Here is a 115,343-nt window from a genome sequence, read left to right on the forward strand (position 1 = left end):
TGGGCCGGGAGGGACATCCCTCCCGGCCCACCGCCGCGTGTGGTCAGCGGCACTACCGCCGGTGTTCAGCGGCTCCGGGGGACGACCCGGGGGCCCACCGAGCCGTAGACCCACTGGGCTGTGGAGTCGATGAAGTCCAGCGGGAAGCCGCGGCTGAACCCGGTCGGCGCCTCCAGCCGGGCCAGCTGCTCGGCGGAGAGCGAGACCCCGGTCGCGGCCAGGTTGTCGGTGAGCTGGTCGACGGTGCGGACACCCACGATCGGATGGACGGCCGTGGAGCGGGCCCGGGTCCAGGCGATCGCCACCTGCGAGGGCGTGGCGCCCACCTCGTCCGCGACCTCGGCCACGGCCTCCGCCACGGCACGGTCGCGCGGGCTGAGGTCCTGCGCGGACATCCGGGTCCTGCCCGTGGGCCCGCCGTTCGGGCGCGTGTACTTGCCGGAGAGGGCGCCGCTCGCCAGCGGGCCCCACCCCGCGACGGACAGCCCGGTCGCCTCGGCCATGGGCAGCAGCTCGCGCTCGATGTCACGGTTGAGCAGGTTGTACGGCACCTGGATCGCCGAGAAGGGAGTCCAGCCGTGCTGTGCGGCCAGTGTGTTGGCCCGCGCCACCACCCAGGCGGGGGTGTCGGAGATACCGAGGTAGAGGACCTTGCCCGAGCGGACGACGTCGTCGAGGGCGCGCATCGTCTCTTCGAGCGGGGTGTTCCGGTCCCAGATGTGCACCCAGTAGAGGTCGATGTAGTCGGTCCGCAGCCGGCGAAGGCTGGTCTCCAGCGAGAGTTTCAGATTCTTCCGGTGATTTCCGGAGGCATTGGGGTCGGACGCGTCACGGTAGAGCGTGTACTTGGTGGACAGCACAAAGCGGTCACGGTCCTTCTGGAGTAACTCGCCGAGAATCTCCTCGCTCTCCCCTTCGCCGTAATTGACCGCGGTGTCGATGACATTTCCGCCGGCCTGTGCGTAGGTTTCGACGATGCGTGCGTATTCCTTGTGCGCGGTGTCGTCGCGGTCCCGCCCGTGGAACGTCATGGCGCCGAGGAACAGTTCGGACACCCGTAGCCCCGTCTGCCCCAGCAGTTGATAGAGCATGTCTGTCCTCCTCAGTAGAACTCGGCCGCATGCTAGGCGGCTGAACTGCCGCGACACGCGTAGCGCCGCGGGAGGAGACGGCACTGTGTCAGGTCGTACCGCCCGATGGGCCCTTGGGGACCCCGTGGGAGTGCGCCGACGCACCACCCGTCGCGGCCTCGCGCGCGGGCGTCCTCAGGAAGCACCGGGCACGACTTGACGCAGTTCCCGCCCGGTCGCCGTGACCGGCGACGGCCTTGAATTTCCGGTGCTAGCAATAGGAGCGGGCGATATCGCCTTCGTATGCCGGACAACCGGAAGGATGCATAGCATGCGCATCGGCGTATTGGGCACCGGAATGGTCGGAAAGGCCATAGCTACTCGCCTGGTGGAAGTCGGACATGAAGTGCGTCTGGGATCGCGGACCTCGGACAACGAGAGTCTGCTGAAGTGGGTCGAGGAGAACGGTGAGGCGGCGAGCGGCGGTACGTTCGCCGACGCCGCCGCCTTCGGCTCCGTCGTCGTGAACGCCACTCGGGGCATCATCTCGCTCGACGTGCTGGAAGCCGCCGGTGAGGACAACCTGGACGGCAAGATCATCATGGATGTCGCGAACCCGTTGGTGATCACCAGCGAGACGGAACCGCCCTCGCTCGGCATTCTCAACGACGACAGCCTCGGCGAACGCATTCAGCGCCGTTATCCGTCGGCGCGGGTGGTGAAGACCCTCAACACCATGAACTGCGACATCATGGTGAACCCGAAACTGCTCTCCGGTCACCACAATGTCTTCGTCAGCGGAGACGACCGGTCCGCGAAGGACCAGGTCGCGTCTCTGCTGGGCCAGTTCGGCTGGGCCGAGGACACCATTTTCGACCTCGGCGACATCACGACGGCCCGCGGCCCGGAGATGTTCGTCGCTCTCTATTCCCGGATGTTCCTGAAGATCCGGCACCTGCATTTCAACATCTCGGTCGTCTGGGACCCGAACGTGGAGCCGTTGCTGCCCGAGGGGGTGTAACGGAAGGCGGCCCCGTCCCACCGGGCAGAGTTCAGAATTCGAGGAGCGTATGACAGCCGTGAAATCGGTAATCGACCGGCGCTGGGGTGTCTTCGCCCTGCTGGCCATAGCGCAGTTCGTGGTAATCCTGGACATCAGCGTCGTCAACATCGCACTGCCGTCGATGCAAGCCCCGCTGGGGTTCACCCAGGACGGTCTGCAGTGGGTTGTCGACGCCTACATGCTGACATTCGGCGGCTTCCTGCTCCTGGGCGGGCGGGCGGCCGACCTGTTCGGCCGCAAGAGGATCTTCCTGGCGGGCCTGACCCTGTTCGGCCTCGCCTCCCTCGCCTGCGGAATGTCGGACACCAGTACCCAGCTCATCGCGGCGCGCGCGGCGCAGGGCCTGGGCGGTGCGCTGATGTCGCCCGCGGCCCTCTCCCTGGTCGTCGTGACCTTCCCGGAGGACCGGGAGCGCAACAGGGCGATGGGCCTGTGGGGCGCCGTCGCCGCCGCCGGTGGTGCGACCGGCGTGGTGCTCGGCGGTGTGATCACCGACGCCCTGGGCTGGGAGTGGGTCTTCTGGATCAACGTGCCCCTGACGCTCGGCGCCGCGCTGGTCGGCGTACGCCTGCTCACCGAGACCGAACGCAGCGGCAACGTACGGCACTTCGACGCGCTGGGCGCGATCACCGTGACCGCCGGCCTGTCGGCGCTGATCTACGGATTCGTGCGGATCGGCGAGCACGGCTGGGACGGGCGCGCCGGTATCGCGCTGGCCGCCGCCGCGGTGCTGCTCACCGTCTTCGTGATCACCGAGCTCAACGTGCCCGAACCCGTCGTCGACTTCAGCATCTTCAAGGTGCGCGGGCTCACCGCCGCGAACGTCATCATGCTGATGTTCTCCGCGGGCGCGGTGGCGATGACCTTCTTCGTCACGATCTATGTGCAACGGGTGCTGAACTACGGCCCGATCGCCGCCGGTCTGTGCTTCCTGCCGATCGCGGTGGGCCAGGTGATCACCTCCCAGGTGGTCGTCGGCCGGCTGATGGGGCGGATGCACATCTTCACCGTCCTGGTCATCGGTCTCGGCCTGACCGCCGCGTCCTTCCTGTGGTTCGCGCAGCTGTCGACGGACGGATCGTTCCTGAAGAGCATCCTCGGGCCGGGACTCCTGCTCGCGGTCGGCAGCGGGTTCGCCTTCACGGCGCTCGTGGTGTCGTCCGTCTCGGGCGTCGAGCCGGAGCGCTCCGGTATCGCCGGCGGCATGATCAACATGTGCCAGCAGATCGGTGGTGCCCTGGGTCTCGCCATCCTCGCCTCCGTGGCGACCTGGCGGACCAACCGGATCGCCGACGGCCCGGTGGACGACTCCGCGCTCACCGCCGGCTTCCGGCTGGGCTTCCTCGTGGCCGCCGCGCTGATCGCCCTGGGCGCGGTCGTCGGCTGGCTGGCGACGCGTACGCGACCGGCCGCGGCCGGATCGGCGGCCGGCTCTTCCGCCGCGCAGAGCGCGCCCGCACGTGAGGTCATCGAGCCCTCGCTGGACGAGCCGCACGCCACGGGGGCCACCTCCTAGCCCGTCCACGAGACACGTCCATACGTCCGCGCCGGGCGGAACACCACGGTGTTCCGCCCGGCGCGGACGTTTCCCGGCGGGGGCTGCCTACTCGTCGCCCGACTCCAGGGCGCTCACCACCCATTCCAGGGCGCCCATGGCCTTGGCCGTGCCGAGGCCGTCCATGTAGTCGCGCGCGTGGACGATCAGGCCGTGCCGGACCCGCAGGACCAGGATGCTCGGCACGGAGAAGGTCTTCCCCGTCGTGGAGATCGTCCCCTCGAAGAGCCGCTCCGCGGTGAGGAGTTCGGGGTCCCGGCCCTCGTGGACGGCGACCTCGACGACCTTCTCCGTCCGCGCGGGGCTCTGCTCCCAGGCGGCCCGGTAGCCGGCCCGGACCTCCTCACGGCCGTGGTAGTCGGTGACTCCGGGGAACAGGAACGGGAACTCGTGGACGGCGTCGACCGCGTACAGCTCGGCGACGGCGTCCGGGTCCGCCTCGACGATCGCCTGGTGGTAGGCGGCCAGGACCTCGCGGGGGCTCAGGTGCGCGCTCGGGGTGTCGGGCATGGCTGGGGATCCTTTCGGTCGGCACACAGTCGACTTCATCCTTGGCCGCGGGCGCCGCCCGGAGCGGGCTCCCGCACAACGGCGGGCGTACCTCGCCAAGTCGGCGCGCACACAGGCTGACCTTCGCCCGAACCGCGCACCGGCCGCCGTACACCTCCGTCCGGCTCGTCGGCGCGCGGGGCAAATGGCCTATTTACGGAAGTGTTTCCGGCCACTTGCCGATATGGGCCCATCACCTCTTGCACTCCTGGTCGCTTCGAACTCCCAGAACGTAGACATGAGTTCGACGGTTCGCGGACCGAACCGAACGAGAGGACATCCCCATGAGCAAGCGCATCCTCGTCGTCCTGTCCGAATACGGGTACTGGGGCGAAGAGTTGATCGGCCCTCTGGAGACCTTCGACAAGGCCGGGTATCACGTCAGCTTCGCCACGCCGACCGGAAAGCGTCCCGTGGCCCTGCCGCCGAGCATGGACCCCGACTACATCGACCCGCCCCTCGGCCGCTCGGTCACGACGCCCGAGATGGCCGACAAGGTCCGGGCGATCGACACCTCGGCCCGCCTCGACGACCCGCTCGACCTGTCGTCCTGGCTGCCCGACCGGCCCTACCGCAGCAAGCCGTACTTCCTGCGCGACTGGGAGGCGTACAACACCCGCCTGGAGCAGATCCGCGAGCAGATCGCGAGCCGCTACGACGCGCTGCTCATCGTCGGCGGCAGCGGCCCGATCGTGGACCTCGCCAACAACTGGCGGGTGCACGACCTGATCCTCGCCTTCCGCGCGCTCGACCTGCCGATCGCCGCCGAGTGCTACGGGGTGACCGCGCTGGCCTTCGCCCGTGACCAGGAGGACCGCGTCTCCATCATCCGCGGCAAGCACGTCACCGGGCACTGCATCGAGTACGACTACAAGGACGGCACCGGCTTCATGGGCACCGACTTCGTGATCGGCCCGCCGCCGTACCCGCTGGAGTACATCCTGCGGGACGCGACCGGCCCGGACGGCGCCTTCCACGGCAACTTCGGGAAGACGACATCGGTCATCGTCGACTACCCGTTCATCACCGGGCGTTCGACCCCCGACTCCTACCTCACCGGCGAGAAGGTCGTCGAAGTGCTGGAGAACGGCCTGCGGCAGTGGGGCTTCCGGGCCGCCAACTGACGTGCGCGCCCACTGACATGCACGCCAACTGTCGTGCACGCCAACTGACGTACACCGCACCGAAGTTCACATCGAGAGGTGGACGCATCATGGTCAGCAGGCCCGCGCGGGTCGCGATCCTGGAACAGCTGCGGGCCGACGGGGTCCGGTACATGTTCGGCAACCCCGGCACGGTCGAGCAGGGCTTTCTCGACGAGTTGCGCAACTTCCCCGAGCTCGAATACGTCCTCGCGCTGCAGGAGGCCACGGCCGTCGGCATGGCGGACGGTCATGCACGGGCCACCCGCACGCCCACCGTCTGCCAGCTGCACACCGGCGTCGGCCTCGGCAACGGCATCGGCATGCTCTACCAGGCCATGCGAGGCCATGCCCCGCTGGTCGTGCTCGCCGGCGAGTCGGGCCTGCGCTACGAGGCCATGCAGGCGCAGATGGCCGCCGACCTCGTCGGCATGGCGGAGCCGGTCACCAAGTGGGCCACCCGGGTGGTGGACCCGGAGTCCACGCTGCGGATCCTGCGCCGCGCGTTCAAGGTGGCGGGCACGCCCCCCTACGGCCCCGTCCTGGTGGTGCTGCCCGCCGACGTGATGGACCGGGACACCACCGAAGCGGCCGTGCCGACGTCGTACCCCGTCACGCGGAGCACGCCCGACGCGGCGGCCCTCGACCGGGCGGCGGAACTCCTCGTCGGTGCCGAGCACCCGATCGTCGTCGCCGGCGACGGTGTCCACTTCGCCCAGGCCGCGGAGGAGCTTGGGCGACTGGCGGAGGTGTGGGGCGCCGAGGTGTGGGGCGCGGACTGGGCCGAGGTCAACCTGCCTGCCGAACACCCCGCCTACGCGGGTCAGTTGGGCCATATGTTCGGCGAGTCCAGCCGGCGCGTCACCGGGGCGGCCGACGCCGTGCTCATCGTGGGGACCTACGCGCTGCCCGAGGTCTATCCGGTCCTCGACGGCGTCTTCGCCGAGGGCACCCCGGTCGTCCACATCGACCTGGACAGCGACGCGATCGCCAAGAACTTCCCCGTGGACCTGGGCCTGGTGGCCGATCCCCGCCGGGCACTCGCCGGGCTCACCGCGGCACTCCAGGCGCGGATGAGCGAGGAGAGCCGGGTCCGGGCGTTCGAGTGGCTGCGGCGCAGGTCCGTCGAACGGGCGCGGGAGATCGAAGAGGCCAGGCAGGTGGACGAGGCGACGACCGCCCCGACCGCCCTGCCGACCACGGCCTTCCTGCGGGAGCTGGCACGCCAACTCCCCGAGGATGCCGTGGTGTTCGACGAGGCACTGACCGCCTCGCCCGACGTCTCACGGCATCTGCCGCCGAACCGCCCCGGCCACTGGTTCCAGACGCGCGGCGGCTCCCTGGGCGTCGGCATCCCCGGCGCGCTCGGCGCCCAGCTCGCGTTCCCAGACCGTACGGTCGTGGGCTTCACCGGCGACGGCGGGTCCATGTACACCATCCAGGCGCTGTGGACGGCGGCCCGGCACGGCATCGGCGCCAAGTTCGTGATCTGCAACAACAGCAGCTACAAGCTCCTCGAACTCAACATCGAGGAGTACTGGAAGTCGCAGGCGATCGCCGCCCACGAGCAGCCGGAGATCTTCGACCTCTCGCGGCCCGCCATCGACTTCGTCGGCCTCGCCCGCTCGCTCGGCGTACCCGCCGTGCGCGTCGACAAGCCCGACCAGGTTCAGGCCGCGGTCGCCGAGGCGCTGAGCACTGAGGGTCCGTTCCTGATCGACCTGGTCACCGGCAGGGGGAGGGAATAGCCGTGCGGCTTTCCGGCCACAAGATCGCTGTCCTGATGGAGAGCGACTTCTACGAGCCCGAGATTCTCTACTACCAGTTCCGCTTCCCGGAGGAGGGCGCCGAGGTCCACTTCCTGTCCCGGCTCTGGGGCCAGGACTCCATGACCTTCCAGGGGCACGAGCACCGGATGCCCTTCGAAGTCTCCGAGTCCTTCGAGGACATCGACGAGTTCGCCCTCAAGGAGTTCTCCGCCGTGATCGTCCCCTCGGGGATGGTCTCCGACCGGCTCCGCTACACCGAGGACCCAGCCGAACTGCCGCCCGCGTCGGCGTTCCTGCGCCGCGCCTTCCAGGACCCGGCCATCGTCAAGGGCATCATCTGCCACGGCATGTGGCTGACCGCACCGCTGCCCGCCCTGGTGCGCGGACGGCGCGCGGTGGTCCACAACAACCTGCTCGGCGATCTGCGCAACATGGGCGGCGAGTACGTGGACGAGGACGTCGTCGTCCATGACGACCTGGTGACCGCGCGCACCGGCCAGCACTGCCATCTGTTCGCCCGCACCATCATCGACCTCATCGCGGACAAGGAGAGGCCGGCCGTCCCAGGACCCCGCGCACCGGTGAGGAGCCGGTCATGACCGCCGTCGTGCCGTCGCGGGCCCACCCGACGACCGAGGAGCGCATCCCCATCAGGGACATCCGCCCCCAGGTGCGCGGCGGCGCGGTGCCCGCCAAGGCGGTGCGCGGCGAGACCCTCACCATCAGCGCCGTCGTCTTCCGCGAGGGCGCCGGGGAGGTCGGCGCCAACGTGGTCCTGTACGACGCGGCCGGACGGCGGGGCCCCTGGACCCCGATGGCCCTCGTCGACGCCGACGCCGACCGCTGGGAGGCCACGGTCGTCGTCGGCCCCGGCCGCCCGGGGCTGTGGACGTACACCGTCGAGGCCTGGGCCGACCCGGTCGCCACCTGGCGCCGCGACGCGCATCTGAGGATTCCCGCCGGGGTCGATGTCGAGCTGACGCTCGCGGAGGGGGCCCTGCTGCACGAGCGGGCCGCCCTCGGCATCCCGGACAAGGACCGCCGGGAGTCGGTGACGGCAGTGGCCGGGGCGCTCCGCGACGAAGCGAGCCCCTCCCCCCGCCGGCTCGAAGCGACCACCGGACGTGCGGTGGTCGCCGCGCTGGAACGCCATCCACTGCGTGAACTGGTCACCGTCTCCCGGCCGTTGCCCCTGCTCGTCGAGCGGCGGCGGGCCCTCGTCGGCTCCTGGTACGAGATGTTCCCGCGCTCGGAGGGCGCGGTGCTCCGGCCGGGCGAGCCGCCCGTCAGCGGCACCTTCGAGACGGCCGCGCGACGGCTGCCCGCCCTCGCGGCGATGGGGTTCGACGTGGTGTACCTGCCACCGGTGCACCCCATCGGGCACACCCACCGCAAGGGCCCGGACAACACGCTCACCGCCGGGCCCCACGACGTGGGCTCGCCCTGGGCCATCGGCTCGGCCGAGGGCGGGCACGACGCCGTGCACCCGGACCTCGGCACCCTGGACGACTTCCGCCGGTTCGTCGCCAGGGCGGGGGAACTGGGCCTGGAAGTCGCCCTCGACTTCGCCTTGCAGTGCTCGCCCGACCACCCCTGGACTACCCGGCACCCCGAGTGGTTCACCCGGCGCGCGGACGGCACCCTCGCCACCGCCGAGAACCCGCCGAAGAAGTACGAGGACATCCATCCCCTCTCCTTCGAGACGGACTTCGAAGGCCTGGTCGAGGAGACGCTGCGGCTGCTGCGCCACTGGATGGACCAGGGCGTACGCATCTTCCGCGTCGACAACCCGCACACCAAGCCGGTCTCCTTCTGGGAGCGGGTCATCGGCGACATCGGTCTGACCGACCCCGATGTGGTGTTCCTGGCCGAGGCGTTCACCCGCCGCGCCATGGTGCACGCCCTCGCCCAGGCCGGCTTCCAGCAGTCGTACACCTACTTCACCTGGAAGAACGACAAACGGGAGCTGACCGAGTACGCGAGCGAACTCGCCCTGGACAGCGCCGACTTCCTGCGCCCGAACCTCTTCGTCAACACCCCGGACATCCTGCACGGCTACCTCCAGGACGGCGGCAGGCCCGCCTTCGAGACCCGGGCCGTGCTCGCCGCGACCCTCGCGCCCACCTGGGGGGTCTACGCAGGGTACGAACTGTGCGAGAACGACGTCCTGGCGGCGGGCACCGAGGACTACCGGCACTCCGAGAAGTACGAACTCCGCCCGCGCGACTGGGCGGCGGCCGAGGCGGCGGGCACCAGCATCGCCCAGCTGATCACCCGCCTCAACCAGCTGCGCCGCGCCCACCCGGCCCTCCAGGAACTGCGCAACCTGCGCTTCCACCACACCGACCACGACCAAGTGCTGGCCTATTCCAAGCAGTTGGTACGGCCGGACGGTTCCGCCGACACGGTCCTCGCCGTCGTCAACCTCGACCCGCACCACACCACCGAGACCACGGTCACCTTCGACCTGGCCGCGCTCGGCCTGCCCGAGGACGGTTCGCTGAAGGTGCGCGACGAACTCACCGGCGAGATCCACACCTGGGGCCGCCACACCTACGTACGGCTGGAACCCGGGGCGGCGCCCGCGCACCTGCTGGTTCCGCTCGGGCCCCGGGAGGCGTCATGAGTGTCGCCGTCGCGGAACCCGTGCTCGAACCGCTGCTGCCGGTCCTTACCCCCTGGCTGCGCACCCGCCGCTGGTACGGCGACGCGGGCGGTCCCCTGGACGACATACGGCCCGTCGTGGTCTCGGTCGTCCACGACGACGCGCCCGTCCTGGTCCACGCGGTGCTCCGCACCCGGCACCGGAACGGCGCCGAGCAGCTCTACCAGCTGTTCCTCGGGCTGTGCCCCGAACTGCCGGAGCGGCTCGCGGGCGCGGCCATCGCCACCGTGCCCGAGGGACGCTGGCAGGGCTGGACGGTGTACGAGGCGACGGAGGACCCCGCGCTGATGGGGGTGCTGCTGCGCTCCCTGGCCGTGCGGGAGCCGCGCGGCGGACCTCGTGGACCTCGTCTGGAGCCGACCTCCCCGCACCCCCTGCCCGTCGGTCTCGTACCCCGCCTGCTGACCGCCGACCAGAGCAACAGCGCGGTGGTGTACGGCGACCGGCTGCTGTTCAAGATCTACCGGCGCCCCGAGCCAGGACCCCACCTGGAGGTGGAGGCCCTGCGCGCCCTCACCGAGCGGCATTGCACCCGCACACCCGCACTGCACGGGACGCTGTACACCGACGCCCCCGGCGGCGAGGGCCTGGTGCTTGGCCTCTTCGAGGAGTTCCTGCCCGTCGAGGCGGACGGCTGGGAGACCGCCGTACGACAGGTCGGCGACTGCGTCGACGGAACCGGCACCACCGTCCCCGCCGCCGGCGGATTCACCTCGCGGGCACGCGCCCTCGGCCAGGCCGTCGCCGAGGTGCACACCGTGCTCGCCGACGCCTTCCCTCGGACCCGGGTCACGCCGGGGGAGGCCGCCGAGGAGGCCCGGCTCATGAACCGACGTCTCGGCCTGGCCGTCGACGAGGTGCCCGCCCTCGACCGCTACCGCTCCAGGATCAGCGCGCTCTACGACGACTACGCACGCCACGCCGGACGCGGCTGCCCCGTCTTCGCGCAGCGCGTCCACGGCGACCTGCATCTCGGTCAGGCGCTGCCTACGGCGGACGGCTGGCGGCTGATCGACTTCGAGGGGGAGCCGGAGCGCTCCGCTGCCGAGCGCGCTGCTCCTCAGCACGTCCTGCGGGATGTCGCGGGCATGCTGCGCTCCTTCGACTACGCCGCGCGGGCCGGGCTCGCCGCCGTGCGGCGCCGGTCCGGCGAGCCGGCTCCCGGGCTCCGGCTGCGGCACATCCGGCGTGCGGACGCCTGGATGGTGCGCAACCGCCGTGCGTTCATTGCCGGTTACGCCGAGGCGGGGGGTGCCGATCCGTGGTGTCATCCGGTGCCGATGCGGGCGTTCGAGGCGGACAAGGCGGTGTACGAGGCTGTGTACGAGGCCCGGCACCGGCCGGACTGGCTGAGCATCCCGCTCGGGGCCGTGCATCGGCTGGCGGCGGTGCGGGGCTGAGGTGGGCGGCTTTCTCGCCCCCGCCGCCCCTACCCGTCCCATCCCGTTCCTGGGGCTCCGCCCCAGACCCCGTTCGGTTGTGTGTCGTCTGCGGGTGGGTGGGGGCTGGGCGCGCAGTTCCCCGCGCCCCTTAAAAGCACCCGGGGCGGGCCGGCGGTTGTTCAGGGGCGCGGGGAACTGCGCGCCCAGCCCCCACCCACCCGCAGCCAAAGAACCCACCCCCCGGGGTCGAAGGGGCGCAGCCCCTGGTGATGGGACGGGTAGGGGCGGCGGGGGCGAAAGACCACCCACACAGAGAGGAACCCACCGTTGCTGCAGACACCGCACGTTCAAACCCTCCTCGTGGGCCCCGGACTTCCGGACGCCCGGCTGGCCGATGCCGAGCTGGAGCGGCTGCTTGCCGGGGCCCACCATGCCCCGCACGCGGTCCTCGGGGCTCACGCGGCAGCGGACGGCTCCGGCGTCGTCGTACGCGTGCTCCGGCCCCTCGCCAGCGCCGTCACGGTGGTCACGGACGAGGGCGTGCGGGTCGAACTGGACCACCAGTCGGGTGGGTTGTTCACCGGAGCGCTGCCGGGCGAGAAGGTGACCGGGTACCGGCTGCTCGTGACGTACGGGGAGCGGCAGGAGGAGCACGACGACGGCTACCGGTTCCTGCCCACTCTCGGCGAACTCGACCTGCACCTGATCTCGGAGGGGCGCCACGAGGAGCTGTGGCGGGTCCTCGGCGCACATGTCCTGACCCTGGACGGCAGCACGGGCACCGCCTTCGCCGTCTGGGCGCCGCACGCCCAAGGGGTGCGTGTCATCGGCGACTTCAACGGCTGGAACGGCGTCGCGCACCCGATGCGCTCGCTCGGGTCCAGCGGGGTCTGGGAGCTGTTCGTGCCGGGTGCCGGCGCCGGCACCCGGTACAAGTACGAGATCCGCACCCGGGCGGGACAACTGGCCCAGAAGGCCGACCCGCTGGCCCGCGCCGCCGAGTGCCCGCCCGCCACCGCGTCGGTCGTCCACACCTCGACGTACGAGTGGACGGACACGGAGTGGATGGCGAACCGTGGCGGCCGGCACTGCCGGGCGAGCCCGATGTCCGTGTACGAGGTGCACCTGCCGTCGTGGCGCCCGGGCCTGTCCTACCGGCAGCTCGCCGGGGAACTCCCGCGCTATGTGAGCGACTTGGGATTCACCCACGTGGAGTTCATGCCGGTGATGGAGCATCCTTTCGGCGGCTCCTGGGGATATCAGGTCTCCGGGTTCTATGCCCCCACTGCCCGTATGGGGGATCCCGACGACTTCCGGTATCTGGTCGATTCCCTGCACGCCGCCGGTATCGGTGTGATCGCCGACTGGGTTCCCGCGCATTTCCCGCGTGACGAATTCGCGCTCGCCCGTTTCGACGGAGAGCACCTTTACGAACCCGGCGACCCGCGCCGCGCACATCATCCGGACTGGGGGACCCTGGAATTCGACTACGGCCGCCGAGAGGTCCGTAATTTCTTGGTGGCCAACGCCGTCTACTGGTGCTCCGAGTTCCACATCGACGCGCTGCGGGTGGACGCGGTGGCCTCCATGCTCTACCTCGACTACTCGCGCCCCGAGGGGGGTTGGAGCCCCAACGAGCGAGGTGGCAGGGAGAACCTGGCCGCTGTCGCCTTCCTCCAGGAGCTGACCGACACCGTCCGCCGCAGGGTGCCGGGCGCGCTCACCATCGCCGAGGAGTCCACCGCATGGCCGGGTGTGACCCGGCCCACTTTCGAGGTCGGCCCCGATGGATTCGGCGGACTCGGCTTCGACCTGAAGTGGAACCTCGGCTGGATGCACGACACGCTCGACTATCTGGAACGCGACCCGGTGCATCGCGCCTATCACCACGACGACATGACGTTCGCCATGGTCTATGCCTACAGCGAGAACTATCTGCTCCCGCTCTCCCACGACGAAGTCGTGCACGGCAAACGCGCCATGGTGGCCAAAATGCCGGGGGACTGGTGGCAGCGGAGGGCGAATCTACGCGCGTGCCTGGCATTCATGTGGACCCACCCCGGAAAACAACTCCTCTTTATGGGACAGGAGTTCGGGCAGGGCGCGGAGTTCGACCATGACGCGGGACCGCAGTGGTGGGTACTGGACGAGGGCTGGCCGGGGCACCACGACCACCGGGGCATCCGTTCCCTGGTGCGTGACCTCAACCGGATCTACGCCGGGACCCCGGCCCTGTGGGAACTCGACACCTCGCCGGCCGGCTTCGCCTGGATCGACGGCTCCCACGCCGAGGCCAACGTCCTGTCGTTCGCGCGCTACGACGCCGACGGGCGCCCCCTGGTGGTCGTCTGCAACTTCTCGCCGGTCGTCCGCACCGGGTACCGCGTCGGGCTGCCGGAGGGCGGCGCCTGGCGGGAGGTACTCAACAGCGACGCCGCCGCGTACGGCGGCAGCGACGTACGCAACGGCGGGGTCGTCCGGGCGGAGGCGACGGCCTGGCACGGGCAGGCCTGGAGCGCGGCGCTCACGCTGCCGCCGCTGGGGGTGTGCTGGCTGCGGCCCGATTCCGGCAAGGGAGGGGACCTCGGCTACCGCCGTTCCTGGGCGAGGGAGCCGTGAAGGTCACCCTGGAGGTCGGGAGTGGGGCCCACACCGGCCGAGGAGAGCGCCATGTCGTAGGCCTTGAGGGCTTCCTTGATGTCCCCGCCGTGGCGCTGCCACAGGTCGCCGATGTGGCGCCAGTTCAGGGCAGCCTCCCGGGACGGGGGGAAGTGACGCAGCTGGCGGGCGGCTGCCCGCAGGTACTGGAGGGCCGGTTCGGGCTCCTGTTGCAGGAAGTAGATCTCGGCGAGTGTCGCTCGCGCGGCCGCGGTGGAAACCCGTGGCTCGGTGCCGAGGAGCCCCAGCGCACGCTCGGCATGCGCCACCGCCTCGGTCCAGTTGCCGAGCGTCTTCTCCACGTCGGCGAGGACGATCTCGCAACGGGCGAGTTCATCGGCGTTGCCGACCTCGGCCAGGGACTGCTGCGCGGATTCGAGCAGTTCCTTGGCCCGATCGGGATCGGGAACCTCGCTCTGCAGCAGCAGGTAGCCGAAGTTCAGCTTGAGTATGGCGAGATGGCGCTGGTTGTCGCCCTCGGCCATCATGGCCAGGGCCCGCTCGACCAGCGCGAGTGCCTCGTTCAGCCTTCCCCGGGAGTTGGCGACGAGCCCCGCGTTCCAGTAGACGGCGCCTCGGGCGGCGTACGAGCCCTCCGCCTCGGAGGCCGGGATGAGGCGCTCGCCGAGCAGGTGGGCCCGGGTCAGGTCGCCGCGCATGTGGTAGGAGCCCATGAGCGTGGAGCCGAGCTGGATGTGGTCCATCGTCACATCGAGGCCCAGCGAGTCGAGTTTGGCGAGGGAACGCTCACCGATCTCGATACTGACAGCGATGTCTCCGGAGTTGCGGTAGCAGCGGCACAGGGCGACGGCGACCCTGCACCAGTCGTCCGAGCCGGCGGCGAGCGCGGGGTCGCGGAACAGGTCCTCGAGGATCGGAATCGTGGCTTCCAGGCGGTCCAGCTTCTCGAGTGCGGTGGCCTGCCCGATGAGAGCGCGGCGGGTCATCGAGGCGTCCAGGACGGCGCGGTGGGCCAGGACTTCGCTGAAGGTCTGCAGGGCTTCGCCGTTGGCGCCGTTGCGCAGCGCCATCTCGCCGAACGCCACCTTGAGGTGTGTCTCCCCCAGCTGTTGTCCGTCCCGGCCGCTGCGGAGGTATTCGACGGAGGTTCCGAGCTTGCCGGCGAGGGTGGCGAGCACCGCGTCCGAGGGAGTGCGCTTCCCCGATTCGATCAGAGAGATATAGCTGATCGATACCTCTTGCGAGGCCAGGTCCTGCTGCTTGAGTCCCTGCCTTGTGCGGAGTGTCCTCATGCGCTCGCCAAGGCCTGTGGGTGTCTGCGCCTCGGTGTGATCCACCTGGACTCCTCTGGGAGTTCATGACAATCAAGATTACAGGCCAAGTTACAAGTTTAACTGTCATATGTCAACGAGTCAAGGCAAGTTGACGGATCCTCGCGGTCGAATTGTCGCTGATTGTGGGCACCTGGAGAGGGGTGGATTGCCTTCCAGGTGGATGACGATATTCCGATTCCGCGACAAGATCGTCCTTTGCTAAATCCAGACTTGACTGCGAGAGTAATTTAGACTTGACTCGGATAGTCAAATAGCCGAAGATGCGAAGGGTACGGTAATGAGGGGGAAAATCTATTTGTTCATCGCGGCCTTGACTTTCATTGGCGGGCTCCTTGCCTGCGGGGTCGCTGTTGGTTCGTCCGGTCCGTCCAGTGCGCCCACGTCCGTGACTCCGTCGGCCTCGGAAAATGGCCCCGTCGCTTGCTGCTGATGACAGCGGAAATCGGTCGCGCCGAAATTAAGGCGTACCAACCACCGAAGGAACTCGCCTACGCCGACGAGGCGCTGAAGTTCCTCGGTGACCTGACGATGGCAGGTGACTGTGCCGGTACGGGAGTCGTGCGCAGCCACACGTGATACGTCAGGCCGGACAGCCCTGAGATCGCCGCAGACGTGGCGGCTCCTGTCGAGGAACAGCGCGCCGTACGGGACGAGGTGCTCCACCCAGGTCACGTTCGAGGCATCTCCCGATACCTAGGGTGAACCCCGGGATCAGGACTCCGGGTCGTGGGACCGGCCGCAGGACTGATTGCTGGACGGATCGGTGAACCGGTCGGAGAACAGGGAGTGCCCCTTCGAAGCCCGCGGGCGTCGGAGGGGCACTTCGTCGTCCTCGTACGGGAAGTGGCACGCCGCCACATGCGGGTTGGACGCGGTCGCGCCGAGCGGCTCGGGCGTCTCCTGCTCGCACAGCTCACGCGCCCGCGGGCCCGACGCCTGGTACACCGGGCAGCGCGTACGGAATCCGCAGCCGGTGGTGCTGCGGCCCGCGCCCGGCGGATCCCCGGGCAGGATGATCCGCTCGCGGGTGCGTTCCGCGCGGGGGTCGGGCAGCGGCACCGCCGACAGCAGCGCCTTGGTGTAAGGGTGCCGGGGCCTGCTGAAGACCTCTGTGACGTCCCCCGACTCGACCGTGCGGCCGCCGTACATCACCACCATCCGGTCGGCGATCTGCCGGACCACCGCGAGATCGTGCGAGACGAAGAGGCAGGCCGGGCCGAGCTCCCGCTTGAGGCGGCGCAGCAGGTCGAGGATCCCGGCCTGCACGGAGACGTCGAGCGCGGAGACCGGCTCGTCCAGGAGCAGCAGGTCCGGCTCGACGGCCAGCGCACGGGCGATGGCGATGCGCTGCCGCTGGCCGCCGGAGAAAGCGTGCGGATGACGTCGGGCGGCGGCGGGGTCGAGCCCCACCTGGCGGAGCAGCTCCGGTATACGCGCGTCGATGTGCTCCTTGGTGGCCCGCTGGGCCTGGAGCGGTTCGGCGATGATGGCGCCCACCGTCATCCGCGGATCCAGGCTGGCCATGGGGTCCTGCAGTACGAGCTGCACGCGACCGCGCAGCCTCCGGACCTCGGCCCGGCCCAGCGCGGCCGTGTCGTGGCCGAGTACCTCGATCCGGCCCGCCTCGGGCGCCGCGAGCGCGATCACCTGCGCCAGGAGTGTGGACTTGCCGGCCCCCGACTCCCCGACCAGCCCGACCGTCTCGCCCTTCCGGATGTCGAGATCAACCCGCTCGACGGCGTGCGGCGCGTCGCCGTCCGCGGAGCGCCGCCCTCGCGGCCGTACGGCCGACCGGCGGGGCAGCGGATAGCTCTTGGCGAGACCCGTGATGCGCAGGACCGGCTCCGCCCCGACCGCCGTACGCCCGGGCCGGCCGGCTTGCGCGGACGCGGGGAACAACTCGGCCGCGGTGTACTTCGCGAGGGCGTCGGAGTGGAGGCAGGCGGCCAAATGGGCCTGGGGGGAGGGGAGTTGGGGCAGGAACCTGCTTGTGGGGCGACTGCTTACGCTCGTCGGCGTCGGCGTCGGCGTCGGCGTGGGTACGGGCGCCGGGGCTGAGGCTGGAGCCTTTCGGGGCGCGGATGACCCACCCAGCTCGACCAACCGGGGCTCCCCCCGCTCGCACTCCTCGTCCGCCAGTGGGCAGCGCGGTGCGAAGGAGCAGCCCGGGCCCGTCCTGCCGGGGGCGGGCGGGGTGCCGGGGACCGGTGTGAGTGTGCCGGCGCCGTCGAGTCTCGGCACCGAACCGATCAGGCCCAGGGTGTACGGCATCCGGGGGTGGGCGAAGAGCTCGTCCACCGGGGCCGACTCGACGATGCGGCCGGCGTACATGACCGCGACCCGGTCGGCCGTTCCCGCGATCACCCCCAGGTCGTGGCTGACCAGGAGGAGCGCGGCGCCGGTCGCCTTGCGGGCCTTTTTGAGCGCGTCGAGGACCTGCGCCTGCACGGTGACGTCGAGGGCGCTGGTGGGCTCGTCGGCGACGATGACGTCCGGGCGGTTGGCGATGGCCATGGCGATCATGGCCCGTTGGCGCAGGCCGCCGGAGAGTTCGTGCGGGTACGCGCGCGCGGCGCGGTCCGGCTCGGGCACCCCCACGCTCTCCAGGAGTTCGACGGCGTGCCGGCGTGCCGACTCGCGTCCCGGGCGCGGCCGTTGGTGGATGCGCAGCGCCTCGCCGATCTGGTCCCCGATCCGCCGGACCGGCGTGAAGGCGGTGAGCGGATCCTGGAAGACCATGGCGATCCGGCGCCCGCGCTGCCGCGCGAGTTCCCGCACCGGCAGCCCCACCAGCTCGGTGCCGAGCAGCCGGACCGAGCCGCTGACCACCGCGCCGGGCGGCGGCAGCCCGAGCACGGAGAGTGCGGTGACGGACTTGCCCGCTCCCGACTCCCCGACGAGCCCGAGGACCTCGCCGGCGCGCAGGGTGAGGTCCACGCCGCGTACGACGGGGAGGGGCGCGGTCCGCCGGCCGCCCTGGAACGACACGTGCAGGTCCCGTACTTCGAGGATCGCGCTCCCGGTCATACGCGCAGCTCCGCCCGGACGGCCGCCGGGTCGAGCGCGTCGCGCAGCGCCTCGCCGACCAGGTTCACGGCGAGGACGAAGCAGAGCAGCAGCCCGGTCGGGAAGAAGAACATCCAGGGATAGGTGAGCGCCACATCCGTACTGTCGGCGATGAGCGTGCCCAGGGACACGTCCGGCGGCTGCACCCCGAAGCCGAAGTACGACAGACCGGTCTCGCTGATCACCGCGCCGGCCACCGCGATCGTGGCGTGGGTGATGAGGAACGACGCCATGTGGGGGAGGAGATGGCGCCGGATGATCAGGAAGGGGCCGACTCCCATGTGTCGGGCGGCGGTGACGTACGGACGTTCCTTGAGGGAGAGCGTCATGGCCCGCACCGCCCGCGCGGTGAGCATCCAGCCGAGCGCGGCGAGCAGTCCCACGTACGCCATCCAGCCCGCCCCGCGCAGCGACGGCGCGACGACGACCAGGACCAGGAAGCCGGGGAGTACGAGAAGCAGGTCGACCAGGAACATCAGGACCCGGTCCGTCCAGCCGCCGAAGTAGCCCGCGCAGGTGCCGACCGCGGCGGCGAGTCCCGTACTGAACAGGGCGACGAAGAGCCCGATGAGCAGCGACTTCTGCAGCCCGCGCACCGTCTGCGCGAAGACGTCCTGGCCGATCCGGTTGGTGCCGAACCAGTGCCGGGCGCCCGGTGCGCCGCGCAGTGCGGTGTAGTCGACGTCGGTGTGGCTCCACGGGGTGAGGTGCGGGCCGACGAAGGCCAGCAGGAAGAGGGCCAGGATCAGCACCGCCCCGGTGAGGGCGCGCGGTGAGCGGGCCAGCCCGCGCAGCCCCGGCATCACCCGCGCCGCACCCTCGGGTCGAGCACGACGAGCAGGAGATCGGCGACCAGGCCGGCGAGCAGCACCGTCACGGCGGCGAACAGGTTGACCGCCACCACCGAGTTGACGTCGCCCTTCTGCGCCGCGTCCATGAACCAGCTGCCCATGCCGGGCCAGCCGAAGATCTGCTCGGCGAAGACCGAGCCGGTGAACAGGGTCAGGAACCCGAACGAGAAGAACGTGGTCATCGGGATGAGCGAGGTCCGCAGTCCGTGCCGCAGCAGCGCGCGCCCGGGGGTGAGCCCCTTGGCCTGGGCCGTCCGCAGATGGTCGGAGCCGAGGACGTCGAGGGTCGCGCCGCGCTGGTAGCGGCTGTAGGAGGCGACGGAACCGAGGGCGACGGTGGTCGCGGGGAGCACCAAGTGGGAGGCCCTGTCCTGGAGTTGGGACAGCAGTCCGCCGGTGTGGCCGGGGGTGCGCTCGCCGGTGTAGCGGATCACTGTGTGTCCCACCGCCTGGTTGAGCTGGAGGGCGCCGTCCTTGCAGAGCAGCGCCAGCACGAAGGTGGGCACGGACAGGACGAGGAAGCAGAAGACGGTCAGCGCCCGGTCCGGGAGCCGGCCCCGGCGCACGGCGGCCCAGATCCCCGCGAGGACGCCGAGACCGGTGCCGACGAGTGTGCCGACGAGCAGCAGCCGTGCCGAGACCCCCACCCGCCGGCCGAACTCGGCGTTGACCGACTCGCCGTCGATGGTGCGTCCCAGGTCGCCGTGGAGGGCCCGCCAGGACCAGTGCGCGAACCGGTCGACGACGGGCGTGCGGTCGTCGAGTCCCAGCGTGGCGAGTTCACGGTCGACGGAGGCCGCGGGCGGGCGCGGCTGGCGGTCCTGGAAATAGGCGCGCGGGCTGAGGGCGGTGGAACTGACGAGGTACGAGAGAAGGGTGGAGACCAGCAGCAGGATCGCGCAGTGGATGAGACGCTGGGACAGGCGCCTGACCATGTGACTCCTCATGGCTCAGGAAGGTCGTCGGTTCATCGGCGTGACGCACGCCAATGCTATGGTCTCGGCACGTAAATCGGAGATCAGTTCGGATAGTTGACGCTCTGTCAATCAGGGAGCTGGTGTGGCGCGTTTGCGGCGGTCCTGGGTCGCGTCCGGTCTCGTGATGCTGGCGCTGGTCTCCGGATGTACGTCGTCCGGCGGCGCACACCCGGACGGGGGAACCCCCACGAAGGCCGTCGAGTACGGCTCCCAGGACATCAACTCCCGCCCCGTGAACCAGCTGAAGCAGGGCGGCACCCTCACCCTCGCGAACCCGCAGTGGGCCACGCAGTACAACTTCAACCAGACCGACGGCGCCGTCGACCAGGTCGAGCAGATCGACAGCCTGGTGGAACCCGTCCTCTTCCGGCTGGACGCGAAGGGTGTCCCGCAGGCCGACCCGGACTACGTCACCTCGGCCGAACTCACCTCCACCTCCCCGCAGACCGTCACCTACCATCTGAACCCGAAGGCGCACTGGTCGGACGGAAAGCCGCTCTCCGTAAGGGACTTCGCGGCGCAGTGGCAGGCGCTCGGACGCGGCGACGACCGGTTCGGCATCGCGGACCCGTCCGGATACGACCGGATCAAGGACGTACGCCAGGGCGCGGACGCGCACGAGGTGAAGGTCGTCTTCAGCACCCCGTACGCCGACTGGCAGCGGCTGTTCACCCCGCTCCTCCCGGCCTCGGCCACCGCGACTCCGGACCAGTTCAACAAGGGCTGGATCAACCGGGTCCCCGTCACCGCGGGCCCCTTCAAGATCGAGTCGATCGACCGCACGGCGCAGACCGTCACCGCCGTGCCGGACCCGGGATGGTGGGGCACCCCACCGCGCCTCGACAAGGTGATCTTCCGTACGCTGCTGCCCGACGCCGCCCAGCAGGCGTACCTCAACGGCGAGATCGACGCGGTCAACGCGGCGACGACGGAGGACTACGCGAAGCTGAAGGGCGCCAAGAACAGCGAGATCAGGACCGGTTCCGCCTGGGACGAGGTCCATGTCTCCCTCAATGGCGTGGCCGGTCCCCTGGCGGACATCGACGTCCGGCACGCGGTCCAACGGGCGGTGAAACGCGAGGCGTTGGCGCAGGTCGCCGCCGAGGGGCTGCCCGTCGGCGTCCCGCTGCTCGGCAACCACATCTTCATGACCAACCAGCCCGGGTACGTCGACCACTCCTCGCCGTGGGGGACGTACGACCTCGACGAGGCGCGGCGCCTGCTGGACCGGGCGGGCTGGAAGAGCCAGGGCGACGGCAAGCCGCGGGTCAAGGACGGCAAGGAGTTGCGGCTGAGGTTCGTGCTGGGCACCGCGACCAACCGCCTGGGCCTGGACCTCGCGCAGCTCATCCAGACGATGCTCGCCCAGGCCGGCATCGCCGTGGACATCATCAAGGTGCCGGCCAACGACTACGCCTCGAAGTACGTGTTCAAAGGCAACTTCGACATGGTGATGTTCCGCTTCACCGGACTCACCTATCCCGGGTCGACGGTGTCGATCTACCAGCAGCCGAAGGGCGAGCAGGCCTTCCTGAACTACGGCCGGGTCTCGGACGCCAAGCTGGACGGCCTGCTCAAGAAGGCCGCCGGAACCCTCGACCGCACCCGTGCCACCGAGCTCTACAACCAGGCCGACGCCGAGATCTGGCGGCTCGGGCACGACGTCGAGCTCTATCAGCGCCCCCAGGTGATGGCGGTGCGCAAGGGCCTCGCCAACTACGGGGTTCCGGGCCTCGGCGACATCGACTTCGCCAAGGTCGGCTGGGAACGGTAGACCTCCGGCGGCCGACACCTCCCTCGCCCTCCTCGGTCACCGGGAGCTGTCCTTCCTGTCGGCCTTGCCGTCCTTCTCAGGCTTCTCCGGCAGGGCGGCGAGAAGGACCACGCTGCGGCCGTGCGCGTGCAGCGCGTGGCCGTCGACCGGCTTCTCCTTGCCGGCGGGCAGGATGTCGTGCGGTCCCCGTTGCGCCGTGTCCAGGACGCGGTGCCAGCGGTGGCCACGGATCCGGGGCAGCTCGAAGTCCAGCCCCAGGTGGTACATGTTCAGGATCAGATGCAGATCGGGATCGTCCTCGAACCCGCCGAGCGTGCAGGCCAGGACACGGGCGTTGGTGTCCTCCCAGCCGGGCTGCTCCAGCCGGGTGCCGTGCCAGGTGACGTCGGGCAGCCCCCGTGTGTTGAGGTGCCCGTTGAAGAACCGCGGTTCGCGGAAGGTGCGGTAGCGCCCGCGCAGCTGGATGAGGCGGCGGGTGAAGTCCTTGGTCTCCTGTTCCTTCTCCGCCTGGTCCCAGTCCAGCCAGGACGTCGGGTTGTCCTGGCAGTACGCGTTGTTGTTGCCGCCCTGGCTGTTGCGGAACTCGTCGCCGGCCAGCAGCATCGGCACACCGCGGCTCAGCAGCAGCACGGACATGAGGTTCTTGATCTGCCGCACCCGGAGCCGTTCGATGTCGTGCTCCTCGCTGGGGCCCTCGACTCCGCAGTTCCAGCTGAAGTTCTCATTGGCGCCGTCGGCCTCGGCCTCGCCGTTGGCGTAGTTGTGCTTGTGCTCGTACGACACCAGGTCGTTGAGGGTGAAGCCGTCGTGGCAGGTGATGAAGTTGATGCTGTTGGTGGGCAGTTCGTTCTGCGGCCCGAAGAGGTCCTCCGAGCCGCCGAGCCGCTTGGCGATCTCCCCGACGAGCCCGGCGTCACCGCGTACGAACCGGCGTACGTCGTCCCGGAACGGGCCGTTCCACTGCGCCCAGCGCTTCCCGGGGAAGCGGCCCACCTGGTACAGCCCGCCGCCGTCCCAGGGCTCCGCGATGATCTTCGTCTCGGCGAGCACCTTGGACAGCTCGATCGCCCACAGGACGGGCGGCACGGCCATCTCGTACCCCTTGTCGCCGCGGGAGAGCTCCGAGGCGAGGTCGAAGCGGAAGCCGTCGACGTGGTGCTCGGTGACCCAGTACTCCAGGGACTCGACGATGAACTTGGCCACGAAGGGATGGTTGGCGTTGACCGCGTTGCCGCAGCCCGTGAAGTCCATGTAGTGACTGCGGTCCTGCGGCCAAAGGTGGTAGTACGCCTCGTTGGCCTGGCCGCGGAAGCTGATCGTCGGGCCGAACTCGTTGCCCTCGCTCGTGTGGTTGAAGACGACGTCGAGGATGACTTCGATGCCCGCCTGGTGGAAGGCCTTCACCATGTCCCTGAACTCGCTGATGTGCGTGTTCAGATGGGGCGAGGTGCAGTAGCCGGTGTGCGGGGCGAAGAAGCCGTACGGGTCGTAGCCCCAGTAGTTGGGCAGCTTGCTGCCGTCCGGCCCGGTACGCAGGATCTGCGTCTCGTCGAAGTCGAAGACGGGCAGTAACTCGACCGCGGTGATACCGAGTTCCTTGAGGTACGGGATCTTCTCGACGACGCCGGAGAACGTGCCGGGGCTCGCCACCCGCGCGGTGGGCGACGCGGTCATGCCGCGCACATGCAGCTCGTACAGGACGGTGTCCGCCATCGGGAGCCGCAGCGGCCGGTCGCCCTCCCAGTCGTAGTCGTCGAGGTCGACGACCAGACTGCGCATGGAGTGCGCGACGTTGTCCTCCAGACCGATGGCGTACGTACGCTCCCAGCGGCTGTTGATGTTGGCGCGGGCGTACGGGTCGAGCAGGACCTTGCGGTGGTCGAAGCGGGTGCCCGACTTGCTCGTGTCACGTGGCCCGTCCATGCGGTACGCGTAGACCTGTCCGGCGCCGACGCCCCTGACGTGGCAGTGCCAGAAGTGGAAGCTGCGGTGGGTCTCCGCGTGCAGCTGGACGGTCCGGGAGGGCTCGGGGTCGTCGCAGTGGTCGAAGAGCAGCAGGTCGACACGTGTCGCGTGCTCGGAGAAGACGGAGAAGTTGACGCCGTCCGCGTCCACGGTGCTGCCCAGCGGCTGCGGGCGTCCTGCGGTGATGTCCGGCGCCTCGGTCATGGTCTCTCCCCGGTCTCATGACGGGAATGCAGTGTCATCCCCGGTCATTTGCCTCGCTGATGTGCGGATGATCGGTGGCGCCGGTCCCTCTGGTCTCTTCGGTCTCTCTGGTCTCTGGTCCGTCCGGTCGTCTGCTCGCCCGCCCTCAGGCGAGGGCGCGGTCCGGCGCGGGCTGCCGTGTGCCGGGCCCGCCGAACAGTGCCTGGACGCAGGCCTCGGCGACGTCGTGTTCGGTGCGCAGGCCGGGGCGTACGACGGTGTAGGGCAGCCCCGAGGCGCGTACGGCGTCCTCGTCGGCCGGATGACGTCCGGTCAGCCGCTCCTGGGTGTGCGCCGGGCTGTCCGGCCGGCTGACGAGAACGAACCGCGGACCGCCGGACACGGCACCCCTCAGCAGCGTGTCGAGCGTGTTGACCACCCCGGATTCCGGGGTGCCCGGCTCCATGACGCAGACGACCGCCCCACAGCCGTGCAGCGGGGTGCGCAGGGTCTCGGGCTCGCGCACATCACCCAGGAAGAACTGGGCGAGGGGCGGCAGATGGCGTCGGGCGCGCAGGGTGGCGCGGCCGATGACGCGGACGGTCTCGCCCCGCGCCATCAGCTTGCGCGTGACGAGCCGGCCGACTCCGCCGGTGCCGCCGATGACGGCGATCGGACTCTTCACGGAACTCTCCTGACGAGTGACGGGGCTTCATATCCACTGCAAGATGTCGTCCGAGCTGGTGAGTTGTGTTCCGGTGGGCACCTTGGACAGGGCGGGCACACGCAGCCGCGGATAGACGCTGACCCCGGAGAGCCGGGTCCCCGGCCACAGGTACGCGCCGTCACCGACGGCCGTGTGCTGTTCGAGCCGGACCGGTGTGCGGCGGTCCGACTGCACCTGGGCCATCGGGCCGACGTACGAGTCGCTGATGCGCGCGTACGGGCCGATGACGGCGCCGTCTCCGACGACGGTCCGGTCGAGCCGCGCGCCCTCGGCGACATCGACGCCGTCGCCGATGTCCGTGTACCGGAGGTGGACGTCGGTGCCGATCTCCGCATGGCGGCCGATGCGTACCCCGGGGCCGAGGACGACGCTGCCCTCGGCGATCTTCTGGGCGAGGGTCGTGCCGGTCGCGCTGTCCTTGGTCCGCAGGCTCGTCTCGTGGATCCAGTACCGCGGATCGGCGCTGAGCGGATCGCCCAGCGCGCGGTTCACGTACGGATACAGGCCGTTCAGGGCCTCCCCGAGCGTGCCGAGATAGTCGCCGATGCTGCCCAGGTCGCCCAGGCGCGCGATGGGTCCGACCGCCACCCGCTGATCGTGCCCGACCAGCCAGGGCAGCAGATCGTGGCCCCAGTCCAGGCGCTGCTGGGCGAGGCGGATCAGCTCGGGGGTGCGGGCGGCGAGCCGCAGCCGCGCGCAGTCGATCAGATACATCCCGGCGTTGGTGGGCAGGGTGTGCGGCCTTCGCGCGGGCCCGGTGCGGGGGAACTCCTCGTGGATACGGGTGAGTTGGGGCTTCTCCAGGAAGCCGGACACCAGCCCGTTCGCCGTGGTCCGCATGACCCCGTACTTCCCCGCGATCTCCTCGGGTGAGCGGGAGACGGCGGCCACCGTGACCACCGCGTCGGCCGTTTCATGGGTGGCGCGCAGCTCGTCGAGCGAGAAGTCGAACAGCGAGTCAACCGGCATGACAAGTGCGGACCCCGTGAGGTTCCACTGTTCGAGGTTGTGCAGCGTGGCGGCTCCTGACCCCACGTTGTACTGGTCGAAGCGGGCCCGTGAGTAGTCGATCTCGACGCCGTACCGCTCGCCGTGGCCCAGCACGAGCTTGATCTGGCTGCGGTTCTCCGCTCCCTGGGCCACCACGTAGAAACAGCGAATGCCCTGGTCACGGCAGGTCTCGACGATCCACTCGATGAGGGGTCTGCCGGCGAACGGGATGAGTGCCTTGCTGCGGATGTAGTCGGCGGACTGCAGGGTGATGGGCTTCGCCCGTTCCCCCCGGCCGCCGGCCAGGATGATGCCGACTGTGCTGTCGTCCCCCATCGCTGTCCTGTCTTCTCGACCGACTTCCCGACAGGTCAATTTCAACAGCCGCAGTCATGTTCAGTCAAGTTAACTGTAAATAAGGCGGGTTGCCTCCGGATACGCCGAAGGGCCCGGCCCCGAGTCCTGATGACTCGGCGCCGGGCCCTTCGTACGTACAACCCGTCAGACTCTGTACAGACAGCCCGTCAGGCTTCGAACACCTCACGCACCAGCTGCTCCTGCTCCGCCTGGTGCCGCTTCGCGGAACCCACGGCGGGGGACGAGCCGGCCGGGCGGGAGATGCGGCGCAGGCGCTCGCCGTGCGGGATGTCGGCGCCGACCGCCAGGTCCAGGTGGTCGATCAGGTTGAGGGCGATGAAGGGCCACGCGCCCTGGTTCGCCGGCTCCTCCTGGGCCCACAGGTACTTCTCGGCGTTCGGGTACTTGGCGATCTCCGCCTGGAGCTCCGCACCCGCGAGGGGGTACAGGCGCTCGATGCGGATGATGGCCGTGTCCGTGACACCGCGCTTCTTCCGCTCGGCCTCAAGGTCGTAGTACAGCTTGCCGGCGCAGAAGACGACCTTGCGGACCGCCGCGGCGTCGACCGAGTCGTCGCCGATGACGGGGCGGAAGGCGCCCGTGGTGAACTCCTCCGTCTTCGACGCGGCGGCCTTGAGGCGCAGCATCGACTTCGGGGTGAAGACCACCAGCGGCTTGTGGTGCGGGTTGTGCACCTGCCACCGCAGGAGGTGGAAGTAGTTCGACGGGAGCGTCGGCTGGGCGACCGTCATGTTGTTCTGCGCGCACAGCTGGAGGAAGCGCTCGATACGGGCCGAGGAGTGGTCCGGGCCCTGGCCCTCGTAGCCGTGCGGCAGGAGCAGGGTGACGCCGGACGTCTGGCCCCACTTCTGCTCGGCGGCCGAGATGTACTCGTCGACGACCGTCTGCGCGCCGTTGACGAAGTCGCCGAACTGCGCCTCCCACATCACGAGGGACTCGGGGCGGGCGAGCGAGTAGCCGTACTCGAAGCCCATGACCGCGTACTCGGAGAGCAGCGAGTCGTAGACGTTCAGGCGGGCCTGCTCGTCGGAGAGGTACTGGAGCGGGGTGTAGTCCTCGCCCGTGACCCGGTCGATCAGCACCGCGTGGCGCTGGCCGAAGGTGCCGCGGCGGGAGTCCTGGCCCGACAGCCGGACCGGGGTGCCCTCAAGCAGCAGCGAGCCGATGGCGAGGGTCTCGCCCATGCCCCAGTCGATCGTGTCGTCCTCGATCATCGACGCCCGGCGCTGGAGCTGCGGCAGCAGCCGCGGGTGCACGGTGACGTGGTCGGGGATGTTGACCTGGGACTCGGCGATCCGCTTCACGACCTCCTGGGAGACCGCGGTCGGCACGGCGACCGGGAACTCCGGCTGGGTGTCGAGGACGGGTGCCTCGGCCGGCGCCGAGACGGCCTCGCGGACCTCGGTGAAGACCTTCTCCAGCTGGCCCTGGAAGTCCTGCAGCGCCTGCTCGGCCTCTTCCAGGGTGATGTCGCCGCGACCGATCAGGGACTCGGTGTAGAGCTTGCGCACCGAGCGCTTCTTGTCGATCAGGTCGTACATCAGCGGCTGCGTGAACGCCGGGTTGTCCGACTCGTTGTGACCGCGACGGCGGTAGCAGATGAGGTCGATCACGACGTCCTTGTTGAACGCCTGGCGGAACTCGAAGGCCAGGCGCGCGACGCGGACGACGGCCTCGGGGTCGTCGCCGTTCACGTGGAAGATCGGCGCCTCGATCATGCGGGCCACGTCGGTGGCGTACATGGACGAGCGCGACGACTCCGGGGCGGCGGTGAAGCCGACCTGGTTGTTGATGACGATGTGGACCGTGCCGCCCGTGCGGTAGCCGCGCAGCTGCGACATGTTGAGCGTCTCGGCGACCACACCCTGGCCCGCGAAGGCCGCGTCACCGTGCAGGGCGACCGGCAGGACGGTGAAGTCCGTGCCGCCCTTGTTGATGATGTCCTGCTTGGCGCGGGTGATGCCCTCGATGACCGGGTCGACCGTCTCCAGGTGGGACGGGTTGGCGGCCAGCGAGACCTTGATCTGCTCGCCGTCCAGACCGGTGAAGGTGCCGGTGGCGCCCAGGTGGTACTTCACGTCGCCGGAGCCGTGCATCGACTTCGGGTCGAGGTTGCCCTCGAACTCGCGGAAGATCTGCGCGTACGACTTGCCGACGATGTTGGCGAGGACGTTCAGCCGGCCGCGGTGGGCCATGCCGATGACGACCTCGTCGAGACGGGATTCCGCCGCGCTGTCGATGACCGCGTCAAGGAGCGGGATGACGGACTCGCCGCCCTCCAGGCTGAAGCGCTTCTGGCCGACGTACTTCGTCTGCAGGAAGGTTTCGAAGGCCTCCGCCGCGTTCAGCCGGCGCAGGATGCGCAGCTGCTCCTCGCGCTCCGGCTTGGAGTGCGAGCGCTCGATCCGGTCCTGGATCCACTTGCGCTGCTTCGGGTCCTGGATGTGCATGAACTCGACGCCGGTGGTGCGGCAGTACGAGTCGCGCAGCACACCGAGGATGTCGCGCAGCTTCATCAGGGACTTGCCCGCGAAACCGCCGACCGCGAACTCGCGCTCCAGGTCCCACAGGGTGAGCCCGTGCTCGGTGATGTCCAGGTCGGGGTGCTTGCGCTGGCGGTACTCCAGCGGGTCGGTGTCGGCCATGACGTGGCCGCGGACCCGGTAGGAGTGGATCAGCTCGAAGACCCGGGCGGCCTTCGTGACGTCGTCGTCGTGGCTGGCGTCGATGTCCTTGAGCCAGCGGACCGGCTCGTACGGAATCCGCAGCGACTCGAAGATCTCGTCGAAGAAACCGCCCTCGCCGAGCAGCAGGTTCGCGACGATGCGCAGGAACTCGCCGGAGGCGGCGCCCTGGATCACCCGGTGGTCGTAGGTCGACGTGAGCGTCATGACCTTCGAGATGCCGAGCTTGTTCAGGGTGTCCTGGGAGGTGCCCTGGAACTCCGCCGGGTAGTCCATGGACCCGACGCCCATGATGACCGACTGGCCGGGCATCAGGCGCGGGACCGAGTGGACGGTGCCGAGGCCGCCGGGGTTGGTCAGGGAGACCGTGACACCGGTGAAGTCGTCCATCGTCAGCTTGCCGTCACGGGCGCGGCGGACGATGTCCTCGTAGGCCTGCCAGAACTCGAAGAAGTTCAGCGTCTCGGCCTTCTTGATGCCCGCGACGACCAGCTGGCGGTCGCCGTTGGGCTTCACCAGGTCGATGGCGAGGCCGAAGTTGACGTGCTCCGGCTTGACCAGGGTCGGCTTGCCGTCCTTCTCCTGGAAGGAGTAGTTCATCGACGGCATGGCCTTGATGGCCTGCACCATCGCGTAGCCGATGAGGTGGGTGAAGGAGATCTTCCCGCCCCGGGCGCGCTTCAGGTGGTTGTTGATGACGATGCGGTTGTCGAAGAGCAGCTTCACCGGGACCGCGCGGACGGACGTGGCCGTCGGCACCTCGATCGAGGCGTTCATGTTCTTCGCGACCGCAGCGGCGGGGCCGCGCAGCGTCACGAACTCGGGACCGGCCGGGGCCTGGGTCGCGGGCGCGGCCTGCGGCTTGGCGGCGGCCGGAGCGGCCTTCGCGGGAGCCGGGGCGGCGACGGGCTTCGGGGCCACAGGAGCCGGCGCTGCGGCCACAGGAGCGGCCTGAACCGGAGCCGGGGGAGCCACGGGTGCCACGGGCGCCACAGGGGCGGCCGGAGCGGCAGGCGCGGCCGGAGCCGCCGGGGTGGTCCCTGCGGCCCCCGCGGCCGCAGTACCCGCCGGAGCCGGGGCGGCAGCCGCCCCGGGCTTGTAATCGGCGAAGAAGTCCCACCAGGCGCGGTCTACCGAATTCGGGTCCTGGAGGTACTGCTGATAGATCTCGTCGACGAGCCACTCATTGGCGCCGAACGCAGCCGTGGGATTCTTCCCGGCTTGGTCGGTGTCGGTCGAGATGCTCGAGTTACTGGGGGACTGTGGCGACACGGCGGCAACCGCCCTCTTCCGCTTCACAAGGTGATGGACAGCGGGAATAAAGGCTACGCCTCCCTGGCCGAGAAGGTCAGGCCGGGCCCGTCCAACGTCGCGTAAGTCACATCGGAAACCGTGTTTCGGCTGTGGAAATGGCGGGAAACAAGCGTGGTTCCGCATCGGAATGGGTACGTCGATCCGGGGTCGCGGCACGATTCACGCGGCCCACTGCCTGATGGGAGCCTGATCACACGTGTCCGCCAGTGGCGACACCGGTGGATCTTGTGGCTCCGGTCCGAACTTTACGTCAACTTGGCAGAGAAGGAAGCCCCGGAAGGATGACCTGGATCCGGCAACCCCGCTGGGATTCGGCCACACCGATCCGGCCGCCGTGCAGATCGACCGCCCAGCGCGCGATGGCCAGGCCCAGCCCCGTACCGCCGTCGCTGCCCGGACCGTGCGGCGAGGGCACCCCGCCCCGGTTGAACCGCTCGAAGACCCGGTGCCACTCCGACTTCGGAATGCCGGGCCCCTCGTCCAGGACCTCCAGGGCCAGCGACTCCGGGTAGGCGCCCCGCCGTGCCTTCACCGTCACCCGGCCGTGCGGCGGGCTGTGCTTGACCGCGTTGTCGATGAGATTGGCGACGACCTGGTGGATCCGCTCCGGGTCCGCGAGCGCCGTCAGCTCGGGCGGGGACACGTCGAGGTGCAGATGGACGTCGGTGCGGGTGTGGCTGCCGGAGCCCGAGGCGATGCCCGCGCGCGCGGAGGCGACCATGTTGGCCTCCTTGAGCACGCCGGAGAGATAGGGCCAGACCTCGAAACGCCGCTTGCGCAGCGGTACGACGCCGTTGTCGAGCCTGGACAGGTCGAGGAGGGTCTCCACGAGCCGTCCGAGCCGCTCCGTCTGCTTCAGGGCCGTACGCATCGTCTCGGGGTCGGCGGCGGAGACACCGTCCACGACGTTCTCCAGGACCGCGCGCAGTCCCGCGATGGGGGTGCGCAGCTCGTGCGAGACATTCGCCACGAGCTCCTTGCGCTGACGGTCCTGGGCCTCCAGCTCGTCGGCCATGAGGTTGATCGTCTCGGCCAGGTCGCCCAGCTCGTCGCGGCGGCTGTCGCTCACCCGGCGCGTGTAGTCGCCGTGCGAGATGGACCGGGCCACCGCGTTCATCTCGTCCAGCGGGGCGGTGAGCGAATGGGCCACGAACTGCGTTATCAGCAGTGTGGCGATCATCGAGAAGACCGTGATGAAGCGGAGCTCCGTCTCGGTGCGCACCGCGATCATCAGCAGACCGGTGGTGATGAAGACCGAGACGACGACCAGGAAGCCGAGCTTCGTCTTGATCGAGAAGGGGCGTACGCCGCCCCAGGGGTTGTCGCTCTTGCGTGACCCGAACCCGCTCATCACATCAGCCCCCTCAGAGTCCCGACGAAGGCCCGGCTCAGGGAGTCGGGGTCTCCAGCGCATAGCCCACGCCGTGGACCGTGCGGATCCGCTCGGCGCCGATCTTCCGGCGCAGCGCCTTGATGTGGCTGTCCACGGTCCGGGTACCGGAGGCGTCCGCCCAGTCCCACACCTCGGCGAGCAGCTGTTCGCGCGAGAGTACGGCACGCGGGGTGTTCGCGAGGCAGACCAGCAGGTCGAACTCGGTGGGAGTGAGGTGCACGTCCTCGCTCCGCACCCGCACCCGGCGCTGTGCGTGGTCGATCTCCAGCTCGCCGAGCCGCAGGATCCCGCTGCGCGGCGTCGAGGCGGCCACGACGGCACGCTCCACCCGGCGCAGCAGGACGTGCACGCGGGCGGCCAGCTCACGCATCGAGAACGGCTTGGTCATGTAGTCGTCGGCGCCGACGCCGAGCCCGACCAGCATGTCGGTCTCGTCGTCGCGCGCGGTGAGCATCAGCACCGGCACCGGGCGCTGGGCCTGCACGCGGCGGCAGACCTCCAGGCCGTCGAAGCCGGGCAGCATGATGTCGAGGATCAGCAGATCGGGCTGCCAGGCCTCGGCGGTGTCGACGGCGGCCGGGCCGTCGCCCGCGGTTTGCACCAGGAATCCCTCGGCGCGCAGGCGGGCCGCGATGGCGTCGACGATTGTCGGGTCGTCCTCGACCACCAGTACCCGCCGCTGAGCGCCAGGCGTCGCCGCCGTGCCGTTGTGGGAGGTGTGTGTCTGCTCCATCGCCCGCCCCTGAGGTGTGCTTTCCGGAATCCGTGGGGTGATCCCATGACTGCGCTTGACGCTTGAATGATCCGCGTCAGGGAAGCAGGGTACGGGCAGTCACCGTGCCTCGGCTATCCAGGTCTGACTGCGAGGTGTACGACGTCCGGAACGCCCCGGGCAACCGGGATCTCTTCGGTACGCACCCCCTGGAACCCGGCATTCCGCAAGGTTCCTTCAAATTCCGGAGAGGGCTGTGCGGACCACACCGCGAGTACCCCGCCGGGCCTCAACGCCCTTGCGCAGCTTGCCAGTCCGGCCTTCGAGTACAGGCCCTGATTGCCCTCGGTGACCGTCCAGCCGGGCCCGTTGTCGATGTCGAGACACAGCGCGTCGTACGTGTCGCAAGTCTCATTGACGTACGCGACCAGATCGGCTTCGACGATCTCCGTGCGCGGATCGGCGAGGGCGCCCGCGGAGAGCTCGGCGAGGGGCCCGCCGCGATGCCAGTCGATGACGGCCTGTTCGCGCTCGACCACCGTGATGCGCCCCCACCGGGGGTCCGCGGCGGCGTGCACGAGTGAGAACCCGACACCGAGCCCCCCGATCAGCACGCTCGGCGCCGCGCGCCCGTCCAGCGCGTCGTACGCGGCGTCGACGAGCAGCCGCTCCGAGCGGCCGTCGGAGGTGTCCATCAGGAAGCAGCCGTTGGCGATGATCTGCAACAGCGCGCCGTGGCGCCGCAGCACGACCTCGCCGTACGGGCCCTGCCGGCGATCGATGACTACAGGAATGTCGTACGAGGCAGTCATGGCCCCCATCCTGGCAGTTTCGCCAGGACGGGCACCCGAATTACTTCGACTTACCTCGACTTCAGAGCTCGATCCCGTGCCCGCAGGGGAACACCGGATCCACCGTGTCGTTGGGCACGTCCGGCCGGGAGGCCTCCACCGCCGCCATGGAGCACGGCAGTTCGAACGGCAGGCGCCCCTCGGCCCGCACCCGTCCGAAGGCGACGTCGAGAAGGGCCGCGTCGCTCGCGCCGTAGTCGGCGACCAGGGCGGCCGCCTTCGCCGCGATCTCGGGGAGGACGGCGGGCCGCTCCAGGTTGACGCACACCAGCGTGGGCGTCGTGTCGAGCAGCCGCAGGATCTCCTTCAACTCCTCCTCGGGGAAGGCGAGCGAACCCGCGTGGAAGAACGACTCGAAGGTGCCGGGCCGTTGCTCGTAGGGGGTGCCCAACCGCAGTACGGCCACGTCCGCTTCGGCCGGGTCGGCGACGACATTGCCGTACGCCGCCGCCGTCTGCTCGCTCACGCCCTGGACGTAGAGGTTCGGGCGGCCGGTCAGCGGCAGCAGGGCGCGGTTGGTCAGGACGGTGAGGGAGCGGCGCTGGGCGGCCTCGCCAAGGGCGGTGAATTCACTCGCGCCGACGATCTCCTCGGCCTTGTCCACGTCGACGTACGGGTTCTCGAAGAGCCCGAGGACGAACTTCTCGCGCAGCAGCCGCCGTACGGACGCGTCGATCCGTTCCTCGGAGACACGGCCGGAGCGGACCAGGTCCACGATCAGCTCCGGGCACTGCTCGCCGCCGAACTGGTCGGTGCCCGCGTCCAGCGCCTTCGCCGCGCGCTCGGCGACGCTCAGGTGTTCGACGCCCCAGGCGCGGGCGGCGGCCGGTTCGCCGAGGATCTCGGCGTCGTTGAGCAGGCCCCAGTCGGTGCAGACGATCCCCTCGAAGCCGAGGCGCTCGCGCAGCAGGCCGGTCAGGACGTCCTTGTTGAAGCCGAAGCCGACCTCCTCCCAGTCGGTGCCGACGGGCTGGCCGTAGTACGGCATCATCTGCGAACAGCCGGCCTCGATCGCGGCCTTGAAGGGTTCCAGGTGGTAGTCGCGCAGGCCGCCCGGGTAGACCTGCTCCTTGCCGTGCGGGAAGTGCGGGTCCTCGCCGTCCTTCTGCGGGCCGCCGCCCGGGAAGTGCTTGACCATGGCGGCGACGGACTCCGGGCCGAGCTTCGGGCCTTGGAGGCCGCGGATGTACGCCCGTACCAACTCGCCTGAGAGATCAGCGCTGGAACCGAACGTGCCCGACTGCCGTGACCAGCGAGGCTCCGTCGCCAGGTCGATCTGCGGGTGCAGCGCGACCCGGAAACCGACCGCCAGGTACTCGCGGCGGACCGTGTCCGCGAACCGCTCCACCAGCTTCGCGTCCCCGATCGCGGCCAGACCCAGCGGCTCGGGCCACGCCGAGAAATCCCCGGCCAGGAAAGAGGCGCCCGGGTTTTCGGTGAACGCGTGGCGCGGGTCGGTGGAGAGGGTGAGCGGGATGCCGAGCCGGGTGCTCGCGGCGAGCCCCTGGACGCGGTTGACCCACATGGCCATCTCGCGGGCGCTGCCCTGGCCGATCAGGTTGAAGTGGGTCAACTGCCGCTCGGCGACCAGCTCGGTGGTGCCGCACTGGAGGAACACGCCCTCCTCGGCGAGGGTTCCGCCGGGGCCCATGCTGAGCATCGTGTGGAAGAGCTGGCCCGCCTTCTCCTCCAGCGTCATGCGGGCGAGGAGGTCCTCGACGCGTTCGTCGACGGGGCGGTGCGGATCGCGGTAGGTGGGCGTGGTCATCCCGGGTTCCTGGCTTCCTTCGTACGAGGGCTATACGGGGGGCTACTTGACGGAGCGGACGAACTGGACGGCGAGGGCGCCCAGCACGGCGGCGACCGCGCCGAAGAGGAACAGCGCGCCGTAGTTGCCGCCGCCGCCGATCGCGAGGAAGGCGGGGGCGACCATGGGGACGAGGGACTGGGGGAGGGCGTTGCCGATGTTCAGGACGCCCATGTCCTTGGCGGACTCCTCGGGGTTGGGGAGGACCGCGGCGGCGAGCGCCATGTCCACGGAGAGGTAGAGGCCCTGGCCGGCGCCGAAGACGGCCAGCGCGGCGACGTACATCCCGAAGCCCTGTGCGGAGGCGATCATCGCCAGGCTGAGCGCCATGATCAGCGAGGAGCCCAGGACGTACGGCTTGCGGCGGCCGGAGCGGTCGGAGAGCTGGCCGCCGAGGAGCGAGCCCACGACGGTGGTGACGACCATGACGAGGGTGCCGACGAGGACCTTCTGGGTGACCTGGTCGTCGTCGTAGCCGAGGCGGTCCATCAGGAAGTACACCTGGTAGCTGGTGACGCAGGCGGCGCCCGTGAAGACCAGGAAGCGGCCGGCGAAGTTCCACGCGAAGTCGGGGTGCCTGCGCGGGTTGACCCAGAAGCTGCGGGCGAACTCCTTGACGCTGTACGGCTGGAAGGCATCCGTCCGGGCCGGGCGGTCCGGCATCGTCACGGCGAGCAGGGCGACCGCGCCCAGGCCGATGACGCCGGGCACCAGGAAGGCGAGTGCCATCGAGCCGCTGAACACCTGGGCCAGCACCGAGCCCCCGATCATCGACAGGGAGGTCGTGACGCCGATGACTCCGGAGACGCGGGCCTGCTGCTGGGGCGGGATCAGGTCCGGGACGCAGGAGGTCAGCGCGGCCAGGGTGGCGTTGATGCCGAGCTGGGCGAGGGCCCAGCCGAGCATCAGTACCGGCACGTTGCCGCCCAGGGCGACGACCATGAGGCCGGCGACGCCGACGGCCATGCCGCCGATCAGCCAGGGGCGGCGGCGGCCGAAGCGGCTGGTGGTGCGGTCGGAGAGGGCGCCGAAGACCGGGTTGCCGAGCATCGCGAGCAGTGCTCCGACGGACAGCACCTGGCCGAGGGCGGAGCCGCGGTCGTCCTCCGGGACGATCTGGCTGACCCGCAGAGCGAGGGTGACCATCACCGGGGTGAGGACGGCGAGGTAGGCGCCGAACTGGGCGAAGGCGAGGGTGAGGATGAGCTTGGCGGGGGCGTTCTCCGTGGTCGCGGGGGCCTCGGGGGAAGGCGTGTCCTGCGCGGCGAGCTCGGGCGAGCGGGCACCGAGCGAGGCGTCTGGCGTGACGGCCATGGCGGCTCTCCATGGGGACGTGGGCGGCTTCCTTGCCGCACCGGCGCCCCTAGGGAAACAGCAAAACCGAGTAGGTACTAGGTTTTGTGCACGTGGCCAGAATCACGCTGCACATGGCTTGAAAAGGGGCCCTGGTTTACTCGTGTAACCGTCGGTCCGCGGCTCCCGGAAAGGGGTTCCGCACGCGGGCTATGGTGGCGGGCATGGCGCAGAACGAGAGGTCGAGCGAGAGGTCACCGGGGCGGAAGGCCGCGTCCGCGGGCAGGGGTACGTACGCCGTGGGCGACGAGCGCCGCTCGCGGATCCTCGACGCCGCCGTGGAGCACTTCGCCCAGTGGGGCTTCCACGCCTCCTCGCTGGCCCGCATCGCCAAGGACGTCGGCATCACCCAGGGCGGGCTGCTGCACCACTTCCGCAGCAAGGAGGACCTGCTCGTGCAGGTACTCGCGCGCGCCGACGAGAACGACAAGGAGAAGTTCTTCTCCCACGAGTTCGTCACGGCCGTCGAGTGCTACACGTGCCTGGTCCGGCTCGCCGAGTACAACAGCACACGGCTCGGCCGGACACGCATGTTCAACGTCCTCGCCGCCGAGGCCGGCGACCCCGGACACCCGGCGCACGCGTACTTCACCCAGCGGTACACGGACATCGTCGAGCACATGTCCGACCCGCTGCGGCAGGCCGTCGAGAGCGGCGAACTGAGGCCCGGCACCGACATCGTGGCGGTGTCGCAGGAGACCGCCGCCGTCATGGACGGCCTCCAGGTCCAGTGGGTGCTCGACCCGAAGGGCTTCGACATGGTCGGACGCTTCCGCGCGTACGCCGACCGGCTCCTGCGGTCGATCACCGCCGACGGACGGGGACTTCCCGCGGACGTCTGAGGATCTGTGGACGCCTGACGAACCGCGGACATCTGACGAACTGCGGACGTCTGACGACCTTCTGAGGTTGTCTCTGGAATTCCTATGAATACCCCCGTGCGTGGCGTCGGTCATAGACAGCGACGCGTGGGACACGAAGGGTGGGGTGCAACGGAAGGAGCGCCTCACCGTGGACCGGAGCACCACCGTTCAGGCCGACGTCACGCTCACCGACCCGGAGACGGGTGCGCCCCTGCTGGACGGGGTGCCGCGACAGCGCGGCGGCTCCGTCACCGGGTCCCTCCCACGGGCGACGACGGCACCGGCTCCGGACATCACCGGCGTTCCCGTCGCCCCGCGCGCCCGCGCCCGGCTCCGTGCCGTCCGCCCCTGGCGCCTGTTCCCCACCCCCACCGGGACCCCCTTCACGTTCGGGTACGCGGCTGTCCTCGTCGTCACCTCGGTCATCGCCGACCACGCCGACCCCTCCGTCGTGCACGCGCTGCACCAGGGATCCAGCACGGACGTCGCCCACCTCGTACAGAACCCGGTGCTGGTGCTGATCGCGAGTGCGCTGTGGATCGCGGGCGGCATCACCTCGCCGTACGCGATCGGGTTCCTCCTCGTCCTCACCGCGCTGGAGCGGCGGATAGGCGGGCTGCGGACGGCCGGTGTCTTCCTGCTCGGCCATGTGGTCGCGACCCTGGCCACCGAAGTGCCGGTCGGGCTCTCGGTGCTGGCCGGCCATCTGCCCGACAGCTCCTTGCACCGCCTCGACTACGGCATCAGCTTCGGTGTCGCCGCGAGCATCGGCGCGCTCGCGGGACTGCTGTCGCCGTGGCTGCGCTGGCCGGTCCTGACCGGCTTCGGCGCGATGCTCGTCGGTGACCTGCTCACCTTCGCGGACCCGATGACGGACTGGGGGCACCTGATGTCTCTGGCCATCGGGATCTCGACATGGCCGCTGGTACGGCGCTGGCGGGCGGCGCGCGGTGCCTCCAGCACGTCGCGGACCGCCGGCCGGGAGGCCGTCCCGGAGGCCGACCACGGGACGGCGGCGCCCTGCCTGGGAACCACGGCCCCGTAACCGCTCCCGCCGGTCAGCCGCTCCGGGCCGCCGTGAGGCGCCGGGCCAGCTCCGGGATGCCAAGTCGCCGCTCCTGCACGGCGGTTGCCCCGTGGAGCCGGTTCGTGAGCTGGTACGGGTCGGCGCGCAGGTCGTAGTACTCGCGGAAGGTGACCTCGCCGCTGTTCGTACCACCGGAGTTCATGCCACCGGAGTCCAAGCCGGCGCTGTTGACTCCGGCGGGCAGCCGGCCGTTCCGGTCGAGGCGGAGGCGGTAGTACTCCGTGTACTGCTCGGTCTTGCCGATGTACGTCGCCCAGCTGTGGATCGGCTGCTTGTCCTGGCGGTTCCACCACCACTCGGCGAGCAGATGATCACGGTCGAACGTGCCGAGCAGCGAGTGCCCGTCGTGCGGGGTGTCCGGCTTGATCCCGGCCGCGTCGAGCAGCGTGGGCGCGATGTCGATGTGGCCGACGAGCCGGTCGTCGGTCCTGGCCGTGCCGAGCTTGCCGGCCGGCCAGGACAGGTACAACGGCACCTCCAGGCTCGGCCGGTACGGCACCGACTTGCGCAGCCAGCCGTGGTCGCCCCAGAGGAGGCCGTGGTCATTCGTGTACAGAACCAGGGTGTTGTCGAGCTGCCCCAGCGCGCGCAGCTTGTCGCGGAAGTCCCGCATCGCGTCGTCGACGGACAGCAGGGTGCGCAACTGCCGCGCCCGCAGGGCCTGTCCGTCGGCGAGCGAGTGCCGCGCCGCGCCACCGCGCAGGAACGGCGGCTTGTCGCTCTTGTCGTCCTCGAAGACGGACGGCCGCCCCTCCCACTCCGGGACCTGGACCCCCTCGTACTTCTTCTCCGGGATGTTCAGCTCGTGCGCCGCGCGCGTGGCGACATACGCGAACCACGGGCGCTCGTCGCCCCGGACCGCTCCATGAAGGCGAGGGTCTGGTTCTTGATGACGGTGGTGTTGTAGCCGGGGATGTTCCGGACGGTTCCGTTGTCGTTGTAGTGGCCGTTGTAGTACCGGACCGGCTCCTGGAGCAGCCACTCGTCGAAGTGCGGCGGATTCACTCCCGTACGCCAGTAGTTGAGGTACTTCCCGAACAGGCCCGTGCGGTACCCGGCCTCGTGCAACTGCCGCTGCACGGTGGTGTTCTGGTCGAGGCGCTCGGGGTGGCGGGTGTCGAGGACGCCGTGGTTGTGGGCGTAACGGCCCGACATGATCGACGCCCGCGACGGCGCGCAGAGCGGGGTGTTGGCGTGCGCCCGCTCGAAGGTCACGCCGTGTTCGCCGAGCCAGTCGAGGGTCTGCGGGGTCGCCCACTCGGTCTGCTTGGGCTGGTCGTCGGTGACCACGACGAGGATGTTGGGGCTGCCGGGGGCCGGCGTGCGCCTCGGCGCTGCTGGTGTCGGTGATGCCGGGGCCCGGCTGACGACCGGCGCCACGGTGCGCGTCACCGGCGCCTCGCCCTCGGCCCCGCTGCCGCCCCCGTCGCCGCCCGGACCGCGGCCACGCCGACGCCCGCCGCCACCACGGCCCCGGCCCCGGCGATCACCCCGCGCCGTCCCGGCCGCCCCCGCTGCTCGTCGCCCATATCGTCCCCCATGTTCCCGTTCGCCCCGCCTTGCCGTCCCCGTTGGCTGTGAATGCGCTTGCGGTTTGCAGGCGTTGCCTGTGAATGCCGTTGCGGTCGTGTAGCAGTGCCGCTGCGAAGCCATGGCGATCCCTGGCCGGACGCCCGCCGGGTGTGGCCCCTCCGGCAGGAACAAACGCTTCCGGCGACGTGCGTGGGTGGTGTGCGGGGCAATGAGTGGCCGACGCGCGCTTCCATGCGCTCTGCCCCGCACGGACTGGGACCGCAAGGCTGTCTGGTTCGAGCGGGCGCCCGATGCGGGCGGCCACCGGTCGAGGGGACGGAGAGGCCGTGGACGAGGAGGTAAGGATCGAGGTCGGGCGGGACGTGGCGGGACAGATAGCCGTCGGACACCACCTCATCCAGCTTTCGGGTGCGCACTCGTCGGTGACTCTGATCCAGCGGGAACAGCTGCCTCGTCCCGTTCCGCGGGAGGACATGACGCTGCTGCCCAGACCTGCCGAGGACATCATCGGGCGGGAGGAGGAGGCGGCCGATGTCGTCCGGGCCGTGGCCGGGGGCGGCCCGGTGCAGCTCTACGGGGCGGCCGGCATCGGCAAGAGCACGCTGCTGCGACGCGTGGCCCACCGGCTGGCCGCGGACGGCGGGCGGGTGGTCTACCTGCACGCCACGGGCCGCGAGTCCGGGGACGTACTGCAGGACCTGTTCGAGGCGTGTTACGAGGCGCCCGGATACCGGCCGGGGCGGGCGGAACTGCGGAAGCTGATGACCGGGCTGGAGTTGCGTCTCCTGTTGGACGGCCTGAGCTGCCCGGCCGAGGAGCTGGGCGAACTGCTGGATGCCGCGCCCGCCGCCACGTACCTCGTGGCCTGCACGGACCGCACGCTGTGGGGCGAGGGTACGGCGAAGCGGCTGCGCGGACTGGGCCCGGCGGACAGCGTCGAACTGCTGGAGCGCGCGCTGGACCGCGACCTGGACACGGCCGAGCTGCGGACCGCCAGGACACTGTGGCAGCTGACGGAGGGCACCCCGCTGCGCCTGCTCAACGCGGCGGCCGCGGCGGACCGGGCCGGCGGACCACTGCCCCGTCCGGGCGAGCTCGCGGAGCTGCTGCCGCTGGTCGTCGAGCGCTTGACCGAGCCGGAGCTCGCCGTCGCGCGGGTCCTGGCCCTGGCCGGGAGCGGAGGTGCCGGCCCCGCCCTGTTGTCGACGCTGGTGCGGGAGGGCCCGGAAGCCCCGGGCGGCTCGGCGGCCGGTGTGACCCAGGCGTCCACGGCTGTTCCCGCCGGGGGCGTTCCCGCCGGGGACGGCATCGGTGCCGTCCGCGATGTCTGCGACGGGCTGGTGGCCGCGGGACTGGCCCTGGAGACGGAGCACGGATACCGGTCGGCGCCCGGCGTGACACTCGGTGCGGACGAGGCGTCCGGACCGAGTACGGAGGCGCTGGTCGCCCTCGCCGAGCGGTTACGGCGGTGGGTGATCGCCCCGGAACGCGGCCCGGCCGAGCTCGCGGACCACGCCGAACTGGTCGCCGGGGTCGTCGACGCGGTCACGAGGGCGGGGCAGCCACGGGTCGGCGCCCAGCTCGCCAAGGCCGCGGCCCCGGGCACGGCGCGCTCGTTGCGGATGGGTGCCTGGGGACGAATCCTGGAGCGCGGAAAGACGGCTGCCGAGGGCGCGGGGGACCGCCGGCTGCTGGCCTACTTCACCCACGAGGACGGCATCCGCCGCCTGGTGACCGGCAAACGCACGGCCGCCGTGGCGCTCGCCCTGGCCGTGGCTCTCTGGCGCGAGCTCGGCGACGACGGCGGTGCCAAGGCCGCGGAGCACGGCAGGACCCTGTGCGACTCCGGTTCCCTGCCGACGGACATCCCCCACCACGCCCCGTCCCCCGAGCACGCCGCCGCGCACGGCACCAAGGCTGCCGCCACCAAGGTGGGCCTGGGCGCCAAGCTCGTCATCGGGGGCGGCCTGGCCGCCGTGGTCGCGGGGGGCACCGTACTGGGGCTGCACCACGGCAGCGACACCGTGCCGCTGCGGGTGCACGTCGTCACCTCCGCCGTGCAGGTGACCATGCCCGGAAAGGCGGAGCAGGGATGCCGGCGGGGAGCCTCCGGCACCGACTGCACGACGGTCGTCAAGGCGGCCAAGGGTGAGAAGGGCCCCGTCTCCGTCGACCCGGAGGGAGAGCTGCCGCAAGGCACGAAGATCCTCTACTGGGGCTGTCAGGAGGGCGCGGCGGCCTCCTCCTGCACCGTCGTCGCGGACCGGGCCAAGACGGTGTGCGTCTCCACCAGCAGCGCCAAGGACGAAGCCGCGCGGGCCGCGTGCGGTGGCGAGGCCCCGGCGGGCGCGAAGGCCAAGACCTATCCGCTTGAGGTCGCGCTGTTCACCGACTGGCGGATCACCGTGACCGGCACGCCGGGCAAGTGTTTCCACGACACCGGTGTAGCCGCCTCCTGTGGCCCGTACAAGCTGGCCAAGGGCGACAGCGTCAAGCTGTCCGCCACGATCGACGGGCCCGACCCGTTCGCGGACCTGGCGATCGGCGGGCCTCGACAGTACGACAACACACCGGTCTGGTACGGGTGCGACGAAGGCCCGCGGTCCTCCACATGCACCTACAAGATGACCGACGAACGGATCACCGCGTTCGAGAAGTGGCAGAAGGGCACTGACGCACAGAACCCGCAGCACGTGCCGATCGCCGTCTGTGTCACCACGGCGAATGATCCCAGCGAAGCCACGACAGCCGCACAGTGCGAGATCTTGACGAGCGGCAAGGGCTGACGAGCGGCAAGGGCTGAGGAACCGCCGGCCCCAGGTCGGCCACATCCACCTCCCTAACCACATCCACGGCAGAAGGAGCAGAACCCGTGCAGCACGCACAGCCCACGGGCGGCGGCAGCGTCAACATCCACGTCGGCCGGGACGCCTCCGGCCAGATCACGGTCGGCGACCACAACACCGCCGAGATGCACCACACCGCGCCGACCGCACCGACAGAGGACCCGGCGGAAGCCCCCGATCTGACATCCGCCCTCGCCCGCCTGCGCGAGCTGGTCGAAGCCGCCGGGCTGGACGAAACCGCCACGCGGGCAGCACTGGTGAGAGTGGACGAGCTGGAAGAAGCGGTGACCGCGGACCGCCCCGACCTGGCCACGATGGAGGAGGTCCAGGGCTGGTTCGGACGCCGTATGCCCGCGTTCGCCGGGACCGTGCACCGCCTCCTTCTCGGCCCCCTGGTCACCCGCGCGGTAGCGGCGGCCGGCGATGAACTGGCACAGGAATTCACCCGGCGCATCGGGACGTGACCGAGAGACCTCCTCGGGCAGCTGAGCGACTGGGTCCGGTGGCGGGGACGGCGGCTCCCTGTCACCCCTGGTGGTCGGCGCCCGTCCCCACCCCCATGAACCGCGCACTCGTCAGCCCCGCCTCCACCCGCCACCCCAGGGACTCGTACAGCGCCCGCCCCTCCGGCGTTCCCGCCAGGACGCCGGTCTCCGCGCCCTGCGCCACCGCCGCCCGCGCGAGGGTGCCCATGACCAGGCGGCCGAGCCCCCGCCGCCGGTGCCGCTCAGCCGTCTCGATCTGGTCGACGACCGCCGTCTCGCCGGTCGGGGCGATCTGGCCGCGCGCGGCCCAGGAGCCGTCCGGCGCCGCGACCAGGACTCGGGTGACGCCGCCCCGCGACCAGGTGCGCAGCCGGTAGCCGTCGGGGGCGGCCCCCTCGGTGCCGGCGCCCTCCGTCGGGCGGGCCAAGGGCACCGACATCAGGTACCCCGGCTCAGGGTCGATCCACCACCCCTCGCCGAGCCAGGCCCCCACGGTCGACGGCTCCGCGAAGACCTTGAGCCACACGCCGGCCCCGGTCACCCCCTCCGCGACCTTCCGGACCGCCGCCTCCTCGACCTCGTCGTTCGTCGCGCCGAAGACATGCCGGGTGACGTGCTCCGCCTGCCCCACGTCGACGGTGTACCCCCACGGCTCGACCACCGGGGGAGCCGCCCCGCGCGAGAGGACCCACCCGTCCACCCAGGCCCGCACGATCTTGTCCATCACGACCCCCTGTAGCTCATGTAATAGTCACTCTGCGATTTAGCTACTTACTTCTCGAGTGACGATACGGGCGCGCACACGCACCCCGACAGAGGCGATCGCTCACAGCGAACAGCCCCGGGGGAACAATCAAGGGCTCACGTGCATTGAGTCGGCATAGCTCAACTTGACTGCCTAAGGGGAGATCATGGCATCCACGTCCACACCGCTCACCCTGCCCGTGCTGCCACTCGACGACGAGGTCGTGCTGCCCGGGATGGTGGTTCCGCTCGATCTGAACGACACCGATGTACGCGCCGCGGTGGAGGCCGCCCAGGCCGCCGCCCGTTCGACACCGGGCAAGCCGCAGGTCCTGCTGGTGCCACGCATCGACGGGACCTACGCGGGCACGGGTGTGCTCGGCACCGTCGAGCAGGTCGGCCGCCTGGCCGACGGCGACCCGGGCGCGCTGATCCGCGGGCGTGGGCGCGTGAAGGTCGGCGCGGGGACGACCGGTCCCGGTGCCGCACTGTGGGTGGAGGGCACCCGGGTCGCCGAGACCGTGCCCGACCCGCTGCCCGGCCGGGTCGCCGACCTGGTCAAGGAGTACAAGGCCCTCGCCACCAGCTGGCTGCGCAAGCGCGGCGCCTGGCAGGTCGTGGACCGCGTTGCGCAGATCGATGACGTTTCCGCCCTTGCCGACAATTCCGGTTACTCCCCGTTCCTGTCCATCGAACAGAAGGTGGAGCTGCTGGAGACCGCCGATCCGGTCGCCCGCCTGAAGCTCGCCACCGAGCAGCTCCGCGAGCACCTCGCCGAGCAGGATGTTGCCGAGTCCATCGCGAAGGATGTCCAGGAGGGCGTCGACAAGCAGCAGCGCGAGTTCCTGCTGCGCCGCCAGCTGGAGGCCGTACGCAAGGAGCTGCGCGAGCTCAACGGCGACTCCTCGGACGGTGAGGAGTCCGACGACTACCGCTCCCGTGTCGAGGCCGCCGACCTCCCCGAGAAGGTCCGCGAGGCCGCGCTCAAGGAGGTCGAGAAGCTGGAGCGGTCCAGTGACCAGTCGCCCGAGGGCAGCTGGATCCGGACCTGGCTCGACACCGTGCTCGAACTGCCGTGGAACGAGCGGACCGAGGACGAGTACGACATCCAGGGCGCCCAGGCGATCCTCGACGCCGAGCACGCCGGTCTCCAGGACGTGAAGGAGCGCATCACCGAGTACCTCGCCGTGCGCAAGCGGCGTTCCGAGCGCGGGCTCGGCGTGGTCGGCGGGCGGCGCGGCGGTGCCGTGCTCGCGCTGGTCGGTCCGCCCGGTGTCGGCAAGACGTCGCTCGGCGAGTCCGTCGCGCACGCCATGGGCCGCAAGTTCGTCCGCGTCGCCCTCGGTGGCGTACGGGACGAGGCCGAGATCCGCGGACACCGGCGTACGTATGTCGGCGCACTGCCCGGCCGTATCGTCCGCGCCATCAAGGAGGCCGGGTCCATGAACCCGGTGGTCCTGCTCGACGAGATCGACAAGGTGGGCTCCGACTTCCGCGGCGACCCGGCCGCGGCGCTGCTCGAAGTCCTCGACCCCGCCCAGAACCACACCTTCCGCGACCACTACCTGGAGGTCGAACTCGACCTCAGCGACGTGGTGTTCCTGGCCACGGCCAACGTGCTCGAAGCCATCCCGGAGGCCCTGCTCGACCGTATGGAGCTGGTCCGCCTCGACGGCTACACCGAGGACGAGAAGGTCGTCATCGCCCGCGACCACCTGCTTCCGCGCCAGCTGGAGCGGGCCGGTCTGGCGAAGGACGAGGTCACGCTCGACGAGAGCGCGCTGCGCAAGCTCGCCGGCGAGTACACGCGGGAAGCGGGCGTACGCACCCTGGAGCGGGCCGTCGCGCGGCTGCTCCGCAAAGTCGCGGCGCAGCACGAACTCGGTGAGCGGGAGCTGCCGTTCACGGTGACCGACGCGGACCTGCGCGGGCTCATCGGGCGGCCGCACCACGTGCCCGAGTCCGCCCAGGACCCGGCCGAGCGCCGTACGGCCGTCCCCGGTGTCGCCACCGGGCTCGCGGTCACCGGCGCGGGCGGCGACGTCCTCTTCGTGGAGGCGTCGCTGGCCGACCCGGAGACGGGCGCGGCGGGTCTGACCCTGACGGGCCAGCTGGGTGACGTGATGAAGGAGTCGGCGCAGATCGCGCTGAGCTTCCTCCGCTCGCACGGAGCCGAGCTGGAACTGCCGGTCGGCGACCTCAAGGACCGGGGTGTGCACATCCACTTCCCGGCGGGCGCGGTCCCGAAGGACGGTCCGAGCGCGGGCGTCACGATGACGACGGCGCTGGCCTCGCTCCTGTCCGGCCGCCTGGTCCGCACGGACGTGGCGATGACGGGCGAGGTCTCGCTGACGGGGCGTGTCCTGCCCATCGGCGGCGTGAAGCAGAAGCTGCTCGCCGCGCACCGCGCGGGTGTCACGACGGTCATCATCCCGAAGCGCAACGAGCCCGACCTGGACGACGTCCCGGCCGAGGTCCTGGAGAAGCTCGACCTCCACGCCGTCACGGACGTCCGCCAGGTCCTGGAGCTGGCACTGTCGCCGGCGACCAACGGTGCGCAGCAGGAGTTTCCGGTCGCGGCGTAACGCCCACCGGAAAGGGAAGGCCCGGGTCCCGTGAGGGAGGCCCGGGCCTTCGCCGTACGTGCGTGCCTTCCGCTTCCCGTCAGCCGTTGGCGAGTGCCTGTACGCGGTCCAGGGCGCCGTTGAACTTGTCGTGGTCGCCGACGGTCGGTCCGGACGACGTGTACTGCCACATGGTGTAGTACGACCACCCGGCCGGCAGCGTGCCCACATCGGAGGCGTACCGCGCGATCCACAGCGGGTTGCTGGAGGCGAAGCCGCTGTAGTTGCCGGTGCAGTCGGTCCACCAGCTGGTGGCCGTGTAGATCACGGCGTCGCGGCCGGTGCGCGCCTTGTACTGGGTGAGGAAGCTGCTGATCCAGCTGACCATGGCGCTCTGCGACTTGCCGTAGCAGGAGGCGCCGTACGGGTTCCACTCGATGTCGAGCGCGCCGGGCAGCGTCTTGCCGTCACCGGACCAGCCGCCGCCGTGGTCGACGAAGTAGTTGGCCTGTGTGGCGCCGCTCGTGGTGTCGGGGGTGGCGAAGTGGTACGAGCCGCGGATCATCCCGATGTTGTACGAGCCGTTGTACTGCTGGGCGAAGTACGGGTTCGTGTAGTACGTGCCCTCGGTCGCCTTCGTGTAGGCCCACTTGACCCCGCTGCTCCACAGGGTCGACCAGGCGACGTTGCCCTGATAGCCGGACACGTCCACACCTTCGGTCTGGGTGGCGTCACCAGTGGTCGGCGTACCGCCCTGGCCGTCGTGGGCGACGACGCCCATGCCCATGCGGGCGGAGCCGCGGGCGGGGGTGTCGGCGGCGGAGGAGGGGAGGGTGAACAGGAGGGAGAAGGCGGTGAGCAGAATTCCTACCGCGAGCGGGCGCAGGCGGTGGGCCGTTCCGGATCTGTGCACGGGCATGTGCGTGCCTCCGAAGGGCTTGGTGGAGCTCGATGGAGCTCGGTGGGGGGAATGCTCGGGCACGCGTGCCGTAGTGGGGGGTCAGGTCCTCGTCGACCTGGAATGGCGTGCGCATGCCAGTAACTGCCTGGTAAAGAAGCTAGGCGCGCGGAAGACGGTGTGGGAAGAGGGCCCGGAGGCTGCCGTTGGTCTACGCCTGCGAAATACTGTCGGAGCTGCGGTAACGGCGAATTTTGGCGGAAACTTTCAGGACCGGGAAACCGGGTGAGGGGCTGACGTGCACGAGGACGGGAACGACGGCCGACGTCCGGTCGAATCCGGCGTGTCGGGACACGGTGCGGACCAGCCTGTCGCGCACGGCGGCGGGGACCGCGAGTTCCTCTCCCTGGAACGCGAGTTGACCGTGTTCCTGCGACGCGCCCGCGCCAACCAGGGGGAGATGGCCCGCGAGGTCCATCCGGACCTGGAGTCCGCCGCGTACGGACTCCTCGTACGCCTTGAGGAGTACGGCCGCCAGCGCGCCACGGAACTCGCCGCCTACATCGGCGTCGGCAAGGCCACCATGTCCCGCCAGCTGCGCGCCCTGGAGGACCTCGGCCTCGTGGCCCGCGAACCCGACCCCGCGGACGGCCGCGCCTGGCTCGTCCACCTCACGGAGGAGGGCCGCACCCGAGTCACCCGGGTCCGCGAGGCCCGCCGCGCGCGCTATGTCAGCCAGCTCGCCCACTGGGACCAGGACGAGGTGGCGGAGTTGGCGCGGCTGCTGCATCAGCTGAATCTCGGCATGGAGAAGTAAAGGCAGAAGTCAAAACGCGAGGGCCTTCGCAAGGCCCCTCCCAAGGAGTGTGGGGGCGGCTACTCTGACGCCTCCGGGGGACGGGGTGGTGACGCGTGGGCGGGGCAATTCCACGGTATGTCCGGATAGTTGGGGGCGTCCTGCTGCTCGTTGTCGTGGTGCTGGCGTCCGTGGCCGTGCATCTCCAGTGGGTCCGGACGGCTGAGCGGGCCTACGCGGGGGCGGGACCCCACGCGGGATCCGCCGCCGACTCCCAGGACAACGTGGACGACGCGAAGGCCGGCGAACGGGCCAAGGCCGCGGTCGAGAAGCGGTACCGCGCCGAGGGGAGCGCGCGGCGTACCGGGGCGACGACGCTCAGGATCGTCGAGGGCTCCGGGACCAAGGCCGACCAGTGGCACGCCGCGGCGAAGCATCGGCTGGTGCTCGACCCGGACGACCCCATGACCGGCGACCTGCGCAGAGGCGCCGAGAACCCCGCCGACTGGCTGCCCCTGGAACTCGGTATCACGACGGGTGATGGAGAGTGCGCCACTTCAGCCCTCGGTGCCTACAAAGCCGCAGAGCCTTTCAAGCAAAACGGCCCGAAGAAGCCGGCCTACGCCTATGCCAGGGCCGATAGGTGGTGGCTCACGAACTTCGACCAGTGCGAGACCCCGACCGGGGGACCGGCCGCCAACGTCTTCATCACCCTGAAAGTGAAGAAGGGCCTGCTCGGAGACAAGGGGCTCTACGACCACTGGAACGTCACCGTGGAGTCGCCGGACCAGCCCGTCATCGCCGTGGAGGGAGGAACCACGCTGCGGCAGTCCGCCGCCCGTGCCGAACTCATCCTGCCGGCCAAGGGCAAGGTGTACGTCTCGCTGGGCGCACCACGCTCGGCAGGCACAGGAAGCATGAGCAATCTCGCGACACTCGGCAGCGTGCTGCAGAGTTATCGCTCGCCCAATCGCGAAGCGGCCGGACTCCTGCTCGCCGTGGCGGCTGTGACCTGTTCCCTGGCAGTGCCGTTCGTACGGCGCTGGGCACCGCTCGCGACGCGCACCCGTTGGACGGCAGTGGCAGTCACGGGCGGCGCCCTGACGGGTGCGACGTTTATGTACGCGCTGGCGGGAACAGATGAGCAGCCGTGGAACGGCTGGTGGGAGTACGCCGGGCGAGGGATGCCCTTGGTCGTCTGGTGGTGGGTCGTGCTGCCCCTGCTGCTCGCGGCGTTCGGGGCTCGGATCAGTGGCGGACGGCCGCCGCGCGTAGGGCAGTTGCTGCCCCTGTTGCTACCGAGTCTCCTGCTCGCGTGGCCTGTGGTCCTGCTCGCGGAGAGAGCTCGATCAGCGCTCGCAGCCGTGCCGTTCGTGGTCGCGGCTGCCTCCGCCGGACTTGTGGTACACGTCCTGCGGCGACGATTGCTGGGACCGGCGGGCCACCGTTGGGCCGCCACCGCGGCGGCGGGAGTGTGGCTGGCCATCCTGGCCGCCGGACCCGGAACGGGGTTGCCGGACATGTGGGCGGCTTCACCGAACCTCTTCGACCAGGATGCCGAGTTGGCGAACCAGGTCGTGATGGGGTTCCTCTCATGGTGCTGGCCCGTCGCCCTCTGGCCCGTCCTGGCCTCCTTCGTGTGGGGGCGATGGGTGGCTCCCACAGTGGTCCTGTTCCTGTGGTGGGCACTATCTGTGCCGGATGCGGATGTCGTGGGCCACGCCTGGACCAAGGTGACGGACGGTCCGTGGATACTCCTGGGGATCTATCCCACGGTGGCTGCCAATCTGCCGCTCGTCATCGTGGAGACCACTGTTCTCGGCGGCGCTCTCCTCCTGGCATGGCAGCAGGGCCGTGCGCACGGAGTCTGGCCCGTGCACGTCCGTACGGTCGTCGGCGCTCTGGGTGTCGCGGCGGTGGCCAGTCAACTCACCCGGCTGGGCTTCTCGATGTTCGACAGTTATGAGCAGACGAGCGGAGCCTGTTTCGCCGTAGGGATCGCCGCCCTCGGCTTCGCCTGGCTGCTGCCACCGGCGGCGGAATCGCGCGCCCTGCGGTTGCACAGCACCCGCGCGCCCACACACAACCGTCTCGTCCACGCCCTGCTGAAGGACGAGACCCTTGCCGCGGGCCGGCGGGAATTCCTCAGCTCCTCGCGTACGGCTCTCGCCGCGGGGGACCTCACCGCCCGGCAGTGGAGCACGCGATGGCATGCGCTCGGTGCGCTCGGCGCCCGGGCTACGGCGCCCCACCGTTCGGTGGCCCTGCGTGCGGCCGCTCTTGGCACCTCCGGCGGCCGCAGTGCCTGGCGCAACGGCGTGGCGGCCGCCGTTCTGCTCACCGGCCTCACTCTGCCGTGGCTCCTCTACACGCTGCCGTCCCGGCTGACGGAGATCGGCTACGACCTGAGCGACATTGTCGATGTATGGGCCAACGCCCTGCGCTGGTCGCTGTACGGATTCGTCTACGGCTACGCCTACTCCTGGCTTCGCGGCGGTACGCCGATCGGCAAGGCGCTGTGCCTACTGGCGGTCGTTCTTCCCGCCGAGCTCGCCGAGCTCCTGTATCAGGACCTCGAACCGGGCCGCTTCGGCATCTCGCTCCTCCTCACCGCCGGCAACTGTCTGGCCGTCTTCCTGGTGCTGGGCCTGTACTGGGAAGCCCGCCTGGTACGGGCCGCCGGTCTGCGCTGGGGACAGATCCGCAACTTCCGCTCCCTGTCCGCGACCGCGGTCCCGGCGACCACTGTGCTGGTGGCGGCAGCGACGGCGCTGGCCACCGCCATGGTCGGCGTCTGGGTCTCTCCCGAGGCCGGCCCGGATTCGAACACTCCCACGGGCCAATCTTCCGTCAGCGGCAGTCCCACCCCGGGCGCCGAGGGCCACTGACGGTCACAACGTCACAAACACCACCGTCGCATCGTCATGCGTCTTGCTCCGCCGCAAATGCACCCGCGCCTCCGCATCCGCCGCCTCCAGCCCCCGTACGCGCTCCACAAGCGCCTGGCCGCCCTCCTTCCGTACGAGGGTGAACAGGTCGGTCCAGTCGCCCTCCCGGAACTTCTCCACCCAGCGGGTGGCGCCGTCCGTGAGGGCGGTCAGGGCGCGGACGGAGGAGCGCGGCAGCACGCCCGTCACCGCGCGCCCGGCCACCGAGGGATCGGCCGCGGCGGTGAAGAAGCCGCCCTCCTTGTTGCGGACGGTCGCGTCGGCGATGGCGTCCGTGGTGAGGGAGGTGCGGGGGAGGCGGGAGAGGCGGTCGTCGAGGACGGGGGTCACCTCGCCCGTGGGGGACTCCAGCAACAGGGCCGAGTCCGAGAGGACCAAGTACTCGACCTCGGTCGCGGACCACCTCGCGAGGACCACGGTTGCCTGGGGTGTGCGCGGGTGAGAAAGGTCACAGGTGTCGGCGTGGGCGTCGGCCACCCGGCGAATGGCGTCGGACAGGATCTCCGGCAGCGTCAGATCCCGGCGGGAAAGGGACAGTTCGGTCAGGGCTCCGCCCAGGCGCGCGGAGAACCAGGCAACGGAATGCAGACAGCCGACGTCGCCCCGAGGAGGAGTCACGCCGTCCAGGACGACCAGGGAACCCCCCTGTCCCGAGGCGGGAAGTCCGACCGATGCGAAGTCCTCATTGGGGCGGTCCGGGTCGCCGGGCTCCGAAAAGAGTTCAGTGCGCATCCGGCCAGTCTGCACGAGCCCTTCACAAGGTCCACGAAAGGCTGGCATCGGTCGCCGAACCAGTGCGGACCAGCAGCTCAGGCGCCGGGTTTGGCATGGAATGATCGACTCCGGTGGAGCGTGGCGGCGAATACTGTCAAAGCGCGTCGCCGACGTCCAACCGGCCCGCCGGTCAAGGCCGTCGCACACGCCAGAGGAACTTGCCCGCCAACTCCCGTCCGGGGTTCACTCCTTCGGGTGGCGGGCCGGATGATGCGGGACCACTGCCCACTGGCACTGGGAGGGTCGGGGGCCGATGGGGGTCCCCTGCTTGAGTGAACTGCTTGAGCGAGGTCGAAAACTCGGGGGTGGGCGGACGCCCCCGTTGACGGGACGTCACCCGGGCCCATGGGTACACGAGTCAGGAATGCGAGCACCGGTGCAGAAGACGCGGCCGAGGCGCACAGGCAAGCAGACGGCCTCCAGCTCGACTGAGGGCGGTTCCACCGGCGACGCCGCCGGCTCCGCGGGCCGGGGCCGCCCCGCCCACGTACGCAACCGGCTGATCGTCGCCGTGGCGGTCGTCGCGGCCGCCATCGCCGGCGCCGGAGCCCCCACGGTGCTGGCCGCGTCGGGGCAACTGAACGACTCCCAAAACCTGGTGACGCTCGCGCAGCGGACCCAGCAGGCACTGGTCCTCGCGCATTCGCTGGCCGACGAGCGGGACGAAGTCACCTCGTACATCGCCGCGGGCCGGCCCAAGGCCAAGGCCCCCTCCGAGCAGCGCGGCGCCCGCGTCGACCGGGAGGTCGAGGAGTTGCGGGCGGACGAGGACGCCCCCGCCACTCTGCTGAAGGACCTCGACTCCATCGCCTCCCTGCGCAGAGCGGCGCTCACCGGAAAGAGCACCGCTCTCGAAGCGCACCAGGCGTACTCCGCCGCCATCACCGAACTGCACGACCTCGCCGAGGACCTGGCCGACCAGCTGCCGCCCCGCGCGGGCTCCGGCGCGCACGCCCTCGCCGAGCTGGACTCCGCCGTCCAGCAGTCCGCCGCCGCCCGCGGACTGCTCCTCGCGGCCCTCAACATCCCGCGCACCACCCAGACCGTCATCGACCCGCTCACCGGTCTGGCGACCACCACCAGCACCTCCACGGCCGCCGGCACCCAGCAGCGCGACGCGCTCAGCGCCGCCGCCCAGCAGGCCCGCCTGCGCTCGGACGCGGCCCTCGCCGACTTCCACGAGACGGCACCCAAGACCGCCACGTCCTCGTACGACTCCACGGTCACCGGGCCCGACGTCACGACCGCCGAGAAATACCTCGCGGGCCTCACCGACCAGCCGAAGCTCTCCGGCGCCGAGCTCGACACCAGCACCAAGAAGCTGGACGCGGCCCTGTCCGCCCGCATCGAGCTGATGCGCGGCGCCGAGGCCTCCCTCAACGACCACCGCACCAAGGCTCTCGAACAGCTGCGGGACGACGATGTCACCGCGCTGGAGATCCGGATCGCCCTCATCGGCACGCTGCTGCTGGTCGCGGTCGGCGTCTCGATGGCCATGGCCCGCAGCCTCACCCGCCCGCTGGCCGTCCTGCGGATCGGCTCGGCCCGCCTCGCCGCCGACCCGGGCACCGGGGAACCGGTCAAGTTCACCGGCCGCAACGACGAGTTCGCCCAGGTCGTCCGCTCCGTCAACGCGCTGCACACGCACGCCGCCACGGTCCACGAGCGGATCACCACCCTGGAGGGCGACCGCAAGCACCTCATCGGCCAGCGCCAGCTGATGGCCGACGAGCGCGACAAGCTCCGTACCGAACTCGCCGACGCCACCGCCCATCTGGAGCAGATGCGCGGCAGCATCCACGGCACCTTCGTCAACCTGGCGCTGCGCACCCTCGGCCTCGTCGAACGCCAACTCGGCGTCATCGAGGGCCTGGAGGAGCGGGAGCAGGACCCGGACCGCCTCGCCACCCTCTTCAAGCTCGACCACTTCGCGACCGTCATGCGGCGCCACAGCGAGAACCTGCTCGTCCTCGCGGGCGCCGAACACGTCCAGCACCACGCGAGTCCCGTCCCGCTCGTCGACGTCGTACGGGCCGCGGTCAGCGAGATCGAGCGGTACGAGCGGGTCCGTATCGCCGCGCTGCCGCCGCACGCGCACCTCGCCGGTTTCGCCGCCGACGACATCAGCCACCTCGTGGCCGAACTCCTGGAGAACGCCTCGTCGTTCTCGCCGCCCGATCACCCCGTCGAGGTCTCCGGCTGGCTCCTGGAGAGCGGCGAGGTGATGCTCTCCGTGCAGGACGAGGGCATCGGCATGACCGACGAGCGGATGAGTCAGCTCAACTCCCGGCTCGCGGACTTCGATCCGGAGGACGCGTACGACCTGGAGAGCGGCGAAGGCCTCGGGCTCGGCCTGTACGTGGTGGCCCGGCTCGCCCACCGGCACGGTGTGCGCGTGCAGTTGCGCGAGCAGAAGCAGGGCGGTGTGACCGCCGTGGTCGTCCTCCCGAAGACGATGCTCGCCGCCGCACCCGCCGTCACCCTCCCCACGGCCACCCGCCTCGCCGGCGGCGTCCCCACGGTGACGTTGCCCGGAGCCAATGCCGAGGCCAACTCCAACGTCCTGTACGGCCGTGCGGCCCTCACGGCGTCGGGCTCGGCGTCGGATCCGGTAGGGGACGAGGACCCGCTGATCGCGGCAGCCGAGGAAGCCGTACGGGACGCCGCCGCCGAGCCCGCGCCCGAGCCCGAGCGGGAAACGACACCCGAGCCGGAGCCGGCCTTCGAGCCCGAGGCAGCCGTGCCCGCCCCGACCGTCCCGGCCCCGCGCGACCCCGAGCCGATGCCGATGCCGACGCCGGAGCGGACGCCCGAGACCACGATGGAGCTCCTGCTCCCGGACCTTCAGGCTGAAGAGGCGCCCCGAGCATTCGCGGACCTTCCGGCGGAAGAGGCGCCCCACGCATTCCCGGAGCCTCCGGCGGAAGAGGCGGCCCCCGGGTTCACGGAAACGGAACCGCCGGCAGAGGAGGCGGCCCCCGGGTTCATGGAATCGGAACCGCCGGCAGAGGAAGCGGCTCGCCCATTCACGGAGCCCGCTCCCCAGCCCACCCGGGCTGCCCCCGAAACCCCCGAGGCCACTCCCGCACCCACCCCGGAAGCGGACCTCCCCGCCCAGACCAGCACCGACCCCTACGCCATCGGCCCCGACACCCACGAACGTGTCCCGGACCAGCGCCCCCGGCTGACCGACAAGGGCCTGCCCAAGCGGACGCCGAAGATCTCCACGCCCGCGCCCGCTCCGCGACCGCGCACGGGCGGCGTGGACGCCGATGCCCTGCGCCGCAGGCTCGGCGGTTTCCACCGGGGCGCGATGGAGGGCCGCCGGGACGTGGAGGCGGAGATCGCCGAGCAGACGGCGGAAGTGAACGCGCCGCACCAGCTCAACGCACAGGACGTAGAAGCATCGGGGGGCACCGTCGAGGAGGCAAGCAGTTGACCGCGCCCAGTACCTTCGGCCTGAGCAGTGAAGCCCGCAATCTGCACTGGCTGTTGACGAATCTCGTCGAGGAGGTGCCGGGCCTCCTGTCGGTCGCGGTCGTCTCCTCCGACGGCCTGCTGCTGCTCTCCTCCGACCCCGGCAGAAACGCGGAAGCGCGAGCGGAGACGGAGGCGGACCGCCCCACGGGCCCCAAGGGCTCCGCCGCCGACCTCGCCACCATCGTCTCCGGCATCGGCAGCCTCACCATCGGCGCCGCCAAGCTGATGGACGGCGGCGGCGTCAAGCAGACGATGGTCGCGATGGACGAGGGCAGCCTCTTCGTCATGTCGATCAGCGACGGCTCGCTGCTCGGTGTGCACGGCTCCCCGGACTGCGACATGAGCGTGGTGGCGTACCACATGGCGCTCTTCGTCGGCCGGGCCGGACATGTGCTGACCCCCGAACTCCGCAGCGAGCTTCGAAAATCGCTGGAGTCCGAACCGATGGGGAGTGGCCGATGAGCACGCCCAGCAAGCTTCCCGTGCGCGGCGGCGACCGCAAACCCGCCCGCGTACGCCCCTACTCGCTGACCGGCGGCCGTACCCGCTTCGGCCACGTCCTCCTCGTGGAGACGTTCGTGGCGGCGCTGGAGGCCCCCGAGGAGCGCAAGGAACTGCCGAAAGGTTCCCTCGAAACCCGGGTGATGCCCGAGATGCGGGCCATCGTCGAACTCTGCCGCCGGATGCGGACGGTGGCCGAGATCGCCGCGCTTCTCAGGATGCCGCTCGGTGTGGTCCGCGTGCTCCTGAGCGACCTGGCGGACCAGGGAAAGATCCGCGTGTACGGAACAGGTCACGGCCCGGGACAGCCGGACCGCGCACTGCTGGAAAGGGTGCTGAATGGACTCCGTCGTCTCTGAGGGCGCGCCGAGAACCGCCTTCCCCGCCACGGCGCCGATACCCGCGGCCCCCGTGCCGCTGCCCGAGACCGACGAGAACCTCCAGGCCTGGCAGACGGACCGCACGCGCGCCCCGATCGCCACGAAGATCGTGGTGGCGGGCGGCTTCGGCGTCGGCAAGACCACCCTCGTCACCGCCGTCTCGGAGATCACGCCCCTCCAGACGGAGGCGCTGATGACCCAGGCCAGCGAGGACACCGACGACCTCACCGCGACCCCGGAGAAGCTGACCACCACCGTGGCCATGGACTTCGGCCGCATCACGCTCGACGACGACCTGGTGCTCTACCTCTTCGGTACGCCGGGCCAGCAGCGGTTCTGGTTCATGTGGGACGACCTGGTGCGCGGCGCGATCGGCGCGGTGGTCCTCGCCGACACCCGCCGCCTGTCGGACTGCTTCCCGGCACTCGACTACTTCGAGAGCTGCGGGCTGCCGTACGTCGTCGCCGTCAACCACTTCGACGGCAGCGAGCGGTTCGAGCCGGAGGACGTACGCGAGGCCCTCACGGTGCCCCCGCACATACCTGTCATGATCATGGACGCCAGGCGCCGGATCTCGGTTGTCGAGAGCCTGCTCGCGCTGGTGGGGCACGCGCTCGACGTGAGCCCCGAATAAGTCGTACGCAGAGTTAGGACGCGCATGCGGAAGATACTCGTCGTCGGAGCCGGCCAGTCCGGTCTCCAGCTCGCCCTCGGACTCCAGTCGCACGGGTACGAGGTCACCCTGATGTCGAACCGGACGGCGGACGAGATCCGTACCGGCCGTGTCATGTCGACCCAGTGCATGTTCGACACGGCACTCCAGCACGAGCGCGATCTCCAGCTGAACTTCTGGGAGTCCCAGGCCCCGAAGATCGAAGGAGTCGGTATCTCGGTCGCCGTGCCGGGTTCGTTCGACCCGGGCCCCTCGCAGCGGGCGATCGACTGGGTGGGCAAGCTCGACGGGTACGCCCAGTCCGTGGACCAGCGCGTGAAGATGGCCGGCTGGATGGAGACGTTCGCGCAGCGCGGCGGCCAGCTGGTCATCCACGGCGCGGCGGTCTCCGACCTGGACTACTTCTCCCGTGCGTACGACCTGGTGCTGGTGTCGGCGGGCAAGGGCGAGCTGGTCTCCATGTTCGGCCGTGACGCCTCCCGTTCGCCGTACAGCGAGCCGCAGCGGGCGTTGGCGGTCTCCTACGTCCACGGTCTGGGCCCGCGCCCGGAACACCCGGACTTCGACGCGGTCCGCTGCAACCTGGTCCCCGGCGTCGGCGAGCTGTTCATCATGCCGACGCTCACCACGTCCGGCCGCGCGGACATCCTCTTCTGGGAGGGCATACCCGGCGGCCCGCTCGACGTCTTCAACGGCGTCAAGGACCCGGCCGAACACCTCTCCCTGACCCTGGAACTCATGGAGCGGTTCACGCCGTGGGAGTACGCGCGGGCCACGAAGGTCGAACTGACCGACGCGCAGGGCACGTTGTCGGGGCGCTACGCGCCCACGGTCCGCAATCCGATCGGTCGCCTGCCCGGCGGCGGCCTGGTCCTCGGCGTCGCCGACGTGGTCGTGGCGAACGACCCGATCACCGGTCAGGGCTCCAACTCGGCCGCCAAGTGCGCCGCCGCGTATCTCGCCTCGATCGTCGAGCAGGGCGACAAGCCCTTCGACGAGGAGTGGATGCAGGTCACGTTCGACCGCTACTGGGAGACCGCGCAGCACGTCACCAAGTGGACGAACGCGATGCTCGGCGTGCCGCCGGAGCATGTCCTCAACCTGATCGGTGCGGCGGGGCAACTGCCGCCGGTCGCTCACCGGTTCGTCAACGGGTTCGACAATCCGGCGGACTTCGAGAACTACTTCTATGAGCCGGAGAAGGCCGGGGCGTACCTGGCTTCTGTTACCGGGGCCTGATCTCGTAATCCGGGTGCGGGCCGGTGGGGGCCGTTCGCGCCCACGCGGCGGAGCCGCATGATGTCACAGCCCCGCGCCCCTTACAGGGCGCTTGTTGCCCCCTGGGGGAGCTTCGGCGGCGTGTATCGCCGCAGGGGCTCCCCGGCCGGGTCGGGACGTACGGCACCCAGCAACGGGTTGGCGGCGATCGGGGAGACCTTGATCTTCGTGCCCGGTCTCGGGGCCTGCACCACCATCCCGTCGCCCGCGTACAGGGCGACGTGGGTGGCCTCGGGGAAATAGACCACCAGATCCCCGGGGCGCAGTTCGCTCAGGGGGATTCTCGGGAGCTCGGCCCACTGTTCCTGGCTGGTGCGGGGGACGGGGTGCCCGGCGCGCTGCCAGGCCTGTGAGGTCAGGCCCGAGCAGTCGTACGACTTCGGGCCCTGCGCACCCCAGGCGTACGGCTTTCCGATCTGCCCCACGGCGTACCGGAGGGCTTCCTCGCCCTCGCGGGAGGGCGGCCGCTCGCTGCTCAAGGCGCCCGAGGCCATGAACTTCTTCTGCGCCTCGGCCGCCCCCGACTTCTCGAACCTGTCCAGCTCGGCGAGCTGGTCGACGGTCAGCGAGGCTAGCAGCCGCTCGACGTCGTCGAGCCGCTTTCGTACGTCGTCCCGCTCCTTCTTCCGCTGGTCGGCGAGGGTGAGTTGATCGTCGAGCGCCTTGCGGGCCGCGCGCGCGAGCGCGTCGGTCCTCTTCTCGCCGCCGGCCACCCGCTGCACGGTCTCGGCCCGCTCCATCGACAGCTGCCCGATCAGGTGCCCCTCGTCGAGGGCGTGCTGCGGATCGCGGGCGAGCAGCAGCCGTACGTACGAGGAGATCTCGCCGCTGCTCTGGTACTGCTGCCGGGCGAGCCGCCCCGCGGCGCCACGGCTGTCGTGCAGGGAGAGGCGGGCCTTGGCGAGGCCGGTGTCGAGCCGGGTGACCTGGGCGCGCTGCTTCTTCAGCTTCTCCGCGGTCGCGTTGTACTTCTCGGTGGCGCGCTCGGCGTCCCGGTACAGCCGCTGAAGGTCCGTCAGCAGCGAGGCGACGGAGCGCTGTCCGGGCTCAGCGGCGGCCGCACCGGCCTCGGGAGCGGGATCCGGGACGGCCACCGCGGGCGTCGGCGCGAGCAACGCCCCGGCCGCCACCGCCGCCGTACAGACCAGGCGCAGAAGCCTTCCTGACACGTCATCACCTCCGGTGCCGGGGTGGCGGGTCCACCTCGCACCGGCAGGATCGGGCGACCGCATCCCGAGCGCGCGCCGGCTGACCGCTTCGGCCCAAGAAGGTCACTCGTCGGCGTGGGGCTCCGGCGTGGCGTCACCCTGGCCCTCGGGCTTCGACCAGGGCCAGGCCGGCCCGCGCCCCTGCTTGCCCTCGGGGTCGTACTCGTACTTCCAGCCCTGGTGCAGCCCGAGGCGCTTGCTCCGGCTGGACTGCACACGCCGGTAGACGAGCACGGTCGGCGGACCGCCGCCCGCGTCCGGCACCGGGATCCGGTACGTCTTCGGCGGATGGCCGGTGATCCCGAGCAGGACCGGCAGTACGCGCCCGTCCAGCGGGCCGCCGACAAAGGGAGTGTCTTGGCTCTTCACCGCACCAGTGTCACAAACCCCACGGTCGCAGCCGTCACAGCAGGCGCGCCGCGTCCCCGATCACCGGCAGCACCCGGCGGGCCAGCGCCGCCACGGCCCCGTCCGCCGTCTCCAGCGCGAGTGCGGCCTTCACCACCGTCGCGGCCTGCGGATCCCGTCCCGCGCTCGCCGCGAGCGCCGCCACGAACTGCTCGACGAGCCAGTCCCGCAGCTCGTCCAGCGGCGGTTCCTTGTCCTCGTCGAGCCAGATCAGCGAGGCGGCCTCCACGGCGGTGATCCACATCCGCACCGTCATCCGCAGCCGGGGCCCGGGATCCTCGACCGCCAGATGATCGAGAATGTGCTCGGCGGCGGCCCGCCGTACGCCGTCCACTATGGCGGTGGTCCGGGACGTCTCGATGACACTTCCGCCCTGCAGCAGCGCGCTGAACCCGGCGTCGTGCTGATCCACGAACGCGAGATACCGGTCCAGAGCCCGGGACAGCCGCTCGGTGAGCGGTCCCTCCGGGGGCTCCGCGAAGCAGTGCTCCAGTTCCTCGGCCGCGGAGCGCAGCGCGGCCTCGTACAGCTGCTGCTTCCCGCCCGGGAAGTACCGGTACACCAGGGGCCGCGACACCCCCGCGGCCTCCGCCACGTCGTCCAGCGACACCTCCTCGGGCACCCACTGCGCGAAGAGTGACAGCGCCGCCTCCAGCAGCTGACTGCGCCGCTCCTCGACGCTCAGCCGTCGGTACGCGCGGGGAGCAGCCTCGGAGGTCATATCGGCAGCGTAACCGGGTATTCGCCCCCGCCGCCCCTACCCGTCCCATCCTCCAGGGGCTCTGCCCCTTCGACCCCGGGATGCGTTGTGTGTCGGGTGCGGGTGGGTGGGGGCTGGTCTAAAAGATTGCGCAGTTCCCCGCGCCCCTAAAAGGGGCGCGGGGAACTGCGCAATCTTTTGGGGGTCTGGGGGCGGAGCCCCCAGGAACGGGATGGGACGGGTAGGGGCGGCGGGGGCGAAAACCCCTCAGGCCAGCAGCCCCGACGACTTCCACAGCCGCCGCCCCGCCCCCCGCAACACCCCGATGTCATCCAGGAAATCCGTCAACCGCTTCGCCCCGCTCTGCATCACATCCCGCCGATGCCCACTCGCCTTCACCTGCGCCACCGCCTCCCGCCTGTCGAGCCCGACATTCGTGTAGACCTCGGGATTGATGAACGCGACCGAGAAGACCCGCGCGAACTCACCCGACGTGACCCGGGTGAACTCCTGCGACCACCTCGGCGCCGTCAGCATCTGCCGCCGCAGCTCCTCCCGCGCGTACCGCACATGCCGAGCCTCCTCCACGACATGAATGCGCGTGACCCCCCGTATCAGGGTCTGCACCCGCTCGTCCGGAAACGTCAGCCGCTGCATCCAGTCCAGAACCTCCTCACCGAGCAGCGTCGCCGTGAAGGACCCGGGCGTGGTCGAGATGGTCTTGAAGAGCCGCCCGAGGTTCAGGTGTGCCCGGCTCACCGGGTAGTACGGCGTCCCGCCCCGCGAGATCAGCCGGGCGAACATCTTGGAGTGCCGGCACTCGTCCTCGATCTCGGTCAGCGCGTACCGGACGTGCGCGCTCGTGGCCGGCTTGTCGTAGATGTGCCGCACCAGCAGCTGCATCAGGATGAGCTCGAACCAGATGCCCAGGGACGCGAGCGCGGCGGCCTCGTGCTGCGACAGCGCGATCCGCTGCTCCTCGCTCATCCGCCGCCACATCGGGGTGCCGTACAGCGACACCAGCTCCGGCGGCCAGAACCACTTGCCCTCCTCGAAGGGCGCGTCCCAGTCCAGCTCCTTGTCCGGATCGAAGGAGTGCTTGGCGGAAGAGTCGAGCAGTCGTTCGGCCACCTGCTCACGGTCCTTGAGCAGGCCGAGTGCGTCGCGGAGTCCTTCGCGGAGACCTTCGCGTCCGTCTTCCGTCACCGTCGTCATGACTGTTCCCACCTCGTCGTACGGGATCTGCAAGGGTTACCGGCGGTCACATCTTATGAGACTGCTTGTCAGCAAGACCGTCAATCCCTTGCGCGCGACTTGTTGACGACGCGTCTACCCCGTGTGAGCCTGCGATGTATGCCGACGCATGAGCTGTACGCCAAGGACTCGGGAGACCCCCTCTGGCAAGTACCGGCCTCCGGGGCGGCGCGCTTCAGCTGGGAGTACGACGACGGTCGTGACCGGCTGCTCGCCCTGTACCAGAAGGGCAAGGACAAGCAGTGGGACGGCCAGAAGCGGATCGACTGGGACCTGGAAGTGGACCCGTACGATCCGCTCGGCACCCCCGACGAGGCGATGACCCTCTACGGGACCCGGCACTGGGCGAAGATGACCGACCGGGACAAGGGCGAACTGCGCAAGCACTACGCGTCCTGGCAGTTCAGCCAGTTCCTGCACGGCGAACAAGGGGCCATGGTCTGCGCGGCGCGCATCGTCGAATCGGTCCCCGACCTCGACGCCAAGTTCTACTCGGCCACCCAGACCATGGACGAGGCCCGCCACGCCGAGATCTACTCCCGCTTCCTGCACGAGAAGATCGGAATGCTCTACCCGATCAACGACAACCTGCAGTCCCTCCTCGGCGACACCCTCCGTGACTCCCGCTGGGACATGCCGTACCTGGGCATGCAGGTCCTGATCGAGGGCCTGGCCCTGGCGGCCTTCGGCATGATCAGGGACACCACCGACAAGCCGCTCCCGAAACAGCTCTTGGCGTACGTGATGCAGGACGAGGCGAGGCATGTCGCCTTCGGCCGCATGGCCCTGCGCGACTACTACCGGCAACTCTCCGACGCCGAACTCCGCGAACGCGAGGAATTCGTCATCGAGGGCTGCTACTTGATGCGGGACCGGCTCCGCGGGATCGAAGTCCTGGAGAACTTCGGTATCCCGAAGGTCGAGGCCGAGGAGTACAGCGAGCAGTCCGAATTCCTGCACCTCTTCCGCCAGTTGCTCTTCAGCCGCATCGTCCCCTGCGTCAAGGACATCGGCCTCTGGGGCAAACGCCTCCAGCAGGCCTACGTCGACATGGGTGTCTTCGACATGGGCAACTCCAACCTCGACCTGCTGATGGCCCAGGACGAGGAGATTGCGGAGCAGTTGGACGCGGAGCGGTTCGCGGTGGAGGAGGAGGAACGGGTGGCGGAGGTGAACGAAATGATCGACGGGGGCGCGCAGCCCTAGGGTTCTCGCCCCCGCCGCCCCTACCCGTCCCATCCTCCTGGGGCTCCGCCCCAGACCCCGTTCGGTTGTGTGTCGGGTGCGGGTGGGTGGGGGCTGGTCGCGCAGTTCCCCGCGCCCCTAAAAGCACCCGGGGCGGGCCGGGGGCGACGGGGCGCAGCCCCGAGCCGTCAGGGGCGCGGGGAACTGCGCGCCCAGCCCCCACCGTCCCGCAGACGACTTTCAGGGGCGCGGGGAACGGCGCAATCTTTGAGGGGGGTCTGGGGGCGCAGCCCCCAGGGATGGGACGGGTAGGGGCGGCGGGGGCGAGAAAACCCCTACGCCCCCGCAGGGAACGACGTCCGCAAGGTGAACGCATGCTCCGTAGGCCCGTGTTCGCGCAAATGGAGAAGGCGGGACTCGGCCTCCGTCACCGTGGGGCGGTGGCCGGACGGGACCCACCACAGCACGGTCATCGCCTCCTCCAGGCGTTCGAACCACTCGCGCCGCCGGGCCAGCAGTTCGCGGTGCTGTCCCTGGTACATGAACGCCGTCAGCGCGTTCGTGTCCCGCCAGGTGGACATGTTGATGATCAGCCAGTCGTCGCCTAGGACGGGCACGTCCGTCGCGTTGCCGGAGTCGCTCTGGAGGCGCCAGACGAATCCGTCGGCCGCGTCCGCGACGGCGTTCACGGGGTCGAGTGCCTCGACGAAGTCCTTCAACTGAGGGGAGTCCAGCGGGGCTTTGAGGCGGCCGATGTTGGCCTGGGCGAGCTCGTACGCGGCGGGAGGCGTCATGGACCGAACGATAGGTCGGGGACGCGCACCGGTCCCAGCCCCGTCTCAGCAAGTGAGCATTGTCCGTCTCTCACAGCACACCCGCCGCCCGGGTGAGTACCTGTGAACCGTTGTCTTACGGAGGGGAAACCGCTCCCTGACCGACCCGCCCGTAGCGTCACGGAGCATGACGGGGAACGTAAAGACCACCCTTCGCCTTCCCACCCTTCGCCTTCCGGCCCTTCCCGGCTGGCACTCCATCCGCGGACGTATGGCCATCGTGCTGGCCGTCCCGACCTGCCTGCTCCTCGCCCTGACGGGACTCGGCGTCGCCGACCGCGCCGCCGACTGGTCCGCCGCGCGCGCGACCGAGGCGCACGTAGGTGTCCTGCTGCGGGTGCAGGATCTCGTACGCGAGGTCCAGCGCGAACGTGGCCTGACCAATGGGTTATTGGGCGGGGCCGAGGGCTACCGGGACGATGTGCGGCGGCAGCGGGGACGAACCGACGACGCCCGCTCCGCACTGCGAGCGGCACTCTCCGAGGAGAGCGGTGATCTGCCGGGCGCCTCTACCTCCGCCCTCCGCGACGCCCAGCTGCCGCTCGCCGACCTTGCCACCCTCCGTGCCGACGTCGACTCCGGCACCGCCGACCGCACCGCCACCCTGACCTCCTACACCAAGGCCGTCACCGCTCTCATCGACGCCGAGTCCGCCGGGGCGTCGCAAGGAGACCGCCGTATCGGCGACGGCGTCCAGGCCCTCCAGGCCCTGGCCCGCGCCACCGAGGCCGTCGCCCTCGAACGCGGCTCCCTCAACGGCGTGTTCGCGGCCAAGCGGTTCCGCTCCGGCGAGTACCTCGACTTCACCGAGATCCGCGCCACCCGGGTCGCCGGACTCGGCCAGTTCCGCCAACTCGCCACGCACACCCAGGAGTCCGCCCTCGACACCGCCTTCAAGTCGACCGCCGCACGCCGTGTCACCTCCTACGAACGGCAGGCCGAGAGCGGTGCCGACGGCTCGGCCCTCGCCGTCCCGCCGTCCCGCTGGTGGGCCGACATGACGACCCTCGTCGACGATCTGCACGGCGTGCAGAAGCGGGTCGGTGCCGATGTGCGCACCCGTGCCGCCGAGACCGGCGACGCGGCCACCCGGCAGCTCGTCGGCTTCCTCGGGCTCGGTGCGCTGATCGTCGCCGTGGCCGCGGCGCTCGCGGTCATCTCCGCCCGCTCCATCACCCGCCCCCTGGGTGCCCTCGCCGACGAGGCGGACGCCGTCGCGGGGACCAGGCTGCCCGTCGCGGTCAAACGCATCCAGGAGAATGGCCCGGACACCCCGGAGACCTCTGACATGCCGGATATCTCGATCGCCACCGGGCCGGCCGGACCGGCGAAACCCCGGGCGGCGGACCGCAGCGCGCGGGAGATCACCCGGCTCGCCGCCGCCCTGCGCAACGTCGAGCGCACCGCCGTCGGCCTCGCCGCCGAACAGGCCGTCCTGCGCCGCAACAGCACCGAGTCCCTGGCCGGCCTGGGCCGCCGCAACCAGGCGCTCCTCGGCCGCCAGCTCGGCCTGATCACCACCCTGGAGAGCCAGGAACTCGACCCGGACGCCCTCGCCGAACTCTTCGAGCTCGACCATCTGGCCACCCGGATGCGCCGTAACGCCGAGTCCCTCCTGGTCCTCGCCGGTGAGGAGTCACCCGCCCGCTCCTGGCCCGGCACGGTCGCCGTCGCCGATGTGGTGCGGTCGGCGGTCTCGGAGGTCGAGCAGTACCGGCGGGTGGCCGCCGTGGACGTCGAGCAGTGCGGCGTCCGCGGCCACGCCGTCGCCGAACTCTCCCATATGCTCGCCGAGTTGGTGGAGAACGCACTGATGTTCAGCCCGCCCAGGCAGCCCGTCGAGATCTACGGCTGGCGGGACGGCGCCGAGTACTGTCTCGCGGTCGTCGACCAGGGGATCGGCATGACCGAGGAACGGATGACGCAGGTCAACGCCCTGCTGTCCGGCAACGGCGGTTCCTTCCTCGCCGCCCCCACCCTCCGCCGGGTTCCCGGCTCCGCGCGGACACAGGGGATGCCCACCCTCGGCCACCACGTCGTCGGCGCGCTCGCCGCCCGCCTCGGCGCCCAGGTCGAGCTGCGCCCCACCCGGGGTGCGGGCGTCACCGCGTACATCGCCCTGCCGACCGCGCTCGTCGAGCAGTCGTCAACCGCCACCGTCGGAGAAGGCGTCGGATGACGCGTTCAGCACCACCTCCATCACCGCCTTCGCGATCGGTGCCGCGTCCCCGCCCCCGCTGATGTCCCCGCGGCGCGCCGCCGCGTCCTCGACGACGACGGCGACCGCGACCGCGGGCTCCATCGCGTCGTCGGCCTGGGCCCAGGAGATGAACCAGGCGTACGGCATACCGGAGTTGTCGACACCGTGCTGGGCGGTGCCGGTCTTGCCGCCGACGGTGGCGCCCGGGATGGCGGCGATGCTGCCGGTGCCCTCCGTCACGACGTCGGTCATCAGCTCACGCATACGCAGCGCCGTCGACGGGTTCATCGCCTGGTGGAGCGTGCTCGGACCGTGCGAGGCCACCGTGCTGTCGCCCCTCGTGGTCGTCCGCTCCACCAGGTACGGCGACTTCACCGAACCGCCGCCCGCCACGGCCGCCGAGATCATCGCCATCTGCAAGGGGGTCGCCCGGGTGTTGAACTGCCCGATGGAGGAGAGCGCCAGCTGCGCCCTGTCGAGCCGGGTGTCGAAGTTGCTGGGCGCGACCGAGAACGGAATCCTCAGCTTCCGGTCGTTGAAGCCGAAGTTCGCCGCCGTGTTCGTCATGTTGCCGAGGCCCACGTCCACGCCGAGCTTCGCGAAGACCGTGTTGCAGGACCACTCGAAGGCGTACCGCAGCGAGGCGTCCTCGCAGCCCTCGATCTCGTTCGTCAGCCGTGTGGTGGTGCCGGGCAGCCGGTAGGGGTTCGGGGACGTGGTCGGCTCGTCGAGATCCGTCACCACCCCCGCCTCCAGCGCCGCCGCGGCCGTCACCACCTTGAACGTCGACCCCGGCGGATACGTCTGCCGGATCGCCCGGTTGAGCATCGGCTTGCCGGCCTCCCCGTTCAGCCGCGCCCACGCCCGCGTCACCGCCGAACCCGTCCCGGACAGCTCCGCGGGGTCGTACGACGGTGTCGAGACCAGGGCGAGGATCTTCCCCGTGGCCGGCTGAATCGCGGCGACCGCGCCCCGGCGCGAGCCGAGTCCCTCGTACGCCGCCTCCTGGGCGTCCGGGTCGATCGTGGTGACGACCTTGCCGCCGGGGTTCTCGGCGTGCGTGATGTCGTGCCACAGGGGGAGCGGGGCGAGCATCGGGTCGGCGCCGGAGAGGATGTCGTCCTCGGCGTTCTCCAGGAACGTCGTGCCGTACAGCTGCGAGGCGAAGCCCGTGACGGGCGCGTACAACGGGCCGTCCTTGTACGTCCGTTCGAAGCGGAGCTGCTCGCCCGTGTCCTCGGAGCCGGTGACCGTCTGGCCGCCGACGACGATGTCGCCGCGCGGCTGGCCGTAACGGGCGATCGTCTGACGGCGGTTGGCGGGATTGTCGTCGTACGACGGGGCCTGGAAGACCTGGACGCGGGTGGCGTTGACCAGGAGGGCCATCAGCAGCACGGCACACAGCCCTGCGGCCCGGCGGATGTACTTGGTCATGGCGAGACCTCCCGGTCACTCACGGCGCCGCCGTCCCGTCGTACTGACTGCGCGCCGAGTCGCTGATCCGGATCAGCAGCGCCACGATGATCCAGTTGGTGACGACCGAGGAGCCGCCCTGCGCGAGGAACGGCATCGCCATCCCGGTCAGCGGGATCAGGCCGGTCACCCCGCCCGCGATCACGAAGACCTGGAGCGCCACGATCGACGCGAGGCCGATCGCGAGAAGCCGCCCGAAGGGGTCGCGCAGGGCGAGGCCCGCCCGGTAGCCGCGCTCCACGAGAAGGGCGTAGAGCAGGAAGATCGCCGACAGGCCGGCCAGGCCGAGCTCCTCGCCCGCGGTCGCCAGGATGAAGTCCGACTTGGCGGCGAAGCCGATGAGGGTCGAGTGGCCGAGCCCGAGGCCGGTGCCGAGCATCCCGCCCGCGGCGAACGCGAAGAGGGACTGGGCGATCTGGTTGGGTCCCTGGCCCGCGTCGATCGACGCGAAGGGGTGGAGCCAGTCCTGCACCCGGCTGTGGACGTGCGGTTCGAGCCGGCCGACGGCCATCGCCCCCACACAGGCCAGCAGCAGCCCGACCGCGATCCAGCCGGTGCGGCCCGTGGCGACGTACAGCAGAATCACGAACAGGCCGAAGAACAGAAGCGATGTCCCCAGGTCCCGCTCCAGCACCAGCACCAGCACACTCAGCAGCCAGATCGTGACGATCGGCCCGAGCACGCGGCCGGTGGGCAGTTGGAGCCGCTCGAATCTCCAGATACTGCGGCCCGTGTACGCGAGCGCGTTGCGGTTGGCGGCCAGATATCCGGCGAAGAAGATGGCGAGGAGCACCTTCGCGAACTCGCCGGGCTGGATGGAGAATCCGGCGATCCGGATCCAGATGCGGGCGCCGTTCACCGCAGGGAAGAGGATCGGCAGGATCAGCAGCGCCAGGGCGGTGACGACGGAGACGTAGGTGTAGCGCTGCAGGACGCGGTGGTCGCGCAGGAAGAGCACGGCCGCGATGAAGAGGGCGACTCCGAGCGTCGACCAGATGAGCTGGATGGGGGCCGCCTCGTCGCCCGGGGTCTCCAGGTCGAGCCGGTAGATCAGCACCAGGCCAAGGCCGTTGAGGAGTACGGCGATGGGGAGCAGCAGCGGATCGGCGTACGGCGCCCGCAGCCGTACCGCGAGGTGCGCGAGGAGCGCGAGCACGCCGAGCCCGGCGCCGTAACCGGCGGCGCCGGGCGGGACGGTGCCGTTCTTCGCGAACCCGACGGCGCAGTAGCCGCACACGCAGAGCAGGACGGCGAGGACGATGAGGGTGAACTCGATGCCACGGCGCCTGGGCAGGCGTACAGCGGGTGTGGACGGGTCCGCCGACACGGTCGTTCCGGTCGTTCCGGGCATTCCGGGCTGACTCATGTGCGGAACGTAGCAAGCGAGGGACCTGATGTCCCGTTATCTGATGACAAACGGGCTGATCCGGTGTATCTGCCGGGGAAGTCGGCGCTGTCGGTTCAGCACCAGCGGGGAGAGCCGAAGGTCTCGATGAAGCGCGCGGGGCCCCAGGCCCAGGTGCCGTCGGAAAGCAGGTACCAGAGGGAGTCGCCGTTGACCGACTCGCCCCAGGCCTTGCAGTAGATGTGGACGATCTCGCCGTTCCTCGCGACCCGGATCAGCCGGCTGCCGCGATGCGGGGAGTTGCGCAGGGCCAGCCCGCCGTTCACGTCGACCCGGCCTCTGACCGTGCCGTCGTTGTCGAACCCGTTGTCGGAGTCGCGGCCATCACTGCGTTCGTCACCGAATCCGTTGTCCGAGCCGCGGCTGTCGCCGGTTCCGGGGTCCCATTCGTCGTCGGCGAGGGCGGGGGTGGCGCCGGCGAGTGCGACGAGGCTGCCGGCGGCGAGGGCTATACCGAGACGGGTGTACGTGGACCGCAGGGACATGGGGGCTCCTCCGGGAAGGGGGCGAAAACCTGACTAATCGCCACATTAGGAGCGGTCCCGGGTGAGCGCAGGTCGCACTGAGCCATCGGGGACGCGAAGGCGCCCAGGGTCCTTCGGACGGTGGTTCAGAGCGCTCCGGACGGTCCTTCGGGGAGACCGGACTGAGGGAGCGTCAGGGTCGCCAGCGCGCCGCCCCCGGCAGCATCGCCGAACGTCAGCCGCGCGCCGAGTACCTCCGACTGGCCGAGCGCGATCGTCAGTCCGAGTCCGTGCCCCTTCGAACCGCCCTCGGTACGGAAGCGCTGCGGCCCGTGCTCCAGGAGGTACTCCGGATAGCCGGCGCCGTGGTCCCGCACGGTGACGACCGGGCCGTCGACCGTCAGCACCACCGGTCCCTCGCCGTGCTTGTGCGCGTTCGCCACCAGATTCCCGAGCACCCGCTCCAGCCGGCGCCGGTCGGTCTCGACCCGCGCGTCCCGTACGACCCGGACCTCGGTGTCGGTCCCCGACGCCCGCACCACCCGCTCGGCCAGCGGAGCGAGCTGCTCCGAATCCAGTTCGAGGCGTTCGCTCCGGGCGTCCAGGCGGGAGATCTCCAGCAGGTCCTCGGTCAGCGTGCGCAGCGCGGCCACCCGGTCGCGCACCAGCTCGGTCGGGCGCCCCGGCGGCAGCAGCTCGGCCGCCGCGTGCAGCCCGGTCAGCGGGGTGCGCAGCTCGTGCGCCACGTCCGCGGTGAACCGCTGCTCGCTCAGCAGCTTGCTCTGCAACGAGGACGCCATGGTGTCGAGGGCCCCGGCGACCGCGGCCACCTCGTCCTGCGGGCGCGTCGGATCCTGCGCGCGGGGGTCGTTGACGCGCGCGTCCAGGTCGCCCGCGCTGATCCGCCGCGCCACCTGCGCCGTCCCGTGCAGCCGCCGCGTCACCCGGGTCACCGCGAACGAGCCCACCAGCAGCGTCGCGCCGATCGCCAGCGCCGACGACCACACGATCGCCCGGTCCAGGGCGTCGATGGTGTGGGCGCCCTGCGCGTAGTCGTACTGCACGGCCAGCGCACGTCCGCCGCTCGCGGGTCCGGCCGCCCACATCGTGGGGTGCTCGTCCTGGTCGCCGACCATCGTGCCGCGCTTCCCGGCCGCGGCCAGCGCGCGCAGCGGGGCCGGCAGCCCGGGCAGATCGACGCCCGCGTCCGGCGGCAGCCGGTCGCCCGCCTCGTACCTCGCCGTCACGTCCGTGAGCCGGTCGAGCGCCCGGCCGCGGGCCTCACCGACGGTCTGGTCGGTCACCGAGACATGGACGAGGACACCGAGGAGCGCGGCGAGGCCGCAGCACATCACCGTGATGAAGGCGGCCGCCTTCCAGGTGAGGGTGGCGGTCCAGTGCGGGAGACGCCGGAGGGTCCCTCTCATGAGCCGCTCGCCGAGGGCGAGAGCGTGGGGGAGGCCGAGGGCGTGGGCGAGGCCGACGGGGAGGCCGACGGGGTGGGCGTCACGGAGCCGACGCGGATGATCTCGTCGCGCGTGGCCAGCATCGCGTTCTGGTGCGGGTCCCACGTCCAGACCGTACGGAACTCGTACCCCGGCAGCGTCGAGGGGGAGCGGATGATCACGTCGCGGCCCGTCAGCTCCACGCTGACCACGCTGTCCGAGGTACCCATGACCTGCACCAACTTGTGATGCATGAACGTGTACACGCGCACCGCCAACTGGTTCTCGGGAAAGCGGATGCCGAGCACCAGGTCGTCCTTCCCGTCGCCGGTGAGATCGCGGTAGTACGCCTGGAGGATCGGGCACTTCTTGCCGAGCGCGCCCTTCTTGCCGCAGTCCTTGAGCTGCTGGACCGTCTCCGCGTACATGGCGTGCGGGCCGCTGTACTCGTCCGGGTGCGCGGCCACCTCGGCGCGTACGACGGCGACCGGGTCCACCTTGTGGATGTCGTCGCCCGGAGCGGTGATGCCCTTGACGGTCTCGGTGTCCGCCTCGCCGTAGTCGAGAGCGGGCGTCGAGGCGGGCGGCAGCTGGGGCCACAGCTTGGTCGGGCCGACGGCGGTGGACGTCGCACCCGCGCCCCGCAGGTCGCCGGAGTCGCCGCAGCCCGCCAGGACCGCCACCAGCACGGCGGTGACGGCGGCGCCGAGGGGCACGCGCGCGAGGCGGCTGGGGGTCACGGCACTCCTGCGTCCAGAATGATGTGGTGAGTGATGTTGTCGGCGCGGTGAACCGTCCACGAGGGGCCCGCCGCAGGTGATCAGGCGCAGCCCAGGACGATCGGTCGCCCCGTACACCTTATTCGTAGGTAAGTTCTTTTTATCCACCTTCTGGATCTCGTGCGAGCGGGTGACGCGGTGACGTCAGGGCTCCGCGAGTTCCTCCAGAAGGCGGGCCGTGGAGAGCCCGGCCCGCAGATACTCCACGAACAGCTCGTTGTGCAGCGCCCACGGGGAGCGCCGGGTCCGGATCAGCCGTATCGCGTCCTCGGTGGTGTGCCCCGCGAGGACGAGCGCGTGTGCGACGACCAGTCCCGAACGGTTGTACCCATGATGGCAGCGGACGAGAACCCGGCGCCCGTCCTCCAGGGCATCGTCGGCGGCCCGTGCGAGACGGATGACGCCCGCGAGCTGCGTACCGTCGAGGGGCCCGTCCGGGATGGGCCACACATGGTGCTCGACGCCCGGGTCCGGACCGTGGCCCGGCAGCCGCAACAGCGTCAGGACCAGGTCGAACTCATCCCTCACGACGGCGAACTCCGGCTCACCGGGGCGTCCCGCGAACACGTGCCCGCCCATCCACAGACCGGGCACGATCTCGCTCCACGGGCTGTCCGGAGCCGGAACATCGGGTTGCTTCCTGCGGGTCCGCAACGGCGCCTCCCAGCCGACTCCCCCAACTCCTCCCAAAGGTAACCGGCTTCTTGCCCCTGGAGCACCCCGCCTGTTCCCATGGTCGGGGGTGATGGTGCATGAACGGACTGCGCGTCATACCGACCTGGCGCCACGGACAGGAGCGTCTGTACGTGTGCCTGACCGACGGGAGGAACGTCGCCTGGTACGACCGTGAGACGGCCCGGGTCAATCTGCTCAGCGAGGACCGGCGCGAGGAGGTACTCACTGCACTCGGCCCCTTCCTCACAGGCCCGGTGACGGTGGGACCGCCCCCCGTCCCGACCCCGGCGGAACTGGCCCGCCTGACCCTCCACCCGGACGACGACCTTGCGCCGAACCGCCCGGGCGAGGCGCTGGTCATCGACCTCGACCGCGATCCCGGCCCGGCGCACCGGCTGCGGCCCGACCCGCGCCGCCGCGCACTCGCCGCCGAGCAGGCGGTCGGCGAAGCCCTCGACCAACTGGAGGGCGCGGGCTGGCACACCCTCCACTCCCTCCCGCTCCCCGGCGGCGACCGCATCCACCACCTGCTCATCGGCCCCGGCGGCCTCTTCTCCCTCCGCGCCCTCCACGCCCGTAAGCAGCGTGTCCTCGTGGCCGACCCGATGGTCACGGTCGGCCGCCATGAGCCGCGCCCGCTGCTCCGCCACGTCCGCACCGAGGCCGACCGCGCCTCCTACGCCCTCACCGCCGAGGTCCATCCCGTCCTCGCCGTGGCCGGCCCCGCCAATCTCGACGTCCTCGCACCCCCACGCGGGGTCCGCATCCTCCTGGACACCGACCTCGCGTCCCTGGCCCGCCTCGGGGGCGTCCTGAAACCGGCGGACGTGGAGGCGCTGCACGCGATGGCCCGGGACCGGCATACGTGGCTACGGGTCTGAGGGCGCCGAGCGGTTCCTCGCCCCCGCCGCCCCTACCCGTCCCATCCCCAGGGGCTCTGCCCCTTCGACCCCGGGGGCTGTGTGTCGGGTGCGGGTGGGTGGGGGCTGGGCTAAAAGATTGCGCAGTTCCCCGCGCCCCTAAAAGACGGGGGCGGGCGGGGGATCGCGGGGCGAAGCCCCGCGCCTTAGGGGCGCGGGGAACTGCGCGAACGGCCCCCACCGCCCCGCAGCCGACGAACCACCCTTTTAAGGGGCGCGGGGAACGGCGCAATCTTTGAGGGGGGTCTGGGGGCGCAGCCCCCAGGAACGGGATGGGACGGGTAGGGGCGGCGGGGGCGAAAAAAGCGAGCCCCGCTCACGGCAACGGACCCGCGTGCCCGGGATCGAACAGGGGTGCCAGCAGATCCCCGTAGCGCTGGAGGCGGGGCGCGATGTCCGGAGCGAGGAAGCGGAGTTGGGCCGGACGGGCACAGGAGCCGACCTCGTCCCAGGTGACCGGCGTGGAGACGCCGGGCTCGGGCCGAGCCCGGAGGGTGTACGGCGTCGCCGTGGTCTTGCGCGCGGCGTTCTGGCTGAAGTCGACGAAGACCTTCCCGGCCCGCAGCTCTTTGGTCATACGATGCGTGACCCGCCCGGACAACACCCGCTCGGCCTCGACGGCAAGCTCCTTCGCATACGCACTGACCTCGCCCGACGGAGTCGGCTCCAGCGCGGCCAGCAGATGCAACCCCTTAGCCCCGGACGTCTTCGCGTACGCCTCGATCCCGTCCCGCCTCAACCGCTCCCGCAGCCACAACGCCACCTCACAGCACTCGACCACCGTCGCCGGCGCCCCGGGATCGAGGTCGAACACCATCCGGTCGGCGACACCGGGCGTGTCGATCGTCCACTGCGGCGTGTGGAACTCCGTCACGAGGTTCGCCGCCCACATCAGCGAGGCCAGATCCTGGACCAGGACCATGCGCGCGGGCCCCTCCGAGCGGGGGACCTCGGCGGTCCTGACCCAGGTGGGCGTACCGGGCGGCACGTTCTTGGTGAAGAAGACCTGCCCGTCGGGCCCGTCCGGGTAGCGGAGGAAGGAGACGGGCCGGTCGCGGAGGTGCGGGAGCAGCGCGTCCGCCACCGTGGCGTAGTAGTGCAGCACCTCGCCCTTGGTGAAACCGGTGGCCGGATAGAGAACCTTCTCCAGATTGCTGAGCGCGAGCCTTCGCCCCTCCACCTCGGTGATAGGCGTCATACGATGAGAATCCCATGAAAATGGGTGATACCGGATAAGGGTGATCAATTCACCGATCGACTCGGAATCGCGTCAGAAGGGTGCTGCACGTGCGATCCATATGGAACGGCGCCATCTCGTTCGGCCTGGTCAGCATCCCCATCAAGCTGGTGAACGCCACGGAGAGCCACTCGATCTCCTTCCGCCAGATCCATCTCGACGACGGCGGCCGCGTCCGCTACCGCAAGGTCTGCGAACTGGAGGACCGCGAGGTCTCGGCCCCGGAGATCGGCAAGGCGTACGAGGACGCGGACGGCACGCTGATCCCGATCACGGACGAGGACCTGTCCTCGCTGCCGATCCCGACGGCCAGGACCATCGAGATCGTGGCCTTCGTGCCGGCCGACCGGATCGACCCGCTCCAGATGGACACGGCGTACTACCTGTCCGCGAACGGCGTCCCCGCAGCCAAGCCGTACGTCCTGCTGCGCGAGGCCCTGAAGCGCAGCCAGAAGGTCGCCGTCGCGAAGTTCGCGCTGCGCGGGCGGGAACGGCTCGGCATGCTGCGCGTGGTCGACGACGTCATCGCCATGCACGGGCTGCTCTGGCCGGACGAGATCCGCGCCACCGACGAGGTCGCCCCGGACACGAGCGTCACCGTCCGCGAGAAGGAACTGGACCTGGCGGACGCCCTGATGGACACCCTCGGCGAGGTCGACCTGGCCGACCTGCACGACGACTACCGCGAGGCCGTCGAGGAACTCATCGCCGCCAAGGCCTCCGGCATCGAGGCGCCCGCCGCCCCGGCGGGGGAGCGGACCGGCGGCAAGGTGCTCGACCTGATGGCCGCCCTGGAGAAGAGCGTGCGCACCGCGAGGGAGTCGCGCGGCGAGGAAACGGGCGAGGAAGCCACCGAGGTCACCCCCCTCCCGGCCCGCAAGTCCGCGCGTACGGCCCCCAAGGAGGTCGCCGGCAAGAAGTCGACGTCGACGGCGAAGAAGACAACGGCGAAGAAGACCACGACCAAGACCACGACGAAGCAGTCGACCACCAAGAAGACCGCCGCCAAGAAAACCACCCCAAAGAAGGCCACCCCACGAAAGCGCGCGTCCGCCTGACCCCGTTCGGTTGTGTGTCGGGTGCGGGTGGGTGGGGGCTGGTCGCGCAGTTCCCCGCGCCCCTAAAGACAAAAGACCGGGGGCGGGCCGGCGGCGACGGGGCGCAGCCCCGAGCCGTTTAGGGGCGCGGGGAACTGCGCGACAAGCCCCCACCGGCCCGCACCCGACGAACAACCCCCGGGGTCGAAGGGGCGGAGCCCCTGGGGATGGGACGGGTAGGGGCGGCGGGGGCGAAAACCCCGTAGGGCCCCGAAGTCACCCGGTCCGTCGAAGCGCCAGCACCGCGTTGTGCCCCCCGAACCCGAAGGAGTTACTGAGGGCGAGATCCCCCAGCGCGGGCAGCGCCCGAGGACTCTTGGTCACCACGTCGAGCTCGATGGCATCGTCCTGGTCCTCGCAGCCAATGGTCGGCGGTATGAGCCCATGGTGAAGCGTGAGCACCGTGGCGACAGCCTCCACACCCCCCGCCGCACCCTGCAGATGCCCGAGATGCCCCTTGAGCGCGGTCACCGGCACGCCCCCACCGAGCACCGCGCGCAGCGCACCCGCCTCGGCGAGGTCACCATCGGCGGTGGCGGTGGCATGGGCGTTGACATGCACGACGTCCACGACATGGCCGCCCGCGTCCCGTACGGCCCGCCGCAGCGCGAGCGCGACACCCCTGCCGGAGGGATCGGGCGCGGCCATGTGGTGGGCGTCGGCGGACAGCCCCCAGCCGGCGGCCTCGCAGTAGACGCGTGCGCCGCGGGCCCGCGCGTGCTCCTCGGACTCAAGGAGCAGGAAGCCCGCCCCCTCCCCGTTCACGAAGCCGTCGCGGTCCTTGGCGAAGGGCCGGGACGGGGTGGTGGACCCCAGTTCGTGGGTGGACAGCGCGCGCATCGCGGCGAACGAGGCCATGATCGCCGGGGTGACCACGGCTTCGGCGCCACCGGCGAGGGCCACGTCGACATGCCCGTACCGGATGCGGTCGATGGCTTGTCCGATGGCCTCGGTGCCGGAGGCGCAGGCGCTGGTCACGGTGCGGGCCTCGCCGGTGATCCGCAGCGCGAGCGACACCTGGGAGGCGGCCTGCGAGGGCACGGTCATCGGCGTGGTCAGGGGCGACACGGCACGCGGCCCCTTGTCCCGCAGCTTCCGGTCGCCGCCGACGAGCACGGAGGCGTCGCCGAGGATGGCGCCGACGCTGACGCCGACCCGCTCGGGGGCGAGACCGCTCTCGACGGTTCCGGCCACGTCGAATCCGCCGTCCTGCCAGGCCTCGCGCGCGGCGAGCACGGCGAACTGCGCGGCCCGGTTCATCCGCCGCGCCTGCTGCCTCGGCAGCAGCCCGGCGGGATCCACGGGAACGCTCCCCGCAACCCGTACGGGCAGCTCGGCGAACTCCTCGCCCTCCAACTCCCGTATCCCGCAGCGGCCCTCCATCAGCCCCTGCCAGAGTTCGTCCACTCCCATCCCGAGCGGGGTGACGGCCCCGAGCCCGGTGACGACGACCCGTCGGGGCGCGGCGCCGCCGGTGACCGAACGCCGCGGCCGCGGGAGATGCCGTACGACATGTCCCTGGTCCACCGCGTGCGCGACGCGCTCGCGCAGCCCGGCGTCCGAGACGGGCTCCTCGGCCCGGCTCTCCAGGTCCCGGTGCCAGTGGCCCCACCTGCGGGTGTACGACTCCTCGACGGCCCCGGGGTCGACGGCGCGCAGCGAGGTGACGCGGTCGCCGTCCCGGAATTCCACCGCCGTGAGATCGGCCGGGGCGATCTCGGGAATTCCGGCGACATCCATCCGCCGGCAGCCCACGGTCACCCGGTGGCCGCGCTCGAATACCTCGTCGTGATCAATTCCGCCGAGCGGCGGTCGCAAGGTTATTCGAATGGTGTGCGGGGTCTCGGGGAGGGTGTGCATCACCACGTGCCATTTGCCTTCCGCCACATCCTGTTCCGAGAAGGCGAGAAGATCACCGGGAATCACTTCGGCGACGGTTACGGCGTGGGGCTGTACGGGGACGTCGGACGAATTGCGCATGGGGCGAGAGCCTTCGGTGCATGGGGGGTGGGGGGAATGCCAGGCTCAACTGTCGACGACAAATCGCCAGTTGCCTAGGTTTCCCCACCACTGAGTGCGCAACGTCACGGAAGGCGTCGCCCCAATTCCCGCTCCGGGAAAGTGAGTCCGGCCGGTGCGATGTCCTTGCGGAAATTGATCAATTCGAGTTTGCCGGGCCTGGGCTTTTCTTTCCTTGCCGCAACTCGTGTCTCGTTGCCGCGGCCAGTGTCAGCGGCGTGGCCAGGGGCGCCCGTCCAGGCGCTCGATGTCGCGGTTCAGGCGGCCGAGATACACGGCGAACTCGGCCACCTCCTCCGGCGCCCAGTTCTCCATCACCTTCTCCAGGCCGTCCAGGTTCTCGGTGCGGTCGGAGGCCAGCCGGCGCTGGCCCTCGGCGGTGATGGCGAACTTGCGGGCGATGCCGCCCTCGGGGTCCGGGATGCGCTCGACGATCCCGGACCGCAGCATGGCCGCGGTCTGCCGGTTGAGCGTGGAGGTGTCCAGGCCGAAGGCGTCGCTGAGCTGGCCGATGGACATCGGGCCGTCCACCTGGATGCGGCTGAGCAGCAGGTAGGCGCTGCGGTCGAGCCGCCGGTCGCCCTCCCGCATACGCGGTGTCAGCAGGTGCATGTACCGCCCGAGCAGCATGGTCTCGAACTCGATCAGATCAAGGGGCTTGTCCACGCGAGGTTCCTTCGGCTCCTGGTCGGCCACCCCCTTCCCTCATGGGGAGACCGCCTATCTGTCAGGTATACCACGCGTGTGTATGATGCAATTGGCGTGCATGATGCACATCAATTGCATGATGCACATGACTCTGACCGCCCTGAGGGAGTACCCGTGGACAGTTCCAAGCCCGAGACCGGCTCCGGCCGGGTCGTAGGCATCCTCGCCTTCGCGGGCATCGTGGCCGCGATCACGCAGACCCTGGTGGTGCCGCTGATCGGGGAACTGCCGACCCTGCTGGACACCAGCGCCTCGAACGCCTCGTGGGTGATCACCGCCACGCTGCTGGCGGCCGCCGTGATGACGCCCGTCGCCGGTCGCCTCGGTGACATGTACGGCAAGAGGCGCATGCTGCTGGCCTCCCTCGTCCCGCTCATCCTCGGCTCGGTGGTCTGCGCCCTGTCCTCCTCGGTGATCCCGATGATCGCCGGACGCGGTCTCCAGGGCATGGGCATGGGCGTGGTGCCGCTGGGCATCAGCCTGCTGCGCGACGTGGTGCCGGCGGAGAAGCTGGGCACGTCCATCGCGCTGATGAGCGCGTCCATGGGTGTGGGCGGCGCGCTCGGCCTGCCCTTCTCCGCGGCGATCGCCGAGAACGCCAGCTGGCGGGTGCTGTTCTGGGTCGTCGCCGCGCTCAGCCTCGCGGTCGGCACGCTGATCTACTTCTTCGTGCCCGCGGGCCGCGAGAACACCGCGTCGAGCGGCTTCGACATCCTGGGCGCGCTGGGTCTCGGCACCGCGCTGATCTGTCTGCTCCTCGCCGTCTCCAAGGGCGCCGACTGGGGCTGGGGCAGCGGCATCACGCTCGGCCTGTTCGCCGCCGCCGTCATCGTGCTGCTGGCCTGGGGCTGGTGGGAGCTGCGCACCACCGACCCGCTGGTCGACCTCCGCGTGACCGCCCGCCCGCAGGTGCTGACGACGAACGCCGCCTCGATCCTGATCGGCTTCGCGATGTACGCCCAGGCGCTGGTGATCCCCCAGCTGCTCCAGCTGCCCGAGGCCACCGGCTACGGTCTCGGCGAGTCGATGCTGGCCATGGGCCTGTGGATGGCCCCGGCGGGCCTGATGATGATGCTGATCTCGCCGGTCGGCGCCAAGCTGTCGGCCGCGAAGGGCCCCAAGGTCACCCTGATCGTCGGCGCCCTGGTCATCGCCCTCGGCTACGGCATCTCCCTGCCGCTGATCAGCTCCGGCTCCCCCTGGGGCCTGCTGGTCGTGACCATCGTCTGCAACTCGGGTGTCGGCTTCGCCTACGGCTCGATGCCGGCCCTCATCATGAGTGCGGTGCCCCAGTCCGAGACCGCCTCGGCCAACAGCTTCAACACGCTGATGCGCTCCATCGGCAGCTCCGTGGCCGCCGCCGTGATCGGCGTGGTGCTGGCCCAGATGACGACCAAGTTCGGCCCCTACACCTTCGCCTCCGAGAGCGGCTTCCGCGTCGCCATGCTGATCGGCTGCGGCGTGGGCCTCGCGGCGGCGGCCGTCGCCTCGCTCATCCCCGTACGCCCGGCGACCGCCGCCGCGCCGGGGTCGGCCACCGCGCCGGACTCCGAGCCGGAGACGTCCGGGGCGAAGGCGTGACCGGCTGAGCTTCGCTGACACCTGATCAGGGGCGGTCCCACGGGGGACCGTCCCTGACGCTTTCGGCACGCATCCGTCGTGCGGGGCGCCGCTCATTCCTCGTGGTGGAGCGTGCCGTCCTCGTCCATGGTCGGATGCATCTTCATGGGGCCGTAGTCGTCCAGGTCGGAGGGGCGGGGCGGCTCCGGCCCGTCGGGGCCGAACCGGGCCATCCGTTCGATACGGCAGATCCTGAACAGGCTGTCGTCCACGTGGACTTCATTGGCGTGCCGGGCGGCCCGGAACTTCTCGGCGGCCCGCGCGTACCGCTCTCGCTTCGCCTCGCCGAACTCGTACAGCAGAGGCCACATCTCGTTCATCCCGTCGTAGAGCATCCGCCGGGCGTCGTGCGGGGTCGGCATCAGCGCGCCGCGCTGCTGCCACCCGAGCGCGCCGTGTTCCACGATGCCGAAGCCGACGGGAAGGAGCACGACGTCCGGGTGGCTCGTGATCGCCCGCTCGGAGTCCGCGCGCACTCCGGCGGGAAACCGTGCGCCGGTGTACGCGAACTCCCGCATCGCCAGCTTCAGGGCGCCCGCCATGAGCCCTTCGTCCTCGCCGGACGCGAGGACGAACCCCACATCGCGCTCGGGCGTCGTATGCCGGCCCTCCCAGGACGGTTCGGCGGGCTCCAGGTCGGTGGGCCGAGGCGGCTCGAGCCCGTCCGGCCCGCTGCGCGCGAACTCGTCGCCGCGTACGACGCGGTAGCGCACGCCGAGCACGCTCAACTCGTCCACCGGCTCGCGTTCGAGCACCGCCACCGCCGCCAGCAGCTCACGCCGTACGCCGGGATCGTCGGTGTCGTCCTTGGCCCTGAACCAGAGCAGGGAGTTCAGACCGTCCCGGACCTGCTGCGGCATGCCGTTGGTCAGCGGCTGCAACACCCGCCACTCCGGGCCGGCTTCGGCGTCCTGCGCGGCAAGTCCGAAGACCGGTCCGCGCAGCGCGCAGTGCGGATACCGCCGGGAGGCGTCCACAGCATCGGCCTCGGCCACCCAGGCGGCCGGATCGTCCCGCCCGACCAGCCCCGCGTGCAGCTTGTCGAGGTGTTGCTTCCAGTCATCGGCCATGCGCGCATTGTTGTGCTCGCCCGGCAGGCGCCCGCCCTGAATATCCCAAGTGATCAAACTCGGGCACGTTCGGTTCGGCCCCTTGGCATGAGAGGGCGCCGCTCGGACAGGACAGGCGTGCTCTTTACTGCGAGAAGTCCACCCCCTGCGCCAACGCCACCCGCCCCGAGTAGTTCACGGTGTTGGTCGCGCGCCGCATGTACGCCCGCCAGGCGTCGGAGCCGGACTCGCGGCCGCCACCCGTCTCCTTCTCGCCGCCGAACGCGCCGCCGATCTCCGCCCCCGACGTACCGATGTTGACGTTGACGATCCCGCAGTCCGCGCCGTCGACGGCCAGGAACCGTTCGGCCTCGTGCTGGTCGGCGGTGAAGATCCCGGACGACAGGCCCTGCGGTACGTCGTTGTGCAGCCGGATCGCCTCGTCGAGGTCGCGGTAGGTGAGGACGTACAGGATGGGCGCGAAGGTCTCCTCGCGGACGACGGCGGTCTGCGCGGGCATGCGTACGAGGGCGGGGCGGACGTAGTAGCCGCCCGGTGCCGCCTCGGCGAGTTGCCGTTCGCCGCCCGCGCACAGGGTGCCGCCTTCCTCGACGGCGCGGTCGAGGGCCGAACGCATCCTGGCGTACGAGGCTTCGCTCACGAGCGGCCCGACCAGGGTCGACTCCTGGAACGGGTCGCCGATCGGCAGCCGTCCGTAGGCGGCGGTGAGCCGCTCCACGACGGCGTCGGCGACGTCGTCGTGCACGATCAGCCGGCGCAGCGTGGTGCACCGCTGCCCCGCCGTGCCCGCGGCGGCGAACACGGCGGCGTTCACGGTGAGATCGAGGTCCGCCGAGGCAGTCACCACGGCCGCGTTGTTCCCGCCGAGTTCCAGGATGCTGCGGCCGAACCGGGCGGCCACCCTGGGCCCCACCGCACGCCCCATCCGAGTCGAACCGGTCGCACTCACCAACGCCACCAGCGGCGCGTCGACGAGCCGCTCGCCGATATCGGCCCCACCGAGCACGACCTGATTGAGGTGGGCCGGGGCACCCGTCTCGGCGATGGCGCGGTCGAGCAGGGCGGTACAGGCCAGCGCGGTCAGCGGGGTGAGCTCGGAGGGCTTCCAGACCACGGTGTCACCGCAGACCAGGGCCACCGCGGCGTTCCACGCCCACACGGCCACCGGGAAGTTGAACGCGGAGATCACGCCGACCACGCCCAGCGGGTGCCAGGTCTCCATCAGCCGGTGCCCCGGACGCTCGGAGGGCATGGTGCGGCCGTAGAGCTGCCGGGACAGACCGACCGCGAAGTCGCAGATGTCGATCATCTCCTGCACCTCGCCGAGCGCCTCGGAGCGGATCTTCCCGGCCTCGACGGTGACCAGGTCGGCGAGCTGCTCCTTGTGCTCGCCGAGCAGCTCCCCGAACCGCTTGACCAGCGCGCCCCGCACCGGCGCCGGCACACTCCGCCACCCGAGAAACGCCGCGTGCGCGGCCTCGACGGCCCGATCGACGCCCTCCACGGTGTCGGCACGCAGCCCGAACAGCTCCGCACCGGTGATCGGCGTACGAGCGGCCAGGGCATCGCCCTTGACGGCGCCGAGCTCGACGCCACAGCGCGCCAGCGCGGCCTCGGCCCTGGCCCGGACGTCGTCGGTCCTGCTGACTGTCGTAACCATGGTGACTCCTCATCAGCTCTCAGGCGTTTCCCGGCACTTCCCATGGGTTCCCCGGCAACTCTTCCAGCAAGAGCAACCTTTGCGGCGCGAGCAACTCCCTCAGCGCGCCCGCCAGGAAATCGACCTCCGATCTCGCGGTGGCACGAGGCAACCCAGCCGCAGACGCCGTCTCTCGGGCGTGGGTGTCACAGCGTGACCGCTCCCACGACGACCGCCGCCACTCCGATGAGAAGGGCCAGCACGCTGAGGGCGATGTCCAGCGTCCGGGAGCGGTGTTCGCTCGCGAGGTTCGGGGTGAAGACGGCCGGGTCGTCGGGGGAGTAGTGGATCGTGAGGGTGCGGCCGTACGAGGCGGCGGGGTCCGGCAGCCTGGACGTGCAGTAGGCGGTGACGGTGGCGCCCTCGTGGGTGGTGAAGGTGGCGACCGGGGTGTAAGTGGTGGAGGTGTGGCCGTCCTCGTCGGTGCTGACGTCCTTCAGTACGGCGATGACGCGGCCCTCGACGGGGGGCGCGGAGGTCAGCGTGTCGATACGACGGCTCGCCTCGCGTGCGTTCTGGGGTATGTAGAACACGCCGGAGACGGTCCAGGGCACCCCGAAGCCGAACAGGGACCACTGCCAGCCCCAGTCGATCGAGGCGACGACGACCAGTCCGACGTAGATCAGGAAGACCGCGAAGTTCGGCCAGCCGCGTCCGTGCCGGCCTCCCCAGAGGTCGCTGGTGAACCGGAAGTCATGAGGTCTCCCGGGCGGGTAGTGAATGCCGATCTCCCGGCCCGTCCAGGCTGTGGTGACCCTCTCGCCGTGCTCACCGTCGTTCGTCACGGTGAGCTCCTGCCCGGTGGACGGGTCGCGGAAGAAGACGACCACGTCTATCCCGTCCTTGGCGGAGCTTCCGTACAGGGGCTCCCGTATCCGCTCGATCCGGCCCATGACACGGACCGTCCGCTGCGCCCGGGTCACCCCGGCCAGCGACCGCCCGTAGCCGAGCAGCGCCACCGTGCCGAACACCCCACACCACAACGCCAGATATTCGTGCCAGCCCATGCGCTTTCTTCCTGTCACGTGGGAACGTCATACGGAACACGTCGTTCGGCTCTGCGGTCAGGTCCGCTCCGTGGTCAGCGTGCCGGGGTACGCCGCACCACCTTTCCCCGTCCGTCCGCCTCCAGTGAGGCCGTGCCGTCGGCGCCGGTCACGCCGACCCTGAGGGTGAGCGAGCCGGTGAGGCGGTCGGCGGTGAGCTGCCAGGTCCCCGGGGAGTGGCTGCCGAGGGTGGTCTTGGCCTCCCTGACCAGGGCGGGGATGCGTCCGTAGGGCAGGGAACGCGGGTCGAACCGCGGGGCTTGCGTGCCGGTGGGAGCGAACACCACCGTCAGCAGGCGTTCCTGCACGACGACGGTGAGTGCCCGGCGCGCATCCTTGTCCTTGGTGAGCGTGTCGATGGCCCGACGCAGCTCGCCCTTGTCGAGAAACGACTGGTCCGGGCCGAGGGCGACCGTGCCGGACCCCGATGACACGACCATCGTGGACGACGTGGAGGAGACGGAAGGCTTCGAGGAGGAGGGCGGCTGCGCGGTGGCGTCCTGGTCGAACAGGTCCGCGCGGAACAGCAGGATCACGGCAGCCGCGCCGAGCAGGAGGCCGAGGAGCGCGACGAAGCCGAAGGCACAGCCCTCGGGGGGCCCGCTCACCATGGCCGACCCGGGCGCCGTGTCGAGGCGGGCCCCGGCCGCCCGGTCCTCCCATTCCGGCGTCGGCCGCTTCACGATCCTGACCCGCCACGGCCGGTCCGGCGGATATTGGACCACCAGGATGCCGCGCGGCCGGTAATCGGGCAGGTCGACGAGGTTGATGTCCTGCGTGATCTCGACGCGGTACGCCGGCGCGTCCTCGGGCGCGACGGTGAGATCGAACCGCACCGGTACGTCGCTCGACTCACCCCCGACGGCCTCCAGGCTCTCGATCATCGCGAGAGCCGTACGGGGCACGACGGCCGCCTCCCGGGCACGCCGCGGCATACCGGCGAGGAGGAAGAGCAGTCCGTAGACCACGGGCAGGCCCAGACCCGTGACGAACAGCGGCACGCTCTCGATGACGACGCCGACGACAAGAGCGGCCAGCGACGTCCCGATCACGCCGCCCGTCAGGAATCCTCGTGCGAGGGCCACCGGATGACGGTGCGTCGGCGGCGCGCTCGCAGTGATCGTCATGCGGGTGATTGTGCCGGGACCAGGTGCCGGCCGGAAGCCCCAAGTGACCTTCTACGAGCCCACATCCACGCTGTTCAAGGCCATCACGGTCACCGGCCTGCTGCCCCGGGCCAACTGGCACACCGTCAAGTACATGGGCTGCACCCAGCAGAAGGTGACGCCGCAGTACCGCAAGAAGGTCTACGTACACTGACGCGCATGGCATGCCGCATCAGTGAGCTGGTCATCGACTGCGCCGACCCCGACCGGCTCGCCGCATTCTGGAGCGAGGTCCTCGGCTACGTCGAACTCGGCCGGGAGGACGACGGAAGCATCGAGATCGGGCCGCCCGACGCCGGCTTCGGCGGCCCGCAGCCCACCCTCGTCCTCAGCCCCAGCACCGACCCGCGGACCGGGAAGCTCCCCCTGCACATCGACGTCAACGCCACCGACCGCGACCAGGACGCCGAGCTGGAACGGCTGCTCGCCCTCGGCGCCAGGCCCGCCGACGTCGGCCAGACAGGCACCGAGAGCTGGCACGTCCTGGCCGACCCGGAAGGCAACGAATTCTGCCTCCTGCGCACCCGGCTCCAGCCGCTCTGAATGAGCGAGATCTTCAGTACACGAGTCTCGGTCGGCAACGGTTTCCAGTACTACGACATCTGGGGCTGAAACCGCAGGTGAGCGAGGCTCACCCCCGGTTGACGGTCATGCACGGTGCCCACCGCCGTACGCGGTGGGCACTGCGCGTTGTGCAACCCCTTGCCCGAGCAGGGGATAACCGAGATGTTTTCGGCGTCTCATCGGACAGTGCGTTCGGGGATCTTCGGAAGAACCTTCTCGGCGATGTCGAGGAGAACGCTGTCGTTCGGGAGGGCTCCGGACTGGCTCCACACGGTGATCTCGCAGTAGCCGCCTCGGTCATGACGGTCCAGGGCCACGGACAGCGTTCTGGCCAGGGGGCCTTGTTCGACCGGTCCGCCGGATCCGCCACTCCCGAGATCGATCTCGATCTTCATGGTGTGATCCGAGGAGAGGACCGCGGGCCGACCGAGAGCCTTAAGCGTCTTGATGTCCGTCTCTTCCCCGAACTTCATCAGCTTCACGTACTGGTCGATCGACAGCTTGTTGTAAGTGGCCGAGACATTCACGGTGTACGTGTCGAACGCGACCTCGCCCTCCGGTTGGGCGACCTTCCCATCAGTCAGAGGGGCGGTGTTGTTGGTGCCGGAAGCAGTGGTCGCGGTCTCTCCCGGCGTTCCAAGGACCCTGGCCAGGTCTGGCCGGTTGAGCGCCTTGCACAGCTCTTCACCGGTCACAGGCCGGGGCGTGCCCTTGTAGGCCTTCGGAAGCTCCTCGTGTGCCCCGTCCGAACACGAGGCGGGCTGCGGTGTGTTGTCGTCGGCCGGCATGAAGCGTGGGCCCAACCACACCGCGGCCGCGAGTGCCCCGAACACGGCCACGGCCGCGACGGCCTGGCTCCATGGGTTGTGATCCTTCTCCGGAGTGTGCGGGCTCGGACGCGGCCCGGTTCCGGCCTGGGCAGGGGGCTGGGGCTGGGCCTGGGTCTGAGGCTGGGCGGCAGCATCGACTGCCGCCCCGTCTGCGGAGGCTGTCGGACTCGGGTTCCGGCGTGCGCGCAGGGCCCGGATCACCGCATGGACGCGTATGGCGGTGAACACGAGGAACACCACGCCGAGACCGGCCGCGACCCGATCCTGATCGCGGACGGCGAGATACATGATCCGTACGCCGAGAACGGACCCGACCGCGATGAGCAGGGGCTCGCGGACCCAGAACGGCAGGAGACGGATGAGGAAACCGAGCATCCGGCGATCTCACCAGGACAAGATCACATGCGCCATGATGGAAGCCACAGTTCCGGGTACGTGCAGGGCCTGCCGAGCAAGAGACGCCAAGCCGACGATCCCGAGATCGGCTATCGGGACGACAGCGGGTGCAAAGGCTGAGCCAACGACAAAGAGCCGGACCCAGTAGGACTGGGTCCGGCTCTCAATGTCTGGCACTTTGGCTGGTCAGCGAGTCGATCGCGCTGGTCCGGCTTCTGTGCCCCCGGCAGGATTCGAACCTGCGCACACGGCTCCGGAGGGCACTGCCCCTCGTACGATCATTTGCCCACCTGACCTGTGGAAACGGCTTCGCCTGATCGTGTGTGGGTGAATCTCACACGCCACTCACACGAAGTGCCAACAGCGCTGCAATCAGGAGCTGGTCGAGGTCTTGATCGGCGAGGGCTGGACGATCTTCCACGACCTGGGCCTTGCCGACGCCCGCCGGGCCGTGCACGTGGAACAGGAACCGGTGGCGGTCGTCGTCCACCGGCAGGTCGAAGTTCTCCCGGAACGCCCGCAGCTCCTCGCGTCTGCCCACGAAGCCCGCCCGCCGCCTGCGCCGGATCAGCTCCTGCATCGACATCCTCGCCCGCGCCATCCCGCCCCTCCCCTGGCCTCGCTCCGCGGGCCAGTGTCGCGCGCCTGGGCGGTCGCGAGGTGAACGGCCGCCGTACTCGATGGAACGTCCGCATCTCGCAACGGAGTTCCTGCGGTGTACAACCTTCACTCGAAGTGGTCCGTCTCCCGTTACGTCACACACGTTCCGCACAGGAGGCACAGTGCCCCGCCGCACTCTCACCGCCGCGATCGCCGTCACCGCGCTCGCGACCCCCCTCGCGCTCTACGCCACCTCCGGCACGGCGTCGGCCGCGCCCGTGCCGCCCCGCACGCCGATGACCGACTTCAACCACGACGGACACGCCGACCTCGCGGTCGCGGCGCCCTTCGGCACCGTCGGCGGTGTGGAGAAGGCCGGTTACATCTCGGTCGTGTACGGCACCGCCTCCGGGCCCGGAACGGCGCGCCACCAGATGATCAGCCGGGCCACGCCCGGCGTCCCCGGCGACCTCCAGGGCACCTTCGCCTTCGGTGTCCAGACGCTCCCCGGTGACCTCGACGGCGACTCGTACACCGACCTGCTCGTGGCGAGCGGCGGCGACGACGGCGAGCCGACCGTGCTCTGGGGCTCCAAGGACGGCCTTACCGGCCAGAACACCGTTCTGCCGTACCGGTACTCCGAGTTCGCCCTCGGTGACTTCAACGGCGACGGCAAGCGCGACCTCGTCGTGAACTCCGACCCGAGCGACGACCCGGACGTCTCCGGGATGACGATCCAGTACGGCCCGTTCACCCGCGACGGCAAGACGCGCACCCAGGACAGCATCACCACGGACGACGGCCCCTCGGGTCTGCGCTCCTTCATCACCGGTGACCTCACGGGCGACGGTGTCGACGACATCGTCACCACGCACGGCTTCGAGGAGATGCAGCACGAGGCCCGCTTCTGGAAGGGGTCGAGGACCGGCGTCGGCCACACCTCCAAGGCCCTCGGCACGGCGTACAGCGGCACCGTCGGCGATGTCGACGGCGACGGCTACGGCGACCTGATCACCCGCGACATCGGCTCCGTCACCGAGGTCATCGACTCCGCCCCGGGCAGCATCACCATCCAGTACGGCGGCTCCACCGGGCCGAGCAACACGCGCAAGAAGGTCATCACCCAGGCCACCGCGGGGGTTCCCGGGGCGAGTGAGGCGAACGACGCCTTCGGCGCGTCCCTCAGCGCCGGTGACGTGAACGGCGACGGCAAGGCGGAGGTCGCGGTCGGCGTTCCCGGCGAGAGCCTCGACGCCGCCACCGGTACCGGCGCGGTGATCCTGCTCAAGGGCGCGTCCAAGGCCGCCGGCGGCATGACCGGCAAGGGCGCGATCGCCTACAACCAGTCCACTGCGGGCGTGCCCGGCGTCTCCGAGTCGGGCGACGACTTCGGCCGCCAGGTGAGCCTCTCCGACCTGAACAAGGACGGCAAGGCGGACCTGACCGCGACGGCCCCCGGCGAGGACGGTGCCTTCGCCGACTCGGGCGCCCTGTGGAACCTCTACGGCTCCGCGAGCGGCCTGACCACGACGGGCGCCGGCACGCTCAGCCCCGTGAAGCTCGGCGCCCCCGAGAAGGACGCCAAGTTCGGCCACACGCTCGGCGGCTGACCCCCTCCCCCTCTCTCGCCTTCTGTTTTTCCTGTCTTTCTCTGTCTTTCTCCCTTCTGGAGGATCAGTGCGACGCTCCCTCACGGCCGCCCTCGCGGTCACCACGCTCGCCACTCCCCTCGTGCTCGTCGCCGCCGCCGGCTCGGCCTCGGCCGCGCCGGTGCCGCCGCGCACGCCGCTCGTCGACTTCAACCACGACGGGTACGCCGACCTCGTGTTCTCCGCGGTCGGCGGCTACGAGGGCACGACGCCCGGCCAGGTGACGGTCGTCTACGGCTCCGCGTCGGGCCCCGACACCGCGCACGCCAAGACCTTCGGCCGCGCCACCCCTGGCGTGCCCGGCGACCCGGAGAGCGGCGGACGCTTCGGCCAGGAGACGGCCGCCGCCGACCTCGACGGCGACCGGTACACCGACCTCGTCGTCAACGGCTACGACGGCAAGGCCGTGGTCCTGTGGGGCTCCGCCGCCGGCCTGTCCGGCCAGGGCAGCGCCGAGCTGCCCTGGAACGGCGGGCACGTCACCGCCGGCGACTTCAACGGCGACGGCAAGCGCGACCTGGTCACGGTGGACTTCCCGCGCAGCGATGACCCCAACAACGACGACCAGGGCATGCTCATCTCCTACGGCCCCTTCACGCGCGAGGGCAAGGCCGCGAGCACCCAGGCGGTCGCCACCAGCCGGACCTTCGGCCCCGGCGGCTTCGTCACGGGCGACATCACGGGCGACGGCGCCGACGACATCGTCTCCAACCACGGCTTCGAGGAGATGGCGTACGGCAGCAAGTTCTGGGCCGGCGGCAAGGACGGCGTGAACACCACCCCGAAGCCGCTCGCGGCCTCCGTCGGCGGGGCGATCGCGGACGTCGACAAGGACGGCTACGGCGACCTGATCGTCCGCGACATCGGCAACAACTTCGAGGACATGCCGTACCAGAAGGGCACGATCCTCATCAAGTACGGCACCGCGGACGGGCCTTCGACGACCCGCACCGCGAAGATCACGCAGGACACGGCGGGCGTGCCCGGCGTCGGCGAGGAGGGCGACGAGTTCGGCTCCTCGATCGGCGCGGGCGACGTGAACGGCGACGGCTACGCGGACGTCGCGGTCGGCATCCCCGGCGAGGACATCGAGTCGGTCGCGGACGCGGGGAGCACGGTGCTGCTCAAGGGCTCCCGCACCGGTCTGACCGGCACGGGGGCGCAGGCCTTCCAGCAGTCCACGACCGGCGTGCCCGGCGCCTCCGAGAAGGAGGACAAGTTCGGCAGCCAGGTCCTGCTGTCGGACACCAACAAGGACGGCAAGGCCGACCTGACGGCGACCGCGCCCCTGGAGGACGGCACCTACGCCGACTCCGGCGCCGCCTGGCACCTGCGGGGCGCGGCCGGCGGCCTGACGGTCACCGGCATCACGTCGTTCGGCCCCAAGGCGCTCGGCGCGCTGGAGAAGGGCGTCGTGTTCGGCTCGTGGCTGGCGCGCTGACCCGTCCCTTCGGGACAGCCCCGGGCGGCGGTGGCGAGTCGTAGGGCACGAGGCCCCCACGCGCCACCGCCCTCCGGAAGGGGCCCCGTCCGGCCCGTCGGCCGCCCGGCCCGCGCTCAGTCCACCAGCGGCAGCAGCTCGGGAAGCTGCCCGTCCGAGGCCCGCGCGGCGCGCGCCCGCTCCTCGGGCACCTCGCCGTAGATTCGCAGGTCAAATGGGTAGTGTTCGCTTCCGCTGTGGTTCTGCGCAAAGCGGGGGATGTCGGTACAGCTGGTTTTGGCGGCGGCGGAGCGCTCAGACGTCGTCGAGTGGACGAGCTCGAGGGCGACTTGTTGCGCAGGAAGTTGTTCACCCTGAGGCAGCACTCGATGACTCGCGGCGGGGTGGCGGTGACCTGCGATGGACCCGTCGTCCACGGTCGTTGTCAGTCACTGTGGGCCGCCGTTCGACGGCCCACAGACGGCCCGGACACACAACTCCGGAGTGATTGCGCTGTTTCAGCCCTACGTGCCGTCTGACCTGCTGCGGAGCTAATCAGGGGCGGTAGCTTGGCGCGCAGTGTGTCGGAGGCGTGTCGCGCAACTGCACGGTTGTTGAGGGGTAACTCGGATCTCGCGCCAGCCAACTACAGCGCGGTATCCGTTCGCGTTGCCCTCCGGGTACGCGCCGGCGGGTTCAGCGATGCTTCATCCCGAAGGACTTGGGTAGCGCCCCGACCTTGGGCTGGTGAGCATCTGGCCTGCTGCAACAGTGCGCGGGCGCACATTGGTCTGTCGCTGCCCGCTGACATTGTCACGCAGTCAGACACTCAGCGCGACGCTCCCGGGTTTCCCTTGTTCGGCAGGTGCAGGCCAGTGGGGTGACGGGCTGCACCGGCGAAACCGTCAACGGATTGCGGCGACCAACGCCCCGATCCCGGCCAGGAGAGTCCCTAATCCGGTCAAGGCGGACACCCATACTGCAATGCGCCCTTGACGCGTTCGCCGAGATGCGCGGGCAGGCCCCGCAGGGCGTATCGGCGTACGACGCGGACTATGTCTCCGTCGGCTACGCGAAGCGCCTTGCGGACCACTACGGCATCGCCGTCGTCCTGGTCCACCACGTCCGCAAGGCAGGCTCCGACGACTTCCTGACCGAGGTCTCCGGCACCAACGGCATCGCAGGAGCCGCGGACGCAACACTCGTTCTGAAGCGGGCGCGCGGGCAGGCGGACGGCATCCTGCACGTCACCGGCCGCGACGTAGACGAAGCCGAGTACGCCCTCAGCTTCCAACCTGCCTCCGGAGCCTGGCATTTGCTGGACGGCCCGGCCACCGACCACACCGTCGGAGACACCCGAGCCGCGATCCTCCGGTACGTCCGTGCCCATCCCGGTGCGAAGCCCAGGGACATGGCAGGCGAGCTGCCGCACGTCGACATGGACACGATCCGCCGAACCTGCGCCCGCATGGCCGAGGCGGGACAGCTCACCAGGGACGCCAGCGGCCGGTACTACCCGGACACCGAGACCCGGACACAGGGCGTCCTGGAGGTGTCCGCACTGTCCGACTGTCCGGTTAACCCCTCTGACCAGCACGAACAACCCGGACAGTCGGAATTGGAGCTGTCCGGGCTGTCCGGGTCGACCGAAGCCGAAGGGACGGCGGTATGAGTGCCCGCGCGCTGGACGAGAAGTGGACCGTCGCCGAGGTCATCACTGATCTGAAGGTGGCTCCGTCGACCTTCTACCGGTGGCGTCAGCTCGGGAAGGGCCCGCGCTCGATCAAGCTGCCGAACGGCGACGTGCGCATCCGCAGGTCGGAATACGAGCGGTGGCTTGCGGAGCGGGAGGACGTCGCGTGAGCACGACCGAAGTCACCCCGGCTCTCCGCCCCCACGGGGAGGCCCGGCCGGGGTACTCCCTCGACGTCCGGCTGTGGAAGGTCACGAAGGTCGACCGGAAGGCGCGTCCGTACCAACTCCGCTGGGTCGTAGGCGGGAAGGTGAGCAGCGCGACATTCGCCACGTCGGCACTCGCCGAAAGCCGACGCTCGGAGCTCCGGCAGGCCATGCGCCGCGGTGAAGCGTTCGAGATCGCGAGCGGACAGCCTGAGTCCGAAGTCCGCGCGGCGGCTGAAGCGGTGGCAACGGCGGCTGAGGCCGAGCCGTCGTTGCGGTGGTTCGAGTTCTGCCGGAAGTACGTCGCCGGGCGGTGGCGGATGAGCGCCGCGAAGACGCGTGAGGGCATGGCGGACGGGCTCGCGGCTGTGGCACTGGCCATGGTGAAGCGCGGGGACGACGCTCCTGACGACAAGGACCTGCGGTTGGCCTTGCGATGGGGGATCGTCCCCGCGAACGCGGGGGAGGATCCGCCGGCCGAACTGAAAGCCGCGTACGAGTGGCTTACGACGGAGGACAGGCCGGTTACCGACCTGGTGGACGTCGAGGTGTTCGAGGACGTGGTGTACCGCCTCAGCTATCGGCTGGACGGCACCCCGGCGGCGGGGGAGACATACAGACGGCGGCGCCGCGCCCTGAACACGGCCCTCGAACACGCAGTTGCCGTCGGGGAACTCCTGGAGAACCCGCTCCAAGGGGCCCGTGGGAAACGCGTGAGGTCCGGTGGAGTGGTGGACCGCCGCGTGCTCGTGAACGCCGTACAGGGGCGCCAGTTGCTCGCTGCCGTCTCGTACGTCGGCTCGTGGGACCGCAGCCGCGGGCGCCGCCTGGTGGCGTTCTACGGGGTCCTGTACTACGCGGGGCTCAGGCCCGCTGAGGCGGTCGGGCTGAGGCTCTCTGACTGCCACCTACCGGAGGAGGGTTGGGGCACGCTGACGCTGCGGGAGACGCGCCCCGTATCAGGCAAGCAGTGGACCGACTCCGGGGAACGGCACGACCGCCGGGGCCTGATGAAGGCTCGTGAGTCCGACACCGACCGCCCGGTCCCCATCCCGCCCGTCCTGGTCGCCATCCTCCGGGCCCACCTGAAGGAGTTCGGGACCGCCAAGGAAGGGCGCGTGTTCGGGAACGAGCGCGGGGGAGTCGTCGGCTCATCCACGTACTGGCGCGTGTGGGAGGAAGCGCGACTGTTCGCTCTCCCGCCGGACCGCGTCGAATCGCCGCTCGCCGGGCGCCCGTACGACCTGCGGCATGCGTGCATCACGCGGTGGTTGAACGCCGGTGTACCGATCGCTGAGGTAGCCCGGCGGGTCGGCAACTCTCCAGAGGTGATCCACCGCCGCTATCACGGCTGCATCGACGGTCACGAGGAAGCCGCGAACGCGAAGATCGCAAGGGCGCTCCGTGAGGACGGCGACGTGGCTTAGCACGGTGATCATTACGCCCTGAGGCGTTCTAGCAATGATCGCTCTGGAGGTTCCCCGTGACTCATTGACGGGTGACTTGTTGGCTGCGCATGAGATCTCAACATCATGAGCCTCACCCGATAACTCACACCCCTTGCGGGAAACCGCTTAGCGCCCCTGTCGCCCTTAATGCCGAGTTCCTCCTCAGCGTTCAGTAAATGCCGCTACCATCCCGCTGATGCTCCCGCTACGCTCCGCGTCATGACAACCACGTCTGACGCGGAGCCTGTACTGCTGAGGCAAGCACCCCTCAGCTTGATAGCCCGGATTTGAAGATTAATTCGAACAGTCTCTGTCTGGGGATGGATCGCGTTTCTTTGCGTAGAAGCTCTCTTGATCTGGGGAGTCGTAAGCAACGTTCACGCCGCCATCGTTGGTGACCCCACCGGTGCACGTGATCGAATGCTTAGGGAGGACGGCTATCGGTATCTGCGAAGCACGGATGTTGTCACGGCGCTTTTGTGCCTGTTCATAGCCGTCACCATTGCTGTCAGCCTGTGGATGTACGCGCGTGGCGTCGCTAAGGAGCGCGAGGAGACGCTAGAGGGATCCCTAACCGGCCGCATCGACCGGATCCGCGACTCGCTCAAAGCCTCCACTGACTACCTTGCGGACGCAATGAAACTCATCGCCACGCTTCAGCAGGAGATCGCCGCCCGGCAGAATGCGCTTGAAGAACTGACCAAGCAGATACAGCGCGGCGAGCGGCTTGCCACGATTGGCGCGGAAGCGACCAAGGCTCTGGATGAAATGATGACGGAAAATCAGATGCGCAGCGAGAAGCGCATCGGCCGGTTGGCTTGGTGGCAGGGTGTCCTATTCGCCTTGTTCGGTGCTGCGGTGGCAGTGATTGTGGCTGGCCTTGCTGGTCACATCGAGTCATGGTTCAGATAGTGAGCGGTCATGACCTTGGGGCTTAACTGTCCACTTGGCGCCCTATCCTGCTCCCGTCGGCGCACCGTCCGGGAATCGACAGGGCAACTCCTAGGGGGCTTGTAGCGGCTCCCTGAGGACTCGTCCAGCTTGATTGAGGAAATCCGCCCACGGTGTGTTGAGCGTTGCCCTATGAACCCGGAAGTCCTCCTGTAGAGAGTCTGTCGGATTCCCGGAACGCAGAGCGCCTTCCCAGAGAATCCGCACATCGTGGACGCGGCTTCCCAATCGATGAATCTCCTGACTCACCACGCGTGCCTCGTTCGGCCCCCAGACGCCCAGGCGGAAAGTGCAACGCATGAGTGCCCTGTGGCTGGCGTCAAACTCATCGTGTAGTTCGGGGGTAGGTGCCTCGCCCATGAGGAGCTTTACCCAAGCCACGCTCAGGGCTGCATCCATGTCCGTAAGTCGATCAACTGTTTCCATCAAGGTCAGCCTGCGTTGCTCTCGGGCCCAGTGGCGATGCTCGGCAAGCTCTTGGCCTGCTACCTGAGCCCGGGCTGCCTCGAGCCCCTTTACTGCCCCTGTTCGAGCACCCCACATAGCGGCGCCGGCCGCAGCCAAAGCGCCGATCAGTCCGAAGCCACCAGCGAGCAGGGCCGCCAACCCGTCGTTCATCGCATCGCCCTCGTCGCGGTTGGCGCGGCATACTGCCACGCTCTACGGCTGACGAGTGTGTCGGAGGCGTGTCGCGTGTATCGCAGATAGTGCGCGAACAGTGAGAGGCAACGAGAAAGAGCGGGAGTCAGTGAGACTGACTCCCGCTCTCTCGTCTAGGCATCCGCCCAGCTCAGCGCGTCATTCTTGCTGGCTGTGTGGCGAGTGCCCCCGGCAGGATTCGAACCTGCGCACACGGCTCCGGAGGCCGATTGGTGGTGCGGACTGTAGCACGGGCCGCGAGCGGCCCTGTTGAGCAGCGGCAGCGCCGAAGCCGCTTGCCCAAGACACAGAAGACACACGGCCTCTTCAGCCGTGTGCGAAGCGTAGACAGACAGCCGAAGAGGGAAGGCGTTTAAACGCTCTCACTCTCCTCGCTTAAACATCATCATTGTGCCCGTCAGGGAATAGATGATATGCCAACTCCCATACTTGAAACCGTCAGAGTGTTTCTGCTATGCGGCGGCCCATCCTTGATTCCGCCACCCCTGTCGGGTTACACCTAGACCAATACGGCGACGACGGCCCCGGCCGCCCTATGGGGCGCTGCGGGGCTTCACTACGCCTTGGTGTAGTAACAGGGAGGATTATGAACGCGCGAACCATCTTCTTCGAGGGGGCCTATTTCGAGGCGCCTAGGGGGGTGTCGGTAGAGGAGTGGCTTACTTTGGTGAAGGCCGATCCTCGCTCCGATGAAGGCATGAATTCCTGGGCTGCGCGGCTCGCTACCGCGTTCGAAGAAGCCGGGGTGAAGTAACTATGGCTGATCGTTCCGACGCGGCCAAGAATCGACACGGGCAATGGGTTTTCGCCTTGGCTACTGCCGGGCCTCCCGAGATTGACCTACTCAAAGCACATAGGCTCACTCGCAAAGATGCGTGGCCCAATTTTGCGCGATTCCTTATAGCGGTTGGTACTCGCTGGGGTACTTGGGGTGAGGAAATACGGCCCTCGCTCGACCGGATAGAGGAAGCGACCGGTGTCGACCGGTCGAAGGCCAGCCGTTGGCTGAATTCTGGAGTATCCCTTGGCTATCTGGCGGTGACCCGCGAGGGATCGCGGGGCGTTGCCACCGTCTATCGGATCTCCATTCCTGGAGAGAAGGACGAGGGGGCGCCCCAGGCCGCCCCTCGTAAGTCTCGCGTACCCAAACAGGGGAGGGTTCCCGAAAGTCGCCCTGTGGCCAATCCTGGGCCGCGTATGTCGGCTGTGCCGGAGAGGTCTCCGGACGCGACTACCTGGAATGACCTGTCCCCGGATGCTCAAGCCGTGTTCTTCTGGCCGGCTGTCGAGCGGGGGCAGCGTTGGAAACCGGAGTACGGGTCTTATGATGCCGCTCTTCAAGCGGCACTAGCCAACAACCCTTACTTGCCTGTGTAGCCATCCTGTCTCACGGGAGTGGGGTTTGTGAGATAGGGCAGTAGTGCCGCTGTTTCATAACAGCGGTCTTGCTGTCTCACAACTACACCTTCGCTGTCTCAGAACTTCCGGGTTTGTGAGACGTAACTAGTAACTAAGAACTACAGACCCCTTCGGGGTCTGTTAGCTACTCGCAAGCTCGTAGCTATCCCTTGGCCGATCGAAAGAGCGGGCAAAGAGCCAGGCTCCCTATCGGGGCCTAGCTCCAGCCAAGGTAGAAAGCTCGAAGCCTGCGGAGCAGAGCGAAGAGCTGGAGTAAGACTCCTTCGGCTTGTCAGCCTAGGGAGTATCTATCGGCCAAGGCAGAAGCGAACGACTCCCGAGAAGGAGTCGGAGCCGTAGAACAATGCCCGCTCGGCCGGCAACCACGGCCGAGGCAATAGAACGGCCTAGGCCGTTGCTGGTTCGGCCGCCTCTGGCGGCACGTCTTCGTCGGGCGGTTCCGGAGGGTCGAGCAGTCCACCGAAGTGACTGAAAACCCAATTGTCAACCATCGTTGGGTAAGCGTCCATCAGGTCCCTCGGGAGATAATCGTCCGGCTCTTCGATGTGGAAGACCCATGCCGATACGACGTTGTCCCCCGATGCGAGGTCGGATACAGCCTCGCGCAGCCGAATAGAGTGCTTCAAGATAGTGGCTCGCTTCGCATCCATTACGTTCCCGATGCTGGCACCTTCGTGCGCAATGAAGTTGCGGGCCTTCCTGGCCCCGTCAAGCAAATCGAAGTCGGAGGGTCGCGAGCCGAGTCGCGTATTCGAAAGGTCTCGCAGTGTCCCCCCGAGCATCTTGTCCGGTGGCAGATTAGCGATCATCTCTTGAAGGCCTAGGACGGGATCGGCTTGCGAGACCTCGGCGAGATGCGCCATGCGCAAGACGTACTGACACTTCGACTCGAACGAATTAGCTAGGTGCAACGCTCTGCCCGCTGACAGGAAAAGCGCATCCAGCAGTCGAGGTTCACACGGCTTCAAGTACCCCAGCGACCAGCCCATGCGGTACACGGTACTGACCCCGTCAAGGGGTTTTCGGCTAGGGAGGGGGGATCCGAAAGGATCCGACGCCCTTCCCTGCACCCGCCTCCTTCCCTTCGCGCGCGTGCCTGAGGACATCGGACAGCGTGGGCAACAGATTGGAGCATATCTACACGTCAGAGCGCGTATTCGCGCGCAATGCCTAGGGACATGCCTGAGGACATCCGAGGGACGGATGTCCTCAACCATAGACAGGAGATCGATAGTGAATAAGTGCCCGTACTGCCGTACCCGGATGCTGGCTAGGGCCAGGAATGGGAACGTCAAGGCGTCCTGTGGGGCGCCTGAGTGCCTTAAAGGCCGAGAGCGGGAACGTAAGCGCATAGTGCGCGCTAAGGCCCGTGGGGAGGCTCCTACGGCTTCGGTGGAGTCGGTGCCTTCCTTGGAGACCGAGGGCGCTTTCCTCGCGCCCTGGGGGGAAGTCTATGAGTCTGAGCAACATGCATGGGCAGACTGTCTCTTGACGGGTGGTCTTGATGGCTCGGGGACGCTCGCCCCGGATGAGCAGTACGAGCGAATGAGGATGCTGGACGTGATGTAACCCGGTTTCTAACCGGTCTTTAACCTACGTAGGAACCTCTTCGGGGGGTTGCTGCGACTCCCGCACGCCGCGAGGCGTTCGGGGCCGAGGGATGGTCACTCCTTCAAATGCTGGTTCCGGGTCCGAGTAGGGCGCGGCTTCCTGGCTTTCATCTGCCAGGGGGTCGCGCCCTTTCTCATGCCCTCACGCAGTCGTGGCCTTTCCTCAGAAAGGAAGTAATGACAGTTGATTTGACTTGCTGGCAATGCGCTGAAGTCTTCACCCGCGATCTCGGTCCGGGGGCTCCGCCGAAATTCTGTGGTGCTACATGCCGCGATGCGGCGAAGCGTGCTCGACAGCGGCTCGCCTATGAGCAACGAGCCGAACTGAGAAGGATGCAGTACGGATTTCCGAACTGAACGCCACCAACCAGTAACCAAACCAATTGGGTCGCACGGCATTCGCCGGAGCGGCCCTTTTTCATGCCCGGTGACCACCTGGCCCCGACGTAGGAGAAGAATTTGAAGCCTGAGCTTCGTAAGATTTTTGATGCTGCTGAATCCGAGGACCGCGGCCTTACGGCCCGCGAGGTCGCGGCCGTCATCAATTCCATTCCGGCTGAAGAGCGCATGGCGCGTACTGAGATCCTGGCCGCCGTGAACGGCGAGAACGGTCCGTCTGCGACCGAGACTCGCGACTCGATCGCGGAGACGCTGAAGTACATGGAGATGCGCGCCATTGATGCGCGCGAGGATCGTGCGATAGCTGACCGAGAGGCCGAGGTTCGCGCCCTGGCCGAGAAGGCCGGCGGGGTGCTTATGCCGGGTGGGGGTTCCGGGCTCCCCGGTGAGTCGGACGCATGGCGCTCGATCCTCCCGAGCGGGAACGAGTTCCGAACTCTGCTGAATACGGGCTCTCCTGGCTCTGGTGGGTACGCGGTTCCCACGAAGACTGCCGACACCTATGTTGAGCACCTGCGTGCGGCGAGCGTCTTCCTGCGAGTGCCGGGCATCAACGTGCACCGCTTCGACGGTGGCGTGTTCACGCTGCCGAACCTGACCAGCTCGACCACTCCGGGCGTGGTTGCTGAGGGTGCGGCCATCAGCGAAGGAACTGCGACCTTCGCCGGTCTGACCTTCCCTCCGATCAAGTACGCAGACCTGTACCGCGCTTCGAACGAAGTGCTCGATGATGCTGCCTTTGAGATGCGGAACCTGATCAGTGGCGTGATGGTTCGCAACATCGCGACTCAGGTTGATAAGGACGCGTTCCAGGGCACCGGGACAGCTTCCCTCGCCGGTCTCACTAAGGCTGGCATGGGCACGGCCGTGAACCTCTCTGTGGGCAACACTCAGATCACCTGGGACCACATCATCGATGCCTATTCAGACATCGAAGCTGCTGGGGCAGCCCCGGCAGTCATCTGGAGTAGTCCGGACATGGCCAAGGGTTTGCGCAAGGCCCGAGAGAACGGGGCGAACGGCGGATACCTCGCCGGACAGGTGACCGATCCTGTCGCGTCTCGCGGTCTCGGACTCCCTATCTATGTCTCGGCGAATCTGCCCGCTAAGACGGTTATCGTCGCCGACCCGACTCGTATTCACATCGGTGTGCGTTCCGATGTGCGGGTGGCTGTGTCCGAAGACTTCGGCTTCGACAAGGATCTGACGGCTTTCCGTGCGACCTATCGTGTGGCCGGTCTTGCGGTTGACGCTCCCGCGGCGGTCGTGGTGATCAAGGCTTCGGCTACCTGATTCACGTAGACAGACCCCCGCTTCGGCGGGGGTCTTTTTGCGTTGTGCTGCCGTGATCGGACGGCCGGCACTTTGAGACCCCACCAGCATCGGCGTACTGGCGGGGCTTCACCGACCCGCTAGGCGTGTGTTTCTTCGCCGTCCCTGGCGTGCCGGGGCTTTTCCTCCTGCTCCCGCAGATGCTTGGGGAGGGCGTCCTCTTGCGGGTGCTTGCGGCGCCATTCGGCGCGCATGGTGATCGGCATGAACGGGGCAGGCGGACAGAACATGGCCCCGCTATCCCTTCGGGCATTCGAGGTGAAGATAGAGCGTGACCGGCGGGCCGGACTGCCGCTCTATGGACCCGCGGCGCACACGTTCGAGAGTCCTGATCTTCTTTAGGCAGGCCGGACACGTTTCGCCCTTCGGAGCGAAGGTCACGTATTCCCACTTGCTCGCGTCTGTTGTCTGTTCCTCTTCCGAAACGACCTGCGCCATTCGATAACCCTTCCCCGCGGCTTCTCTCCGTGGGGTCAATGATGCATCGCCGCGTGCACCGCTTCGTGCACTATTTGCGTCCTCGACTAAAGATCATGATCGGCATTGCGCAGCCCACTGTGACAGCCTCGCCCTGGCCTCTTCTTCGAAGAGTGCGGATTCTTCGTAGTTGGCGAACTCGCGTAGGTAGCTGTCGATATCACGGCTATCCCTTAGGACGAGACTTCCGGCCGAAGTCTCGATCGTGACGAGCGAAGTGTCATAGATGGTGAAGGTGTTCAAAGGGGTAGTAGGCGTGGATGCCCCCACCGGCAGCAACCCGAGACGTACGTTCGGAAGGTAGGACAAGGAAGAAAGTCGGTCCATTTGCTCGGCCAGGGCCAACGGGGATACGACAGGCCACCGAATGGCCTGCTCTGTGAGCACGAACGTGAACCGCTTTGCTGTGTCATAAAGGATGGCTTGCCGTTCGAGCTTTCCCGCAATGGCTTTCCCTGTGTCCGCCGTCGAGTGGGCAACACTCGCCCGCACATATTCAGGTGTCGCCAGAAGCCCGGTAACCATCGAGAGCAGGAAGTAACGCATGTGCGTCGAGGACGCTTCGAGCGCCTTCAACTCCGCCTGTCTCGTCCCGAGCCCCTTCCGGCGCAACTCGCGAAGGTTGCGCCACTCCGTGTTCGCCATCCGAGTGAGAGCCGAGATCTCATCAATGACGCGCGCCGGTGCGTCGAGTGCTCTCAAGATTTGCTCGACGTCAACGAGGGACGGCCGAACCTTGCCGTTCTCGATGCGGCTTACCTTCGATTGGGACATGTGACAACGCGCTGCAAGCCGGACCCCGGAGAGGCCGGCTTGCTTGCGTAGTTCTCTCAGCTTCGAGGCCAGTTCCTCGCTGGTCTGCCCAAGCTGCTCGGGCTCGAACGTCACTCCTTCACGTACTCCAGGAACGGCACGGCCGCGGCTTCGGCGATCCGCTGGTACTCGACGAACGGGGCCGGATCGCCCTCGTACAGCTCCCGACCGACCTGTGTCCCGTCGCTCTCGTAGTGCATGAGCACGACCGTGGACCGGTCGAAGAGCCAGAAGTCTTGGACGCCCTGAAGGGGGTTGCCCCGGCCTGTCACGTCGAGGATGCGGACGTCTTCCCCGGCCAGGGCGTGAGGGCCGTAGTACCGCGAAAACTCGAACCTCAGATACTCGGAGAGAGGCTGCGTCAGGACATGGACGCGCCCCTTTCGTTTCCCCTCGGCCCGTAGCCGCTTCAAGTCTTCTGTGTAGGAAGACGAGTAGGTGCGCGGGTCAATCCGCTTCCCCGCGCGGAAGGCTTCGATCTCCTCGGCTTCCTGCGGTACGAGGTACTGGGGCAAGGTCTCCAGTCGCCAGGCTTCCGCCTCGATGCCACGGAACCTTGCCCGCCACTCGTCACCATCCAAGAGCACGGACAGCCTCCCGAAGAACTCTCTCGGGGATCTCGACCAGGCCCTCGCCGGTAGGCGGCTTGAAGACGTCGGACACGTCGCCCTGGACGACGAACGTCCCTCGCTCGGTGCGGTAGACGTTCGGGCAGTCGTCTTCGCCGCACTCGCCGTTTCCGTTGCCGGTGAGCCGTGTCAGTTCCTCGCGTGCCATAGCGAAACCCCCAGACTCGCGGCCCTGGTTGGGCCGTCGCGAACGACGGTACGAGGGGCCGCGTATGGGCGTCTATGCGTTCAGGCGACTATGCGCGTTGTCGACTAGACCGGGCGCCAGCAGGCTCGTCATACGACGTCTTACGGCGCGTGTGACCAGTCGTGGCAACGGTTGCACCGGGCGGAGTGCGCAACCAGACCCGGTACAAGTCCAACGCCCGCTGCACCGCTTCGGTCGGGGACGCACTGTCGGACAGTTCCAAGATCTCGGCGAGGGCCGCCTCGACAGCGGCCGTGCGCCTCACAGACAGAACCTTGCTACTCACTTCGCGCTCTCCGTCCTGTCGATGTGGTTGGGCGTCACACGCAGGGCAGCGCGGCTGAGTTCGTCAGCACAGGAGCGGCAGACGCCGCCCTGGTGGCCGAGACGGAACGGAGCCTCACAGACTTCGCAGTGGGCCCGCTCGACGGGCCTGGAGGGCGCCTGAGCAACAGCCGGGGCGGTTCGCTCCGGCGTGAAGGTCTTCAGGCGATGAGTGATCAGTCCTGGAACCGACTCGACGCGCTCGGGGAGGTTCTGCGTGAGGCACTGAAGGATCTCGTCACTCCGGTAGTCCTCGCGGAGCCACGGGACAACCCTCGGGGCCAGGCGGTCAATCTCCTGATCAGAGAGCGACAAGCTCTTGTGCAGGCTGAGCCGCACCAGGATGCGACGGGCCTCACGGGCCGTCTCACGCTGGATCTTACGAAGGAAGCCGGATTCCCCATCCCCGCCCCTCTCGGGGCTTTCAGGGGTCGTGTCGGCCGCTTCGGGGGTCTCGGCCGGGGGTTGGGTGTCTTTCTTGCTCTCCGTCTTTCTCCCTATGGGAGAGCCGCCGACAACCCGACCGGTCGCATCCCCGACCGTCGGCGTGCGGTCACTCGGGGAGCCCGCAGACTCCGGGGTGTCCGTGACGGTGGTGACCGTGACCCATCGGCCGGTTTCGGGGTCTTGGAGCTTGGCTCTCTTGACGTAGCCCGCCTCGACCAACTCGTTCATGGCATTGGCGACGGAGCGCCGGCCGTTGGGAACGAGGGCTGCAACCTTCTCGACAGTGGCTCCGCTGCCGGTGGGTAGAGAGAGAAGCCGGACCAACAGGCCCACAGCTTCGAGGCTGAGGCGGCCGTGCCGCGCGATGACGTTGGAGATCTGGACGAAGCCAGAGCTGTGCTTAGTACGCTGTACCTGCATCGAAGACTGAACCTCTTCGGTGTCAGACCCCGGGGTGTTGGTAGCACTGCCGGGGTCACTTCGTTCATGGGGGAGTACTGGCGGCCAGGTGCCGCCGCTGCGGAAGGCTGTTGTCAGTACCGGTCGCCGAGACGGCGAACGGCTGTCACAGCGCGATCAGCGGCCATGTCGGCGCCGTACCGGCGCAGCATGCTCCGGTCTTTCCAGCCGCCTACTTCCATCACGTCTTCCGGGGAGACCCCTGCGGACAGCAGCTCATGAGTCCAGGTATGGCGGTGCATGTGCGGCGCGACATGCCCGTAACCGGCTTGCTCAGAGCGCCGGTTGAGCATCCGGTACAGGCCGCTGTACTTCAGGCGTCCTCGGCCACGGGTGCCGAGCCAGAGCCAGCCACCCCCGGCGTGACGATGCCCTTCACGGGCGCGCAGATAGCGGCGCAGTGCAAGCGTGGTCTTCGGCTGCAACGGCACGATGCGGCCGGCACGGGCCGCACGGGCGCCCTTGACGGGAGGTACCCGCAAGACGCCGTCTTCGAGGTTCAGGCTGTCGATGGTGAGTCTCAACAGCTCATCGGCGCGCACACCTTCGGTGAGTGCCCGGATCATCGCGTGATCGCGGGTGCGCTCGAAGTCCCGCACTCGGGGGCTCCCGCCCCCGGCCACCTTCAGTACGTCCTTTATGAAGTCTTCGCTGAGCGTCTTCGGGGCCGCGTCCTGGGGGACGCTGTATCGCTGCAATCTCTTGTTGTCGTCCCACGGGTGCGGGTGGTCGTACTCCTCGGCCAGCCAGGTGAACAGGTGCCGTAGGTTGCGCTGCTTCGTGTTGGTGCCGCCGGTGAAGCTCTCATGCTGCTTGCGGTCGTGGGTGCGCTGGTACCAGCGGAAGAAGCGGTTCAGGGTGTCGGTGTCGCACGCGGTGAAGTCACCTTCGATGCGTTCCTTCGTCATCCAGTGGTGCAACGCCACGGCCGCGTCACGGTACGCGCCGATGGTGCGCGGAGCGTACGGGCGTCCGTTCCTGTTGGTCCTGGCGCGCAGCGCGTCTGCGTACTCGGCGATCATCGCTTCGCGTTCCGCGGCAGCGGTGGCGCTCTTGCTCTTCGACGGCCTGGCGGTGGGGGAGCCGTCCGGCTCCCTGCTCGCTGCGCGGAGCGGGCTCTTTCGAGCCGTCTCGGCACTGCTCGGCATCCTGGCTCCTTGCGGAGTCTGGGCTAGGCGAGCCTGCCGGCGAGCGTCTTTCTGGGCATGAAAAAAGCCGCTTGGCAGTTCGCCTAGCACTCTGGCTAGGGCTACCAAACGGCTTCTTCAGGCACATCTCCGCACGTCAGTGCGTCTCTGTGCCCCCGGCAGGATTCGAACCTGCGCACACGGCTCCGGAGGCCGTTGCTCTATCCCCTGAGCTACGGGGGCGTGTCGGGCGCGGTGTTCGCGGCGACGGGTAGAACCCTACCAGCTCTTTCAGGGGTGATTGCCACGGGTTTTGGTGCGGGGAGGGGTGGTTCGTGGGGAGCGTGTAGGGGCCGTCCCGGACGGCGGGCGGGCGTCCCGCGCAAGGTGGAACGGCCGTCTCGCGCGGGTCGGGCAGGGCGCGCCGGCCGAGGCGGACCGGGCGACCCGTAGCGGGCGGACCGAGCGTCCCCCACGGGGTGGAAGTGGGGAAAAGCCGGACGCGGCGGTGGGTGCGGACCTACTCTCGAGTTGTGCCAGGCGCGTCCGGTCGGGTGCTTGTTGTGGACGACAACAAGGTCATCCGGCAGCTGATCAGGGTCAACCTCGAACTGGAGGGTCTCGAGGTCGTGACCGCGGCCGACGGTGCCGAGTGTCTGGATGTCGTGCATCAGGTGCGGCCCGATGTCGTGACGCTCGATGTCGTCATGCCTCGGCTGGACGGGCTGCGAACCGCCGCCAGGCTCCGTGCCGATCCCCGGACCCGGAATCTTCCCCTCGCCATCGTGAGCGCCTGCACTCAGCACGAGGTCGAGAGCGGGCTCGATGTGGGTGTCGATGCCTTTCTCGCCAAGCCTTTCGAACCTGCCGAACTCGTGCGGATCGTCAGGCAGTTGATGGAGCGGCGAGGGCGTGGCGGCAACGCGGGGGGCGGTGAGGGCGGCTCGCCGTCGTTCGAGAGTGCCTTCGGGGCCGCCACCGAGGTCGAGGAAACCGAGCGCGCAGGCCGCGCCAGCCACTGACCGGCCGCGTCGGCACTGACCCATCGTCGCCGGGCCACGACCCGGCCTGACCATCGTCGCCGGGCCACTGACCCCGCCTGACCGTCCTCGCCGGGTCGCTGCCCCGGCCGCGCCAGCCACGGAGAAGCGCGACGGTCACCGAGAAGTACCAAGGTCACCGAGACTCCGCCCGCCAACCCTCTGCCTGGCCCCGCCGACTAACCCCTGCCCGTCCCCGCCCGCCATCCCCCCTGCCCAGCCCGGCCCCGCAACGCCCGTAGGCCCGCCCCCCCCACCGGCCAGGCGCCCCTCGCCCCCGGCCACGCGCGCCCCCACCCATCCGCCACCCCAGCTTCCAACCCCACCCCAGCCCTCACCCCCCGTCCACATCCCGGACCCTCCCCAAATCGACTCGCCTACCCACCCCCCTCCTCCCCTACGCTTGTCCCGTGACCCCCGTCGAGCTCTCCCGTACCGTGCTGCGCGCGGTGCGTCGTGCTGTCGATGACGGGGAGCTGAGTGTCGCTGTGCCCGCGCGTGCCGTGGTGACGCCGCCGGGGCCGGGTGGGTGTGGGGATTACGCCACGAACATCGCCCTCCAGCTGGCGCGGCCGGCCGGGCGGGGGCCCCTGGAGGTCGCCGAGATCCTGCGGCCGCACCTCAGTGGCGCCGCCGGTGTCGCGGACGTCGCGATCACCGGGCCCGGCTTCCTGAACATCAGCCTCGGCGCCGGGGCACCCGCCGCGCTCGCGCACCACGTCCTGACGCAGGGCACGCGGTACGGGCACAGTGACGTCCTCGCCGGGCAGGTCGTCGAGCTGCGCGTGCCGTACGACGCCCGTGCCGAGGTCGTCGCCGACACCCTCGTACGGATCGTCGCCACCCAGGGCGGCCGTGCCGAGGTGCGGCACGCCGAGCCGGTGAATCTGCGGCCCGTGCCGGCGCCGGAGGATCCCGCGCCGCTCGGCCCCGATGCCGCCCGCTGGGCCCTGCTCCACCCCGCACCCCACGACCGGCCCCGGATCACCGCCGACCACCTCGTCCAGCGTGAGAGCAACCCTCTCTTCCGCGTCCGGTACGCCCACGCCCGCACCCGGGCCCTCAGCCGCAACGCCGCCGCACTTGGATATGTCAGCGACCCCAGTCACGTATCCCATGAGTCTCACGTATCCCATGAGTCTCAGGAGCTTGAGTCTCAGGAACACGATCTCCTTGCCGCCCTCGGCGACTACCCCCACGCCCTCCGCATCGCCGCGAGCCACCGCACCCCCGACCGGCTCGCCCGGCATCTCGTCGTCACCGCCGACGCCCTCCTCGCCTTTCAGCACGCCGTGCTGCCGCTCGGCGACGAGAAACCCTCGGCCGCCCACCGCGCCCGGCTCGCGCTCGCCGAAGCCGCCGGGACGGTGCTGGCCGGCGGCCTGTCCCTGCTCGGCATCAGTGCCCCTGACTATCTGTGAGAGAAGAATGAGCCGTTCCGCACACCCCGCCGGGCCCCGTCACGCCGATGTCCTCCACGAGGGCCACTACTCCGCGCCGCCCGCCGACCTCAACGCCCTCGATCCGAAGGTCTGGGCGCACACCGTCAGCCGTACGGAGGGGGGAGTCGTCAGCGTCGGGGGGATCGAAGTGACGCGGCTCGCCGAGGAGTTCGGCACTCCCGCCTACTTCGTCGACGAGGCCGACTTCCGGGCCCGCGCCCGTGCCTGGCGTACCGCCTTCGGGCACGACGCCGATGTCTTCTACGCCGGTAAGGCCTTCCTCTCGCGGGCCATCGTGCGGTGGCTGCACGAGGAAGGGCTCAATCTGGATGTGTGTTCCGGTGGCGAGCTCTCCACCGCCCTGTCCGCCGGTATGCCTGCCGACCGGATCGCCTTCCACGGCAACAACAAGTCGGAAACCGAGATTCGTACGGCCATCGAGGCCGGCGTCGGGCGTATCGTCCTCGACTCCTTCCAGGAGATCGTGCGCGTCGCCCACATCGCGCAGTCCCTCGGCAAGCGGCAGCGGGTGCAGATCCGGGTGACGGTCGGCGTCGAGGCGCACACCCACGAGTTCATCGCCACCGCGCACGAGGACCAGAAGTTCGGGATCGCCCTCGCCGACGGGCAGGCCGCCGAGGCCGTGCGGCGGGCGCTCGCCCTCGACGGGCTCGAACTCATCGGGATTCACAGCCACATCGGGTCGCAGATCTTCGACATGGCGGGCTTCGAAGTCGCCGCCCGGCGCGTGGTGTCGCTGCTCGCCGCCGTTCGTGACGAGCACGGTGTCGAGCTGCCCGAGATCGACCTCGGTGGCGGTCTCGGCATCGCGTACACCAGCGAGGACGACCCGCGTGAGCCGCACGAGATCGCCAAGGCGCTGGGCGAGATCGTGACGCGTGAGTGCGAGGCCGCCAAGCTGCGGACGCCCCGTATCTCCGTCGAGCCGGGGCGCGCCATCGTCGGACCGACCGCCTTCACGCTCTACGAGGTCGGCACCATCAAGCCGCTCGACGGGCTGCGGACGTACGTCTCCGTGGACGGAGGCATGTCGGACAACATCCGCACCGCGCTGTACGACGCCGAGTACAGCGTCGCTCTCGTGTCGCGCACGAGCGACGCCGAGCCCATGCTCGTCCGCGTCGTCGGCAAGCACTGCGAGAGCGGCGACATCGTGGTCAAGGACGCGTTCCTGCCCGCCGACCTGGCCCCGGGCGACCTCATCGCCGTCCCGGCCACCGGTGCGTACTGCCGCTCCATGGCCAGCAACTACAACCACGCGCTGCGCCCGCCGGTCGTCGCCGTGAACGACGGCGAGGCACGGGTGATCGTCCGCCGTGAGACGGAGGAGGACCTCCTGCGTCTCGATGTCGGTTGACCGATAGGCCATGCCCCGAGTCATTCCATGGGCCAACCTATTGAGGCCATGGAAGCCGTGGAAGCCATGGAATGACTCGGGTGGAAGATCTCCTGCGTCCGGCTACCAGAATAATGAAATAGATGTCTCACGATCCGGACGAAGGATAGAAACTCCCGTCCGGTGAGTGAGACTGGTCCAACCGAAGACGGTATGAGGAAACGAGGTCGGATGATGCGTACGCGTCCGCTGAAGGTGGCGCTGCTGGGCTGTGGGGTTGTCGGCTCAGAGGTGGCGCGCATCATGACGACGCACGCCGACGATCTCGCGGCCAGGATCGGCGCCCCGGTCGAGCTGGCCGGTGTCGCCGTCCGGCGGCCCTCCAAGGTCCGCGAGGGCATCCCGGCCGACCTCGTCACCACCGACGCCACCGCGCTCGTCAAACGCGGCGACATCGACGTGGTCGTGGAGGTCATCGGCGGCATCGAGCCCGCCCGTACGCTCATCACCACCGCCTTCGAGCACGGCGCCTCCGTCGTCTCCGCCAACAAGGCGCTCCTCGCCCAGGACGGCGCGGCCCTGCACGCCGCCGCCGAGGAGCACGGCAAGGACCTCTATTACGAGGCCGCCGTCGCCGGCGCCATCCCGCTGATCCGGCCGCTGCGCGAGTCCCTCGCCGGCGACAAGATCAACCGGGTGATGGGCATCGTCAACGGGACGACCAACTTCATCCTCGACAAGATGGACTCCACCGGCGCCGGGTATCAGGAGGCCCTCGACGAGGCCACCGCCCTGGGGTACGCCGAGGCCGACCCGACCGCCGATGTCGAAGGCTTCGACGCCGCCGCCAAGGCCGCCATCCTCGCCGGAATCGCCTTCCACACGCGCGTGCGCCTCGACGACGTCTACCGCGAGGGCATGACCGAGGTCACCTCCGCCGACTTCGCCTCGGCGAAGGAGATGGGCTGCACCATCAAGCTGCTCGCCATCTGTGAGCGGGCCGCGGACGGGGGCTCGGTCACCGCGCGCGTGCACCCGGCCATGATTCCGCTGAGCCACCCGCTCGCCTCCGTGCGCGGCGCGTACAACGCCGTGTTCGTCGAGTCGGACGCCTCCGGGCAGCTCATGTTCTACGGGCCGGGCGCCGGCGGCGCTCCCACCGCCTCCGCCGTCCTGGGCGACCTCGTGGCCGTCTGCCGCAACAAGCTCAGCGGCACGACCGGGCCCGGCGAGTCGGCGTACGCCGCCCTGCCCGTCTCGTCCATGGGCGAGGTCGTCACGCGCTACCACATCAGCCTTGATGTGGCGGACAAACCGGGTGTTCTCGCCCAGGTGGCCACCGTCTTCGCCGAGCACGGTGTGTCCATCGATACGGTTCGTCAGCAGGGGAAGGGCGGCGAGGCCTCTCTCGTCGTCGTCACCCATCGAGCGTCCGACGCGTCCCTGAACGGGACCGTCGAGGCGCTGCGCAGCCTCGACACCGTGCGGGGTGTCGCCAGCATCATGCGGGTTGAAGGAGAGTAACCAGCAATGACCCACCAGTGGCGCGGAATCATCGAGGAGTACCGGGACCGGCTGCCGGTATCCGACAGCACGCCGGTCGTGACGCTCCGCGAGGGCGGTACGCCGCTCGTGCCCGCGCAGGTGCTCTCCGAGCGCACGGGCTGCGAGGTCCACCTCAAGGTGGAGGGCGCGAACCCCACCGGGTCCTTCAAGGACCGCGGTATGACCATGGCCATCAGCAAGGCCAAGGAGGAGGGCGCGAAGGCGGTCATCTGCGCCTCCACCGGCAACACGTCCGCCTCCGCCGCCGCGTACGCGGTGCGGGCCGGCATGGTTTCGGCCGTGCTCGTCCCGCAGGGCAAGATCGCGCTCGGCAAGATGGGCCAGGCGCTCATCCACGGCGCGAAGATCCTCCAGGTCGACGGCAACTTCGACGACTGTCTGACGCTGGCGCGCGCGCTGTCCGACAACTACCCGGTGGCGCTGGTCAATTCGGTCAACCCGGTGCGCATCGAGGGCCAGAAGACCGCCGCGTTCGAGATCGTGGACATGCTCGGCGACGCGCCCGACATCCACGTCCTGCCGGTGGGCAACGCGGGCAACATCACCGCGTACTGGAAGGGCTACACGGAGTACGCCACCGACGGCATCGCCACGCGGACCCCGCGCATGTGGGGCTTCCAGGCCTCCGGCTCCGCGCCCATCGTGCGCGGCGAGATCGTCAAGGACCCGTCGACCATCGCCACCGCGATCCGCATCGGCAACCCGGCCTCGTGGAAGTTCGCGCTGGCCGCGCGGGACGAGTCGGGCGGCCTCATCGACGAGGTGACGGACCGTGAAATCCTGCGCGCCTACCGGCTGTTGGCCGCGCAGGAGGGTGTCTTCGTCGAGCCCGCCTCCGCCGCTTCCGTCGCCGGTCTCCTCAAGGCCGCCGAGCAGGGCAAGGTCGACCCGGGCCAGACGATCGTCTGCACGGTGACCGGCAACGGCCTCAAGGACCCCGACTGGGCCGTCGCGGGCGCCCCGCAGCCCGTCACGGTCCCCGTGGACGCGGCGACGGCGGCGGAGCGGCTCGGTCTGGCGTAAAGCCGTCGGAAAGCTGTGGGAAATCCGCCAGGGCCGGACCACACGCGGCCCGGCCCTGGCGGAAAGCCGCCTGGCGGGAATCCGCCAGAGGCAGCCGGACACGGTCACAGGCAGGCGGAAACCGCCAGGAGCCGACGGCGAAAAGCGCCCGAAGCCGACGGAAACCGCCTGACGCGGGGCGCACCCCTACGGCAACCCGACAGGGGGTGCACAGGGGGCTTACGACACGCATCGTGCGCCTCCTGTGCGCCCTATGTCGCCACAGAACCTTCCTTCGATAGGCTGTACCGAACCCGCCCGCCGCATATGCCGCGGTGCCGCGCCGTCATTACGGCCTCCGGGTCTTCGTACGCATCGCAGTTCATCTCATCGAGTTCATCGAAGTTCATCGCAGTTCATCGAAAATCTCGTACATCACGCAGCTCAAGGAGAGTCTTCGAGCGATGGCCGGTCCAGCGTTCCGCGCCGCCGCCGTCCGGGTGCGCGTCCCCGCCACCAGCGCCAATCTCGGGCCGGGCTTCGACGCCTTCGGCCTGTCACTGGGGCTGTACGACGACGTGGTCGTCCGGGTGGCCGACTCCGGGCTGCACATCGACATCGCAGGTGAGGGCAGTGAAACGCTGCCCCGCGACGAGAGTCATCTCCTCGTACGCTCCCTGCGCACCGCCTTCGACCTGCTGGGCGGACAGCCGCGCGGCCTCGAGATCGTCTGCGCCAACCGCATCCCGCACGGACGGGGCCTCGGCTCCTCGTCGGCCGCCATCTGCGCCGGAATCGTCGCCGCGCGTGCCGTGACCATAGGCGGGGACACCAAGCTCGACGACACCGCGCTCCTGGAGCTCGCCACCGAGATCGAGGGACACCCCGACAATGTCGCGGCCTGTCTGCTCGGCGGTTTCACGCTCTCCTGGATGGAGGCCGGCGCTGCGCGGGCGATCAGGATGGATCCCGCCGATTCCATCGTTCCGGTGGTTTTCGTACCGGGGAAGCCGGTTCTCACCGAGACCGCGCGCGGACTGCTGCCGCGCACCGTGCCGCATGTCGACGCCGCCGCCAACGCGGGCCGTGCCGCACTGCTCGTCGAGGCACTGACCCGGCGCCCCGAGCTGCTGCTGCCCGCCACCGAGGACCGGTTGCACCAGGAGTACCGCGCCCCGGCGATGCCCGAGAGTGCGGCCCTCGTGGAGCGGCTGCGTGCCGACGGCATCCCCGCGGTGATCTCCGGCGCGGGCCCCACAGTCCTCGCCCTGGCGGACCCGGCGTCGGCCGACAAAATCGCCGATCTCGCAGGTCAGGGCTGGGCCGCCAACCGGCTGGACCTCGACGCCCAGGGGGCGTGCGTGCTTCCGCTCGCACCCGTCGGGGTCAATTAAGCGCGCACGGTTGCCGGATTTGGAGAGGGGGAATGTTTGTTGGATCCGGTAGTGTTAACCTCAAGTCTGCACCCGACCCCACCATGGCGAGGTGCTTCACGTCCCCGTCCGGGACAACCATTCTTCCGGGAGCCTCCCAAACTGCTTTGTGCGATGCATTGGGCGCTATGCGCTGAGCAGTGCTGAGCACGGCTCCGGAACCGGCGTGATCGAGCCGATGACACCGCAATTCAGTGCCTCGGTTCCGGAATCGTCATCACCAGTTATGTCTTCCGCCGCTTCGGCGGACAACCGCCCCGGCACGGTCCATACAAAGAGGACCAAATCCGGACAGCACAACCGGTCGCCGAGCCAGACAGGCCGACGTCCGCTCCAGGGAAGGACCCTTCGTGAGCGACACCACCGATCTGATGGGCGCACGTGTCGAGGAGACCGCTGCCGCGCCCGCCACGGACGCCTCCGCGCCTGCCACCGGTGCCGGGTCCCGGCGGCGCCGCGGTACCGGCCTCGAGGGCATGGTGCTGGCCGAGCTGCAGCAGGTCGCATCCGGCCTCGGCATCAGGGGCACCGCGCGTATGCGCAAGAGCCAGCTGATCGAGGTCATCAAGGAGGCGCAGGCGGGCGGAGGTGCTCCGGCCAAGGCCGAGACCGCCACCGAGACCAAGCCGAAGCGCCGGGCCACCTCGAAGGCTCGTACGGGTGACGAGGCCGCGGCCCCGGCCGAGAAGAAGGCCGCCGCGAAGCCCGCCGCCGAGACGGCCGTGGCCCAGCAGCAGATCGAGATTCCCGGCCAGCCCGCCAGCGAGGACGCCCCCGCGGGCGAGCGTCGCCGTCGTCGGGCCGTCGCCGAGGCCGGCAGCCCCGAGACGGTCACCGCCGAGGCGAAGAGCGAGCCGAAGGCCGAGACTCCGGTCCAGGCGCAGGGCGACGCCGAGGGCGACGGCCGTCAGGGCCGCCGCGACCGCCGTGACCGCGACCGGGGCGGCCGTGACCGCGACCGCCGTGGCGGCAAGGGCGACGAGCAGCAGGGCGGCCAGGGTGGCGGCCAGCAGCGTCAGGAGCGCCAGGACCGTCAGCAGCAGCAGCAGGGCGGCGGCGGTCGTCAGGACCGCCAGGACCGTCAGCAGCGTGACAGCGGCCCGCAGGACGACTTCGACGACGAGGGCGGCCGCCGTGGCCGCCGTGGGCGTTACCGCGACCGCCGTGGCCGTCGTGGCCGTGACGAGTTCGGTGCCGCCGGTGCGGGCGAGCCGCAGCTTGCCGACGACGACGTCCTGATCCCCGTCGCGGGCATCCTCGACATCCTCGACAACTACGCGTTCATCCGGACGTCGGGCTACCTGCCCGGTCCGAACGACGTGTACGTCTCCCTCGCCCAGGTCCGCAAGAACGGTCTGCGCAAGGGTGACCACGTCACCGGCGCGGTCCGGCAGCCGAAGGACGGCGAGCGCCGCGAGAAGTTCAACGCGCTGGTCCGCCTCGACTCCCAGAACGGCATGGCGCCCGAATCCGGGCGTGGACGCCCGGAGTTCAACAAGCTGACGCCGCTGTACCCGCAGGACCGGCTCCGTCTGGAGACCGACCCGGGCGTGCTGACCACCCGCATCATCGACCTCGTCGCGCCGATCGGTAAGGGCCAGCGCGGTCTGATCGTGGCCCCGCCGAAGACCGGCAAGACCATGATCATGCAGGCGATCGCCAACGCGATCACGCACAACAACCCCGAGTGCCACCTGATGGTCGTCCTGGTCGACGAGCGTCCGGAAGAGGTCACCGACATGCAGCGGTCGGTCAAGGGCGAGGTCATCTCCTCGACCTTCGACCGCCCGGCCGAGGACCACACCACGGTCGCCGAGCTCGCCATCGAGCGCGCCAAGCGTCTGGTGGAGCTGGGTCACGACGTCGTCGTCCTGCTCGACTCGATCACGCGTCTGGGCCGTGCGTACAACCTCGCCGCCCCGGCCTCCGGCCGCATCCTGTCCGGTGGTGTCGACTCGACCGCGCTGTACCCGCCGAAGCGCTTCTTCGGTGCCGCGCGCAACATCGAGGACGGCGGTTCGCTGACCATCCTCGCGACCGCGCTCGTCGACACCGGGTCCCGCATGGACGAGGTCATCTTCGAGGAGTTCAAGGGCACCGGCAACGCGGAGCTCAAGCTCGACCGGAAGCTCGCCGACAAGCGCATCTTCCCGGCGGTGGACGTCGACGCGTCCGGTACCCGCAAGGAAGAGATCCTGCTCGGCAGCGACGAGCTCGCCGTCACCTGGAAGCTGCGTCGTGTGCTGCACGCGCTCGACCAGCAGCAGGCGATCGAGCTGCTCCTCGACAAGATGAAGCAGACGAAGTCGAACGCCGAGTTCCTGCTCCAGATCCAGAAGACGACGCCGGGCCAGGGCAACGGCAACGACTGACGTCAGCTGGGCAAGAAGGACAAAGGGCCGCCCCCGTCACGCATGTGACGGGGGCGGCCCTTTGTGCTGTCCGGGACAGGTGTACGATCGCGGTTCTTTGAAGCTTCTCAGCATGTTCGAAGCTTCCTCGCATCTTTGAAGATCTTTCGAATTCGCCTGTCTCTGGGGGGACTTGAGTGGATACGTCCATGTCCGGGAACGGTCGTCACAGACGTCGGATACGCATCGCCGTGCCCGTCGCGGCGGCGGGCCTGGCGGCCGCGGTCGCCGGCGCGCTCCTGATGTCGTCCGCGAACGCCGCCACCGCCGCCACGCCGCCGACGCCGACCGTCAAGCCCAGCATCTCCGCGCCCACCCTGGCCGAGCTGAAGAAGCGCGTCGCGGGCGCCGTCGCCGGTGACGACACCGCGGGCCAGACGACCAAGAAGTCGTCGCTGAGCGCCGGCACGAACAGCGCCGGTACCAGCACCGCGACGGTCGACCCGAAGATCATCGGCGGCACCACGACCACCATCTCCACGGCCCCGTGGATGGCGCAGCTCTGGTACTACGACGACAAGGGCACCACCGACGAGAGCGACGACCTCGGCTTCTTCTGCGGCGGTTCCGTCGTGTCGCCGACGAAGATCCTCACCGCCTCGCACTGCGTCAAGGGCTACAACTGGAACAAGTACGGCGCCGTCCTCACCGGCACCGCCCAGCTGCCGACCAGTGACAGCTCCGGCAACACCGACCTGCACGGCGGCACCGTCTCGCTGCCCCTGCGGCAGTGGAACCACCCGTCGTACAACGCGACGACCGTCGACAACGACATCGCGGTCATCACGCTGGACAGGCCCGTCACGGCCAAGCCGATC

The 115,343-nt window shown here is 69.5% G+C and carries 92 protein-coding genes and 2 tRNA genes (1 of these 94 cut by a window edge); 43 read left to right on the forward strand and 51 right to left on the reverse strand.

The genetic code is table 11. The annotated features are described in order from the left end of the window. Positions 1–65: 65 nt before the first annotated feature. Positions 66–1,091 (reverse strand): aldo/keto reductase, encoded by a 1,026-nt coding sequence (locus tag OG975_RS32095; protein ID WP_406332804.1) that lies wholly within the window; start codon positions 1,089–1,091, stop codon positions 66–68. Between the two features lie 310 nt (positions 1,092–1,401). Between OG975_RS32095 and OG975_RS32100 the strand changes: the two genes are divergently transcribed. Beyond that, positions 1,402–2,091 carry an NAD(P)-binding domain-containing protein gene (locus tag OG975_RS32100; RefSeq protein ID WP_330307257.1) on the forward strand — a complete coding sequence of 230 codons (690 nt, stop codon included), beginning with the start codon at positions 1,402–1,404 and terminating at the stop codon, positions 2,089–2,091. Between the two features lie 49 nt (positions 2,092–2,140). Further along, positions 2,141–3,649 (forward strand): MFS transporter, encoded by a 1,509-nt coding sequence (locus OG975_RS32105; protein ID WP_406332805.1) that lies wholly within the window; start codon positions 2,141–2,143, stop codon positions 3,647–3,649. A gap of 87 nt (positions 3,650–3,736) precedes the next feature. On the opposite strand, the gene OG975_RS32110 is transcribed toward OG975_RS32105, so the two are convergent. Continuing rightward, positions 3,737–4,198, reverse strand: coding sequence for a nuclear transport factor 2 family protein (locus OG975_RS32110; RefSeq protein ID WP_330307259.1), 462 nt, complete (start codon positions 4,196–4,198; stop codon positions 3,737–3,739). 323 nt (positions 4,199–4,521) lie between these two features. On the opposite strand from OG975_RS32110, the gene OG975_RS32115 reads away from it, so the two are divergent. The 6 genes from OG975_RS32115 (at position 4,522) to glgB (ending at position 13,814) form a co-directional block, all read left to right on the forward strand. Next, the gene (locus OG975_RS32115) at positions 4,522–5,361 is read left to right on the forward strand and encodes a type 1 glutamine amidotransferase domain-containing protein (protein ID WP_327431670.1); all 840 of its coding nucleotides are present in this window, start codon (positions 4,522–4,524) and stop codon (positions 5,359–5,361) included. A gap of 89 nt (positions 5,362–5,450) precedes the next feature. Beyond that, entirely contained in the window at positions 5,451–7,127 is a 1,677-nt protein-coding gene (locus OG975_RS32120) for a thiamine pyrophosphate-binding protein (protein WP_406332806.1), read from the forward strand. 2 nt (positions 7,128–7,129) lie between these two features. Next, positions 7,130–7,747, forward strand: a complete 618-nt coding sequence (locus tag OG975_RS32125; protein WP_406332807.1) for a DJ-1/PfpI family protein — start codon at positions 7,130–7,132, stop codon at positions 7,745–7,747. Continuing rightward, positions 7,744–9,774, forward strand: coding sequence for a maltotransferase domain-containing protein (locus tag OG975_RS32130; protein ID WP_406332808.1), 2,031 nt, complete (start codon positions 7,744–7,746; stop codon positions 9,772–9,774). Before OG975_RS32125 ends, OG975_RS32130 begins: the two co-directional genes overlap by 4 nt. Next, complete coding sequence (locus tag OG975_RS32135) at positions 9,771–11,213, forward strand: maltokinase N-terminal cap-like domain-containing protein (RefSeq protein ID WP_406332809.1); 1,443 nt, start codon at positions 9,771–9,773, stop codon at positions 11,211–11,213. Before OG975_RS32130 ends, OG975_RS32135 begins: the two co-directional genes overlap by 4 nt. A gap of 309 nt (positions 11,214–11,522) precedes the next feature. After that, a complete protein-coding gene (glgB, locus tag OG975_RS32140) occupies positions 11,523–13,814 on the forward strand; it encodes a 1,4-alpha-glucan branching protein GlgB (protein WP_406332810.1) in 2,292 nt (763 codons plus the stop codon). Here glgB and OG975_RS32145 read toward each other — a convergent pair. The 5 genes from OG975_RS32145 to OG975_RS32165 all read right to left on the reverse strand — a co-directional run bounded on the left by OG975_RS32145 (position 13,784) and on the right by OG975_RS32165 (position 20,000). Beyond that, complete coding sequence (locus OG975_RS32145) at positions 13,784–15,151, reverse strand: helix-turn-helix domain-containing protein (RefSeq protein WP_406332811.1); 1,368 nt, start codon at positions 15,149–15,151, stop codon at positions 13,784–13,786. The two genes, glgB and OG975_RS32145, sit on opposite strands and share 31 nt — an antisense overlap. A 288-nt stretch (positions 15,152–15,439) precedes the next feature. Then, positions 15,440–15,811, reverse strand: coding sequence for a hypothetical protein (locus tag OG975_RS32150; protein ID WP_406332812.1), 372 nt, complete (start codon positions 15,809–15,811; stop codon positions 15,440–15,442). 48 nt (positions 15,812–15,859) lie between these two features. Next, entirely contained in the window at positions 15,860–18,175 is a 2,316-nt protein-coding gene (locus tag OG975_RS32155; RefSeq protein WP_406332813.1) for a dipeptide ABC transporter ATP-binding protein, read from the reverse strand. Next, complete coding sequence (locus tag OG975_RS32160) at positions 18,172–19,017, reverse strand: ABC transporter permease (protein WP_406332814.1); 846 nt, start codon at positions 19,015–19,017, stop codon at positions 18,172–18,174. Before OG975_RS32160 ends, OG975_RS32155 begins: the two co-directional genes overlap by 4 nt. Then, on the reverse strand, positions 19,017–20,000 hold the full coding sequence (locus tag OG975_RS32165) for an ABC transporter permease (RefSeq protein ID WP_406332815.1): 984 nt from the start codon (positions 19,998–20,000) through the stop codon (positions 19,017–19,019). The genes OG975_RS32160 and OG975_RS32165 overlap by 1 nt, the downstream gene beginning before the upstream one ends. A gap of 124 nt (positions 20,001–20,124) precedes the next feature. On the opposite strand from OG975_RS32165, the gene OG975_RS32170 reads away from it, so the two are divergent. Further along, positions 20,125–21,816 carry an ABC transporter family substrate-binding protein gene (locus tag OG975_RS32170; RefSeq protein WP_406332816.1) on the forward strand — a complete coding sequence of 564 codons (1,692 nt, stop codon included), beginning with the start codon at positions 20,125–20,127 and terminating at the stop codon, positions 21,814–21,816. A 36-nt stretch (positions 21,817–21,852) separates the two neighbouring features. Here OG975_RS32170 and glgX read toward each other — a convergent pair whose 3' ends face one another. The 9 genes from glgX to OG975_RS32215 all read right to left on the reverse strand — a co-directional run bounded on the left by glgX (position 21,853) and on the right by OG975_RS32215 (position 36,134). Further along, positions 21,853–23,985, reverse strand: a complete 2,133-nt coding sequence (gene glgX / locus OG975_RS32175) for a glycogen debranching protein GlgX (RefSeq protein ID WP_406332817.1) — start codon at positions 23,983–23,985, stop codon at positions 21,853–21,855. Positions 23,986–24,130: 145 nt separating this feature from the next. Beyond that, positions 24,131–24,649 (reverse strand): SDR family oxidoreductase, encoded by a 519-nt coding sequence (locus OG975_RS32180; protein WP_406332818.1) that lies wholly within the window; start codon positions 24,647–24,649, stop codon positions 24,131–24,133. 27 nt (positions 24,650–24,676) lie between these two features. Further along, entirely contained in the window at positions 24,677–26,017 is a 1,341-nt protein-coding gene (locus OG975_RS32185) for a sugar phosphate nucleotidyltransferase (protein WP_406332819.1), read from the reverse strand. A gap of 188 nt (positions 26,018–26,205) precedes the next feature. Further along, a complete protein-coding gene (locus tag OG975_RS32190) occupies positions 26,206–30,015 on the reverse strand; it encodes a multifunctional oxoglutarate decarboxylase/oxoglutarate dehydrogenase thiamine pyrophosphate-binding subunit/dihydrolipoyllysine-residue succinyltransferase subunit (protein WP_406332820.1) in 3,810 nt (1,269 codons plus the stop codon). Positions 30,016–30,307: 292 nt separating this feature from the next. Continuing rightward, the gene (locus OG975_RS32195) at positions 30,308–31,408 is read right to left on the reverse strand and encodes an ATP-binding protein (protein ID WP_406332821.1); all 1,101 of its coding nucleotides are present in this window, start codon (positions 31,406–31,408) and stop codon (positions 30,308–30,310) included. 37 nt (positions 31,409–31,445) lie between these two features. Further along, entirely contained in the window at positions 31,446–32,183 is a 738-nt protein-coding gene (locus tag OG975_RS32200) for a response regulator transcription factor (RefSeq protein ID WP_054236710.1), read from the reverse strand. A gap of 113 nt (positions 32,184–32,296) precedes the next feature. Further along, positions 32,297–32,974: a spermidine synthase gene (locus tag OG975_RS32205; protein ID WP_406336563.1), complete on the reverse strand. Its 678-nt coding sequence runs from the start codon at positions 32,972–32,974 to the stop codon at positions 32,297–32,299. 61 nt (positions 32,975–33,035) lie between these two features. Beyond that, positions 33,036–34,781: a glycoside hydrolase family 3 protein gene (locus OG975_RS32210; RefSeq protein ID WP_406332822.1), complete on the reverse strand. Its 1,746-nt coding sequence runs from the start codon at positions 34,779–34,781 to the stop codon at positions 33,036–33,038. Between the two features lie 42 nt (positions 34,782–34,823). After that, complete coding sequence (locus OG975_RS32215) at positions 34,824–36,134, reverse strand: MFS transporter (protein WP_406332823.1); 1,311 nt, start codon at positions 36,132–36,134, stop codon at positions 34,824–34,826. A gap of 203 nt (positions 36,135–36,337) precedes the next feature. Between OG975_RS32215 and OG975_RS32220 the strand changes: the two genes are divergently transcribed. Together OG975_RS32220 and OG975_RS32225 are read left to right on the forward strand one after the other, a co-directional pair. Next, positions 36,338–37,015, forward strand: coding sequence for a TetR/AcrR family transcriptional regulator (locus OG975_RS32220; RefSeq protein WP_406332824.1), 678 nt, complete (start codon positions 36,338–36,340; stop codon positions 37,013–37,015). A 169-nt stretch (positions 37,016–37,184) separates the two neighbouring features. Then, on the forward strand, positions 37,185–38,081 hold the full coding sequence (locus tag OG975_RS32225) for a rhomboid-like protein (RefSeq protein ID WP_406332825.1): 897 nt from the start codon (positions 37,185–37,187) through the stop codon (positions 38,079–38,081). Positions 38,082–38,094: 13 nt separating this feature from the next. On the opposite strand, the gene OG975_RS32230 is transcribed toward OG975_RS32225, so the two are convergent. Continuing rightward, on the reverse strand, positions 38,095–38,925 hold the full coding sequence (locus OG975_RS32230; protein WP_406336565.1) for a sulfatase-like hydrolase/transferase: 831 nt from the start codon (positions 38,923–38,925) through the stop codon (positions 38,095–38,097). Beyond that, positions 38,922–39,515, reverse strand: coding sequence for a sulfatase-like hydrolase/transferase (locus OG975_RS32235; protein WP_406332826.1), 594 nt, complete (start codon positions 39,513–39,515; stop codon positions 38,922–38,924). Before OG975_RS32235 ends, OG975_RS32230 begins: the two co-directional genes overlap by 4 nt. A 467-nt stretch (positions 39,516–39,982) precedes the next feature. On the opposite strand from OG975_RS32235, the gene OG975_RS32240 reads away from it, so the two are divergent. Both OG975_RS32240 and OG975_RS32245 read left to right on the forward strand, forming a co-directional pair. Beyond that, positions 39,983–42,442, forward strand: coding sequence for a hypothetical protein (locus OG975_RS32240; RefSeq protein ID WP_406332827.1), 2,460 nt, complete (start codon positions 39,983–39,985; stop codon positions 42,440–42,442). Positions 42,443–42,528: 86 nt separating this feature from the next. Then, positions 42,529–42,966 (forward strand): hypothetical protein, encoded by a 438-nt coding sequence (locus OG975_RS32245; RefSeq protein WP_406332828.1) that lies wholly within the window; start codon positions 42,529–42,531, stop codon positions 42,964–42,966. 61 nt (positions 42,967–43,027) lie between these two features. On the opposite strand, the gene OG975_RS32250 is transcribed toward OG975_RS32245, so the two are convergent. Beyond that, a complete protein-coding gene (locus OG975_RS32250) occupies positions 43,028–43,711 on the reverse strand; it encodes a GNAT family N-acetyltransferase (RefSeq protein ID WP_406332829.1) in 684 nt (227 codons plus the stop codon). A gap of 187 nt (positions 43,712–43,898) precedes the next feature. Here OG975_RS32250 and lon point away from each other — a divergent pair, with 187 nt between their 5' ends. Further along, on the forward strand, positions 43,899–46,316 hold the full coding sequence (gene lon, locus OG975_RS32255; RefSeq protein WP_406332830.1) for an endopeptidase La: 2,418 nt from the start codon (positions 43,899–43,901) through the stop codon (positions 46,314–46,316). 79 nt (positions 46,317–46,395) lie between these two features. Here lon and OG975_RS32260 read toward each other — a convergent pair whose 3' ends face one another. Next, positions 46,396–47,214 (reverse strand): lysozyme, encoded by an 819-nt coding sequence (locus OG975_RS32260; RefSeq protein WP_406332831.1) that lies wholly within the window; start codon positions 47,212–47,214, stop codon positions 46,396–46,398. A gap of 277 nt (positions 47,215–47,491) precedes the next feature. Between OG975_RS32260 and OG975_RS32265 the strand changes: the two genes are divergently transcribed. Together OG975_RS32265 and OG975_RS32270 are read left to right on the forward strand one after the other, a co-directional pair. Then, complete coding sequence (locus OG975_RS32265) at positions 47,492–48,010, forward strand: MarR family winged helix-turn-helix transcriptional regulator (RefSeq protein WP_406332832.1); 519 nt, start codon at positions 47,492–47,494, stop codon at positions 48,008–48,010. Between the two features lie 155 nt (positions 48,011–48,165). After that, positions 48,166–50,877, forward strand: a complete 2,712-nt coding sequence (locus tag OG975_RS32270) for a hypothetical protein (protein ID WP_406332833.1) — start codon at positions 48,166–48,168, stop codon at positions 50,875–50,877. Between the two features lie 3 nt (positions 50,878–50,880). Here OG975_RS32270 and OG975_RS32275 read toward each other — a convergent pair whose 3' ends face one another. After that, positions 50,881–51,669, reverse strand: a complete 789-nt coding sequence (locus tag OG975_RS32275) for a protein phosphatase 2C domain-containing protein (RefSeq protein WP_406332834.1) — start codon at positions 51,667–51,669, stop codon at positions 50,881–50,883. 418 nt (positions 51,670–52,087) lie between these two features. On the opposite strand from OG975_RS32275, the gene OG975_RS32280 reads away from it, so the two are divergent. The 5 genes from OG975_RS32280 to OG975_RS32300 are packed head-to-tail and all read left to right on the forward strand — an operon-like array spanning position 52,088 to position 57,984. Next, positions 52,088–55,150: a nitrate- and nitrite sensing domain-containing protein gene (locus OG975_RS32280; protein ID WP_406332835.1), complete on the forward strand. Its 3,063-nt coding sequence runs from the start codon at positions 52,088–52,090 to the stop codon at positions 55,148–55,150. Beyond that, positions 55,147–55,653, forward strand: a complete 507-nt coding sequence (locus OG975_RS32285) for a roadblock/LC7 domain-containing protein (RefSeq protein WP_406332836.1) — start codon at positions 55,147–55,149, stop codon at positions 55,651–55,653. The genes OG975_RS32280 and OG975_RS32285 overlap by 4 nt, the downstream gene beginning before the upstream one ends. Continuing rightward, the gene (locus OG975_RS32290; RefSeq protein ID WP_406332837.1) at positions 55,650–56,051 is read left to right on the forward strand and encodes a DUF742 domain-containing protein; all 402 of its coding nucleotides are present in this window, start codon (positions 55,650–55,652) and stop codon (positions 56,049–56,051) included. Before OG975_RS32285 ends, OG975_RS32290 begins: the two co-directional genes overlap by 4 nt. Beyond that, entirely contained in the window at positions 56,032–56,706 is a 675-nt protein-coding gene (locus tag OG975_RS32295; RefSeq protein ID WP_369262101.1) for an ATP/GTP-binding protein, read from the forward strand. The genes OG975_RS32290 and OG975_RS32295 overlap by 20 nt, the downstream gene beginning before the upstream one ends. 24 nt (positions 56,707–56,730) lie before the next feature. Next, on the forward strand, positions 56,731–57,984 hold the full coding sequence (locus tag OG975_RS32300) for a styrene monooxygenase/indole monooxygenase family protein (protein ID WP_406332838.1): 1,254 nt from the start codon (positions 56,731–56,733) through the stop codon (positions 57,982–57,984). Positions 57,985–58,064: 80 nt separating this feature from the next. Here the strand turns inward: OG975_RS32300 and OG975_RS32305 are convergent, their stop codons facing one another. From OG975_RS32305 to OG975_RS32320, 4 genes are all read right to left on the reverse strand, one after another. Beyond that, positions 58,065–59,192 carry a C40 family peptidase gene (locus OG975_RS32305; protein WP_406332839.1) on the reverse strand — a complete coding sequence of 376 codons (1,128 nt, stop codon included), beginning with the start codon at positions 59,190–59,192 and terminating at the stop codon, positions 58,065–58,067. Positions 59,193–59,294: 102 nt separating this feature from the next. Further along, complete coding sequence (locus OG975_RS32310; protein ID WP_406332840.1) at positions 59,295–59,600, reverse strand: hypothetical protein; 306 nt, start codon at positions 59,598–59,600, stop codon at positions 59,295–59,297. A gap of 34 nt (positions 59,601–59,634) precedes the next feature. Next, a complete protein-coding gene (locus OG975_RS32315) occupies positions 59,635–60,360 on the reverse strand; it encodes a TetR/AcrR family transcriptional regulator (protein WP_406332841.1) in 726 nt (241 codons plus the stop codon). Positions 60,361–60,606: 246 nt separating this feature from the next. Then, positions 60,607–61,554 carry a diiron oxygenase gene (locus tag OG975_RS32320; protein ID WP_406332842.1) on the reverse strand — a complete coding sequence of 316 codons (948 nt, stop codon included), beginning with the start codon at positions 61,552–61,554 and terminating at the stop codon, positions 60,607–60,609. Positions 61,555–61,692: 138 nt separating this feature from the next. On the opposite strand from OG975_RS32320, the gene OG975_RS32325 reads away from it, so the two are divergent. After that, positions 61,693–62,799, forward strand: coding sequence for a ferritin-like domain-containing protein (locus OG975_RS32325; RefSeq protein ID WP_406332843.1), 1,107 nt, complete (start codon positions 61,693–61,695; stop codon positions 62,797–62,799). 314 nt (positions 62,800–63,113) lie between these two features. Here OG975_RS32325 and OG975_RS32330 read toward each other — a convergent pair whose 3' ends face one another. Then, positions 63,114–63,572: a DUF3291 domain-containing protein gene (locus tag OG975_RS32330; protein WP_406332844.1), complete on the reverse strand. Its 459-nt coding sequence runs from the start codon at positions 63,570–63,572 to the stop codon at positions 63,114–63,116. Positions 63,573–63,738: 166 nt separating this feature from the next. Between OG975_RS32330 and OG975_RS32335 the strand changes: the two genes are divergently transcribed. Beyond that, positions 63,739–65,790 (forward strand): nitrate- and nitrite sensing domain-containing protein, encoded by a 2,052-nt coding sequence (locus tag OG975_RS32335; protein ID WP_406332845.1) that lies wholly within the window; start codon positions 63,739–63,741, stop codon positions 65,788–65,790. Here the strand turns inward: OG975_RS32335 and OG975_RS32340 are convergent. From OG975_RS32340 to OG975_RS32365, 6 genes are all read right to left on the reverse strand, one after another. Next, on the reverse strand, positions 65,758–67,245 hold the full coding sequence (locus tag OG975_RS32340) for a penicillin-binding transpeptidase domain-containing protein (protein WP_406332846.1): 1,488 nt from the start codon (positions 67,243–67,245) through the stop codon (positions 65,758–65,760). The genes OG975_RS32335 and OG975_RS32340 overlap by 33 nt on opposite strands. 19 nt (positions 67,246–67,264) lie before the next feature. Next, positions 67,265–68,635 (reverse strand): FtsW/RodA/SpoVE family cell cycle protein, encoded by a 1,371-nt coding sequence (locus OG975_RS32345; RefSeq protein ID WP_406336566.1) that lies wholly within the window; start codon positions 68,633–68,635, stop codon positions 67,265–67,267. Between the two features lie 110 nt (positions 68,636–68,745). After that, positions 68,746–69,174 carry an SH3 domain-containing protein gene (locus OG975_RS32350; RefSeq protein ID WP_406332847.1) on the reverse strand — a complete coding sequence of 143 codons (429 nt, stop codon included), beginning with the start codon at positions 69,172–69,174 and terminating at the stop codon, positions 68,746–68,748. Between the two features lie 125 nt (positions 69,175–69,299). Continuing rightward, positions 69,300–70,580 (reverse strand): ATP-binding protein, encoded by a 1,281-nt coding sequence (locus OG975_RS32355; protein ID WP_406332848.1) that lies wholly within the window; start codon positions 70,578–70,580, stop codon positions 69,300–69,302. Continuing rightward, the gene (locus OG975_RS32360) at positions 70,577–71,338 is read right to left on the reverse strand and encodes a hypothetical protein (RefSeq protein WP_406332849.1); all 762 of its coding nucleotides are present in this window, start codon (positions 71,336–71,338) and stop codon (positions 70,577–70,579) included. Before OG975_RS32360 ends, OG975_RS32355 begins: the two co-directional genes overlap by 4 nt. Before the next feature lie 183 nt (positions 71,339–71,521). After that, positions 71,522–72,031, reverse strand: a complete 510-nt coding sequence (locus OG975_RS32365) for a dual specificity protein phosphatase family protein (protein WP_406332850.1) — start codon at positions 72,029–72,031, stop codon at positions 71,522–71,524. 98 nt (positions 72,032–72,129) lie between these two features. On the opposite strand from OG975_RS32365, the gene OG975_RS32370 reads away from it, so the two are divergent. After that, positions 72,130–72,933 carry a nuclease-related domain-containing protein gene (locus OG975_RS32370; RefSeq protein WP_406332851.1) on the forward strand — a complete coding sequence of 268 codons (804 nt, stop codon included), beginning with the start codon at positions 72,130–72,132 and terminating at the stop codon, positions 72,931–72,933. Positions 72,934–73,288: 355 nt separating this feature from the next. On the opposite strand, the gene ligD is transcribed toward OG975_RS32370, so the two are convergent. Further along, positions 73,289–74,170, reverse strand: a complete 882-nt coding sequence (ligD, locus tag OG975_RS32375) for a non-homologous end-joining DNA ligase (protein WP_406332852.1) — start codon at positions 74,168–74,170, stop codon at positions 73,289–73,291. Between the two features lie 80 nt (positions 74,171–74,250). Between ligD and OG975_RS32380 the strand changes: the two genes are divergently transcribed. Then, entirely contained in the window at positions 74,251–75,267 is a 1,017-nt protein-coding gene (locus OG975_RS32380) for a Ku protein (protein ID WP_406332853.1), read from the forward strand. A 255-nt stretch (positions 75,268–75,522) separates the two neighbouring features. Here OG975_RS32380 and OG975_RS32385 read toward each other — a convergent pair whose 3' ends face one another. Next, positions 75,523–77,286, reverse strand: a complete 1,764-nt coding sequence (locus tag OG975_RS32385; protein WP_406332854.1) for a beta-ketoacyl-[acyl-carrier-protein] synthase family protein — start codon at positions 77,284–77,286, stop codon at positions 75,523–75,525. A 249-nt stretch (positions 77,287–77,535) separates the two neighbouring features. After that, the gene (locus tag OG975_RS32390; RefSeq protein WP_406332855.1) at positions 77,536–77,991 is read right to left on the reverse strand and encodes a MarR family winged helix-turn-helix transcriptional regulator; all 456 of its coding nucleotides are present in this window, start codon (positions 77,989–77,991) and stop codon (positions 77,536–77,538) included. A 156-nt stretch (positions 77,992–78,147) separates the two neighbouring features. Between OG975_RS32390 and OG975_RS32395 the strand changes: the two genes are divergently transcribed. Continuing rightward, positions 78,148–79,614, forward strand: coding sequence for an MFS transporter (locus OG975_RS32395; protein WP_406332856.1), 1,467 nt, complete (start codon positions 78,148–78,150; stop codon positions 79,612–79,614). A 92-nt stretch (positions 79,615–79,706) separates the two neighbouring features. Here OG975_RS32395 and OG975_RS32400 read toward each other — a convergent pair whose 3' ends face one another. The 4 genes from OG975_RS32400 to OG975_RS32415 all read right to left on the reverse strand — a co-directional run bounded on the left by OG975_RS32400 (position 79,707) and on the right by OG975_RS32415 (position 84,595). Next, positions 79,707–80,723: a DUF5954 family protein gene (locus OG975_RS32400; RefSeq protein WP_406332857.1), complete on the reverse strand. Its 1,017-nt coding sequence runs from the start codon at positions 80,721–80,723 to the stop codon at positions 79,707–79,709. Positions 80,724–80,847: 124 nt separating this feature from the next. Then, a complete protein-coding gene (locus tag OG975_RS32405) occupies positions 80,848–82,383 on the reverse strand; it encodes an aldehyde dehydrogenase family protein (RefSeq protein ID WP_406332858.1) in 1,536 nt (511 codons plus the stop codon). Positions 82,384–82,568: 185 nt separating this feature from the next. Continuing rightward, positions 82,569–83,429, reverse strand: a complete 861-nt coding sequence (locus OG975_RS32410) for a DUF3592 domain-containing protein (RefSeq protein ID WP_406332859.1) — start codon at positions 83,427–83,429, stop codon at positions 82,569–82,571. Positions 83,430–83,503: 74 nt separating this feature from the next. Then, positions 83,504–84,595, reverse strand: coding sequence for a hypothetical protein (locus OG975_RS32415; protein ID WP_406332860.1), 1,092 nt, complete (start codon positions 84,593–84,595; stop codon positions 83,504–83,506). Between the two features lie 43 nt (positions 84,596–84,638). Between OG975_RS32415 and OG975_RS32420 the strand changes: the two genes are divergently transcribed. Next, the gene (locus tag OG975_RS32420) at positions 84,639–84,788 is read left to right on the forward strand and encodes a hypothetical protein (RefSeq protein WP_406332861.1); all 150 of its coding nucleotides are present in this window, start codon (positions 84,639–84,641) and stop codon (positions 84,786–84,788) included. 5 nt (positions 84,789–84,793) lie between these two features. Then, a complete protein-coding gene (locus OG975_RS32425; RefSeq protein ID WP_406332862.1) occupies positions 84,794–85,177 on the forward strand; it encodes a VOC family protein in 384 nt (127 codons plus the stop codon). A gap of 197 nt (positions 85,178–85,374) precedes the next feature. Here the strand turns inward: OG975_RS32425 and OG975_RS32430 are convergent, their stop codons facing one another. Both OG975_RS32430 and OG975_RS32435 read right to left on the reverse strand, forming a co-directional pair. Further along, the gene (locus OG975_RS32430) at positions 85,375–86,403 is read right to left on the reverse strand and encodes a DUF6215 domain-containing protein (RefSeq protein ID WP_406332863.1); all 1,029 of its coding nucleotides are present in this window, start codon (positions 86,401–86,403) and stop codon (positions 85,375–85,377) included. Between the two features lie 355 nt (positions 86,404–86,758). Beyond that, positions 86,759–87,004 carry a hypothetical protein gene (locus OG975_RS32435; RefSeq protein ID WP_406332864.1) on the reverse strand — a complete coding sequence of 82 codons (246 nt, stop codon included), beginning with the start codon at positions 87,002–87,004 and terminating at the stop codon, positions 86,759–86,761. Positions 87,005–87,206: 202 nt separating this feature from the next. Here OG975_RS32435 and OG975_RS32440 point away from each other — a divergent pair, with 202 nt between their 5' ends. Together OG975_RS32440 and OG975_RS32445 are read left to right on the forward strand one after the other, a co-directional pair. Further along, positions 87,207–88,634 carry an FG-GAP-like repeat-containing protein gene (locus OG975_RS32440; protein WP_406332865.1) on the forward strand — a complete coding sequence of 476 codons (1,428 nt, stop codon included), beginning with the start codon at positions 87,207–87,209 and terminating at the stop codon, positions 88,632–88,634. Positions 88,635–88,701: 67 nt separating this feature from the next. Then, on the forward strand, positions 88,702–90,114 hold the full coding sequence (locus OG975_RS32445) for an FG-GAP and VCBS repeat-containing protein (RefSeq protein ID WP_406332866.1): 1,413 nt from the start codon (positions 88,702–88,704) through the stop codon (positions 90,112–90,114). 116 nt (positions 90,115–90,230) lie between these two features. Here OG975_RS32445 and OG975_RS32450 read toward each other — a convergent pair whose 3' ends face one another. Next, positions 90,231–90,530, reverse strand: coding sequence for a hypothetical protein (locus OG975_RS32450; protein ID WP_406336797.1), 300 nt, complete (start codon positions 90,528–90,530; stop codon positions 90,231–90,233). Positions 90,531–91,102: 572 nt separating this feature from the next. On the opposite strand from OG975_RS32450, the gene OG975_RS32455 reads away from it, so the two are divergent. The 4 genes from OG975_RS32455 (at position 91,103) to OG975_RS32470 (ending at position 94,352) form a co-directional block, all read left to right on the forward strand. Beyond that, positions 91,103–91,765, forward strand: coding sequence for a hypothetical protein (locus OG975_RS32455; RefSeq protein WP_406332867.1), 663 nt, complete (start codon positions 91,103–91,105; stop codon positions 91,763–91,765). Continuing rightward, positions 91,762–91,956 (forward strand): helix-turn-helix transcriptional regulator, encoded by a 195-nt coding sequence (locus tag OG975_RS32460; RefSeq protein ID WP_406332868.1) that lies wholly within the window; start codon positions 91,762–91,764, stop codon positions 91,954–91,956. The genes OG975_RS32455 and OG975_RS32460 overlap by 4 nt, the downstream gene beginning before the upstream one ends. After that, positions 91,953–93,419: a tyrosine-type recombinase/integrase gene (locus tag OG975_RS32465; RefSeq protein ID WP_406332869.1), complete on the forward strand. Its 1,467-nt coding sequence runs from the start codon at positions 91,953–91,955 to the stop codon at positions 93,417–93,419. The genes OG975_RS32460 and OG975_RS32465 overlap by 4 nt, the downstream gene beginning before the upstream one ends. A gap of 372 nt (positions 93,420–93,791) precedes the next feature. Continuing rightward, positions 93,792–94,352 carry a hypothetical protein gene (locus tag OG975_RS32470; protein ID WP_406332870.1) on the forward strand — a complete coding sequence of 187 codons (561 nt, stop codon included), beginning with the start codon at positions 93,792–93,794 and terminating at the stop codon, positions 94,350–94,352. Positions 94,353–95,214: 862 nt separating this feature from the next. Here the strand turns inward: OG975_RS32470 and OG975_RS32475 are convergent. Together OG975_RS32475 and OG975_RS32480 are read right to left on the reverse strand one after the other, a co-directional pair. Further along, positions 95,215–95,286 (reverse strand) — tRNA-Arg (locus tag OG975_RS32475). A 1,570-nt stretch (positions 95,287–96,856) separates the two neighbouring features. Continuing rightward, positions 96,857–97,459, reverse strand: a complete 603-nt coding sequence (locus OG975_RS32480) for a hypothetical protein (protein WP_406332871.1) — start codon at positions 97,457–97,459, stop codon at positions 96,857–96,859. A 1,080-nt stretch (positions 97,460–98,539) separates the two neighbouring features. On the opposite strand from OG975_RS32480, the gene OG975_RS32485 reads away from it, so the two are divergent. Then, on the forward strand, positions 98,540–99,772 hold the full coding sequence (locus OG975_RS32485) for a phage major capsid protein (protein WP_406332872.1): 1,233 nt from the start codon (positions 98,540–98,542) through the stop codon (positions 99,770–99,772). A 119-nt stretch (positions 99,773–99,891) separates the two neighbouring features. Here the strand turns inward: OG975_RS32485 and OG975_RS32490 are convergent, their stop codons facing one another. The 7 genes from OG975_RS32490 to OG975_RS32520 form a co-directional block, all read right to left on the reverse strand. After that, positions 99,892–100,041 (reverse strand): hypothetical protein, encoded by a 150-nt coding sequence (locus OG975_RS32490; protein ID WP_406332873.1) that lies wholly within the window; start codon positions 100,039–100,041, stop codon positions 99,892–99,894. 301 nt (positions 100,042–100,342) lie between these two features. After that, positions 100,343–101,176 carry a helix-turn-helix domain-containing protein gene (locus tag OG975_RS32495; RefSeq protein ID WP_406332874.1) on the reverse strand — a complete coding sequence of 278 codons (834 nt, stop codon included), beginning with the start codon at positions 101,174–101,176 and terminating at the stop codon, positions 100,343–100,345. Beyond that, a complete protein-coding gene (locus OG975_RS32500; protein ID WP_406332875.1) occupies positions 101,173–101,688 on the reverse strand; it encodes a DUF6879 family protein in 516 nt (171 codons plus the stop codon). Before OG975_RS32500 ends, OG975_RS32495 begins: the two co-directional genes overlap by 4 nt. After that, positions 101,672–101,878 carry a hypothetical protein gene (locus OG975_RS32505; protein ID WP_406332876.1) on the reverse strand — a complete coding sequence of 69 codons (207 nt, stop codon included), beginning with the start codon at positions 101,876–101,878 and terminating at the stop codon, positions 101,672–101,674. Before OG975_RS32505 ends, OG975_RS32500 begins: the two co-directional genes overlap by 17 nt. A 321-nt stretch (positions 101,879–102,199) precedes the next feature. Next, complete coding sequence (locus tag OG975_RS32510; protein ID WP_406332877.1) at positions 102,200–103,108, reverse strand: hypothetical protein; 909 nt, start codon at positions 103,106–103,108, stop codon at positions 102,200–102,202. Between the two features lie 113 nt (positions 103,109–103,221). Continuing rightward, positions 103,222–104,295 (reverse strand): tyrosine-type recombinase/integrase, encoded by a 1,074-nt coding sequence (locus OG975_RS32515; RefSeq protein ID WP_406332878.1) that lies wholly within the window; start codon positions 104,293–104,295, stop codon positions 103,222–103,224. 150 nt (positions 104,296–104,445) lie between these two features. After that, positions 104,446–104,517, reverse strand: a tRNA-Arg gene (locus OG975_RS32520). A gap of 311 nt (positions 104,518–104,828) precedes the next feature. On the opposite strand from OG975_RS32520, the gene OG975_RS32525 reads away from it, so the two are divergent. The 8 genes from OG975_RS32525 to OG975_RS32560 all read left to right on the forward strand — a co-directional run. Next, complete coding sequence (locus OG975_RS32525) at positions 104,829–105,296, forward strand: response regulator (RefSeq protein ID WP_406336567.1); 468 nt, start codon at positions 104,829–104,831, stop codon at positions 105,294–105,296. Positions 105,297–105,724: 428 nt separating this feature from the next. Next, complete coding sequence (gene nrtL / locus OG975_RS32530; protein ID WP_406332879.1) at positions 105,725–106,735, forward strand: ArgS-related anticodon-binding protein NrtL; 1,011 nt, start codon at positions 105,725–105,727, stop codon at positions 106,733–106,735. Between the two features lie 7 nt (positions 106,736–106,742). Continuing rightward, positions 106,743–108,134: a diaminopimelate decarboxylase gene (gene lysA, locus OG975_RS32535; protein WP_406332880.1), complete on the forward strand. Its 1,392-nt coding sequence runs from the start codon at positions 106,743–106,745 to the stop codon at positions 108,132–108,134. Positions 108,135–108,347: 213 nt separating this feature from the next. Continuing rightward, positions 108,348–109,637 carry a homoserine dehydrogenase gene (locus OG975_RS32540; protein ID WP_406336568.1) on the forward strand — a complete coding sequence of 430 codons (1,290 nt, stop codon included), beginning with the start codon at positions 108,348–108,350 and terminating at the stop codon, positions 109,635–109,637. 6 nt (positions 109,638–109,643) lie between these two features. Next, the gene (gene thrC, locus OG975_RS32545; RefSeq protein WP_406332881.1) at positions 109,644–110,702 is read left to right on the forward strand and encodes a threonine synthase; all 1,059 of its coding nucleotides are present in this window, start codon (positions 109,644–109,646) and stop codon (positions 110,700–110,702) included. A 443-nt stretch (positions 110,703–111,145) separates the two neighbouring features. After that, positions 111,146–112,075, forward strand: a complete 930-nt coding sequence (gene thrB / locus OG975_RS32550; RefSeq protein ID WP_406332882.1) for a homoserine kinase — start codon at positions 111,146–111,148, stop codon at positions 112,073–112,075. A gap of 389 nt (positions 112,076–112,464) precedes the next feature. After that, positions 112,465–114,486 (forward strand): transcription termination factor Rho, encoded by a 2,022-nt coding sequence (gene rho / locus OG975_RS32555; protein WP_406332883.1) that lies wholly within the window; start codon positions 112,465–112,467, stop codon positions 114,484–114,486. 188 nt (positions 114,487–114,674) lie between these two features. Next, positions 114,675–115,343: the beginning of a trypsin-like serine protease gene (locus tag OG975_RS32560; RefSeq protein ID WP_406332884.1), read on the forward strand. 1,185 nt of this gene lie beyond the right edge of the window; only the first 669 of its 1,854 coding nucleotides appear in the window; the start codon lies at positions 114,675–114,677; its stop codon lies off the right edge, out of view.

Source organism: Streptomyces sp. NBC_00203 (genome assembly GCF_045206325.1).
Classification (GTDB): domain Bacteria; phylum Actinomycetota; class Actinomycetes; order Streptomycetales; family Streptomycetaceae; genus Streptomyces; species Streptomyces lutosisoli.

What these genes read in the sequence shown, in the direction of transcription:
- OG975_RS32130 (WP_406332808.1), top strand. Translation starts at nt 7,744, where the DNA reads ATGACCGCCGTCGTGCCGTCGCGGGCCCACCCGACGACCGAGGAGCGC.
- OG975_RS32330 (WP_406332844.1), bottom strand. Translation starts at nt 63,572, where the DNA reads ATGACGCCTCCCGCCGCGTACGAGCTCGCCCAGGCCAACATCGGCCGC.
- OG975_RS32195 (WP_406332821.1), bottom strand. Translation starts at nt 31,408, where the DNA reads ATGAGCGGGTTCGGGTCACGCAAGAGCGACAACCCCTGGGGCGGCGTA.
- OG975_RS32340 (WP_406332846.1), bottom strand. Translation starts at nt 67,245, where the DNA reads ATGACCAAGTACATCCGCCGGGCCGCAGGGCTGTGTGCCGTGCTGCTG.
- OG975_RS32410 (WP_406332859.1), bottom strand. Translation starts at nt 83,429, where the DNA reads ATGGGCTGGCACGAATATCTGGCGTTGTGGTGTGGGGTGTTCGGCACG.
- OG975_RS32345 (WP_406336566.1), bottom strand. Translation starts at nt 68,635, where the DNA reads ATGCCCGGAACGACCGGAACGACCGTGTCGGCGGACCCGTCCACACCC.
- OG975_RS32435 (WP_406332864.1), bottom strand. Translation starts at nt 87,004, where the DNA reads ATGCAGGAGCTGATCCGGCGCAGGCGGCGGGCGGGCTTCGTGGGCAGA.
- OG975_RS32370 (WP_406332851.1), top strand. Translation starts at nt 72,130, where the DNA reads ATGAACGGACTGCGCGTCATACCGACCTGGCGCCACGGACAGGAGCGT.
- OG975_RS32350 (WP_406332847.1), bottom strand. Translation starts at nt 69,174, where the DNA reads ATGTCCCTGCGGTCCACGTACACCCGTCTCGGTATAGCCCTCGCCGCC.
- OG975_RS32210 (WP_406332822.1), bottom strand. Translation starts at nt 34,781, where the DNA reads ATGACCACGCCCACCTACCGCGATCCGCACCGCCCCGTCGACGAACGC.
- OG975_RS32295 (WP_369262101.1), top strand. Translation starts at nt 56,032, where the DNA reads ATGGACTCCGTCGTCTCTGAGGGCGCGCCGAGAACCGCCTTCCCCGCC.
- OG975_RS32355 (WP_406332848.1), bottom strand. Translation starts at nt 70,580, where the DNA reads ATGAGAGGGACCCTCCGGCGTCTCCCGCACTGGACCGCCACCCTCACC.
- thrB (WP_406332882.1), top strand. Translation starts at nt 111,146, where the DNA reads ATGGCCGGTCCAGCGTTCCGCGCCGCCGCCGTCCGGGTGCGCGTCCCC.
- OG975_RS32110 (WP_330307259.1), bottom strand. Translation starts at nt 4,198, where the DNA reads ATGCCCGACACCCCGAGCGCGCACCTGAGCCCCCGCGAGGTCCTGGCC.
- OG975_RS32215 (WP_406332823.1), bottom strand. Translation starts at nt 36,134, where the DNA reads ATGGCCGTCACGCCAGACGCCTCGCTCGGTGCCCGCTCGCCCGAGCTC.
- OG975_RS32505 (WP_406332876.1), bottom strand. Translation starts at nt 101,878, where the DNA reads ATGGCACGCGAGGAACTGACACGGCTCACCGGCAACGGAAACGGCGAG.
- OG975_RS32135 (WP_406332809.1), top strand. Translation starts at nt 9,771, where the DNA reads ATGAGTGTCGCCGTCGCGGAACCCGTGCTCGAACCGCTGCTGCCGGTC.
- OG975_RS32100 (WP_330307257.1), top strand. Translation starts at nt 1,402, where the DNA reads ATGCGCATCGGCGTATTGGGCACCGGAATGGTCGGAAAGGCCATAGCT.
- OG975_RS32315 (WP_406332841.1), bottom strand. Translation starts at nt 60,360, where the DNA reads ATGACCTCCGAGGCTGCTCCCCGCGCGTACCGACGGCTGAGCGTCGAG.
- OG975_RS32300 (WP_406332838.1), top strand. Translation starts at nt 56,731, where the DNA reads ATGCGGAAGATACTCGTCGTCGGAGCCGGCCAGTCCGGTCTCCAGCTC.
- OG975_RS32540 (WP_406336568.1), top strand. Translation starts at nt 108,348, where the DNA reads ATGCGTACGCGTCCGCTGAAGGTGGCGCTGCTGGGCTGTGGGGTTGTC.
- OG975_RS32335 (WP_406332845.1), top strand. Translation starts at nt 63,739, where the DNA reads ATGACGGGGAACGTAAAGACCACCCTTCGCCTTCCCACCCTTCGCCTT.
- OG975_RS32405 (WP_406332858.1), bottom strand. Translation starts at nt 82,383, where the DNA reads ATGGTTACGACAGTCAGCAGGACCGACGACGTCCGGGCCAGGGCCGAG.
- OG975_RS32415 (WP_406332860.1), bottom strand. Translation starts at nt 84,595, where the DNA reads ATGACGATCACTGCGAGCGCGCCGCCGACGCACCGTCATCCGGTGGCC.
- lon (WP_406332830.1), top strand. Translation starts at nt 43,899, where the DNA reads ATGGCATCCACGTCCACACCGCTCACCCTGCCCGTGCTGCCACTCGAC.
- OG975_RS32275 (WP_406332834.1), bottom strand. Translation starts at nt 51,669, where the DNA reads ATGCGCACTGAACTCTTTTCGGAGCCCGGCGACCCGGACCGCCCCAAT.
- OG975_RS32155 (WP_406332813.1), bottom strand. Translation starts at nt 18,175, where the DNA reads ATGACCGGGAGCGCGATCCTCGAAGTACGGGACCTGCACGTGTCGTTC.
- OG975_RS32325 (WP_406332843.1), top strand. Translation starts at nt 61,693, where the DNA reads ATGCCGACGCATGAGCTGTACGCCAAGGACTCGGGAGACCCCCTCTGG.
- OG975_RS32250 (WP_406332829.1), bottom strand. Translation starts at nt 43,711, where the DNA reads ATGGACAAGATCGTGCGGGCCTGGGTGGACGGGTGGGTCCTCTCGCGC.
- OG975_RS32205 (WP_406336563.1), bottom strand. Translation starts at nt 32,974, where the DNA reads ATGACTGCCTCGTACGACATTCCTGTAGTCATCGATCGCCGGCAGGGC.
- OG975_RS32425 (WP_406332862.1), top strand. Translation starts at nt 84,794, where the DNA reads ATGGCATGCCGCATCAGTGAGCTGGTCATCGACTGCGCCGACCCCGAC.
- OG975_RS32165 (WP_406332815.1), bottom strand. Translation starts at nt 20,000, where the DNA reads ATGGTCAGGCGCCTGTCCCAGCGTCTCATCCACTGCGCGATCCTGCTG.
- OG975_RS32490 (WP_406332873.1), bottom strand. Translation starts at nt 100,041, where the DNA reads ATGTTCTGTCCGCCTGCCCCGTTCATGCCGATCACCATGCGCGCCGAA.
- OG975_RS32430 (WP_406332863.1), bottom strand. Translation starts at nt 86,403, where the DNA reads ATGCTCGGTTTCCTCATCCGTCTCCTGCCGTTCTGGGTCCGCGAGCCC.
- OG975_RS32320 (WP_406332842.1), bottom strand. Translation starts at nt 61,554, where the DNA reads ATGACGACGGTGACGGAAGACGGACGCGAAGGTCTCCGCGAAGGACTC.
- OG975_RS32095 (WP_406332804.1), bottom strand. Translation starts at nt 1,091, where the DNA reads ATGCTCTATCAACTGCTGGGGCAGACGGGGCTACGGGTGTCCGAACTG.
- OG975_RS32455 (WP_406332867.1), top strand. Translation starts at nt 91,103, where the DNA reads ATGCGCGGGCAGGCCCCGCAGGGCGTATCGGCGTACGACGCGGACTAT.
- glgX (WP_406332817.1), bottom strand. Translation starts at nt 23,985, where the DNA reads ATGACCGAGGCGCCGGACATCACCGCAGGACGCCCGCAGCCGCTGGGC.
- OG975_RS32220 (WP_406332824.1), top strand. Translation starts at nt 36,338, where the DNA reads ATGGCGCAGAACGAGAGGTCGAGCGAGAGGTCACCGGGGCGGAAGGCC.
- OG975_RS32105 (WP_406332805.1), top strand. Translation starts at nt 2,141, where the DNA reads ATGACAGCCGTGAAATCGGTAATCGACCGGCGCTGGGGTGTCTTCGCC.
- OG975_RS32385 (WP_406332854.1), bottom strand. Translation starts at nt 77,286, where the DNA reads ATGCGCAATTCGTCCGACGTCCCCGTACAGCCCCACGCCGTAACCGTC.
- OG975_RS32115 (WP_327431670.1), top strand. Translation starts at nt 4,522, where the DNA reads ATGAGCAAGCGCATCCTCGTCGTCCTGTCCGAATACGGGTACTGGGGC.
- OG975_RS32260 (WP_406332831.1), bottom strand. Translation starts at nt 47,214, where the DNA reads ATGCCCGTGCACAGATCCGGAACGGCCCACCGCCTGCGCCCGCTCGCG.
- thrC (WP_406332881.1), top strand. Translation starts at nt 109,644, where the DNA reads ATGACCCACCAGTGGCGCGGAATCATCGAGGAGTACCGGGACCGGCTG.
- OG975_RS32120 (WP_406332806.1), top strand. Translation starts at nt 5,451, where the DNA reads ATGGTCAGCAGGCCCGCGCGGGTCGCGATCCTGGAACAGCTGCGGGCC.
- OG975_RS32200 (WP_054236710.1), bottom strand. Translation starts at nt 32,183, where the DNA reads ATGGAGCAGACACACACCTCCCACAACGGCACGGCGGCGACGCCTGGC.
- lysA (WP_406332880.1), top strand. Translation starts at nt 106,743, where the DNA reads ATGAGCCGTTCCGCACACCCCGCCGGGCCCCGTCACGCCGATGTCCTC.
- OG975_RS32460 (WP_406332868.1), top strand. Translation starts at nt 91,762, where the DNA reads ATGAGTGCCCGCGCGCTGGACGAGAAGTGGACCGTCGCCGAGGTCATC.
- OG975_RS32515 (WP_406332878.1), bottom strand. Translation starts at nt 104,295, where the DNA reads ATGCCGAGCAGTGCCGAGACGGCTCGAAAGAGCCCGCTCCGCGCAGCG.
- OG975_RS32290 (WP_406332837.1), top strand. Translation starts at nt 55,650, where the DNA reads ATGAGCACGCCCAGCAAGCTTCCCGTGCGCGGCGGCGACCGCAAACCC.
- ligD (WP_406332852.1), bottom strand. Translation starts at nt 74,170, where the DNA reads ATGACGCCTATCACCGAGGTGGAGGGGCGAAGGCTCGCGCTCAGCAAT.
- OG975_RS32160 (WP_406332814.1), bottom strand. Translation starts at nt 19,017, where the DNA reads ATGCCGGGGCTGCGCGGGCTGGCCCGCTCACCGCGCGCCCTCACCGGG.
- OG975_RS32510 (WP_406332877.1), bottom strand. Translation starts at nt 103,108, where the DNA reads ATGCAGGTACAGCGTACTAAGCACAGCTCTGGCTTCGTCCAGATCTCC.
- OG975_RS32480 (WP_406332871.1), bottom strand. Translation starts at nt 97,459, where the DNA reads ATGGGCTGGTCGCTGGGGTACTTGAAGCCGTGTGAACCTCGACTGCTG.
- OG975_RS32185 (WP_406332819.1), bottom strand. Translation starts at nt 26,017, where the DNA reads ATGGGGGACGACAGCACAGTCGGCATCATCCTGGCCGGCGGCCGGGGG.
- OG975_RS32400 (WP_406332857.1), bottom strand. Translation starts at nt 80,723, where the DNA reads ATGGCCGATGACTGGAAGCAACACCTCGACAAGCTGCACGCGGGGCTG.